Origin of the sequence: Muriicola sp. Z0-33, assembly GCF_026126425.1 — a bacterium.
Lineage (GTDB): Bacteria > Bacteroidota > Bacteroidia > Flavobacteriales > Flavobacteriaceae > JAFMPW01.
This window is the reverse complement of sequence record NZ_JAFMPW010000001.1, coordinates 230,687-346,029: the sequence shown is the minus strand read 5'-3', so window position 1 is coordinate 346,029 and position 115,343 is coordinate 230,687. Positions and strand designations below refer to the sequence as shown.

The following is a 115,343-nucleotide window of genomic DNA, read 5'->3' as shown; positions in this document are numbered from 1 at the left end:
AATTCAGAAGCTGCTCGTATCGAATTCCCAATAAGTCTCTCCCCTTAATTTCATGCACTAAGCTATACGGAATATTCTTGTTTTCCTGGGAGAAAGTTTTAAAATCTTCTTCATCATCCGACTCCTTAAACTTTCCTGTAAATTGTTTTGCTACAAGACTTTTGGCCAAAACCACATTAATTGGTTCAAAGGTGTATTGATTAAAAGTCTTTACTATCGCATAATCAATATTTGCTCCTACTGTAAGTGCGGTATTTGAAGGCAAGGTCCATGGAGTGGTAGTCCAGGCAAGAAAATAAACCTGGCCTGAGATCTCTTTTAAGACTGCCGGGAGTGTTTCATTAATCGCCTTAAATTGGGCTACAGCAGTAGTATCAGTAACATTCTGATAGGTCCCCGGTTGGTTGAGCTCATGCGAGCTAAGACCGGTTCCTGCTTTAGGAGAATAGGGCTGTATGGTATATCCTTTGTAAATAAGGCCCTTGTCATATATTTCTTTAAGCAACCACCACACAGATTCCATGTACTTGGACTTATAGGTGATATAGGGATCATCCATATCTACCCAATAGCCAATTTTTTCGGTCATACTGTTCCAGACATCCGTATATCTCATTACGGCTTTTTTACATGCCGCATTGTACTCTTCTATAGATATTTTGGTGCCAATATCGCCCTTGTTAATTCCAAGTTCTTTTTCAACACCAATTTCTATAGGCAATCCGTGAGTATCCCAACCGGCTTTTCGTTTTACCTGAAAGCCTTTCATTGTTTTATACCGGGGAAATATATCCTTAATGGTTCTGGCCATCACATGGTGAATACCAGGTAGCCCATTGGCCGAAGGGGGACCTTCATAAAATACAAAACCCTGCGCCCCTTCCCTGCTACTGACACTTTTCTCGAAAATTTGGTTTTCTTTCCAAAATTTCAGGATATTGTCTGCCACCTGAGGTAAATCCAAGCCCTTATATTCTTCAAACTTCATAAGCGTAGTACTTACTGCCCTAAATTAAGTCCGCAAAATTAGTGAATTTAGATGTAAAATTATGCCTGTTTTGGCAAAGAGAATGCTCTCTCTGAATTTTATTTAAAGAACTCATCTCATAGATATGGGCATCTAAGTAAGGCTTCCATCGCGTATATTAGGATAGATATATAATTAAACACTAAACATTACTACCATGAAAAAAGCAATTTTAGGAACTATCTTAATGGTTTTGAGCGTATCATTTGTATCCTGCGAAGGATGTAAAGACGATGCTGCCAAGACCGAAGAGGCATTAGAGGAAGTGAGCGAAGAACTTGAAGGAATCGGAGATGAGGTTAAAAATGCCACCAATGATGCCATTAAAGATGTAGAGGAGGCGGCCAAAGACGTAGAGAAAGCAGCAAATGAGGCAGCCGATGATATTAGGAAAGCGACAGAAGACGTTAAAGATGCTACAAAAGACGTTGGAGATGCAGTAAAAGAAGCTGCAGAAGATTTAAAAGAAGAAGTAGAAGAGGCTACAGACGACGCTTAGTATATAAAACAAGAGTCCTGACCAGATGAAAACCCTGATTAAACTATCAGGGTTTTTTTATGTTTAGAATGAATACTCTAACGCCAGTATAAAATTGGTCCCGGCAGCGGCTATCCCCGAAGAATAAGGCCTGTACCTTTGGTTAGTAATGTTTTCGATGTTTAATTGTCCAGAGAGTTTTCTACTGAGCTGGTATTGCGAACGGAAATTTAAGGTATACCAAGAAGGAGAATACGGCCTTCCCCTAGTATCCCGGGCGTAAATATAATCCTTGTTTCGCTCGGTTATCGCTAAATCATCGAATGAAATTTCCCCGTTGAAGTTGACAAAAATATCGGTCTTTATTTTCTGATTATTCCATATAAAATGAAAATCGCCAAAGGTTGGGGCTACGTGTCTTGCAGCAGATTCTGTCCCATCACTATCCTCTTCTATACCCTCTGTCAGCGTTATATTTGAACGCAATGAGATCTGTTCCGACAAAAAGGCCTCTGCTCCAAACTCAAATCCATAAACAAAGGCTTTGGCGGCATTCTGTATGGCTTGCACATTACTCAGTTGCCCGTTGTACATTATCTGACTTTCCCCGTTAAACAAATAATCTCGCCGTACCAGCGCATCTACCAAATAGGTGTAGTACACAGCTCCATTAAGCACAATTTTGTCTTTGATGTTCTTTTGCACCCTCATTTCTGCGTTGTAAGCGTACTCTGGCTCCAAAACCGGGTTTGGGACCACTACTGCTCCTGGTTCCGAATCAAACACTTTGCCTATGTCATCAATATTGGGAGCTCTGAAACCAGTAGAGCCATTAAGAGTTATCTGCAGATCTGCTTTGGGAAACCAGCTAAAACCAAGGCTTCCGGTTAATGCCCCATTATTTAATTTAGCCGAATTAAAGGGAAAGGGGTAGAATGTGGTGTCAAAATCAGCATTTATCCAAACATGACTGTATCGAAGACCGGAAAGAAAAGTGAAATTAGGTTTTGCCTTATACTCGGCATTTACATACCCGGCAAAGGTTTGCCAGGTGGCTCCATCCGGATATCTTGAAGCGGCATTGTCAAAACTATTGGTCTCTATATTCTCTTGACTCCCATCGGATCCTACTTTGTTGAATATGTATTCTGTTCCATAATAAAGCCTAAGATCTCCAATCTTCTTGTTTTCGAAATCAATGTTTGTCGATATCGCATCTACATTTTCCTTAGTGGTAAACCGGAGCGGATCATTAAAATCCCGTTCATTTCTGCTTTCTTCGAAATGTTGATAGGCCGTGGTGATCTTTAACCCATCATAGAATTTTCCTCTTCCCTTTTTATACAGCTGAAAGTTGCCCATAAACCATTTCTGAGGGCCGTAGAACCATTCTGCAGACCTGAGGCCCTCTCCGTCATCGGCCGGTCTGATAAGACGGTCATATCTTGAAAAATCGGAGGTCTCGGAATAGTACAATCCCAAATCGTACTTCCAGTTACTATTGGGCTTGTGGCTAATTTTTTGCATCAGATTCAATTGATTATAGCCTGTACTTTTTTGCCGTCTTGGGCGATTATTGGCCATAAGCATGTCTGTCCCATTATTCCTGACTACATATTCATTTCTAAGATAGGCCGCCGGACCGCGAGTTCCCATGTTAAGATCATCAAAGGAACTAAAAGTAGCGCTGGTTAGAAATGACCATTTCTTTCGGCCCAAGTTAAAATTGAAGTGAGCTGTACCTTCGTTATTGACAGTAGCAAAGCGGGAGTTTGCCATTCCTGTAAACAACAGACTATCATGCTCTGAAAACATGGCTTCCCGGGTAAAGAAATTCATAACTCCCCCAATCGCATCACTTCCATAGATCACAGAACCCGGTCCAAATATCACTTCAGTATTTTTGATGGTAAACGGATCAATGGAGATGATATTTTGAATATTTCCGCCTCTAAAAATGGCATTGTTCATACGAACACCGTCAACAGAAAGCACCAATCTATTTGTTGCAAAACCACGGATCATTGGACTTCCACCACCTAACTGGCTTTTTTGTACAAAAACTTTTCCGCTATTCTGCAAAAGATCTGCCGATGTCTGAGAGGTAGTAAAGGCAATTTCCTTCGCATTTAATGAAACTATCTTTTGTGGAATATCTTTCTTCTGTTGTTCCCATTTGGAAATAGACATCACCACTTCATCAAGTTGCTCAGGACTTAAGGTCATATATACCCTTGTACTTTTACGCAAAATCTGAGCTTTTGTAGCCTTCTTAGTTTGATAGCTTAAATGCTTAAAGAAAATACGCTCATTCCTGTCGAACAAACCAAGGTCGCATTTTCCATCAAAATCGGATAGTACCGTCTTTGAACGGTCGGTATTGTACAGTACTACATTTACAATGGGTTCCTTTGTCTCAAGGTCCAATAATTGAATCTCCTGCGACGAAACAAGCTGAAAAGTAAAAAAAGCTAGCAGTACCCCTATCCTGTGCATATTAATTGAAAACGTCATTTAAAATGGCAAGTGATCTGGGTTTTTTAAATCCGTGCAAATGTAATTCAAAATACATAACAAGGCTTTGCAACAATTCTTGCCGATCTTTCTTCCCCAGTTTAACAGTATGAATTGCATCAAAATTTATGCCCAAGAAGGCTTTGAAGCTGATTAATTTGCTTTCTGATAAATGTGGATTCAATGTTGGCCGATTTGTAAATTCTCCTTCCTGCAGATCAAAATACATAGCGTTGTCATTCTCAGACTCCGGATAAAACCCAAGATATTTAGTCAGTTCCAACAAAAAGAACAAATGAAAATTTGCAATATTATCATGCGTATCTAACCATTGCAACGCGGCTTCCAAAAAATAAAATAGGGGATAGTTCTGTTCTTCTTCATGAATACTATTTCCTAACATTTCTGCAAGGAATAAAGTCAGGGCGTTTTTGGAAATATCCCTGTGCATTGTTTGGTAAGGAAAATTTACCCTGGCTTCCTTTATACTTTCCAAATTGCCCTTATTTCTGTGGTTGGCAATAATCTCTAATTGCATCAACGGCTGAAAATAGGCAGATTTCAGTTTTCCTCTTTTAGATGCCAAAACCCCCCTTAGTAAATAGGTTTTAATTCCGGATGAAGCGGTAAAGGCTTTCACAATTAAGCTGGTATCCCCATACTTAATAGAAGAAAGCACAATTGCTTTTGTAGTCTCTTGCATCTGCGGTGGTTAGATATGATGCAAAGATAGCCGATTTTTAAGGTACAAGTACTGAAGTTAGCAATACGGAGTATCAGCAGTATTTAAATTGTCACCAATACTCCGCATCCTGAATTTTAAATGACTCCCTGAGCCAGCATAGCGTCTGCCACCTTAACAAAACCAGCGATATTGGCTCCTTTTACATAGTTGCAATAACCATCTTTTTCTACGCCATATTCTATACAGGAATCATGTATATCCTCCATAATTCCTTTTAATCTTTCGTCCACTTCTTCTCTTGTCCAGCTTATTCTCAATGAGTTCTGAGACATTTCCAAACCAGAGGTAGCCACCCCGCCGGCATTGGAAGCCTTACCTGGGGCAAATAGTATTCTGGCCTTGTGGAATTCGTTAATTGCCTCAGGAGTAGAAGGCATGTTGGCCCCCTCGGCAACACAAATACATTTGTTCTTTACAAGAGTCTTTGCACTCTTACCGTCTAGTTCATTCTGGGTGGCACAAGGTAATGCGATGTCGCACTTTACCTCCCAGGGTGTCTTGCCTTTAAAGAATTTCGCAGATTTGTATTTCTTGCTATATTCCGAAATTCTTCCGCGTTTATTGTTTTTAAGATCCATCACAAACTTCAATTTCCTGGCATCGATCCCTTCTTCATCAAGAATATATCCTGATGAATCTGAAAGTGTCACCACCTTGCCACCAAGATCTAGTACTTTCTCTGCCGCATACTGTGCAACATTTCCGGAACCGGAAATAACAACCTGTTTCCCTTCAAAGGTTTCTCCTTTAGTCTTTAACATACTCTGAGCAAAATAAACCGTCCCATAACCTGTGGCTTCCGGCCTAATTTTGGACCCTCCCCAGGAAAGCCCTTTCCCAGTGAGAACTCCTGTAAATTGGTTCCTTATCTTTTTATACATTCCAAATAGAAAACCAATCTCCCTGGCACCAACACCAATATCTCCGGCAGGAACATCGGTATTTGGACCTATATGTCTACTTAATTCTGTCATAAAAGCATGGCAGAAACGCATAACCTCATCGTCCGACTTCCCTTTGGGATCAAAATCTGACCCCCCTTTTCCACCACCCATTGGCAATGTAGTGAGGCTGTTTTTGAACACCTGTTCAAATGCAAGAAACTTTAAAATGCTGGCATTTACGGAAGGGTGAAATCTCAAGCCGCCTTTATATGGCCCAATTGCAGAATTCATCTGAATTCTATACCCTCTGTTAACATGAATTTCACCGGTATCATCAACCCATGACACCCTAAAAGAAATCAACCTTTCTGGTTCAACCATCCTCAGGAGAATGTTCTTACCGCTGTATATTTTTTTTCGTGCGATATAAGGTATGACGGTCTCAGCGACTTCCTGAACTGCCTGTATGAATTCCGGTTCATGACCATTTCTGGTTTTGACCTCCTCCATAAATGCGTTAATCTTTGCCTCCATATAAATTAATTAGCTATTGATTTTATTGATTTAGAAATTTAAGCGCAAAATTATGGTTTTAATATAATTTAAACGCTATTTTTTTGAAAATTTGACATTTTGGTCATGAAATCGCCTGATCCAGGTCAGCGATTAAATCTTCAACATCTTCTATACCAACGCTCAGTCTTATAAGGGCATCTACAACACCACTCTTTTCCCGCTCCTCTTTTGGGATACTTGCATGTGTCATACTCGCCGGATGTCCGGCCAAACTCTCAACACCTCCCAAAGATTCTGCCAGTGTAAAAAGTTTCAGGTTTTCTACAATTTTTACCGCATCAGTAAAACTGCTTCCTTTTGGAACAAACGAAATCATTCCTCCAAAATCTTTCATTTGATCTTTTGCAATTTGGTGATTAGGGTGATCTTCGAGCCCTGGCCAATATACCTTCTCTATTTTTGGGTGATTGCTAAGATAGGCTGCTATTGCTTTGCCATTCTCGCAATGTCGCTGCATTCTCAGATGCAGGGTTTTTATTCCGCGAAGCACCAAAAAACTATCCATTGGCCCGCAGACAGCACCGCTTGCATTCTGGATAAAATATAGTTTGTCTGCCAGGTCTTTGTCCTTTACTACTAAAGCACCGACTACAACATCGCTATGACCTCCCAGATATTTGGTGGCCGAATGCATTACTATGTCCGCACCAAATTCTAAGGGCCTTTGAAGATATGGTGTTGCAAAAGTATTGTCCACTGCTAACAGCACCTGATGTTTTTTTGCCAAATGCGCAACTCCTTTCAGGTCTATAACATTCATCATTGGGTTAGTAGGCGTTTCAACCCAAATTAGTGCCGTTTTCTCATTGATATGCGACTCAATGAAAGACAGATCCTGCATCCCGATAAAATGAAATTTTATTCCGTATTTCTCAAATACCTGTTTAAATAACCGGTAACTGCCACCGTATAAATCGTTAGTGGATACTACTTCATCTCCTGGCTCCAATAGTTTTATTACGGCGTCCATAGCAGCCAGGCCACTGGCGAATGCCAGACCATATGAGCCACTTTCAATACTCGCCAAAGAATTCTCCAATGCCGTTCTTGTAGGATTCCCCGAACGGGAATATTCAAATCCCTGATGTCCTCCCGGAGTGGTTTGGGCGTATGTAGAGGTTTGATAGATAGGTGGCATTACTGCACCGTAAGCTTTATCTGGTTGCTGCCCTCCGTGAATGGTTTTACTGTTAAATCGCAAATCTTTTTCGCTCATAAGTCATAATTATATGCACAAATGTATCGTTATCTTTTAGAGAATACAATGAACAAATCTTAAGTTTGTGCTTAAATCTGAATAATTCTTCATGCGTTCAAACTTCAGCTCATTGATACTTATATTAATCCTCTTTGGTTGCAATCAGCATAATAACCTTACGCTCCAAACCATCAAATTGGAGAGAAATACATGTGAACATTGCCCCATGGTAAGTATTACGATTCCAAAAGCCACTGAGAATGATAGAATCAGCGAAGCGATAAATTCAAGTATCCAGGAAGAGATTATCGCTGAACTTACTTTTGATGACCAGCAGGAAATAATTGTCGATCTGGAAGACGCTATTGATTCCTTTATTGCAGGATACAAGGAAGTTCAACAGATGCATCCTGATGAACTGACGGCCTGGGAAGCCAGGATTAAGGCAGAAATCAGTTATGAAGACAGAAAGATGATCAGCATAAAATTAGACACCTATCTATATACTGGAGGAGCCCATGGATACGGTGCAATACGCTTTCTGAACTTTAACAAAAGTAAGGGAAGTGAAATAGAGGATTGGGAGCTTTTCAATGACAAAGAAGATTTTGAACGATATGCGGAAAATAAATTTCGAAAACAAGAAAAGATACCCCCAAATACCTCAATTAACAGTACCGGGTATATGTTCGAGATGGATTCTTTCTACCTGCCAGAAAATATTGGCTTCACCAAGAAAGGAATAAAATTACTGTACAATCAATATGAAGTGGCCTCCTATGCAGATGGCCCAATAGAACTCATTTTACCCTATCGGGAAGTCAGGAAATATCTGGCCAGAGATATTAGATCTTAAGACTTTAAGTTGTTAGCATTTACTTTTTGGAGTGATAAAATAATCCCCAGATGCATTGCTTCATGGAACAAATTAAAAACCAAGGCATCATCAACATTCTTTATTTCGAAATTGGTAGCGGTGGTAAACCCATCGTAACTATTAAATACCTCCGCTTCAAAATCAGCAACAGTGCGTTCTATAGTCGTGAATAAATGCCCGGATAATTCATCTATTTCCTCTTCTGATGCCAGGCCATTTGGAACACTTCCTTTTCTGAACTTTTCAACAAAATCTGACGGGACAATCATTTGCAAATTGCTACGACCATAAATCAATAACTGCTGTGTAACTATTATATGGCCAATATTCCAATAGACATTGTTGCGAAAACCTTCAGGTATTCTCAACAATTCCTCTTTGGGCGTATGTTTAAGAATGCGATATAGTATCTTACGATTCTGTAGTAATGTTTGTAGCAAATTTTTCAAAACTAGATGGTATTAGTTGGGTTAACCGTTGGTGCAAGTCTTTTCAGTAAATATACACCTTGTCTTTCTATACACTATGGCAAGAAGCAGGAAATAGGGATTTTCTTTAATATACCATAGCTTTGCATTTCCCATGAACGCCGATGGTATGACTAAAATAAATTTCACCAACAAAAAATTTAAGCTGCTTGAAAATTCCAAAAATGGAGAGGCCGATAGCAAGACGGTCTTTGAGTATGCTCAAAAGGAAGATGTAGTAACTGCCAATTATCAAGGAGGAGCCATTAGAACAGGTAATATTATTGCCAGATTAGAAGGGCATCAATTATATATGGTTTACCAATGCCTTACTATGAACAATGAATTAAAATCCGGAAAGGCAACGGCAGATATAACTTTTACGGAGGACAACAAAATGAAATTGCTTTTGCATTGGGAATGGTTAAAAACACCTGGCCATAGTGGCAAGTCAGAATATATAGAAATTTAATAGAAAAGCATGAAGAAAATTTATCACCTTAGCAGCTGTACAACTTGTCAGCGCATCCTAAAAGAACTGGATCCATTAGCCAACTTTGAGCTTCAGGATATAAAGCACCAACAGATTACCGCTCCCCAATTGGATGAAATGAAAGATCTTGCCGGCAGCTATGAAGCCCTCTTTAGCAGGCGTGCCATGCTTTATAAAGCCAGAAAACTCAATGAGAAAGCACTTAATGAAGAAGATTACAAAGCCCTGATTTTGGAACATTACACCTTCCTGAAAAGGCCCGTAATTTTAAACGATGGTACCATCTTTATAGGAAACAGTAAAAAAGTGGTAGGTGCCGCTAAAGAAGCCATTCTCTCTTGAGCAAAAGAACATTAGCCCTCTTGGCAGCAATAGGAGCAACGATCATCTATGGTCTTAATCATACAATTGCAAAAGGTGTGATGCCTGAGGTGGTTAAACCTTATGGCTTTATAATGCTTAGGGTAATTGGAGCCACTGTTCTTTTTTGGGGTATTTCAGTATTTGGTCCAAAAGAGAGGATAGCAAAAAAAGATTATCTGAGGATGTTACTTTGCGCCGTGCTGGGGATGGGCTTTAATATGCTGGCATTTTTCAAAGGGCTCGACTTGTCTACTCCTATAAATAGTGCAGTGCTTATTACTCTCACACCGATTATCGTATTGATTTTATCGGCAATCCTAATCAAAGAAAGAATTTCTAAAAGTAAAATCTTCGGTATTTTTATTGGCCTTTTGGGAGCACTCGGACTTTTGCTCCTCGGAGCAGAAATCCGCCAGGACGCCCCTAATATTCCAATGGGGAATGCCCTGATAATTCTGAATGCCATTTTCTATGGATCGTATTTGATTGTTGCGAAAACCCTTATTCAGAAATACCACCCCTTTACTTTTATGAAATGGCTTTTTACCCTAGGCATCTTAATCTGCTTGCCTTTCGGATATGATGAACTCATAGAAATTCAATGGGGTACAATGCCTTTCCAGGCCGCCTGGAAAATTCTGTTTGTAGTAGTTGGCACCACCTTTTTGACCTATCTCTTCAATATTTATGCGCTAACCCAACTTAAAGCTTCAACACTGAGCGCCTTCGTCTATGTACAGCCTCTTCTTGGAATCCTCTTTGCCGTTGCTATGGGAAAAGACACCCTTACCGGGATAAAAATTGTATCTGCCTCCTTAGTTTTACTTGGGGTGTATCTGGCCAGTAGAAGACCTAAGCCAGGTCTGCGGGCATCTTAGCATACTTTCTGGTATCTTCTTTTGTTAAGACCTTGAAATAATCTGGTTTTTCAATTTTATCCCACAGGCTAAGAAGGGCATCAGGTAGCGAAATAAGTTTTCTTGTGGACAGACTCATCCAGGCACCCATCATTTCACAATAAGCGACGTTCTTACCTTTGCTGTCATAAAAGTTATGTCTGAATTCGAAGAACATCCCATCCTTACTCAAGCCGGCCACCTCTAATGAAACCCTTATCGGCCTTCCGGGAAAAACTTCCTTAAAATAATACATATGCTCATAAAAGACTACAGGCCCTATCTGGTTGTTATGCAGTATTTTCTGGTCTAAACCTAATTCCCATAAAAAAGACATTCGGGTATGAGCCATAAAATTGATATATGCACTATTGGCCAAATGCCGATTAGCATCTACATCACTCCATCTAATTTCAAATTCTTTAATGTACATTCTGTAAAAATATTTTGTTATGCATGCATAATATTTCTAAAATTACTATAGTTTTGGAAAACCAGTGCAATAAACGCTATAAATTATTCCCTATTTTTAATCCGAAAAATAAAACCATGGATACAAAAGCACCCTTTATCAAAGATTTATCCCTTCCTGCAATTGCAGCACCAATGTTTTTGATTTCCGGGCCCAATCTGGTCATTGAATGTTGTAAACAAGGGATAGTTGGTACTTTCCCGGCCTTGAACCAGCGAACAAGCGAAGGTTTTGAAGAATGGCTGATCCATATTAAGTCAGAGTTAGAGGCTTTCGAAGCATCTACAGGTAAAAAAGCCGCTCCTTTTGGAGTGAACTTAATTGTTCATCAAACCAATCCCAGGTTAGAAGCGGATCTAAAATTATGTATCAAGCATAAGGTTCCACTTATCATAACTTCTTTGGGAGCCGTATCTCAGGTTGTTGATGCCATCCACAGTTATGGCGGACTTGTTTTTCACGATGTAATCAAGAAAAGACATGCGGAAAAAGCAGCTCAGGCAGGAGTAGACGGACTCATATTGGTGGCCGCGGGGGCTGGAGGACATGCAGGAACAATTAATCCGATGAGCCTGGTGGCGGAAGTTAAAAAGTTCTTTAATAAAAATATAATTTTATCGGGTTGTATCAGTACTGGCAGAGATATTGCCTCCGCCATGCAAATGGGGGCCGATCTCGCCTATATGGGTACCCGGTTTATCAATACCACCGAAAGCCGTGCTCCCGAAGAATATCGGAACATGATAGTGGATTCTGGAGCCAGTGATATAGTTTATACTGCTGCCATTTCCGGAGTACATGCCAACTTCCTGGGCGCAAGTTTGGCTGCTGCAGGATTAACCCAGGAAGATCTAAAAAAAGACACCAAGATAGATTTTGGCAAAGAATTAGACACGGAGGCAAAGGCCTGGAAAACTATCTGGTCTGCAGGGCAAGGAGTTACCACAATAGAGAATGTACCTTCAGTGGCTGAATTAGTCGATAATTTAAAAAAGGAGTTCGTTGAAGCCATAAAGGAGCAGGCCAAAATATTGGATACGTTTCCCAAATAAATAATGAGTTAAGCATATCCTGGCATTTATAAAAAGCACACAGACAAACTCAATTCACGGATAATACATAGAACTAATGCCTCTGGTTAAATCTGATTATAGTCCTCCTCTTATTTTTAGAAACGGGCATATTTCTACAGTTTATTCTGGTCTAATCAGAAGGGTAAATGGACTTGAGCAAGTGCGCGAACGTGTGGAATTGGAGGATGGTGATTTTATAGATCTCGACTGGTCTTACACCACCTCTGCAACGAGTAAATTGCTAATATTACTTCACGGATTAGAAGGAAATGGCCAGCGGCCTTACATAACAGGTAGCGCCAAAGTATTTATTGCAAATGGATATGACGTATGTGCCGTAAATTTCAGAGGCTGCAGTGGGGAAACCAACCGTTTGTATAGATCTTACCATTCTGGTGCAACCGAAGATCTGGCCGAGCTGATTACGCATATAACTAAACAGCAAAAATACAGGGAAATTTACATCAAGGGTTTTAGCCTGGGCGGAAACATGGCCTTAAAATATATTGGCGAATTAAACGAACTCCCTCAGGAAGTTAAGGCAGTGATAGCAGTGTCTGTTCCCTGTAGTTTACACAGCTCTTTGATAGAATTACTAAAACCTAAGAACTATTTATATGCCAAACGCTTTAAAAACCATTTGATAGCCAAGCTCAAGGCAAAACAAAAATTATATCCCAAACTAATTACCGATGAAGATATTAGCAAAGTAAAGACGCTGAAGGATTTTGATGATATATACACCAGTAAGGCCCATGGATTTAGAGACGCCATGGAATACTACAAAAAATGCAGCAGTCTGCAGTTCTTACCTAATATTGGTATTCCTACACTGATTATCAATGCCAAAAACGATTCATTCCTTGGGCCGGCCTGCTACCCGCATACCGAGTCAGAGAAACATGCTAAGATATTTCTGGAAACTCCGAAATACGGAGGACATGTAGGTTTTCATATCAACAATAATTTCTACTATAATGAGAAAAGAGCACTAAAATTTATAGATGAGGTTTTATAAGTTAATCTATTGCTTATCTTAGTAATTCCAAAAATTAAACCAGATGAAAAAATTACTTGTCTTATTTGTATTAGGAGCCTTTGTAGTAGGATGCGGAGGTAAAGAAAAAAAAGAGGAGAAAAAAGAAGGCTTTGAAATGAGCCGCAAAAAAAAGGAAGAAAAACCAGCAGAAACTTCTGAGGGCGTCCCGGTAGACCTCAACAACAAAGGAGTTGGGCCAATAACTTCTGTGGAGTTTGCGGATGATATAGATACGGAGATGGCCGCTAAAGGGGAACAGACTTTTAAAACCATATGTACGGCATGTCATATGCCGGAACAGCGCATGATTGGGCCTGCGATGAAAGGGGTATACGAAAGAAGAAGCCCGGAATGGGTAATGAACATGATCCTGAACCCGGATGTAATGCTAAAGGAAGACCCTATTGCAAAGGCCTTGTTAAAAGAATATAACAATGCCATAATGCTCAATCAAAATTTAAGTCAGGAAGACGCCAGGGCGGTTGCTGAATATTTAAGAACATTATAACCCAATTGTGGGTAGTAAAAAGGCCTCCTGTTTTGGTCTGGTTTCAGCAAAGAAAAACAAACTCCTTGGGACAACAAGGGTATAGAAATTCCTATTGATCATAAAAACGGCATTAATCTGAGTCTTTGAAAGCAATCTATGCTATTTAACTCCATTGACTTCGCCGTTTTTTTGCCAATAGTATTTTTCCTCTATTGGTTTGTAACAAATAAGCACCTTAAACTTCAAAATTTACTAATAGTCCTGGCTAGCTATTTTTTCTATGGCTGGTGGGATTGGCGATTTCTCTCGCTTATAGTGTTCAGCACCTTGGTAGATTATACCGTTGGCTTGGCATTAAAAAAAGAAGAAGTCAAGGTAAAGAGAAAAATTCTTCTTTGGATTAGCATTGTAGTAAATCTAGGGTTTCTTGGGTTCTTTAAATATTATAATTTCTTTCTTGACAATTTTGTATCCGCTTTTTCCTTTTTTGGATATGAAATCAGCGGCACGGCACTTCAAATAATATTACCGGTAGGGATAAGTTTCTATACTTTCCAAACCCTTAGTTATACCATTGATGTTTACCGACAAAAACTTAACCCAACCAAGGATATAATCGCCTTTGCAGCATTTGTCAGTTTCTTTCCCCAATTAGTAGCCGGCCCCATTGAAAGGGCTTCTAATTTGCTGCCCCAGTTTTATAAAAGGCGAACATTTGATTATTCTAAGGCCACAGATGGTTTAAGGCAGATCATTTGGGGGTTATTTAAGAAAATGGTGATCGCTGACAACTGTGCTACTTACGCCAACGAAATTTTTAATAATTCGGCAGACTATAATGGAAGTACATTGCTAATGGGGGCAGTGTTTTTTACATTTCAGATCTATGGTGATTTTTCGGGATATTCAGATATTGCAATAGGCACCTCCAGATTATTCGGCTTTAACCTGAAACAAAATTTTGCCTTTCCATATTTTTCGAGAGATATCGCAGAGTTTTGGAGGCGATGGCACATTTCTTTGTCAACTTGGTTCAGGGATTACCTTTATATCCCTTTAGGCGGAAGCCGGGGTAGCAAGCTAATGAAGGTTAGAAATACCTTTATCATTTTTGTTGTAAGTGGCTTTTGGCATGGTGCCAATTGGACCTTCATCATTTGGGGTGCGCTAAATGCACTCTACTTCCTGCCACTATTATTGAGAAATAAAAACAGGGTGCATTTAGAAGTTATAGCCGCTACCAAAAGCCTGCCTACTTTTAGAGAAGGATTCAACATGTTTTTAACTTTTGGCCTTACAGTACTGGCCTGGGTATTTTTCAGAGCTGAAAATATAGAGCATGCCATCAGTTACCTGACTAATATGTTTACGGCATCAGTTTTTTCGTTGCCGGAAATTTTACCTTTGGATGTAATGGCCCTTGTATTAATATTATTAATTGTTGAATGGGTCGGCAGAAGACAGCTTTATGCTTTGGAAGGTCTTCAGAATGTAAAATCGCGTATAGCCCATTTTTCAATTCTTTTTGTAATAGTCATCGTCATTCTCCTTTTTATGTCGAATACGGAACAGGAATTTATTTATTTTCAATTTTAAAAATGAGAAAGTTCTTATTTGAAATAGTAGCTCTGGTTTTCTTGCTGATAGTAGCTATACATTTGTTGGATAAGGGGGAAAAGAGTCCGGGCGCCATGAGATTTGAAAAAATCAATAATGAGCTAGACATAATAACTCTTGGTAATTCCCATGGCGGAGGTTACAAATTTGGATCGCTGAAACTTAAAGGGGGTGCTTTCAACAGAGCAGGCAATACAATATTCTATGATCTGCAAAACTATAAGTACCTCAGGAAGCATTTATCGGACAGTGCAATAATTATTTTACCCATTTCCTATTTTTCATTTGGCCTTGAAGAAAACAGGGTTGACAGGGGCACGGTTAATCCTTTTGTAAATGAATTCTATGAATATTTACCTCCGACTTCCATATTGGGATACTCGATAAAAAAAGATTTGAGTCTTAGAATTAACAGGATCCAAAAGAAAGTCCAGTTACCGGACCTATTAAAGCAGCTGCAGCAGCAGCAGCAGAAGAAGAAGAAGAAGAAGAAGAAGAAACCTAAAAAAAAGAAAGTACAGCCTACAATTGAGCAACAGATAGCTGCTCTTGAGAAATCTGCAAAAAGTGCTTCGAAGCACCATAAAAAAATATTTGGCTATGGTGAGCCCTCAAGAAATTTGGCCTATTTATCCGATCTCATCTCGGATGCTCAAAAAAATGGATTCAGGCCTGTATTGATTACCACTCCTTATTACCAGGCGTACAATGAAAGCTACGATAAGGCCTGGCTAAAAGAAAATTACTACAGGCATATCAATAAGATTAGTACCGCATCCAAGACCGCATACATCGACTATAGTAATGATTCTATATTTAGTTCAGATCCGGATAATTTTAAGAATTCTGATCACTTAAGTAAAAAAGGCAAGATAGTATTTAGTGAAATCCTATTTCGGGATTTGGTAGATTTAGGAATATTGAACAAAGAAGCTATCAAGCAACCAAAGAAGAAATGATCTTAAACACCCATTAATTATAATTGCTCTTACAGCATAAATAATTATCCTTTATCACTGTACTCTATCCGCCACAACTTTATAGGTTGGGTCCTCTAAAACATTTACCTCGATAATATCATCGGCATTTTTTAGTAGTCGCTTACAATCGCGGCTCAGATGTTTAAGGTGTACTTTTTTACCGGCTTTCTGATAGCGTTCAGTAATTTTATTTAATGCTTCAATAGCCGACATATCCACCACCCGGCTTTCTCTAAAATCTATGACTACTTCGTCAGGATCATTCAGGACATCAAATTTTTCATTGAACATGGTCACAGAACCAAAAAATAGCGGCCCATAGATCTCATAATGTTTTACACCATCCTGATCAATGTGTTTTCTTGCACGAATTCTTTTGGCATTGTCCCAGGCAAAAACCAGGGCAGAAATTATAACTCCTACCAATACCGCCAGAGCAAGATTATGAAGAAACACGGTAACCAAAGTAACCAATATCATGACCAATACGTCTGACTTTGGCATTCTTCTAAATGTTCTTAAACTCGCCCATTCAAAAGTCCCCAGCGCCACCATAATCATAAGTCCGGTGAGTGCGGCCATAGGGACCTTCTCTATTAGATTTGCGCCAAACATTATAAATACCAGTAACATAACCGCTGCAACAATTCCAGAAAGCCTTGCCCTGGCGCCATTTGAAGTATTGATTAAACTCTGACCTATCATGGCGCATCCTCCCATCCCGGAGAAGAACCCAGACAATATATTTGCTGTTCCCTGAGCAACAGCTTCCTTATTGCCCCTTCCCCGTGTCTCAGTAATCTCATCAACTATATTAAGTGTCAAAAGACTTTCTATTAACCCAACCCCGGCAACTATCGCTGCAAAAGGGAAAATTATTTGTAAAGTCTCTAGTGTCAAAGGAATTTCAGGGATATGAAATGGAGGAAACCCGCCTTTAATTGAAGCAATATCTCCAATAGACCGTGTATCAATATTAAGTGCCATAACGATTCCAAAAACCAATAATATGGCCACCAGGGAAGAGGGCACTACTTTACTGAGTTTTGGCAGTCCCCAGATCACGAGCATGGTAAGAAGTACCAATCCCATAAAAATATATAAGGCATTTCCTGAAAGCCAATCCCCGTCAAGAGTCTTAAACTGATCTAATTGAGAAAGAAATATGATAATGGCCAGGCCATTTACAAATCCAAATATAACGGGGTGAGGCACTAAACGCATCAATTTTCCCAGGCGTAAAAATCCCGCAGCCATTTGCAGTAGCCCTGCCAGTACAACTGTTGCAAATACATATTCTACCCCGTATTGTTGTGCCAGCGTCACTATTACTACCGCAACCGCTCCGGTTGCTCCGGAAATCATCCCCGGTCTACCCCCCAAAATAGAGGTAACCAGGCCCATTACAAATGCAGCATAGAGGCCGGTTAAAGGTGATAATCCTGCTATTAAGGCAAATGCTATTGCTTCGGGAACCAGGGCAAGAGCCACAGTTATCCCTGACAGCACTTCGGTCTTATAGTTAACTTCCTGAGAAAAATCGAACAGATTTAAATACTTTTTCAATCCCTAATGCATTTAAGGCCGCAAAAATAGGAACTTATTATGGCTCGAGCGCTAATTTCTGCTACGAATTGTTGATTTGATAATTTACCAGGTCTTTAATCCCAGTAACCGCTCTCCCAGATCGGATAATTGTGCAGTATCGTATTTTGTTTGTTCCCAATTTCTGGGATCCCCGGGAAAAGCATATCCTTCAGGTGCCACTCTGTTCTTCCATGAATTAATACGCCATTTTCTTAATTCTTCATTCTCTTCTTCTGCCGGCATCATGGAAATATATTGCGCTATCCGCACCTTATCAGCAGACAGATTAGGTCTGATTCCATGAGGTTCCGTACTATTAAATATAAGCAGGTCCCCGGCCTCCATTTTAACCTTTACAATTTTATCTTCCAATCCGGAAATGTCTGGTTGAAATCTGTCACGATCTTCGGGTTGTGAAAGTTTCCAGCTGTCATAATTTCTATAAAGCCAGGGGATACATTGAAATCCGCCCATATTTTCATCATTTTGATCCGCAAGTGCTAATACTCCCTGAACATTCTGTGGTCTGGTTTCCGGATCATAATCCCAATGTATAAATCCCTTTTGCTCAAAACCAGGTATATTGGGAAAATTAAGATTTGCCCTGTCTATGGTGACCCATAATCTTTCTGTTCCCCAAACATCAACAAAAGCATCATACACTCTTGGCATTTGCCTGTTTTCCCAAAGCAATTGGTGATTGTACACTTCAACCATCCCAGTACCTGTCAGTTCTTTCATTTTCATCTCCGCTCTGGGAGGGGCGTACCATGTTTCGGGTTTATTTGGATCTTTTTCTTCAAACTCCCAAAGAAAATCAGCTGTTAATTTGGCCTGCTCTCTGGGAATGGCATTTTTTATGACAATATATCCGTTGTGCATCCAAAACTTCCAGTCCTCTTCACTTAATACCCGCAATGGGCTCCCATCAGACCTGTCGTTTAATTTCTGTTTACTGCTCGTTGCAGTTGACGGGTTCCCGGGAATTTCTTCATGGGCCTTGTTGGCCATTTCTAATTTACTTTCTGTTTTCTCCATAATACTATTATTAATACAAGGTAAAACTAGAAATGTATGTCTGCAATATCCACCTTGATATTGATCATTATTTGTACTATATTGATATTTTAAACTATTTTTATAAACTTTAATGATAATTTAGTTAAATTATTTATGAAGATCCAGCTCGAAACCTTTCGCCCTGACGACAAAAGTTCATTCAGACTTCTTCACAATCCCCGATTAAATGATTTGTTCTACTGGCATTTTCACCCGGAATATGAATTGGTCTATATTGAAGGAGCCAATGGAACGCGGCATGTGGGAGATCATATCTCAGCATTTGAAGGAAGCGACCTTGTGCTTATAGGTTCTAATATCCCCCATTTAAATTTTGACTATGGTATTCAGACAGATTATAATAAAGAGGTACTGCATCTGAGCACGGATTTTAAAGACACTTTTATAAATCAAATTCCAGAACTATCTGAAATACTTCAACTTTTTGAAAAATCACAATACGGCATTGCCTTTAATGGTAATACCAAACGGGAAGTTGGCAAACGTCTAAAGACATTACACCAGCTTCGACCATTTGAACAATTCCTGGAGGTGCTCCATATCTTTGAAATATTATCGGTCAGCAAGGAATATGAATTACTGCACACCCTGCCCCAAATAAATAAATACAGTAAAAAACAACAACGGCGCCTTAAAGAGATTTACGCCTTCGTAGACGAAAATTATCAGCAAAAAATAACCGTAGAAAAGGCTGCCTCATTATGTAATATGGACAAAGCTGCTTTTTGCAGATATTTCAAAAAAGCCACCGGAAAAACATTTATCAGCTTTCTTAATCAATATCGTATAAGCCAGGCCAAAAGGCTATTGATGCACGGAAAAAACATCAGTGAAACCTGTTATGAATGCGGGTTCGAGAGCTTATCTTACTTTAACAGAACTTTTAAGAAGATCGCGGCAGAGAATCCATCCGAGTTTAAAAAGCGGATTTCTCCGGGACATGTAAGAGCGGATTAATATAAAAAATCGCCCTAAGCAATTAACCCAGGGCGATTTCTAACTAAATAACCAACCAAAAAAATCTTATACTATACTTCTAAGTCGACCGAAGTATCTTTTACTTTCTTTTGCGAACTACGTTCATCACAGGAAGTTTTGTCTTTTTCCTCTTCTTGGTAACCGCATTTGTTCCGTTTTTCAAAAATTCGATATATCCCCTTCCTCTAAACTCATACACTGTTTCACTATCAGGGTGATACAATTCTATCGAACTGTCATTAATAACGTATAATTCAAAGTAATCATTGTCCAGAAAGTCATAATCGAGTGTTAAAGTTTTGAGCGTTTCATCGTTAACTACATCATATACCTGATAGTCTCCTTCAAAATCCCATTGAAGGCTATTCAAGGCTGTTCCGGGGGCATCAACCGAGGATCTGAAATAATCTCCGTTAGTTCCGGTCAAGAATTGCAGGTAGTTTTCATCATCAAAGTCATTTATTGCTCCAGCCTCACTTGTATACACTTTTTCCCAGGCTTCATACTCCTGAAGGAAGTAATTAATGTTGTTGTAAAAAAGTATATCGTAGTCGAAATTGCTTCGCTGATACCCTCTGATAACATATGAGGTGTCGGTAGGAGCATTATAAAGCTCTAGTGTAGCATTATTCAGAACAAATATCTCAAATAACCATCTTCCATCTATATCATGGTCTATTTCTACAGCCGCCCTTAACGGATCATACACGCCAACTTCTATCCCCAGTCCTCCTCCTGTTTTTCCTACTCCTACAAGGTTATTATTTGCAAGTAATAGTCCGCGGTCAAAGCTTATAGTAAAGGCAGTTTGTAAAAAAGGAACCTCTCCATTTCCGCGGCTTGCATTAATATCGACATACCAAAGGTCATAAGATTGCAATACCTGATCGGTATTAAAAGAAGATGTTTCAATATAGTCATCTTCAATAAGCACTTCTGTATAACAGGAACTGGAAAGCAGTCCTAATAATAAAAATCCGGAAAATAATTTTAATGTCTTCATAACCTTGGTCTTTTGATTTATTTGCATAAAACAAGCATCGTGCCAAGCTTAATAAATCCTTGTTTTTCAAGGATTTGAATACCTTCTAAAAGTAAACGCCTCGACCAAACAGCAAACACAATGTCGACCCGGTACTTTATCCCCCGCAAAAGACCTTGTTTATAAGACCAACGGAGACTAAAATTTGACCTATATTTAGCACTTCTCATAATGATGTCGGTAGAAATGAACACAGCACCAAAGTTTGCGGTATTGGGAGGCGGTAGTTGGGCAACAGCTATTGTAAAAATGCTTTCCGAAAACCTGGAGACGATTACATGGTACATGCGAAATTCCAGAGCAGTCGAATACCTCCATAAAAACAGTCATAACCCTAAATATCTGAGTTCTGTAGAGTTTAACCTGGACCAGTTAGACCTTACAGATGATATTAATAAAGCTGTTGAAACGGCCGACATTCTAATATTTGCCATCCCTTCTGCATTTTTAAAAAGTGAATTAGATAAGTTACAGGTTGCTATTAAGGACAAAATCATATTTTCTGCTATAAAGGGTATTGTCCCGGAATCTGGCTTAATCGTAGGAGAGTATTTTCATGAAAAATATGATATCCCTTATAAAAATATTGGCGTATTAACAGGGCCTTGCCATGCGGAGGAAGTAGCCCTGGAGCGCTTGTCCTATTTAACAATTGCCTGCAAGGATTTAAACAAGGCAGAGCAAGTCGCAAATGCCCTCTCTAGCCGATACATAAGGACAAATGTATCTCAGGATATCATTGGGACAGAATACGCTGCAATGCTCAAAAATATTTATGCAATTGCTGCAGGAATTGCTCACGGCCTCGGTTATGGAGATAATTTTCAAAGTGTCCTGATGAGCAATGCCATTAGGGAAATGAAACGATATACCAAGAAAATTTACAAAATAGACAGGAATATAAATGACTCTGCTTATTTGGGAGATTTGCTGGTAACCGCCTATTCTGTATTTAGTCGCAATCGGATGTTTGGAAATATGATAGGAAAGGGGTATACGGTTAAAAGTGCAATGATGGAAATGAATATGATTGCTGAAGGTTATTATGCAACTCAAAGTGCCTATAAGTTAAAATCCAAATTCAAAAAGAAGGCAAGAACCCCAATAATTGATGCGGTTTATGATATTCTGTATAATAAAGAGAATGCAAAATCGACTTTCAAAAAATTGACAGAACAACTGGACTAATACTGCACATATTTTTTTATTTCCTTCTAATTGAATACTTTAGAAAGTTGGACAAACAAACAGATCCTATATGCTCCCAAAAAGAAGTATTTCACTATTGCTTTTATACGTTGCAGTATTTCTTTTGTCTGCATTTGAAACCAATACCAACTTCAAGGTTATAAAGGGCTTCGAAGTCTACAAGGAGCAGATATACGGAAGTGATCAAACTATCCTGATGCAGCCAATTACCGGAGGCTCATTTATTATGGGTAACGACAATGGGAAGGCAAGTGAACAACCTGCCCACAAAGTACAGGTAGGCGATTTTTGGATGAGTGCCTATGAAATAACATGGGATCAGTATCAACTCTTTGCCGAAAGACAAATTGATGACGCCATTAATCCGGAGATGTCCAAGGAAGTAGATATCTCCATTGATGCCGTAGCAGCTGCCACTGCGCCATATGTAGATATGAGCCACGGTATGGGGAGAAAGGGATACCCTGTAGTGAATATAACAGAACATGCGGCGCTCACCTTTTGCAAATGGCTAACTGCTAAAACCGGGAAATTCTATCGCCTGCCCACCGAAGCAGAGTGGGAATATGCATGCAGGGCGGGGGGTAAAGCATTCTATTCTTTTGGAAAAGACAGTACTCAATTGGGAGAATATGCCTGGTATAAGGCAAATAGCGACAATAAATATCAAAAGGTGGGCACCAAAAAGCCCAATGCATTTGGATTATTTGACATGCACGGCAATGTTGCAGAATTAACTATGGACCAATATACAGAACTCACATATGCTAACAGGAATAAAGAGCAATCCCTGAACCCATGGGTAAGACCTACTGAATTGTATCCAAGGGTGGTCCGTGGCGGTTCATGGCGAGACGATGCCAGCGAACTAGGTGCAGCATCCAGAATTGGATCCAAAGCCGCCTGGAAAAGGATAGACCCTCAGATCCCAAAAAGTCGCTGGTGGTTTACAAACGCATCACATGTGGGTTTTCGGATTATACGGCCCAGGATTACTCCCTCAAAGGAGGACATAGACAAATATTGGTTAGAAGCCATAGACGATTATTAAAACTTCAAAAGATGAAAAAAAAAGAAAACAAGGTGTCCAGAAGAAAGTTTTGTAAGAACACCGCCATCGTGGCCGGTGGAATGCTAACGGTTCCTCTGGATGTAGCCGCTTCGGCACATGTTTTAGGAGATGATGCCTTAAAGATTGCCGTTGTAGGATGTGGCGGCAGGGGAACCGGTGCTGCCGTTCAGGCACTGAGTACCAGTGAAAATGTAAAACTGGTTGCAATGGCTGATGCCTTTAAAGATAGATTAGATAGCTGTTATAACATCTTGTCTAAAAAATTCGGTGAAACCGACAGGCTGCAGGTCAAAGAAGAAAACAAATTTGTTGGTTTTGATGCATATAAAAATGCCATAGACCTGGCAGACGTCGTAATCCTGACAACGACTCCTGGCTTCCGCCCAATACATTTTGAATATGCGGTGAATAAGAACAAGCATATTTTTATGGAAAAGCCAGTTGCTACTGACGCCCATGGTATCCGAAAGGTGCTGGCGGCAGCTGAGATCGCCAAACAGAAAAAACTCAATGTAGTTGTTGGGCTTCAAAGGCATTATCAGAAGAACTATTTGGCTTGTCTGGATCATATCCGAGACGGGAAAATGGGTCAGATTGTTTCCGGGCAGGTTTATTGGAACAGCGGTGGTGTATGGGTGCGCGACCGTAAAGAAGGGCAAACCGAAATGGAATATCAGATGCGCAATTGGTACTATTTTAACTGGTTATGCGGAGACCATATAGTTGAACAACATATACACAATATTGATGTAGCCAATTGGTTTATAGGCGAATTCCCTTTGCATGCCCAGGGAATGGGCGGAAGAGAGGTTCGAAAAGGAAAAGAGCACGGCCAGATATTTGATCATCACTTTGTGGAATTCACTTATCCGTCCGGGGCAGTAATTTCTAGCCAGTGCAGGCATCAAAAAGGTTGTATTACCAATGTATCTGAAAGTTTTCAGGGAACCAAAGGTAAGATCTATACAGATTCTCAAAATAAAGGTGTAATTACGGGATATGATGGGACGAACATTTATACACATAAAGGTGAAGATGATCCCAATCCGTATCAAACGGAGCACGATGAGCTGTTTGCATCCATCCGTGCCGGAAATGTAATTAGCGACGCGGAACACGCCGCCAAAACGACAATGACAGCAATACTTGGTAGAATGGCCACCTATTCTGGGCAGCTAATTACTTTTGAAGATGCACTGAACAAAGGAAGAAGTATTATGCCCAATCAATATAGCTGGGATGCCAACCCTCCGGTTCTTCCGGATGAAAATGGCAACTATCCGGTCCCGGTTCCCGGAGTCACAAAAGTTTTGGAATTGGAAGCTTAGATTATACCTTTCCCCGCGAGGTTTACTTCGCGGGGCTTAAATACTTTATTTCAAATTCTGTCTAAGGTAAAATTGGAATGTATGTCGATCTCACTTTCCAGGATAGTTCTCCAATTCTGGATTTGATCTTCGTCAGTTTTAAATATTGCTCGGAACTCGTCTAAAACAGGGTCTATCATCGTGCGAACACTTTCGATGTCAAAATAGAGCCGCCCTGTCCTTCTAATAAAGAAGTCCATTGGATTCTGAACCATTTCAAAATTGATTCCAAAATGCAATTCTGCCTTTACCAGACGTACAGCATTATTTTCTTCCTTTAGCGTATCATAAATCTCCAGTATGGTTGCAGTCTGCTTGCCGTAATTAGTGACTAAAAACCAGGCATCGTACTCAGAAAAGCCTTTTTCGCTGATCTGATTATAAATTTCGGCGATATACTTCTTAACCTCCTTATACTTCTTAAAACCGCTGCCACATAATGGAATTTTAGCAGTTTTCGATTCTGGCAATTCCTTCCCGGTTTCATCTTCTATCCGTTTAGCTACCCTGTTTACAACCCTTTCCGCCATCTTTCGGTAGCCGGTAAGTTTACCTCCGGCCATACTTATTAGCCCGGTATCTGATGTAAAAATCTCATCTTTCCGGGATAATTCTGAGGCCGATTTACCCTCTTCATGTATCAATGGCCTTAAACCGGCCCAGGAAGATTGAATATCTTCCATTTCCAGTTCAATATTCGGAAACATATTATTTACGGCAGAAATGAGGTACAGAGCGTCTGCAAGATCTATCCCAACATTGTCCTTGTCATTATTAAAGTTTGTATCTGTAGTCCCAACATAAGTAATTTTCCCCCTTGGTATGGCAAACATCATCCTGCCATCCGGAACATCAAAATACACTGATTGATTGATGGGCAGTTTGCTATGAGGAAAAACCAGGTGAACACCTTTTGTCAGGTGTAGTCTTTTGCCTTTTTTAGAATTATTAATACTTCTGAGTTCGTCTACCCATGGTCCGGCTGCGCTAATTACATACTTGGAATTCACCAGGAATTCTTTGTCTGTTATGGTGTCTTTTACTTTAACCCCCGCCACCTGATTATTTTTATAAATGAAATCTGTTACTTCAGCATAGTTTAAAGCCTTTGTACCATAATTTAGACTGGTTTTAATATTTTCAAGGGTTAGCCTGGCGTCATCCGTTCTATACTCTGCATAATAACCCGCCCCTTTAAGTATTTTCTTTGGAAGCAGCGGTTCTAGTTTTAAAGCTTCCTTTTTTTCGAGCATCTTGCGCTTGTCTTTCCCCTCTACCTGTGCCAATATATCATAAACCTTAAGGCCAATAGAAGTTAACCATTTGCCATAAGACCCACCTTCAATTAAAGGCAAAAGCATCTTTTCGGGAAGAACCAGATGTGGAGCCAACTTATGAACAATAGCGCGCTCCGATCCCACTTCCTTCACCAACCAGAAGTCGAACTGCTTAAGATAGCGCAATCCTCCATGAATAAGTTTGGTAGATTTACTACTGGTGCCAGATGCAAAATCCTGCTTCTCCAGCAAGGCCACTTTTAATCCTCTGGAAGACGCGTCCAGGGCAATCCCAGCGCCGGTAATACCTCCCCCAATCACCACCAGATCAAAATCTTCATTGGACAACTCTTCAACAACTTCAGCTCTTTGCAGGTTTGAGAATGAAATATTTTTATTCATAAAATTTGGTCCAAAGATTAATATTGTTCAGGTGCTAAAATCGTATTCCCGCTCTACAAGGCAAATCCTTACCTTATACCAGCTATACCACTTTTTTATACCGGTTTGTTGTGCAATAATATGTTCAGTATTCGCCTTCCAATCTGCAATGGCCTTAAGGCTTTCCCAATAACTAACAGAAATTCCTATGGTTTCTCTGGCCGATTCGAAACCCATATAACCCGGTTGTAATTTGGCCAATTCCTCCATTTGTCTTGCCATGTTTAAGTACCCCTCATCAACTTCAGTCCTGGTATTGGTAAAGATAACAGCGTAATATGGCTTTGCCGGGTTCATTTAATAATGTGTTTTTCTAAAAAATAGGTTACTATAGCATCTTTCATAAGCACCGTTTGTTCCCCGGCCTTTAGAGGAGGTAAGGCTTCTTTTACTTTGTAATGCGGCCAGCCATCCTCGTCAAAAAATTCGAACTCATAGTAACCATAGGGTTCCAATAACCTGCAAATGGCAATATGCATAAGATTTACCTTTTCGTCTTTTTTGTAAGTTCTGTGATACTGTCCAAGTTCCTGCACTCCAACCAAATAAATTATTGCATCCAGTTCCAGGGTATCTCCATCAGCAAATTGTGCAGATAATTTTTCTACCAATTGGCTCCACCTTTCTTTTAACACTACGTCTCTGGACATTGCTGGTTGCATTTATGTATTCCCTGCAGGAAAACTGCGAAGTCCAAAGGTACAAATCAAAGTTCTATATTTGTACAAATCATCCATATGGGATTTTTAGATATTGTGTTAGGCCTTTTATTGATTTATGGCCTTTACCGGGGACTGAAAAATGGCCTTTTTGTTGAAATAGCCTCAATAATAGCTTTGGTGGCTGGACTTTTTGGCGCAATATATTTTTCATATATCACCGGAAACTATCTTTCTGATAAATTATCATGGGATGAACGTTATATAAACATTACTGCTTTTATACTAACCTTTGTGATTATAGTAGTTATTGTTCATCTGGCAGGTAAATTCTTGACTAAAATTGCAGATTTTGCCATGTTGGGGTTACTGAATAAAATCACAGGTGGTTTATTTGGAATGCTTAAAGTTGCCGTAATTCTGGGGGCGCTACTCGTATTTTTTGATCGTGTCAATTCATCTCATGGCCTGGTAAATACAGAAACTGTTGAGAATAGTGTTCTTTACGAACCAATTAAGGAAATTGGAGCTTTTGTCTTTAGCACGGTTTTAAAGGAGCAATAAATGGTCATTGGTGCTCCTCAAAGGGATTAATAGAACATTGATCGAACTGTTTGCTCAAACTAGGCCAGAAACACGACATTTGTGCTGCGCGTTCCCTGTTTAAACTAAAATACAATGCCCGAAACCAATACAACCCCAGCCACTTTCCTGCAAGTTTTGAAGCTTTTAAGGCCAAAACATTACATAAAGAACCTATTCATATTTATGCCATTGTTCTTTGCAGGGCAATTTTCAGATCTGCAGCAACTCACAAAGCTATTTTTTGCTTTTCTGGCATTTTCTATGTGTGCGAGTGCTATTTACATCCTCAATGATTCTCGCGATATTACAGAAGACAGGTTACATCCCAAAAAAAAATTACGCCCTTTAGCGGCCGGTACAATCTCTTTACAAACAGCAATAGTCCTCATGATTTTGTTATTTGTAACAGGAGTTTTGACCATGGGCTATCTCTCGTTACACGCATTAGGTATCCTTGGACTGTACCTGGTGCTAAATATATTGTATAGTTTCTTTCTTAAACATGTATCCATTCTTGATGTAACCATTATTGCAGTAGGATTTGTATTACGAATTTTTGTTGGTGCCATTGTAACAGATACCCCTTTATCTCAATGGATTGTAATTATGACCTTCCTATTGGCACTTTTTCTTGCCCTGGCGAAACGAAGGGATGGGGTATTAATCTACCTGGAGACCAAGCAAAAAATGCGTAAAGTAATTAAGGACTACAACCTAAAATTTGTAGAAGGGGCAATGATGATCATGTCCTCGGTAACCGTTGTAGCATATATCTTGTACACCACTTCTACCGAAGTAGTACAAAGACTTGATAGTGAGTACGTATACCTGACAGCCCTATATGTTATCTTAGGAGTATTGAGGTATATGCAATTGAGCTTGTTGGAAAACAACAGTGGATCCCCCACTGATCTGGTGCTCAAAGATTCTTTTTTAATTGCAGTTATATTGGGATGGATTCTTCATTTTGCTGCTTTAATTTATTTCTGATTATTCTAATCAATAAGTGAAATTTGTTTCAAAAAAAATTGAGCAACAGAGATTAAATGCGAATGAGTAATACTAAAAGTTGGGGAAACTATCCAAAAGTTGCTGCTTCCAGAGTAACGATTTCTGAAACGGAAAGATTAAAGGCACTTCTCAATGAGGTAGATGATGTAATTTCCTATGGCAATGGCCGAAGTTATGGTGATAGTGCATTGAATGACAATGTAGTTTGCATCAAACCAAAAAATTACTTTCTAAATTTTGATGAAGAAAAGGGACTCCTGCATATTCAGGCGGGTGCACTTCTATCTGATATCCTGGAATTTTCGGTGCCGCGTGGCTGGTTTCTAAAAGTTAGCCCCGGAACAAAACTAATAACCGTTGGAGGGGCCATAGCAAGTGATATTCACGGTAAAAATCACCATGTAGAAGGTTGTTTTAGTGAGTCTGTAGCCATGTTGAGTTTATTACTTCCAAGCGGAGAAATTGTTAGTTGCAGCAACACAGAGAATGTTGATTTATTCAGAGCAACCTGCGGAGGGATGGGCCTTACCGGGGTTATTGTGGATGCCAAAATTTATCTCAAAAAAATCAGATCCAGGTATATTGATCAAAAAACAATTAAAACTAAAAATCTTAAAGAGACTTTTGAGGCCTTCGAAAAATATAAAGATCAGCCTTATTCTGTTGCATGGATAGATTGTCTGGCTAAAAAAGGACGAATGGGGAGATCTTTGCTAATGGTAGGGGATTTTTCCGATGACGGACAACTGGATTTTGTCCCTAAAAAGAAACTCAATATTCCTTTCTATTTTCCATCGTTTGTTTTAAACACACTTAGTGTAAAACTGTTCAATGCATTTTATTACGGGAAAGTTAAAGCCGGCGTTTCCGAGCAGCGGGTAGATTTTGATACTTTCTTTTATCCTTTAGATAGCATTAATAACTGGAACCGCATTTACGGAAAAAACGGTTTTACCCAGTATCAGTTTATCTTACCAAAAAAGAACAGTTTTGAAGGTTTGGAGGAGATTCTAAAGACTATTGCCAATTCTGGAAAAGGATCCTTTTTGTCTGTATTGAAGTTATATGGTAAAGAGAACGAAAATTATTTGTCCTTTCCAATAGAGGGGTATAGTCTGGCCCTCGATTTTAAAATAGAAAAGGGGTTGTTCCCGTTATTAGACCAACTCGATGAAATTGTTATTAACAAAGGTGGTCGCATTTATTTGGCCAAAGATGCCAGAGTTAGTAAGGCTACATTTGAAAAAGGATATCCGAGAATAGAAGTATTCCGGAAGCTTAGAAGAAAATACAATATGCATGAAAAGTTCAACTCAATACAATCAAAACGCCTTGGAATCTAAGAATAGTTATATCCTCATTATAGGAGCAAAAAGTGATATTGCAAAAGCCGTTGCCAGAAAATACGCCGAAGAGGGCTTTAATTTGTATCTGGCGGCGAGGAACGCCAGTGCCCTGGATGAATTTGCAAGCGATATAAAAATAAGATTAGGTTGCAAGGTAGCATGTCTGGAGCTAGACATTCTTGACTATACTTCGCACCAAATATTTTACGACAATTTAAAGGAAAAACCTTTAGGTGTTATCTCTGCAGTGGGGTATTTGGGAGATCAGGAGAAAGCAGAAAACGACTTTGCTGAAACAAGCAAGCAAATAGCTACCAACTTTACCGGAATTGTCAGTTTCTTTAATATTATCGCTGCAGATTTTGAGGAAAGAAAATCAGGGTTTATATGCGGTATTAGCTCGGTTGCAGGAGACCGGGGTCGTAAATCGAACTTTATTTACGGTGCGGCAAAGGCAGCTTTAAGCACCTACCTTTCCGGCCTCAGAAATCGCCTCTACGAATCGGGAGTACACGTGATTACAGTGAAACCAGGCTTTGTGGCTACCAAAATGACAGAGGGGCTGGACCTCCCAAAGAAATTAACCGGAACCCCTCAACAAGTAGCTAATGATATTTATAAGGCCCAAAAAAACAAAAAAAATGTAGTATACACCATTTGGATATGGCGTTGGATAATGCTTGCAATACGATACATTCCGGAATGGCAATTTAAAAAGATGAGTATCTAATCATTATTCTTTATCAATGGCAATATTTAATAAAACTAACTTAGAAAAATACAAATGGTTGTGGTATGCCATTTTTGCCGCCTTACTGCTCCTGAATTTGGTATATGCTTATTACCGGCTAATGTATCTGAATGCAGGGGGAGATGCTCAATGGTATGGGGCAAAATTGTTATGGGAAGGAACTAATCCGTATATGGCGGCATTGACTACTTCTGATTGGTTTCTGACGGCTTACCCTAATTATGCACATATCCTTTATTATATACTATTCCCATTGACATATTTTGATTGGGAACAATCAAAAATTGTATGGTTTATGTTTAATGTTGGATGCTTTATTTATACCCTTTATGCATTTGTCCGCTGGGAGAAAATAAAAGTTTACAAAGTACTACTAATTGCCAGCCTAATGCTGATTGGCAGTAATTTTGCCAATACTTTATACCAGGGTCAGATATCCATTTTTATTTTGTGCTGTGTTTCATTGGCCTGGGTCTTCAGAAAAAAAAGTTGGTTTTTATTATTAATGCTCTCGCTGGTATTCTCCAAATATTCTCTGGGGCTGCCTATATTGCTGGGCTTTTTTCTGGCAGGATACTATAAGGAAGCCATTGGAGCTTTTGCAATCAACCTGCTTTTTGCCTTACTATTTGCATTTCAATTTGATATAGGTTTCCTGGAATCTCTTGCCTTGCCGTTTGAAGTGGCTACTATGTATACCAGTGGGCATGGACATTCGGACCTCCTTACATTATTCAGGTTAACCCATAGCAATACGTCATTCTTGGGTATAAACTTTTTCTCTATTGGCGCTGTTCTGGTATATGGTGCTTTTTCAATTTATTGCTTTATATACAAGCCCGATAAACGTCTTATTATTATTTCAGCTTTATTGCTGTGTTTCCCAATATTATTTCATTTGCAATACGATTATGTAGTGCTTTTGGCTCCACTGCTCATAGCATTTTCTCATCCTGGTATTTCAAAAAGAAACCGGACCATTGTCTTATCACTTGCGGCATATTTTTGGATCTATCCAATAGTTCCTAAATTACTCAGATCCCTTCTGAATATAGATATAGGAATACATCCTATAGATCATTTCGGCCCTGTATTTGGCTTAGTTTTTATTGCTTTAAACATGATGCTATTCATAATATCGGCCTTTGTAATAGTAAAGAGTCGCTCCACTGGATTAACTAATTCAGATTTAAATCAATGACCAGAGAAAAGGAACTGTATTTATTCGATTTTGACGGCACAATAACGAACAAGGATAGCTTGCTTCATTTTCTATCCTTTTCAAAAAGCAGCTGGCAAGTACTTCGTGGTTATATGTACATCTTTCCCTATGTAATTCTGATGAAATTAAAATTGTATTCTAACGAAAAAGCAAAAACAAAATTATTTTCTTTCCACTTCAAAGGAATGCCCTTTGAAGAATTTGACAGGCTTTGCCTTGATTATAGTAAGAAAGAACTTCCCGGGATTATAAAAACAAGTTTCTTAGATTACATTACTGCTATAAGACAGGAAAAGAAGGACCATACCATTGTAGTGGTATCAGCATCTTTTAAGAGCTACTTGAAGTTCTGGTCTGAAAAGATGGGGTTTAATTTGTTATCGACAGAATTAGAGGTAAAAAACGGCTATTTGACAGGTAAGTTTGCTACAAAAAACTGCTATGGAATTGAAAAAGTGAATAGAATTAAAACGGTATATAATTTATCAGATTATGCAACAATAAGTGTTTTTGGAGACAGCAGGGGTGATAGAGAAATGCTTCTTTTGGGCAATAAAAGTTTTTACAACTACTTTAAGTAAGTTAGATTGCGGCTTTTACCATTAAAGCAAAGATAAAATGCTTGATCACCAATCCTGAATGAACTGACCAAACGAAATGTACTTAAACTCAATTAATATTTACCGGGCACTGGCCATAACTTTTATTATTGCCCCTCATATTTTCTATGTTTCGGATATAGATCTTAATACTTTTACCGGGCAGGCCATCTACAATTTTTTTACCGGCAGTACTGCTAATTTTGTTTTTATCTCAGGGTTCCTTTTCTATCATGTGTTTTACCAAAAAAACAGAATCAGCACTTTTTTTGGTAAAAAAGTGCAAAGGCTGTTACTTCCTTATACTATTTTCTCTATCCTGCCCATAGTGCTAAAGATAAAATCGGAACCAGAGTACTGGAGGAACTATTTAAATTTGGGAAATGACGGTGTTTTTAATGATTATATTATTCCGTTTTTCGCCTATTACTTCAGCGGAGATCACATGATCGCCTATTGGTATATCCCTTTTGCAATGCTGACGTTTGCCCTATTTCCTCTACATAAAAAGTTTATAGAACAGCGAATAAAAGTGCAGTTAGTGATCGTAATTGTCTGGTATATTTGTGCCTTGTTTATACACCGTCCGCTGGCAGGAAAGTTATCTGTTTTTCACTATTTCTTTTACTACTCTCCTATCTACCTTTTGGGCATCATTTGTTCACAGTATAAAGAAGTGCTTTACGCCAGGTTGAAGGGGAAGGAATTCTATTTTTTATTTATTAGTCTGATTCTTTTAGTAATTCCTGCCTTAAATGGAAGTACTGGCAGTTCCTACAAAGATTTTTTTGAATTTAATGGCATTGATTTATTATATCTTCAAAAAACCTCTTTCTGTTTTTTCTTTCTAATATGGTTACACAGATTTGAAAGGTTCGACAACAAATACGTAAATATTATCTCCTCTACCAGTTTTGTCATCTATTTTGTACATGGTTATATAATACAAATCTTGTTGAGGCTAAAAGTTTATTTAGGAGTTCATTTCTCCTACCCCTGGGTGGCATTTATAATTATTCTAATACTATTATTGATATCTGGAGCCTTAGTCGCCATTTTAGTAAAAAAGATGCTTCCTAAGTATTCTCAGAATATAACCGGATACTAGTAAATAGCATGTTTCCTTTTACGCCATTCAGTAGTTAGCAACTCATATCTGCTATGATCTTCCAAAGCCCGTTTATCTTTTTAAAAATGATCATAAACACTCCATTTGCATCACCTATTTCTCTGCTCAAATGGTATCTTCCCATAACAAAATAAGACCCTTCTCCTATTTTTGAAATGTCCTCGATTTTAAATTTAAGAGTGCCGGTATCCGCCTTTGTCGGATACCCCTTCTTATAATTATCCAGGGTATTTTGCCAACCAAGGCTAATCCCTTTGCTGCCAAAATATTTAAGAGAATCGCTCTTCCAGTAGCCTTCCATGAATCCTTCCAGATCACCATTAGACCAATCTTTCTGTTGCTGCATCATTATGGATATAATTGCATTCTTTTCGATCGTTTCCACTTCTTCCTGAGAGCATACAGTAAAGGTTATCATTGAGCAGGTCATAAGTGTCAGTAGAATATTTTTCATGTCTAAGTGTTTATTTAAAGTCCAATTATTTAGATATAGTTATAAAGCCATAAGTATATAAACCAAAATGTCTTTAAAAAGTCAGCGTTCTTAAATATTAATTAAATCTTATTTGTCCATGTGAAGATAATCGATTTGAGTTCATGCAATTTAAATGATAAGTGAAGCTTTTCATTTGTGCCCGCATTTACTGATCTTTTTTTGTAGGAGAATATGCCCCAAAAATGAATTAAGGCCTGTTAATATTACAAGATTTCTAATTAATGTGGCAGTTCATCGAAAATAACTGGATTTTAATGGACATTGCTCATTTTTTCTTTAATATTACCTGCTTGATTCCCCGGGATCAATTATTTACGAGAAACACCCCTTTCTTCTCTTCCTACTTAGCAGATAGAACATTATATGAAAATGAGATTGCTTTATGCTGTCTCGGTTTTATTTGTATTAGTGGCGAGCTCTTGCAGTAAAGAGGCGATTCCAGATACAGATATTCCGAATGCTGAAAACGCGGTTCAAATAGAACAGGAACTGATGGGTATTGTAAATACGCACAGGGCTTCTTTGGGTTTTCCTGCCTTGCAATTCAGTGCTGTAGCTTACGAACATGCAAATAATCATAACGACTATATGATTTCTAAAGGAAGTCTTAATCACGATAATTTCACTGCCAGGGCAACAAGTATATCATCTGCAACCTCTGCAGAATATGTCGCCGAAAATGTAGCCAAAGATTATGATTCGGCTAATGGGGCTTTTGAGAACTGGCTAGCGAGTTCTGATCACCGTAAAACAATGGAAGGTGATTTTACGCATACCGCAGTTAGCGTAAAAAAAGATCCTGCCGGGAATTTCTATTACACCCAACTGTTTTATCGCTAGTTCCCCTTTTTATTCTTTTCTTATCTTTAGGAGCGCTCTTTCTTTGTTTAATTTTGGAGGTACCATTTAAACAATTTAAAACGCTATTAAAATCTGAGAAACATGTTTATTAAACCCCCTTTCAATCTGAATGCGTGGTTAGAAGAAAACCGAGATAAGCTCAAGCCTCCTGTGGGCAATAAGAACTTATATAAAGAATCGGGTGATTATATCGTAATGGTCGTGGCAGGTCCAAATGCCAGGAAAGACTACCATTATAATGAGACCGAAGAATTGTTTTATCAATTGGAGGGAAACATAGAGATTCATATTCAGGAAGACCGGCAAAAGAAAACCATGAAGCTGGGGCCGGGAGACATGTATCTTCATCCGGCCAAAGTGCCCCATTCTCCTGTACGTCATCCCGGGTCTATTGGCTTGGTGATTGAACGTAAGAGGGCAGATATGGAAGTAGATGACGGACTATTATGGTTCTGTGACAACTGCAACCATAAACTTTATGAGGCTTATTTTACCCTGGAAGATATTGAAAAAGATTTTCTAAAGCACTTTGAACATTTCTATGGATCTGAGGCATTAAGAACCTGTGATAATTGTGGCTCTGTAATGGAAGTAGATGATAGATTTACAGCTAAAGAATAGTATTTAAATGGAAATTCTGATAAAAGTATTAATTGGCTTTGTTGCCGCCCTGCATCTTTATTTTATGTGGTTCGAAATGTTTGCATGGACTACACGGGGGAGAAAAGTTTTTCGAAGTTTCCCTTCCGAATTGTTTGAACCCACTAAACCTCTGGCGGCCAATCAGGGTCTCTATAATGGATTTTTGGCCGCTGGCCTCCTTTGGACGTATTTCATAAGTGACCCTAACTGGAGTAATAATGTTGCCTTGTTTTTTCTCTCCTGTGTAGCTATTGCCGGAATTTATGGTGCAATTTCTGCAGATAAAAAGATCTTCTTTGTACAGGCACTTCCAGCCCTCATCACAATTGTGCTAATCCTGTTATAATTTTAAATTCATAAGAACATATCTTGTTCCACAAGGCAGATGATTATGAATATTTGTAGCTTTACAAAAAATCTAACAATACATCTTTAAAACGTTATAAAATGTCAGTAGTTGCAACCGATTTTGGAATTGATGAGGCCCTAGAATTACTAGGTATTAAAGAAACTAACAAAGGAACCTCAACAGGTTCGGACTACTTCTCTTCAGGAGAATTGATAACTTCCTATTCCCCGGTAGACGGGGCATTAATTGCAAAAGTTGAGGGAACTTCAAGAGAGGATTATGAAAAAGTAATAGGTGCTGCCCAAAAAGCTTTTCAATTCTGGCGTAAGAAACCAGCACCCCAGCGCGGGGAAATTGTTCGTCAGTTCGGGGAGAAATTACGCGAGTTGAAAGCTCCTCTGGGAAAATTGGTTTCCTACGAAATGGGCAAATCCTATCAGGAAGGTTTGGGTGAAGTCCAGGAAATGATAGATATCTGTGATTTCGCAGTAGGCCTCTCCCGTCAGTTACACGGGCTGACAATGCATTCTGAAAGACCTGGCCATAGAATGTATGAACAATACCATCCCTTGGGAATAGTAGGTATTATTTCTGCATTTAATTTCCCGGTTGCTGTCTGGGCATGGAATACGGCACTGGCATGGATATGTGGAGATGTATGTGTTTGGAAACCTTCTGAAAAAACACCATTGTGTGGAATAGCCTGCCAGAACATCGCAGCATCGGTATTTAAAGAAAATGATTTGCCAGAGGGTATATCATGTCTCATCAACGGAGATTATCAGGTTGGTGAATATATGACTACAGACAAGCGTGTACCACTTATTTCTGCTACAGGATCTATCCGTATGGGGAAAATCGTAGCTCAGGCAGTGGCAGCCAGATTAGGAAAGTCACTACTAGAACTTGGAGGTAATAACGCAATTATAGTAACTCCGGAAGCGGATATAAAAATGACCGTTATAGGAGCAGTATTTGGAGCAGTTGGAACGGCCGGACAAAGGTGTACCTCTACAAGGCGGCTCATAATTCATGAATCTATTTATGATAAAGTCAAGGCAGCATTAATAGCTGCTTACCAGCAGCTACGTATTGGAAATCCCTTGGATGAAAATAACCATGTTGGTCCATTAATTGATGTTGACGCGGTTGAAATGTATGAAGCGGCATTAGAAAAAGTAGTGGAAGAAGGCGGCAGTCTGATTGTTGAAGGAGGAGTGCTCAAAGGAGAGGGGTATGAAAGTGGTTGTTATGTAAAACCCGCAATCGCCGAGGCCGAAAACTCCTTTGAAATTGTTCAACACGAGACCTTTGCGCCGGTACTCTACTTACTTAAATACAAAGGGGAGGTAGAAAATGCGATTGCTCTCCAAAATGGAGTTGTTCAGGGACTCTCTTCTGCTATAATGACAAATAATTTGCGGGAAGCAGAGCGGTTTTTATCCGCTGCAGGAAGCGATTGTGGTATAGCCAATGTAAATATTGGTACTTCAGGGGCAGAGATTGGTGGTGCATTTGGCGGTGAGAAAGAAACCGGAGGTGGAAGAGAATCGGGATCCGATGCCTGGAAAGTGTATATGAGGAGGCAAACAAATACAATAAACTATACCACTGAGCTGCCTTTGGCTCAGGGGATAAAATTTGATTTATAATCTTGTAACAATAAAAAAACCGCTGTTTTTTAAATCTTGTTCGTTCCCCCGAAAAACAAGCCCTAATCTACAGCGGGTTACTAAATTTATCCAGGCAATTTTAATATCACCCTCTTTCGTTATATTTTACCTTTATGTCAACGCTTATCTGAACCAATGACCTTTATTTCACTTGCGGTCCAACTTCCCTGAAGCAGCGTTTGAACTCCCAGAACAACAATCATACAAACGAACCTCAGTAAGTTCAAAAATCTCTTTTTAATAGACCTCATTTTCATTTTCCTCTCGTTGTTCTTAACAGCGCTATTACTAAAATAATCTTTAATAAGATATTAAGTTGTTCTGAATGTACAATTGGACACAAATTTTATATGATTGGATAATGTTGATGTATAACTGGAAATTATCCTATTATGGCTCTTACCCTTAAATTAAAAAACCCCCTGTCACAAACGTGCCAGCGGGTTTCTTCCAAACTAACCAAACTAAACTAATTCAAATATTGCAAAAAAGAGGTAAAACCCCATTTCAATGCCGGATCATTGTCGGGAGAAATAGGGCTTTATTTTTCTTACTACTAAATTCTAACATAATTCCATAAGTCGTATAACAAAAAGTGTAATTGGTTCCAAAAACTGTATAACTGGCAATAAAAAGGTTATTAACTGTTATAGCTTTTTACCCTCAATTAATAAAGACATTTTTCGCTTAACTACCTGATAAGTAAGATATAAAGCTGTCCTTTTAGCGGGGGATTTAGGATTTTTTTAATACATTGTATACGCAACAACAACCTTTTCTAACGATGACTAAAACCAATACTAACGTGCTTGGTATCATAATCGTTATCCTCGCCGGGATATACTTCTACATTTCATATTGCGGCAGCTGTTTAAATAGCAATGAGACTGCTACGGCAAAGGTTATAAATAGCACAGAACCGATAACTTCTGATTTAGCCCTTACTGAATGGTTTACAGATGGTAATAAATTTGGCGAATTACACCTTAAAATAAGCCTCAGTTAATTTCTTAACCAAAAAAATAGTAGACATATGGATATTGAAAATATTAACATCTGGTGCTGGCTGATTCCTCTCCTTGTAGGAATATTGTGCGCAGTATTTGGATATCTTTTGGGAAAAGGCGGCAGTAATACGGCAAGAATTTCTGAAGATTTAAAAATACTAGAAGGAAAAAATGCAAAACTAGAGGAAGAATTGGCGGTATGCAATCAAAAGCTCACTTCGGGAGCGGCAGAAATGTCGTCTTACGCGGCAACTTCTATTCCCTTTGATGCCAAAGCTGCCAGGGCTGCATTTAGGAAGCGGGTAAAAGAAGACGATCTTAAAGTTGTTGAAGGAATTGGCCCTAAAATTGAAGGCTTGTTCCATAATTATAACATAAAAACCTGGAAGGCGCTTTCTGATACATCTGTTGCCAAATGTCAGGAAGTTTTAGATTCTGGCGGAGCGAAATATCAAATACACGATCCGGCCTCTTGGCCCATGCAGGCTAAAATGTGTTATGAAAACAAGTGGAAAGATCTGCATCAATGGCAGGAAAAACATAAGCATGGAAAACTCTGATCAGAGCATTCCATTGGCCTCCACCCATTTAAATTGGTATTGCTCATCAGGAAATTTCATCCTTTCGGCTATTCTATGAAGTCTGTCTGGTAATTTCATCAGGTAATCTCTGGCCTTTTCGGCCTCGTCGGACAAGTTTCTTAAAGCACCTAAATCCCAATAAGCATTGAGCTTTCTTAAAATTTCAACATAGTCGTTTGCTGTATATACCCCTAAGCGCTGTGCACAATTTGAAAAGGATTCAAAAGCTTCTCCTATGGTCCCACCAGATTCCCTCAGGAAGTGTGCCGGCATTACAATTTTTCTTTTCATCATATCCGAAAACGCCAGGACCATCCCATTAGGGTCTTGGTCCATAATTGTTTTGACGAACTCTCTATAGGCCAGATGATGTCTCATTTCATCACCGGCAATTATGGTACACATTTTACTCAATAAAACATTGCCTTTTTTCTTGGCCATTTGTCCAACCCTTTTGTGTGAAATGTTAGTGGCCAATTCCTGAAATGAAGTATATACAAAGTTTTTATAAGGATCCCTGTCTGTTCCTATATCAAAGCCGTCATTAATTAAATGTTGCGTAGTAATTTCTACTTCTCGCATATTAACTCTTCCAGAGAGATATAAGTATTTACTCAATACATCACCATGCCTGTTTTCTTCTGCAGTCCAAGCCCGAACCCACTTAGACCAACCATTGGGTTTTTCAGAATGCTGATTAATTCCTTCAACGTCCATCAACCAGGATTCGTAAGTAGGCAATGCTTCTTCGGTGATTGTATCAGCTACCATCGTAACCCAAAAATCATATCCCAGTTCTTTAGATTCTTCTCTGATCTGGTGGATATGATCCATAAATCCGTCACTCTCCGAATCTGGTAGAAAATCACTGGGTTGCCATATGTCTTCAATCGGAATAAGAAAAGAATCCATATAACCCTCAACTTTGGGTTCAATAGCTTGCATTACCTCAAGCCTGATATTTTTTGTAGACATCCTTGTGTTTTTTACAAAGTTCGTCAATAAAATACTCAATTAATGACGAAATGGTAGTTTATTTTAGTTTCTCCCCTTTTCTCCGGGGTATAAGGTATGTACAGCATCGCTTTGCCAAACCTCTTTGGTATCCACATCTATCAAGGACAGCGGGCCCATAAATGCGGCACCAGTATCTATATTCCAAACGTTTGCCGCATTTACAGGGACAGTTTTTCCTATTCTGGTTACGGGAGTATGACCGATGTATATTTCTTTGTAATGCGATAATCGTTTTGGGTACCTGTAATCGTCCTCAGGAATTCCGGGGTTTAAAGATAATGCTACTTCCCATAAAGTTCTATCCCAGTAAAAGCTCTTGGAAAAGTACTCGTAGTGTACGCCTTTGATATTTGTAAATCCAGCATGCAAAAACAGACGATTTTTTTGGTCCAAATGAAAATTCTGTAATTGTTCAAAGAAGTTTAAGTGTATCTTCCTCAATTCAAGATCTACAGATAAATAAGAGTCCATAGTTACTTCTCCACCATGTTGAAACCATAATGGATTGTCTTTCCACGTACTTAACCAATCGTAACAAAGTTCATCATGATTACCTCTGAGGAAAATACAATTATGGGTAGTTTTTATTTGAATAAGATAATTTACGGTCTCTGCGGCTTCACTCCAGCCATCCACATAATCCCCTAGAAAAATCAAGAGATCCTCCTCACTAAATGCCGCACGCTCTAAAACCTGTTCCAGTGCACGCAATCCTCCATGAATATCACCAACAACAAGGGTTCTTTTTGAACTCATTTTGCAAAAATCGAAATTAACACAACAATGGCAACAATAAAGAGTACCAAAAAGAAGATTTTCCAAAAAGAGTAAGGTCTTTTCCCGTGAATAGCTCTGGTTTGCCCATTGATATAAAACTGATATTTCTTTCCATTATAACTATAGGAGCTAATATATACAGGTAGCAATACGTGTTTAAAGGTTTCATCCGACAATTTAATATCTGCATGATGTATGCGTTGGGTATCTCCGCCAATATCTTGCCTGATCCAGGAATATGCTATATCCTTAGCCTTTTGAAAAGACTTATGATGTCCTTCTTTTAGAGGAATTGTATACTTCTCAGTGATAAATCCGGAAAGGTATTTAGAATTAAAAGGTGCAAGCTCTTTGATATTCCAGTGCGAAATACCAGAAGGAATTTCTCTTTGTTTTTTCTCAGAAGCATTAATCAAAATGTCGTCAACAAACCCATCTACGCTACCAGCCGCGTGAGACCACCGGGTTTTCCGAACTTGCCTGGTTCGGGTACCTTCTTTGGTTCGATAGGTTTGAGTCTCATAATAATAATCACCTCTTTCTCCCTGATAAGAAGCATATAGTTGGGCATCAAAAGTCCAATAGGGCACATATAGCCCATGAATCCCTTCCGGATCCAGGGCAGCTCTTTTAAGTTTATTGGGCGCAAACCATAACCTACTCACCCACTTCTTAAATATTTTTCTCGCGCCGCTATTATCAATTTGAAAAGGGATCAGTGCTCCTGGAGTAATCCAGCCTTCTCTTTCTATATCTTCCCGGATTAGTGGTTCTCCACAATAAACGCAGTGCAGGGACTTGTAGTTCTCCTCAACATGCTGATTGCCGCCACAGTTTTTGCAATGTAAAAGATCAATGGTGTCGGTATAGGCATTATCTCCAACCACTTTGAGATAGTGTTGCAACTCTAACTCTTCAAAACTACTCTTGGCCTGTTCAATAAACTCCTCATAACCACAATATTCACAGTTGATCTGATGTGACCCCGGTTTATATTTCAATTCCGCTCCACAACTTGCGCAGGATTTCTTCTTTTCCGATTGCTTGGTTTCTTCCATGTAAAATATTGATGTCCCCAGAAATTCCTGGCCAGGAAAACCAGCTGAGTATTCAGTAAAATGTATTGTCCTCTATTAAGATGCGGGCAATGGTGGTGGTGTACTCCCTCCTAAAAAAACTTTAAGTTCATCAACATCTTTTAGGGCTATCCAATTGGGTAAACCTTGCTTCCAGACAAGAGAATCCCTGTTGATGGTCCTGTTAGCAAACAGCTCTTTTAATTTATCAAAGGTAACCGGCCCCGATTGTTGGCCATTCACAGCATAATGATATAGCACCTGGGCAGGCATCGGTGGTGGCATTGCTGCTCCCGTTTGCACCGCTGCCTGAGGGGCAATTGTGGCCTGTCCCATTAGTCCTCCCATTTGTTGAGCCAATACAAAGCCCATACCCATACCCATGCCGGCACCAGCAGTTCCTCCTTCATTCTTAGCCGCGGCTTCCATAGCCTTAGCCGCCTTAAACTGTGCGAGTTTAGACATATCCAGTTTATCCAATCTGCTATATTCAAAGATCTCTTTTTTAAGTTCTTCCGGCATTGATACATTTTCTATATAGAATTTCTCTAATTCAATCCCCACACGACCAAACTCTGGCTGCATTACTTCCTGGCATGTCTCAGACAATTCACTGGTATTAGCCGCATACAACTCCAGAGGCAGATTGGCTTCACCTACGGTATCTGTAAACCTTGTAACAATTAAACTCTTTAGATGCTCATTCACTTCATAGTTCGTAAAATTTCCATCTGTACCAACTACATCTACAACAAACTTGCCTGCATCGCTTATCCTGAAACTATAGGTGCCAAATGCTCTTATCTCTGTTAAACCAAACCTTTCATCACTTAGCATTACAGGATTCTTGGTCCCCCATTTTTCATCGGTAAAAAGTCTGGTATTTACAAAGTAAACCTCAGCCTTAAAAGGACTGTCGAAACCATATTTCCATCCCTTTAATGTAGTTAAAATGGGTAGGTTCTTAGTGCTTAGGGTATAGGTGCCCGGGGTAAAAACATCTGCCAATTGTCCTTCATTGACGAAAACCGCAGTTTGTCCTTCGCGAACAATTAGTTTTGCATCATTTTTAATTTCATTTTGATACCGTTCAAACCTGTGAACGATTGTATTCTCAGAGTCATCAAGCCATTCAATAATATCTATGAATTCATGACTTAACTTCTTTTTTATTTCGTCAAATAGTCCCATGTGCTTAGTGTTTTATAATTTTTTAGAAGGTACTAATTTCTTAAAAACGTACCAAAGAGTTTTAACCGATTTGTATCTATTTACAACAAAATCATATTAGAGGGAAAGTAAGGCAGCAGATTAAGAGAAACATTGTAAATTCGCTATTGATCCTTTATTACCAATAGTAAAATGAAAAAAGTTTTTTGTTTAGGGGAGTCGCTGATCGACTTTGTAGCAGAAAAACAGGGTGCAGACCTTTCTAAAGCAACGGAATTTACCAAGAAGGCCGGGGGCGCTCCTGCTAATGTTGCTTGTGCAATTGCCAAATTAGGTGGAAAAAGCAATTTTATAGGATGTGTTGGCAAGGACCCTTTTGGTCAGTTTCTACTTCAGATTTTAGAAGATCACCGGGTAGATATTAGCCTGGCGCAGCGTTCTGATGTTTTTACTACTCTGGCATTTGTTTCCTTAACCGAGGAAGGAGAAAGAGACTTTGTTTTCAGCCGTGGTGCGGACAGGGAATTAAAATACGATCCTTCAATAAAAGGAAATTTTGATGGAAACATACTACACCTGGGTGCCGCAACCGCCCTATTGGGTGGTAATCTGGAGGAGGCCTATGGCAGGTATTTATTCGATGCTCTTACCCATGATACCTTTATAAGTTTCGACCCGAATTTCAGAACAGATCTGTGGAAAGCCAATGAAGCCAGTTTTATTAAAAAATGTTTGCCGTTCATTGAAAAATCTCATCTATGTAAATTCAGCAAAGAGGAAGCTCAATTACTTTCCGGGAAAGAGCATCTTTCCGAGGCATGCAATTACTTCCATGATTTAGGTACTGAAATCATTGTGATAACCCTTGGTGCAGAAGGCACTTTGGTCAGCACCCCGGATACCGAAGAAATTGTTCCAAGTATAGCCGTTACTCCTGTGGATACCACTGGGGCCGGAGATGCCTTTATCGGATGCCTGCTGAAGCAAATAGCTGCTTTGGATTCCACCGATCAACTTATGGAAGACCATAAGTGCTTATTAGATATGGTAAAAAAGGCAAATATTGCGGGGGCTATTACAACCACCAATTACGGAGCAATTGCTTCATTACCTACCAGGGAAGATGTATTAGACGTTCTTGGGTGAACTTTTGCTAAGTTTATTGGCCCGCATTAACTGTACTTCACTTTCCTTAATATCCGGAGCGATTCTTTTAGCGACTCGTATATCCCTTTATTGTATTTCTTCAATACTGGTCTTGCCATATCCATTTTATCCTTGGCTTCTTCAAAGCCGTTTAAAAAACAAATCAGGTAAGTCGCCGGTAATTGCCGCAGGTCTAATTTTTCTGTGGTTTTCAATGCTATTCCTTTATTTAACTTATTCAGGAGAGAATTATTAGCATTGTAAATATGGTGAAGTGTTTTTTTGTCGAACTGAGGTGGCTCAAATATTAAGTCGCTTTTAATCTTATATTTCCCATTATCGCTGAAGGAAATAAACACTTTCTCAAGAGGATAGTAATTCAGTTGTTTTCCAAGGCCCAACTGAACATATTCAATAATATTAAAAGAGCCTTCATCTATAGTAATTGTGATCTCGTCCAGAGTGGAATAAAACAATTTCACCTGTTCATTTATCAGCTCTATATCCACTCTGGAATAGTACGTCTGATCTTTCACCCTTTTCTCATTGCCCGCCCAGCAAATAACAAATTGTTCTTTAAATACTTTATAACTACTGGTTAGGTCCTTATGCCTGTGATTGATAAAATCTATAACCCCGTCTAATGTTAATTCTATATTGTTCCTTGCATGTTGCTCTATGGTCGCGACCGTTTTAGAATTAACATCTTTTAATTCAATATCATAGGCTTTAGGAAGGCTTATACTCCCTTCTCTAAAGAATACAGAGCCTCCATAATATTTCCAAATATTTTTTCGAAGGGCACACACTTTCCCATTGGATGTTATTGTAACCAGGCCTACTACCTTACCTTCAGGCAAGTGTGGAAAAGGAATATTCTCATAGGCGATACGTGGTGGATTATCCAAGTAGGCATTTACCAGATTCTGAATTTTACTGTCATCAAAAAAATCTACCCCTACTATAGTATTGTCCTCATCTTCTACCCCTATGGCTATATATGAATTGTTGTAGGGATTGCTGTTAGCCAGGGCGCAAACATGCTTTAGGAATTTAGCCTTCCCTTCTTTCTGGCCAATATTGATAAACCGCTTCTTATCATAAAAACTGTTCTCGTCATTGTGGGCGAGTAAGTTTTTTACGAGAAGTCGTTTATTAATCATTACCAGTTAATTTTAGAGATTGCCAACTTCGGGGACGTAACAAGCTAATTACAATAAATCAGTAGTGCAATAGGTCGAAGGCTACAGTTCCTTTTTAACAATGGTACTGCTTGCCTGAGCCGTGGGCATAACCACCAGGTCTGCAATATTTACATGATACGGACGGGTGATCACAAATAAGATGATATCCGCAATATCCTCAGCCAATAAAGGTTGAAATCCCTTATATACCGTTTTTGCCCGTTCTGTATCTCCTTTAAACCGAACATCACTGAATTCGGTTTCTACCAGGCCTGGATTAACAGCCCCAACCCGTATTCCATGTTCATTAAGATCTATTCTCATCCCCTGATTAATGGCGTCTACAGCGTGCTTACTGGCACAATACACATTGCCCCTGGGATACACTTCTTTCCCGGCCGTAGAACCTATATTAATTATATGACCCGAACCATTTTTAATCATTTCAGGAATTATGGCTTTTGATATGTATAAAAGTCCCTTTACATTAATATCCAACATGGCATCCCAATCGTCTATGTTCCCCTGGTCTATAGGGTCCAGGCCATGAGCGTTACCTGCGTTATTTACAAGAATCCCAATGGGTTTAAATGCAGATGGCAGCGAACCAATTGCCTCCAGAACAGCCGCCCTGTCGCGAATATCAAAACTTAAAGTATGAACCTTCACTTTTTTTCCCAGTACTTCCCGTAATTCATCCAGTCTGTCCTGTCTGCGACCACATAAAATAAGATCAATAGCGTTATCTGCAAAAAGTTCAGCAGTGGCCTTTCCTATACCACTGGTAGCTCCGGTAATTAATGCGATTTTTTTCATTTCTATATCATTACTTGGTGTTCTCAGGGTACCTTATGCCCCTGGGATGCTGTTAAGAGTGCAAACCAGTCTTCCAATTCCAACTGGATTTCAACCGCTTCCATAGCTTTTTTCAATCTCCCGGGATCTGTTGTCCCGACGACAGGGTGTATCTTGCTGGGATGATGCATTATCCAGGCCAATAATAACTGGCTTGCATCGGCATTGTACTTCTGTTCAAATGGTTTTATTTGCTCCCTTATACGCTTGATCCGTTCATTATCTTCCCTGAAATAAGCCCCTAAGGGGCTCCATGCCATAGCCGTTCTTCCTTTAGCGATAGTATCGTCTAAAGTACCATCGTACATAACACCCTCTGCGGTGAGTGAGAATTCTACCTGGTTAGCTTCTACCGGAAGGGCTTTCTCTATCATGGCAATCTGTGAAGGTGTAAAGTTAGACACCCCAAACTCCTTAATTTTCCCGCTTGACTTCAAATGCGCTATGGCCACGGCAACTTCCTCTGCTTGCATCAAAGGGCTAGGTCTGTGGAGCAAAAATAAATCCAAATACTCCGTTTGTAAATTGCGCAGGGAGTTTTCCACGGACCAGATAATATAATCTTTTGAGTAATTATAATGCTTTACCTTATTATCTCTGGCCTCACAAACATATTGAATCCCACATTTACTGATTAACTGTATTTTTTCTCTTGGGATCTGGCTATCCATATACGCCATTCCAAAATCCGCTTCATTAGTATAACCGCCGTATATATCAGCATGGTCAAATGTGCTGATCCCTGCCTCCAAACAATGATTCATCAACTTAACCATTTCAATTTTGGACAGTTGTTTTCCCCAACTTCCCCATGTCATTGTTCCTGCAATTATTTTCGAATACATATTTCCGTTTTGCGTAAGTTTGTGAAATTAAAAATAAATCCCTTAAATCCTTCATAAAACTTAGGGTCCAGGCGCAATTTTTAACCAATCATTAACAGCCATTAAATAAATAAATTTTCAATTTGCGCCTTACTAACATACCAACTTATTGAAACACAATTACTAAAAAACATTTATGGAAGAAAACGCTACTGTAGATATTAGCGCAGTGAACGAGAAAATTGCCCAGGAAAGCGCTTTTATAGACCTACTGATGTTGGAGATGAATAAGGCAATCGTAGGTCAGAAACACATGCTAGAACGTTTGCTCATTGGTTTACTTGGTCAGGGCCATATCTTATTAGAAGGGGTCCCCGGACTGGCCAAAACTCTGGCCATTAATACCCTTGCAAGTGCAGTTAAGGGTAGTTTTAGCAGAATTCAATTTACTCCAGACCTTTTACCTGCCGATGTGGTCGGTACAATGATCTACAATATGAAGGAGAACGACTTTTCTATCAAGAAGGGTCCCATTTTTGCAAATTTTGTTTTAGCAGATGAAATTAACCGTGCTCCTGCCAAAGTACAATCGGCCTTGTTAGAAGCTATGCAGGAACGGCAAGTAACAATAGGTGATGAAACTTTTCCACTGGATCAGCCATTTCTGGTGATGGCCACGCAAAATCCTGTCGAACAAGAAGGAACATATCCTTTACCCGAAGCCCAGGTAGATAGGTTTATGCTTAAAACAGTGATCGACTATCCTAAAATGAATGAGGAACAATTGATCATCCGTCAAAATCTAAAGGGCGCCCATGAAGCTGTTAAACCAGTAATAACTCTAAAGCAGATATTAGCTGCTCAAAAAGCGGTCAGGGATGTATATATGGATGAAAAAATTGAAAAATATATCCTGGATCTTGTATTCGCTACCCGCTATCCCGAAAAATATGAGCTTGGCGTACTTAAACCACTAATAAGTTTTGGGGCATCACCAAGGGGAAGTATTAATCTTGCCAATGCTGCTAAATGTTATGCTTTTATAAAACGAAGAGGCTATGTGGTTCCTGAGGATGTTAGAGCTGTTGTCCACGACGTGCTCCGACACAGAGTGGGTATAACATATGAGGCCGAAGCCGAAAATGTTACTTCCGAAGAAATTATCAACCGAATCGTAAACGAAATTGAAGTACCGTAGGCCAGTCGGCAGTTAGTAACGGCAAAAACGCAATGCGCTTCTGTTCAATATTAAATCACTAACTACTGTTCACTTATTCCGATAATATCGGGACAGATTACTGAAACGATGGATACTAAAGAGTTACTTAAGAAGGTTCGCAAGATAGAGATAAAGACACGCCGTCTTTCCGACCATATTTTTGGTGGGGAATATCACTCTACTTTTAAGGGAAGAGGAATGACCTTTAGTGAAGTCAGACAGTACCAGTTCGGAGACGAGGTTCGTACGATAGATTGGAATGTAACGGCCCGCTATAATGAGCCCTATGTAAAAGTTTTTGAAGAGGAAAGAGAACTTACCATGATGCTGTTGGTAGATATAAGTGCCTCCGAACTCTTTGGAACAGTTAACCAGTTTAAAAAAGGAATTATTACGGAAATCTCGGCAACTTTAGCTTTTTCTGCAATGCAGAACAATGATAAAGTAGGCCTGATCCTTTTTACAGATGAGGTGGAACTCTTTATTCCTCCCAAGAAAGGGAAAAGCCATGTTCTGAGGATCATAAGAGAATTGATAGAATTTAAACCAAATAGCAAAAAGACAGATCTTGCCGGCGCATTGAAATACCTTTCGAACGTCATGAAAAAGAAAGCCATCGTATTTGTGCTTTCAGATTTTATTACCGAAGGTTATGAACAGAATTTGAAGATCACTGGTAATAAACACGATGTAACAGGAATTAGGGTATTTGACCACCGGGAAGAAAGCATGCCCAACCTGGGAATGGTTCAGATGCAAGATGCAGAAACCGGTGCTATCCGGTTGGTGAATACGCAATCTAAAAAAGTCAGAATGTCGTATGGAGCCTCCCACAGAGAACATGTAACCTATTTTGAGGAGACCTTCAAAAAATCTGGTTGTGGTACACTCAGCTGCAGGGTAGATGAAAGTTATGTAAAAAAGCTTCTGGGTTATTTTAAAAGAAGAGGATAGCTAAAATGGTAAGTTTTAAAGCGAAAAATAAAAATTTTCAGATTCGTGATTTTTCACGAACTGTTTTTTTATGCCTTTTTAGCTTAGCTACTTTACATCTGTCAGCTCAAAAAAATCCTACCGTCAGCTCAGCGGTCGATACGACCTTTATTAAGATTGGTGAACAAATAAAGTTTAAGGTTACCGTAGAAGCAGATTCAACCGCCCAGGTAATTTTTCCCGAAGGTCAGACTTTTTCTCCGCTGGAGACTGTCGAAGCTTTTAAAACAGATACTACGCGCAAGAGGGACAGGTTTACCCTTGAAAAAATATATGCCCTGACCCAATTTGATTCTGGTGCTTATAAATTACCCGCACAACGTATAGAAATTAATGGCAAAGGGTATTTTACGGACTCCATGTTTGTAAATGTTGCCACAGTACCGGTAGACACCCTGACCCAGAAAATGTTCGATATTAAGCCGCTAATTAGTGTGGATAAAAACAATGCAGAATTATGGATGCGACTCCTATGGGTTTTTCTTGCACTCCTTTTGTTAGGGGGGTTGGTCTATTGGTTTTTTCTTCGTAAAAAACCGATGACTGAAGAAGAAAAGGAAGCCCTATTACCACCCTATGACAGGGCTCTACTGGAATTAAAACGCCTGGAAAACTCCAAATACCTCATCCAGGATGAATACAAAAAGTACTATTCTGAACTTACCGCAATAGTAAGGTCGTATCTGGAAGAAGATGCACATGTTTCGGCCATGGAAAGCACCACAAATCAGCTAATAGAGAAGCTTGAACTGATGAAAGATGCTGGAGAATTACGGCTTGATGAGGCCACCATAACACAGTTTAAAAAAATACTTCAAACTGCAGATTTAGTGAAGTTTGCAAGGTCTAAACCGGCCACATCAGTTGCAGAAAAGGACAGAGTGGCTGTAGAGAATATAGTAATTAAGACCAAAGAGGCGCTTCCTGAACCGACAGAAGAAGAATTGCTGGAACAAAAGGAATACCAGGACGAACTTGCACGTAAAAACCGAAGAAAAAAAATCTATATAGCTGCTGCCAGTATATTGGCTCTGATTGTTTTTGCCGGGGCTTTGGCAACATCTTATTACGGTTTTAACTATGTAAAAGATTCCATTCTTGGACATCCAAATAAATCATTATTAGAGCAAGAATGGGTAAGTAGTTCATATGGTTATCCTCCCATAAACCTGGAGACACCTGCAGTGCTGGTAAGGCATAAAGCTAAATTACCCCCAGACGTCTCTTCTAAGATTAAGGAGCTGCACACATTTAAGTATAGTAACGAAAAGGGACTGTTTAATATAGGTACCAGTTCTACGCTATTAGCCGAACAAACAGAGCCAGATTTTGCACAAGCCATAGAATTGCTTTTGCAGAATTTTGAAAAAAGCGGTGCTAAAAATATAATTACCAAACAAGAAGAATTTACCACCCTTACGGGGGTAACCGGGATTAAAGTTTACGGAAATGGGAAGTTTGCGATCCCGGATTCCGAGGAGTTGGTAAAAGGACAATATACCATCCTCTTATTTGGTGGAAACGGATTTCAACAGCAAATTATCCTAACCTGGCCAGATGGAGATAATTATGCGGAAGAAATAGTTGACCGCATATTAAAATCGGTCGATGTAAAAACACAGGTGTAAATGTTAGAGAATATCGAATTTGCAAATCCACAATTCTTTTGGTTGCTATTGCTGCTTCCTCTGGCTTTGCTATGGTATTTATTTAAACGTAAGCAAGAAACAGCTTCCTTAAAAATTTCGAATATCACAGGATTTACTACTAAGCAAATATTGCCAAAATTAAAACCGCTGCTTTTTGCTATGAGACTGTTGGCATTAACTGCAATAATTGTTGCCATGGCACGCCCTCAAACAGAAGATATTTCTACCCGCACCAAAACTACAAAGGGAATTGATATTGTTATGGCAATAGACGTTTCATCCAGTATGTTAGCCCGGGATTTAAAACCAAATCGGCTGGCTGCCCTGAAAGAAGTGGCTGCTGATTTTATTCAACAAAGACCCAATGACAGGATCGGCCTGGTGGCTTATGCTGGGGAAAGTTACACTAAGACACCCATCACCAGCGACAAGTCTATTGTCTTAAATGCCCTGAGGGAAATTACCTATGGTCAACTCGATGACGGAACCGCTATTGGAATGGGCCTGGCAACTTCAGTCAATAGACTAAAAGAGAGTAAAGCAATTAGTAAAGTTATTATTCTGCTTACAGACGGTGTAAATAATTCAGGGTTTATAGAGCCCCAGACCGCAGCGGATCTGGCGGTGGAATTTGATATCAAGACCTATACCATTGGTCTTGGAACTAATGGGAATGCATTATCGCCGATTGCTTATAATGCGGATGGATCATTTCGATACGGAATGAGGCCGGTAGAATTAGATGAGGCATTACTAAAAGATATTGCGGAAGCAACAGGTGGAAAGTATTTCAGGGCAACGGATAATGAAAAGCTTGAAGCCATTTATGAAGAAATAAACAAACTGGAAAAAACCGAAATAGAAGAATTTAAATATTACAAATACGAAGAAAAATTCAGGCCCTGGGTCCTTATAGCGGGGGTTCTGTTATTACTGGAATGGGTATGCAGAAATACCTTGTTCCGAAGTTTTATTTAAAGTAAGATTGGGGAACTGACTAATAAGAAAACGCATTAATTAAATTGAAATGATTCAATTCGACGAAAAAACATATTTCTATCTGTTGTTGCTGCTTCCGGCAATGGTAGTGCTTTTTGTCCTGGTTGAATTTTGGAAAAAAAGAATGCAAAGAAGATTTGCAGATACTCAGTTATTGAAAAGACTCACGCCGTCCAAATCCAATTTTAAGTCTTCATTAAAATTAATTTTTGTGCTTGTAGGCCTATCGCTGCTCATAGTAGGTTTAGTAAATCCAAAAATTGGCACCAAACTTGAAACTGTAAAACGAGAAGGTGTGGATATTGTTTTTGCCGTCGATGTTTCAAAGAGCATGTTAGCAGAAGATATTGCTCCCAACAGGTTGGAAAAGGCCAAAAGACTGGTATCGGAAATCATCAACCAACTGGCAAGCGACAGGATAGGTATTATTGCCTATGCCGGACAAGCTTTTCCGCAATTGCCAATAACCACAGACTATGGAGCTGCCAAAATGTTTCTCCAAAGTATGAATACAAATATGCTCTCATCACAGGGAACAGCCATTAATGAGGCCATAAAACTAGCTTCAACATACTATGATGATGAAGATCAAACCAATAGAGTGCTTTTTATTGTTTCTGACGGAGAAGACCATTCTGAAGGATCTACTATAGACGCTGTTGAACTAGCGGTTGAAGAGGGGATTAAAATCTTTACCCTTGGAGTAGGAAGTTCTAAGGGCGGTCCTATACCAATAAAACGCAATGGGGTGGTTGAACGATTAAAAAAAGATGCCCAGGGGGAGGTAGTAATTACCAAACTTAATGAGGATGTCCTGGAAGAAATTGCAGATAATGGTGATGGAGAATATATTAATGGCTCAAATACTGATGAAGCGGTAGAATTCATTAAAGAAGAACTGAATCAAATGGATAAAAAAGAGTTTGAGGCCAAACAGTTTGCGGAGTATAAGGATCAGTTTCAATGGTTTCTTGGTGCCGCACTGCTCTTCTTATTCTTAGATGTTTTTCTTTTGGAAAGAAAAACAAGGTGGCTTAAGCGATTGAATTTGTTTAACGAAAAAAATATTGACGAATGAGTAACAGGATATTGATATTATTTTTGTTGGTGGATTGTATTGTAAATGCTCAGGAAGCAACTGATTCCAAGGCAGATTTAAAGGCTTTGAAAGCTTCCAAAAACCTGACTTACGAAGCTAACCAGCAACTTTCCGAAAACGAATTTGTTACTGCTGAAGTAGATTACCGAAAAGCCATTTCCAAAAGCAAAGAGAATATTGCAGCTCCTTATAACCTTGGCACAGCTTACTACGGCAAAGAGAGTTATGGCGAAGCATTCGGCCGTTTCAAAGAAGCTGGAGAGCTGGCTTCGGAAAAACCTCAAAAGCACAAGGCGTTTCACAATATGGGAAATGTATTCATGAAGAAGAAAGAATATGATAAAGCCGTTGAAGCCTACAAAGAGGCCTTACGCAACAATCCAAAAGACGAAGAAACAAGATACAATCTCGCTTTGGCTAAGGAAATGCTGAAAAAACAACAAGACGAACAAAAGAACGACGATAACAAAGACGATCAGGATCAGCAAGATCAGAAGGATAAAGATCAAGAGCAGAACGAGGGAGATAATAAGGAGGATAAAGAAGGGGATCAGAAGGAGGATGAGAATAAAGACAAGGGGTCTGACGGCGATCAGGATAAAGAAGAAAATAAAGAGGGAGAAGGAGATGAGAAAAAGGAGAAGGAGCAGCAGCCGGAACAAGGGGATCAACAAGAAAATAAGAAACAACCTAGACCCAATCAATTGTCCGAGCAACAAATAAAAAACTTGTTAGAGGCCATGCAGAATGAAGAGAAAAAAGTTCAGGAAAAAATTGACGCTAAAAAAGTAAAGGGAGCTAAAATTAAAAACGAGAAAGACTGGTGATAAAAAGCTTATTCACATATCTGACCACTATAGTGTTCTTAACGTGCATAGCACCTGCATTAGAGGCGCAGGATAAGAAGGATGCCATAACTTTCGAGATGCAACTAAGTAAAAGTAAGCTAGGCATCAATGAACGTTTGCGTGTTGATTTTGTAATGAATAAAGATGGCGATAATTTTAACCCCCCGGATTTTGAAGGATTTAAAGTGTTGATGGGACCTTCACAATCTATCAGTTCTTCCTGGCTAAATGGAGTGAGAAGCTATTCTAAAACCTATTCCTATACTTTAGCGCCAACAGCTAGAGGCCAATTTAAAATTAAGCAGGCAACCATTGTAATTGATGGTGAAACCTATAAATCTCTTCCCAAAAAGATTGAAGTTACCGCAGCAGTTGACAAGCCCAGTGACCAAATGACGGTAGACGACATTGCGGATGAAAATTTGCACCTTGTTGCTGAAGTGTCTAAGTCCAGGCCTTATCTGAACGAGGCAATCAGTGTGGTTTATAAATTGTATGTAAGCCCAAGAATTAATGTTTCGAACTTCAGGCCTCTGGACAATCCCAAATACAACAATTTTTGGAGTCAGGATATGCCTTTTAGTAAATACAACATACAAAATGGGAGTTATCAGGGACAGTCTTATCGCTACGTAATCCTAAAAAGAGTGGTCCTTTACCCACAAAAAAGTGGAAAATTAGAAATTGAACCCCTATCTCTTGATGTTACATTAGACGTTCCTACCAACAGGCGTGATTTCTTTGGCGGTCGTATATATACGCAAACCAATAAAACTGTTTCTGCCGGAAGGAGAACCATAAATGTAAAAGCGCTTCCAGAAGAAGGCAGACCTGAAAATTTTAGCGGGGCGGTCGGGAATTTTGAGTTTGTGGTTACTACCTCTAAAGAAGATTTAAAAGCTTCGGAATCTCTCCAGGCCATGGTTAAAGTTTCCGGGAAAGGAAATTTAAAATTATTCCAACTGCCCGAACCAAATTTTCCCAGTGCTTTGGAGGTATATGAACCAGAGTTTGATGAAAATGTAAAGACAACCCTCTCTGGTATGCAAGGTGAGGTAAGCAACAACTATACTATAGTACCTTCTTATAAAGGAAAATATCCAATGCCCAGTATTAAATTTAGCTATTTTAATCCGGATTTAGGCAAATACCGATCAATTAGCTCAGATGAAATAATGATTAATGTGCTGGACGGACCTACGGATATAAGCAGCACGGTGGTCAGTGCAGTTCCGGGCAACAAACAGGCCGTTATCAGCTCGGGAAACCAGTTTAACTTTATAAAGCTAAAACCTAATCTTACTGCTATAGGTACCAATTACTTCTTTGGATCTAAAAGGTTCTATCTATGGCTCTCATTACCGCTATGCCTGATTCCTTTGGCTATTGTATTTGGAAAAAGACGAAAAGCTATCGCGAGTGACGTTGCGGGGAACAAATTGAGAAGGGCCAACAAACTGGCCAAAAAGTATTTATTTAAGGCAAGAAAAGAACTGGGCAACAAAGAGGCCTTCTATATTGCCCTTGAAAAGGCTTTGCACAATTATCTGAAAGCCAAATTAAAAATTGAAACCTCAGAATTCAGCAAAGACAAAATTGCCGCATTGTTGTCCCAAAAGACAGTAGATACCCCTACTTCTGAAGGCTTTATAGGCCTTCTTAAGAATTGTGAGATGGCAAGATATAGTCCGTTTTCTGATGTGCAAATGCAACAAGACTATGATAAGGCAAGTGAAGTAATTTCATATATGGACAAACAACTGTAAGGCATCTTTGAAACAGAAGCATTACAAAAAAAGATAGATTAGTTACACCAAGAATTGAATTAAGTGAAAGGGTTAATTTTAATATTTGCATTGTTTTTTTGCTTTTTGGGAAATGCCCAGAATGAGGCCATATTTAATCGGGCAACAGATGCTTACAATGAAGGGGATTATCAGCAAGCAATAAGCTTTTATGATCAGATTCTTGAGAAAGGGGAACATTCTGCCGCCCTTTATTTTAATCTTGGAAATTCTTACTACAAACTCAATCAGATTGCACCAAGTATATATTACTATGAAAAAGCGTTACTTCTTAAGCCGGAGGATGCTGAAATAAAAACAAACTTGGCATATGCTCAAAACATGACCTTAGATGCCATAGAGGTGCTACCAGAAACCGGCCTCTCTAAAATTTATCAACGAATTACCGGTAGAATGTCTTTTGATCAATGGGCCTATACTGCGGTTGTATTTCTTGTTCTATTTGTATTAGGTTACCTGGGATTCTATTTTCTTCAATACGCAACACAGAAACGCATTGCACTTATCAGCAGTCTTACTTTCCTGATGGTGTCCTTTATAGCTATATTATTTGCCTTCATGCAATATTCCCAATTCAAAGCAGAGCAACCTGCCATTATATTTTCTGAAGTAGTTTCTGTTAAATCGGAACCCAATAATAGAAGCGGAGAAGCTTTTGTACTTCATGAAGGTACCAAGGTAAATGTATTGGAGCAGCTAAACGACTACAGGAAGATTCAGCTTGTAGATGGTAAAATTGGCTGGATTCCTTCTGATGACATAAAACTGTTGAAGGATTTTTAATAATTCTTTAACAATATATTCAACAAAGTCTGCTATTTTTGCTTTTCTTACAGAAATGCCAATGAAAAAAACCTTCCATCTTACACTTCTCGCTTTATGGATATTTACCGTGGCAGTACCTTCATTGGTGACTGTTTATAGCAAGGGTGAAAATGTGGTTTTTGTCATGAACCTGGGCGATGAAGAACAGCAGGAAGAGGGTAAGAAGGATAGTAGCGAAGAAAAAATTATCCCATCAGACATACATAATGATCCGGATCTTTTCCTAAGTAAAAGAAATACCACCGGGGATAACTACATATTGGGCAGATCAAATCATGCCCCGGACATTACCCTCCCTCCCCCTGAACATAAGATTTAGCTCTTAATTTTATTTTTCGATTTATTAATTGGCCTTTGGTTATTTACCAAAGGCGAAAAGCTTTACATTATGTTTAAAAATTTAAAAGCAGACTTGCCTGCAAGTGTTGTAGTATTTTTTGTAGCTATACCCTTATGTCTTGGAATAGCATTGGCTAGTGGTGCCCCTTTATTTTCAGGATTAATTGCCGGAATAATAGGCGGAATTGTAGTAGGAAGTGTCAGTGGATCTCAAATTGGGGTAAGTGGACCTGCGGCCGGTCTCGCCGCTATAGTATTAGTTGCTATCGGTACGCTGGGAAGTTTTGAAAACTTCTTACTGGCTGTTGTAATTGGAGGAATCATCCAAATAATTTTTGGCCTCTTAAAGGCCGGAGTTATCGGCTATTATTTTCCATCTTCAGTAATTAAAGGAATGCTTACGGGGATTGGAATCATAATCATCTTAAAACAGATCCCACATTTCTTTGGTGTTGATGATGACCCGGAAGGGGATTTTGCATTTTTTCAGGTAGACGGGGAAAACACCTTTTCCGAAATTTTTAATGCCCTTAACAGTATTAGCCCGGGAGCAACCATGATAGCCGTATTGGGCTTGCTAATATTAATCCTTTGGGAGAAAGTACTCTCCAAAAAAGCGAAGATATTTCAACTGGTTCAGGGGCCATTGGTGGCTGTTGTTGTTGGTATAGTCTTTTATAACTTGACAAAAAGCAGTGCCCTATGGGGGATCTCTGCAGATCATCTTGTAAGCGTTCCTGTCCCGGAAGACGCCTCCACTTTCCTGGCACAATTCAGCTTTCCAAATTTTTCTGCTATTGGCAATCCCCAAGTTTGGATTACAGGTTTCACAATTGCACTGGTGGCAAGTTTGGAAACGCTTCTGTGTGTCGAGGCGACCGATAAGCTAGATCCAGAGAAACGGGTCACTCCGACCAATAGAGAATTGTTTGCCCAGGGTACAGGGAATATACTCTCTGGCCTTATTGGGGGTTTACCCATTACCCAGGTAATCGTTAGGAGTTCTGCAAACATTCAGTCCGGAGGAAAGACAAAAATGTCTGCCATAATCCACGGTTTTCTCTTGTTAATCTCAGTGATCCTAATTCCAAGATTACTCAATATGATTCCTTTATCAGTATTGGCAGCAATTTTATTCATTGTTGGCTATAAGTTAGCAAAACCCTCCTTATTCAAAAAGATGTATCATATGGGTTGGAAGCAATCTATTCCGTTTACGGTTACCGTTTTGGGAATTATTTTTACTGATTTGCTAATTGGTATTGGCCTTGGCCTTGGAGTAGGAATTGTAGTGATTCTGATAAAGAGTTATCAGAATTCGCATTTTCTTCATATCGAAGATAAAAGTAATGGCAAACACAGAATAAAAATGACGCTGGCGGAAGAAGTAACATTCTTTAATAAAGGTGCAATTCTCAACGAATTGGAAAGTTTGCCGATAGATACCTATTTGGAATTGGATGTAAGAAAAACGAGGTATTTGGACAATGATATTATCGAAATTCTCGAAGATTTTGCCTTCAAGGCCAAAGAAAGAAATATAGACATCACTTTAATATCAGAGCTCGGTACTGTCACTAATCCCGATAGTTTTATCAAGTTCTTCCAGCTAAGACCTAAATCAGCATAAAAAATTTAAAATTTTAAAAAGATGAAAACAAATAAAAAGAGATACAAGTTGCTAGTACTTTCAGATTTAAGCAAATCTTCAAGTACCATTTTAAAGAGTAGTGTTGGGCTGGCCCAAATGATCGACGGGGACATGGAAGTATTCCATGTAAAAAAGCCAACGGATATTGTTGATATTGAAAATCAGTTATCCGCTATGCGGACAATACATTCCAAACAAAGAACGACGGATAAAGAAATTCAAAACTTAATCAGACCTATTTCTGAGGAATATGGGATGAATATCCCTTATTCATTTACGTTTGGTAATGTAAAAAATGAAATTAACGACTTTATTAAAGAAAGCCAACCAGACATTATCGTCCTGGGAAAACGTAAATCCAGGCCTTTTAGTTTAATGGGTGATGGTATTACCGAATTCATTTTAAATAGCTTTAATGGTGTAGTTCTAATAAATACTGATAAAGACGTAATAGCACCAAATAAGGAAATTTCATTGGGCGCCTTAAATAGCCCGAAACCATTCTCGCATTTGGAATTTGCCGAAGATTTGATAAAACACTCGCAAATGCCACTGAAATCTTTCAAGATCATCAAGAAGTCCTCAGAAGCAAAACCAGCTTCCGAAGCAAAGGAGATGGCAACTATAGATTATGTATTTGAACATAACGATGGCTCAATTAAGAATCTATCTAATTACCTATTAAAAAATAATATAAGTATCTTATCCATAGATAGGATTCAGAAAGCTTCCGATAACGGACAGAAATTAATTATGCCCGATATCCATAGTGTAATAGGAAGGCTAAATACCAACCTTTTGATATCTGGTAAATAAAGTTTAACTAATAAAACATTTAATTATGAAAGCACTTACCAAAGAGGCACAGGCAGCCATTACACCCGATGACGCCATAAGGTTATTAAAAGAAGGAAATAGCAGGTTTGTAGAAAACAAAAAAGCAGATCGCAACCTTTTGGAACAAGTTAATGATACTGCATCCGGGCAATATCCATTTGCCACTATTTTGAGTTGTATAGATTCCAGGGTCTCCTCTGAAATTATTTTTGACCAGGGAGTTGGAGATATCTTCAGTGCCAGGGTAGCCGGTAACTTTGTAAATGAAGATATTCTGGGAAGCATGGAATTTGCTTCTAAACTGGCTGGCACTAAACTTGTTTTAGTATTGGGGCATACCAGTTGTGGAGCCGTTAAAGGGGCGTGTGATGATGCCAAATTGGGTAATCTTACGGCGCTGATCAGTAAAATTAAGCCAGCAGTCGAAGCAGTTTCGACACCTTCTGATACTTCCTTGAGAAATTCGAAAAATATCGACTTTGTAAACGCCGTTGCAGTAAAAAATGTGGAGATGACTATAGATAATATTCGCAATGATAGTCCGGTCTTAAAAGAAATGGAAGACAATGGTGAGATCTCAATAGTTGGCGGGATGTATGACATAAACGATGGGAAAGTGACATTTCTATAGTATTAATTTTTTTGATAAAATTGAGCCGATGTTTACACATCGGCTTTTTTATTTAGTAAAAAGGACTATCTTAAGTCTTTCCAAATTTAAGATCAGGAATAATTATGAAAAATCTATTTTCTAACCTTAGAGGAGACCTTTTTGGAGGAATAACAGCAGGAATTGTGGCATTGCCACTGGCACTGGCTTTTGGTGTTAGTTCTGGCTTAGGGCCAAGTGCAGGCTTGTATGGCGCAATTTTTATCAGTTTTTTTGCTGCGTTATTTGGGGGTACCAATACGCAGATTTCCGGACCTACGGCTCCAATGACAGCAGTGAGCATGGTAATTATAGCTGGGATAATTGCTGTTTATGATGGAAGTGTAGAAAAAGCCCTTCCTGCTATCCTGACTGTTTTTCTACTTGCAGGAATTATGCAGATAGGTTTGGGATTACTGGGTATTGGAAGATATATCCGCTATATCCCCTACCCCGTGGTTTCGGGGTTTATGACAGCTATTGGGGTAATTATAATCATAACACAGATTCTTCCTGCATTGGGATATTACCCAAAAGAAGACGATTCCTGGGTAAATCCGTTTATCCCACAGGCAGAAGAGCTTATTTTGGAGAATATCTTAAAAGAGGAAGCGGGTGAAGGTATTTTGGTACTTGAAGACTTTAAAGAAACAATTGCCAGATCTGCGGAAATTACTCAGCAAACCATACAGGAAGAAGCTAAAACACTGGCAGCAAAAGAAGCCTCCGGAGTTATTGGTGCTATAAAGGTAATTCCTCAGGCCATGCAAAACATAAATTGGTTAGAACTTATCCTGACATTGGTCACGGTAATAATCATCTATGGTTTTAAACGAATAACTACTGCTGTTCCAAGTACTTTAGTGGCCTTATTGCTTGTGTCCGGAGTTGCTTTTGGATTTGGAATGGACTACAGGCCTATTGAAAAGATACCTGAAGGTTTTCCTTTGTTTAATATAGAGATATTTACTTCATTTAAGTTCGATTCCTTATCTCCCTATATTTTTACCGCACTAACTCTTGCACTTCTGGGAGCTATAGATTCGCTACTAACATCTGTTGTTGCCGATAACATGACCAAAACAAAACACCGGCCCAATAAAGAATTAATAGGACAGGGTATAGGAAATTCTATTGCTGCTCTTTTCGGCGGCCTTCCCGGAGCTGGTGCCACGATCAGAACTGTTGTAAATATAAAGTCGGGTGGCAAAACCAGATTGTCTGGGATGATTGCAGGTATTCTGCTGCTTTTTATTCTCCTGGCTATGGGACCCGTTGCCTCGCAAATCCCGGCAGCTGTACTTGCTGGAATATTAATTACCGTTGGTATCAGTGTAATGGATTACAAAGGTTTAAGAGCTATTCCTAGTCTCCCAAAAGATATAACACTTGGACCCTTAAAGCTTAGCTCTGAGGTGATTGTAATGATAGTTGTACTGGTACTCTCTACCATATGGAATTTGGTATATGCCGTAGGCATCGGCCTGGTTATCGCATCTCTGATGTTTATGAAAAAAATTGGAGATCTTACTGCTCAGCGATCTGACGTTAAATCATTGACAAAAGAAAAGGCATGGGCCGATGAGAAAGATTTTCCTGAAACCTTGAGAGAAGAAGTATTTATTAAACATATTAAAGGCCCATTGTTTTTCGGAACTACTAGTGAGTTTCAGGCGCTGGCTAATCAAATTCCGTCTTCCGCCAAGTTTGTGATCATCAGGTTGGGCAGAATGCAATATATGGATCAATCCGGCTTGTATGCTATGGAAGATGTACTTCAGGAACTTCGAAATAACAAAGTAGTTGTCTTATTTACCGGGATATTAGATCAACCAAAGTACATGATGGAGAGAATTGACATCATTCCCGATCTGATCCCCGAAGATCATATCTTTGAGAATTTTAAGAGCTGTGTTGCCTGGGTAAAAGAACATCTTAGAGACCGAATTGAAGAACTCAATGCCTGATCCTGTTTCTCTGTCGTTTTAATTTCCGTGGTATTTAGGTTGTTTTAATGCAATTCATGGATAAAAGTTTTAAATTTGCCAACTGGTATAAGATCTTTTAACCACCAAGCCAATCAGTTATACCCTATGCCAATTCCTGACGCATGATAGATCAATTAAAAGAACATATTTCAGAAGTAGAAGGATTCACTGCTGATGATCCAAAAGAAATTGAAGAATTCAGGATAAAATACCTTGGCAAAAAGGGACTCTTAAATAAGTTCTTTGCCGAATTCAAAAATATTCCAAATGACCAAAAAAAGGAGTTCGGGCAAACTATAAATCAACTCAAGACTGCAGCTACTGAAAAGGTGAACACACTGAACAATAGTTTATCTGATGTGGTTACAGAAGATGCGGTCTATGGCGATTTAACCAGACCTGCAGAACCATTGGAGTTAGGGGCCAGGCACCCAATTTCTATAGTTAAAGATCAGATTATCAACATCTTTTCCAGAATTGGCTTTAATGTTTCCGAAGGCCCCGAAATTGAAGATGACTGGCATAACTTTACAGCCCTGAACCTTCCTGAACATCATCCAGCCAGGGACATGCAGGACACCTTTTTTATACAAACCAATCCAGATATACTTCTGAGGACGCACACTTCTTCTGTGCAGGTGCGATATATGGAAAACAACAAACCTCCCATACGAACCATTTCCCCGGGAAGAGTATATAGGAATGAAGCAATTTCTGCGCGCTCCCATTGCTTTTTCCATCAGGTTGAAGGCCTTTATATAGATAAAGACGTGTCTTTTGCTGATCTTAAACAAACCCTTCAATTTTTTACCAAAGAGTTGTTTGGCAAATCCAAAATACGCTTACGCCCATCTTATTTTCCGTTTACCGAACCGAGTGCAGAGGTTGATGTTTATTGGGGGCTCGAAACTGAAACAGACTACAAAATGACCAAGGGAACTGGATGGCTGGAAATCATGGGCTGTGGAATGGTAGATCCAAATGTACTGGATAACTGTGGCATAGATTCTAATGAATATACTGGTTTCGCCTTTGGTATGGGTATAGACAGAATTGCCCTTTTATTGCATCAGATTTCTGATATTCGCCTTCTAAGTGAGAATGATATCAGGTTCCTGGAGCAATTTAAATCTGCTTTTTAGGAATTCCCCGGATTAAATGGCAGATGTGTTTGACGATTATTTTAAATTAACCGTTTTCTTCCCTAATATCAGAATTCCATGAATTATAAGGGTTTCTGCTAATCTGTGAATTATAGTATCTGTTATCTCCCGTAACTTCTTTTCCAAGCCAGGCTGGTTTTGAGAATGATTCGTTTTCATCCTTTAATTCAACCTCAGCAATAACCAGACCCTGGTTCTTACCATGAAATTCATCTACTTCAAAGATGTGTTCTCCAACAGCCACAGAGTAACGCGTTTTATGAATAATCTCCTCCTCACATAAGGTCATTAATTGGTTGGCTTCAACTAAGGGGATTTCCTTTTCCCATTCAAATCGACTGGTACCAGATCTATTAGATTTCCCTTTAATAGTGATACTGCCTATTTCCCCTTTAACCCTAATCCTAACGGTGCGTTCAGGGTCTCTGGACAGAAATCCCTGTCTCATCTCTTCTATAGATGAAGCAACCGCTTTATAGGCATCTGTTTTTATAAGGAATTTTCTTTCTATTTCAATCATGATAAAGGGGGTGCACATGCTTCTACTTCCTCCTAAATATACCTTAAATTTGCCTATGTCCTACGCCTTTGAATTGCGAAAAATTATACATGTTGATATGGATGCGTTTTACGCTTCCGTAGAACAACTCGATAATCCCGAATTAAAAGGAAAACCCATTGCTGTTGGAGGGGGATCTAAAAGGGGAGTGGTTTCGGCTGCCAGTTATGAAGCCAGAAAATTCGGAGTAAAAAGTGCAATGAGCGGGTATATCGCCCAAAGAAATTGTCCGGAACTGATTTTTGTAAAACCCCGATTTGACCGTTACAAGGAAATTTCCAACGCCATACGCAAAATATTTTTTGACTATACAGATCTTGTTGAGCCCCTATCTTTGGATGAGGCTTATCTGGATGTGACCACCAACAAAAAAGGAAATCCTTCTGCAACATTGATTGCTCAGGAAATTAGAAAACGAATATCTGATGAGTTGGGGCTGACAGCATCTGCCGGGATTTCCATAAATAAATTTATCGCCAAAGTAGCCAGTGATTACAACAAGCCGAACGGTCAGAAAACTGTAAACCCCGAAGAGGTAATCCCTTTCCTGGAGGCCCTGGAGATCAGGAAATTCTATGGAGTAGGGAAGGTCACAGCCGACAAAATGTACAGGCTTGGAATATTTACAGGCAAAGATCTCAAGAAGAAGTCCCTTGAGTATCTTATTGATGTTTTTGGTAAAAGTGGTAGTTACTACTACAATGTAGTTCGGGGCATACATCCAAGTGAAGTTAAACCACACCGGGTGCCAAAGTCGGTCGGAGCAGAACGCACTTTTAATGAAAATTTAAGTAGTGAAATTTTTATGTTGGAACGTCTGAATCATATTGCGACAGAATTAGAAAGGCGTTTAAAAAAGGGGGGCATTGCCGGAAAAACAATAACGCTAAAAATAAAGTATAGCGATTTTACATTGCAAACCCGAAGTAAAACACTTCCTTATTTTATTTCTGAGGGGCAGCTCATTCAGGAAACTGCAAAAGAACTATTATTTCAGGAAGAACTTCAGAACTCCGTTAGACTATTAGGGATCTCCCTGAGCAATCTCAATACGGGTAAAAGGAATTTAAATCAGGAACCGATTCTGAAACAAGCAGTTTCGGTACAGCTAAAATTTGATCTTTAATTGTAAAGGCTGCAGGCTAGAAGCTACAGGTTTCAATTTCCGTGACTCTAAGTGTATTTACCATTCCCTTATCCTTAATGGGCATGGCAGCCAAACTTATCAACATATCTCCCACATCCAAAAACCCCTTTTTGCATGCTATGCTATTCACATCTTCTATAGTCTCATCTGTTGAGACGTACTTATCGTAATAAAAAGCCTTCACCCCCCAAAGTAAATTGAGTTGCGCGAGGATTCGTTTATTAGATGTAAATACCAGTATATGTGCGGCAGGTCTCCAGGCAGAGATCTGAAAGGCAGTATATCCACTATTGGTTAAGGTAGATATGGCCTTAGCCTTAATTTCATTTGCCATTATAGCGGCATGATAGCAAACTGATTTTGTTATATATCTTTTTGTTCTGATATGCGGTGGGTCCTGAGGAACCTGAATAAGATCAGAATTCTCCACACTTTGAAGAATACTAGACATTTTTTCAATTACCTGAACCGGATAATTCCCAACAGAAGTTTCACCAGAAAGCATTACTGCATCCGCCCCATCCATCACAGAATTGGCAACATCGTTCACTTCTGCACGTGTAGGGGTAAGACTGGTAATCATTGTTTCCATCATCTGGGTTGCAATAATCACAGGTATTCTGGCCTTTTTGGCTCGCAAAACAAGGCGCTTTTGAATTAAAGGAACTTCCTGGGCAGGAACCTCCACGCCCAGATCACCACGGGCAACCATTAAGCCATCGCAATAGGCGACGATTTTATCAATATTTTCAACGGCCTCCGGCTTTTCTATCTTAGCAATGATCGGGACCTTGTGTTTTGAATGTTCTTTTATAATATTCTGAAGGTCTATTAAATCCTGGCTAAAACGCACAAAGGACAAAGCTATCCAATCCACATCCTGAGATAATGCAAATATGGCGTCTTCCACATCTTTTTCGGTTAGTGCAGGTAAAGAAATATTGGTGTTAGGAAGATTTACACCTTTTTTAGATTTCAGTGGGCCACCCTGTATAACCTTGGCTTTAACCTGATCTTGCTGATTAGTAGAAAGAACTTCGAACATTAGCTTCCCGTCGTCCAGTAAAATTCTTTCTCCGGGGTTTACATCTTTAGGGAAGTTAGCATAGTTCATATATACCTTTTCAGAGGTGCCCTCAAAGGGTTCCCCGGTTACAAAGGTGATCTCGTCATCTGGGGCAACTACTACTTCCCCAGCCATAACACCTACTCTTAGTTTCGGCCCCTGAAGATCGGCCAATATTGAAGTGTAATAACCGAGTTCTTCATTGAGCTCCCGGATAATTTTTATACGTTCCTTGACATCTTCATAATCTGCATGAGAGAAATTTATTCGAAAAACATCCACTCCTGCTTCCATCATTTCCTTCAGAACGCTCTTCTTCATCGTTGCTGGTCCTAAAGTTGCTACAATTTTGGTTTTCTTCTTAGTTGGCATCCTATCAAAATATTAGGTTGTTTTTGGATTTAAGTTTATCAACATCAATTGGGTAGGCAGTAATAATTTTGGGTATCTCAAGAAGAGCACTTATCAACTCATCGTCTATTTCATGATCATCCTGTTCAATTTTCAGAAAATAATCTACGTCACGGTGCTCAGGAACAAGATAATTTGTCGTGAATGAAATCTCATTTTGAAACAAATCATCAGACTCCATACTCTCTTCCTTACTACTATAATTCGTAATTAATGTCCAGTTCCGATGGTTCAATTCGTCCTTCCATTCAAAAAAAGGAAAGGAAAAATTTTCTGATGTATCCAGATCAGCCCGGGTTCTTTTTAATTTGGTTTTAAGCGTGCTATTCAAGGCATACACCATAGCATAATCATCTAAACTACTGTGTAATGCTAAGAGTGCAAAGGTTTCTTCATAAAAGTCTTCGAAAATTCTATGTGTTGTTGCCATTACCTTTACGCCAATGGTAAAGATAGGATTATTACGCAAACCAGCCTAGTTAAGTGCGGGCTTATGCCATATAATGAAATACGAAATCGTTAGAGTTGTACAGACTGGCATATACCTACTGCTGCATCCGGTCTTGCAGTGCAAAAAACGCTCTTTTTGATGCCTTTTCCTCTGCCTTCTTTTTGGAAGTGGCTCTGGCCTTTGCCATTACCTTATCATTTATTGAAAGTTTTACAGCAAAATGCTTAAGCGGGTCATTTCCGGTGTCCTCGTATACCTTATATCGAAAATCTTTCTTTTGCTTCTGACACCATTCGATGATTAAACTCTTATAACTAATTACTTTCCCTTCCAGTTGCTCTATATCAACATAGGGTTCTATCACCCGCTCGTCAATAAATTTTTCACAATAGTTATAGCCCCTATCTAAATAGATTGCTCCTACAAGTGCTTCGAAGACATTGCCATGAATATTATCTCCAAAATGAGATTTTGGGATTCTGCTTTCAACATATTTTATAAGCCTGAGGTCCTTGCCTAATTCATTTAAATGCTTTCTACTAACAATTTTAGAGCGCATCTTGGTGAGATATCCTTCATCTCCTCCCGGAACTTCTTTATATAAATGTTTGGAAATAATTGTGCCAAGCATGGAGTCTCCAAGGAATTCTAGACGTTCATAGTTCATTGGATTTCCTATAGCATCCTTTTTATTGGCAGACCTGTGCAGGAAAGCTTTTTTATAAATCTCAAGATTTTTGGGTTTAAATCCCAATATTTTGACCATCCCCATATAAAAATCCTCATCCTCTTTGGGATGAGAATTAAATAAATTGGAGGGGAAACTCATGTTTTTATGAGCTTATTTTTTTAAAAATTACACAAGCATTATGACCGCCAAATCCGAAAGTGTTGCTCATAGCAACCTTAACTTCACGTTGCTGAGCCTTATTCAGCGTAAGGTTCAAATTAGGATCTATATTTTCATCCACCGTACTGTGATTTATTGTCGGGGGAACCAAACTGTGTTCCATCGCAAGAATTGAAGCTATCGCTTCTATTGCTCCGGCGGCACCCAGTAAGTGACCCGTCATGGACTTGGTGGAGTTGATGTTAATTTTGTGAGCATGATCCCCAAAAACACGTGATATTGCCTTTAATTCAGCTACATCACCTAAAGGCGTAGAGGTACCATGAGTATTGATGGTATCTACCTCTTCCGGCGCAATCCCCGCATCTCTAAGGCAATTCTCCATTACTCTGGTTACACCAATCCCTTCCGGGTGCGGCGCAGTCATATGGTAGGCATCACTAGATAATCCTCCGCCAGCGACCTCTGCATATATTTTAGCTCCTCTTGCTTTAGCGTGTTCATATTCTTCCAGAATCAGTGCTCCTGCTCCTTCTCCCAATACAAAGCCATCTCTGGTAGCATCGAAAGGTCTGGAAGCCGTTTCAGGACTATCATTTCTTGTAGAAAGCGCGTGCATGGCATTAAATCCACCCATCCCGGCGATGGTTACTGCAGCTTCACTTCCTCCTGTCACCACAACATCACAATGCCCTAATCGAATGTAATTCAATGCATCAATCATAGCATTGGCAGAAGATGCACAAGCAGAAACAGTGGTATAATTTGGACCCATAAAGCCATGCTTGATGGAAATGTTCCCAGGAGCAATATCCGCAATCATTTTTGGGATAAAGAAAGGATTAAACCTCGGTGTTCCATCCCCTGCGGCATAATTCAGCACTTCCGTTTGAAAGGTCTCCAGGCCGCCAATACCAGCTCCCCAGATAACCCCGACACGGAATTTATCCACGGAATCCAGATCTAGACCCGAATCTGCAATCGCCTCGTCTGAGGAGACCAATGCATACTGCGCAAACTTATCTAATTTACGTGCCTCTTTTCTGTCGAAAAAATCCTGAGGATTATAATTCTTAAGTTCACAGGCAAATTTTGTTTTAAACTTTTCTGTATCATAGTAGGTAATAGGGGCACAGCCACTCTTACCATTCTTTAGCCCTTCCCAATACTCATCTAAAGTGTTGCCTATTGGAGTAAGAGCGCCAAGACCAGTAACTACAACTCGTTTTAATTGCATTTAACCAAATTTTATATGCTAACTAACCTATGCGTAAATTAAAAAAAATTATCCACGCAGCATGGTTACCACGTGGATAATTTCAATTCTTATTCAAGTTATCATTGAATTACTTGGCCTCCTCTATATAACTTATAGCTTGGCCAACAGTAGCAATATTTTCTGCTTGATCATCAGGGATCTGGATATCGAATTCCTTCTCAAATTCCATTATCAACTCTACAGTGTCCAATGAATCTGCCCCTAGGTCGTTAGTAAAGCTAGCCTCAGCTACAACTTCATTCTCATCTACCCCCAACTTGTCAACGATGATAGCTTTTACTCTTGATGCAATGTCTGACATAATTATTTTGGTTTTAAAATTTAAATCGTTGGCAAAAATAAAAAACTTTGGATTAATAACACGATTTCACGTTAAAATGTCTCGTAATTTAAGCAAATTAACCTCAAGAGTGGTATTTTCGCCCATAATATTCTATCATCAAGGCGCTCATTTGTTGTTTAAATGAATACTAAAAAAACTAGTTTCGGCCAAAATAATTTACTGCGAGTTACATCTGACTGCAGATTTAAATTAAAAATTTACTGATGAAACGCATTGTACTTTTCGCTTCAGGATCTGGTACCAATGTGGAAAACATTATCAGGTACTTTCAGGACCACCCGAAGGTTTTAGTGACTTTGGTCCTCACCAACAAACAAGATGCAAAAGTATTGGACCGATGCAAAAAATTAAATACCAGCGCTTTATATTTTAATCGCCCTTCTTTTTTTGAAACAGACTGTATCCTGGAATTTTTGAAATGCCAGAACCCAGATTTAATCGTTCTGGCAGGGTTTCTGCTTAAAGTGCCCGAAAATATCATTGACAATTTTCCTGATAAAATCATTAATATACACCCTGCTTTACTTCCAAAATACGGAGGAAAAGGCATGTACGGTATGCATGTTCACAATGCTGTAAAAGAGAACAATGATACCGAAACCGGGATCACCATTCACTACGTAAATAAGAACTATGATGAAGGTGCAATAATATGTCAGTTCAGGACAAGGGTTGAAAAATCGGATTCCCCTGATGATATTGCTGCCAAAGTGCACGAGCTGGAATACGAACATTATCCAAAGGTTATTGAAAAATTGTTAGTTGGAGCGTGATGGCGAAAAAGAAGAAATTTTACGTAGTCTGGAAAGGCAAACGTCCAGGAATATATGAAAATTGGGAAGATTGCAAAGCCGCCATATCAGGGGCGAAAGGTGCACAATATATGTCTTTTCCCAATTTTGAATTGGCCAAAAAGGCGTACAACGGAAACTACGACGAATATAAGGGCAAAAAAAAGGGAAGTCCTGAACTCTCGGCCGCAGACCTCTTAAAAATTGGGGATCCCAGTTTTCATTCTATCGCCGTAGATGCAGCCTCTAGTGGAAATCCCGGGATAATGGAATATCAAGGGGTAGACACAAAAACCAAAAAGGTGTTGTTTAAACAAGGACCATTTAAGGAAGGAACCAACAACATTGGAGAATTTCTTGCAATAGTACATGGCCTGGCCTATCTAAAACAGCGAAATAGCGACAGGATCATATATACAGATTCGAGAACTGCTATGAGTTGGGTTAGGAAAAAAAGTTGCAATACTAAACTAATAGAAAATAAAAATAACCAAAAGGTCTTTGACCTGGTAAGAAGGGCAATAAACTGGTTAGAACAAAACGATTACAATACTCCTATTGTAAAATGGGAAACCAAAGCATGGGGAGAAATCCCTGCCGATTTTGGAAGAAAGTAAAACACCGATTTTTGAATTTAAATCCCGAGAATTGGAATTACAAAAGTGTATCTTTGCAGCAAATTTGAAAACCTAAATGGGCAAACTTCTTATTGTTGGTACTGTTGCATTCGATGAAATTGAGACCCCTTTCGGTAAAACGGATAAAATTTTAGGCGGGGCTGCCACTTTTATAGGCCTTGCTGCAGCTCAGTTTAAAATAGAATCGGCTATAGTTTCGGTAGTAGGAGACGATATGCCCCTGGAGTATTTAGAAGTTCTTAAGGACAAAGATATTGATCTCAGTGGTTTGGAGATTGTGAAGGGGGGCAAAACTTTTTATTGGAAGGGCAAATATCACAACGACCTTAATTCAAGGGACACCCTGGTGACAGAACTCAATACTCTTGCTGATTTTAGTCCGAAAGTACCAGAGAATTTTAAGGACGCAGATGTTGTGATGCTGGGAAATTTACATCCCAATATTCAAATGAGCGTTATTGATCAAATGACAGAAAGGCCTAAACTGATTGTTTTGGACACCATGAATTTTTGGATGAACAATACTTTAGAAGAGTTAATTGATGTGATTAAACGAATTGATGTGCTTACCATTAACGATGAGGAAGCCCGTCAGTTAACTGGGGAATATTCTTTGGTAAAAGCTGCAGCTAAAATTCATACAATGGGCCCGGAATATATTGTCATTAAAAAGGGTGAGCACGGAGCCTTACTTTTTCACGAAAGCAGTATTTTTTTCGCACCTGCCCTGCCACTGGAAGAAGTTTTTGATCCAACAGGTGCAGGAGACACATTTGCCGGCGGGTTTGTTGGTTATCTGACAGCAACAAAGAATGTATCTTTCAGCAATCTGAGAAATGCAGTCATCCACGGATCTAATCTGGCCTCTTTTTGCGTAGAGCGTTTTGGCACGGAAAGAATGCTCAGTCTAAAGAAAGGTGAGGTGGACAAGAGATTACACCAATTTAAGGAACTAACTCAATTTGATATTGAACTACAATAATGAAACTTGCCCCGGTGAATCGGGGCTTTTTTAATTTGATTAAACAATGAGCGACGCCATTAAACACGAATGTGGAATTTCATTAATTCGCCTGTTAAAACCCCTGGACTATTACAGAGAGAAATACGGCACGGCATTTTACGGGGTAAATAAAATGTACCTGATGATGGAAAAACAACACAACCGTGGTCAGGATGGTGCTGGTTTTGCAAGTATCAAACTCAATATGTCGCCTGGGGAACGCTATATGAGCAGGGTGCGCTCTGTAGAAGCTCAGCCCATACAAGACATATTTGCCCAGATCAATGATAGAATTAATACATCCCTTGAAGCTCAGCCAGAAATTCTTGAAAATGCAGAGTTGCAAAAGAAGCATATTCCGTATATAGGAGAATTACTTTTGGGGCATGTGCGCTATGGCACATTTGGAAAGAATAGTATTGAAAGTGTTCATCCATTTTTAAGACAGAACAATTGGATGCATCGTAATTTGATAGTCGCAGGAAATTTTAATATGACCAATGTTGGCGTTCTTTTCGACAATCTTATTCAATTAGGACAGCACCCAAAAGAAATGACTGATACCATTACTGTAATGGAAAAAATTGGTCATTTTTTAGACGATGCTGTTGCCAAAATTTACAAGCAAATCAAAAAAGAAGGGCACTCCAAAATGGAAGCTTCTCCTTTAATTGCTGAGCGGTTGAAGGTTAGCAAAATCTTGAGAAAAGCAGCTAAGAACTGGGATGGTGGTTATGCCATGGCCGGCATGCTTGGACATGGAGATGCATTTGTACTTCGTGATCCATCAGGGATTAGACCTGCTTATCATTACCAGGATGAAGAAATAGTTGTAATAGCTTCTGAAAGGCCAGCAATCCAAACTGTGTTCAATGTAAAATATGAAGATGTCAATGAACTTTCACCTGGTCATGCCATAATTATAAAGAAGAACGGGCGGGTAGCAATAGAAGAAATACTTGCCCCTCGTGAACGCAAGGCATGCTCATTTGAACGCATTTACTTTTCCAGAGGAAGTGATAAAGAGATTTACCAGGAAAGAAAAGAGTTGGGTAAGCTACTTTTTCCACAGATCCTGACTGCAATAAATCACGATATCAAAAACACCGTATTTTCCTTTATACCTAATACAGCCGAAACTTCATTTTTTGGTATGGTTAAAGAAGCTCAAAATTATTTGAATCAGAAAAAAGAGGAGCAAATATTATCAAAAGGCGCCAATATCACCAGAGAAGATTTGCATCAAATCCTGGATGTACGTCCCAGAATTGAAAAAGTAGCTATCAAAGACGCCAAATTAAGAACCTTTATTACTCAGGATAGTAGTCGGGATGACCTTGTAGCACACGTTTATGACATCTCTTATGGCTCAGTAAACAAAGATGACAATCTTGTTATTATAGATGATAGTATAGTACGGGGTACTACTTTAAAAAGAAGTATCCTCCGTATTCTGGACCGCCTCTCACCTAAGAAAATAATAGTTGTTTCTTCTGCACCGCAAATCAGGTACCCCGATTGTTATGGGATTGACATGGCTAAACTGGAAGACTTCATCGCGTTTAGGGCCGCATTAGAATTGCATAAAGAAAACAACTCCATGTCCGTTGTGGATAAAATCTATCAAAAATGCATAGCTCAGGTTAATACTAAAGACAAAAAGGTAATTAACTATGTAAAAGAGTTTTATCAGCCATTTACAGCCTTAGAAATCTCCAAAAAGATCGGAGAACTTTTGAGTCCGAAAGACATGAACGCAGAAGTTCAGATCATTTATCAGACCATAGAAAGCCTTCATCAGGCCTGTCCGAAAAATTTAGGGGATTGGTACTTTACCGGCAATTATCCTACTCCCGGAGGAAACAGGGTGGTAAACCGCGCGTTTATCAATTTTTATGAAGGAAAAAACCAAAGAGCATATTAACAACTTTATCGATGAAATACACAAAATTGTGCATTTCATCGATAATATGTGCTTCTTGGCGTGTTTTTGACCACAAAGCAAGAAAGGCATTTACTTTAGACTTGCCATAGCATAAGTAGGTTAAGTTCATGGTAAGATTTGGGGCAAAAAAGGTGGAGACTTCTCCACCTTTTTTATTTTCAATTGTTTCCTAAAAGCTTCAAATAGGTATCGAATTCTGCCAGATAATTATTGTTTTCTTTCAAAAGTTCAACTATGGCAGATAGCATTTGTACGCTTTTTCTTCACGTATTATAGGCCAAATTCAATGAAAAGGCATTTCAACCAATTAAAGTGGCGTTTGTCCAAAACCTTTTTCTGCCCGTCTGCTTTACTTTATTTTTGGAGGACCATAGCATAAGTAGGTTAAGTTCATGGTAAGATTTGGGGAAAAAAGGCAGGATGTTATCCTGCCTTTTTTATTGCTGAAAATCAGAGTTTTAACACTTTATGTACAAATCGCGCTTCCGGTACTAGCCAATATTCCTCTTTGAAACGCTAAAATTTCTTAAATTTTCTTTGTTATTTCTCACAATACCAGTAATTTAGTATTGCCATAGCATAAGTAGGTTAAGTTTATGGTAAGATTTGGGACGAAAAGGGTGGATTCTTATCCACCCTTTTCTATTTTAAGAGCATAAAAAAACCCATCCCGGCATAACAGGATGGGTTTTTAAATATTAAATAATAGCAGACTCTTACTTATTCTCCGAGTAAAGTTCCGACACTTTATCCCAATTAATTACATTGAAAAATGCATTGATATAATCAGGTCTCCTATTCTGATAATGCAGGTAATAGGCGTGTTCCCATACATCTATCCCCAATATAGGAAAGCCTCCACAACCTGTAGACGGCATTATGGGATTATCCTGATTTGGTGTTGAACAAATCTCCAAACGACCTCCAGGATGCACACATAACCATGCCCAGCCAGACCCAAACCTGGTGCCCGCAGCACCGCTGAATTTGTCTTTAAAAGACTCAAACGATCCAAAAGCATCATCCAGGGCCGCTGCCAGATCTCCCCCAGGAGCTCCTCCTCCATTAGGCGACATAATGCTCCAAAATAAGGAATGATTGTAAAAACCACCTCCATTATTCCTGACCGCAGTATTGGACATGTCAAGCTCTTTTAATATATCGGTGATTGATTGCTCCTCAAGCGCTGTCCCGGCAATAGCGCCGTTAAGCTTTGTAGTGTAGCCATTGTGATGTTTTGTGTGGTGGATCTCCATCGTCCTGGCATCTATATGTGGTTCCAACGCATCGTAGGCGTATGGTAAATTAGGTAATTCAAAAGCCATATGTAACGGGTTTTTAAGTTAATATATTATGAACTTCAAATTTACGTATTTTAACATTCATATTCCATAAATAATTTGTTAAGAACTCTTTAAGAATGCGTAATTTGCAGCTAAAACAGGGTGCAGCTTACTCCTTACAAAATATACAGCGCGTCTGCAGGATCTGGCAAGACCTTTACTCTGGTCAAAGCCTATCTGTCTATCATCCTCTCCCCTGGTTTTAATAATAATTTCAGACAGTTGCTCGCCATTACATTTACCAATAAAGCGGTCAACGAGATGAAGCAGCGTATTCTTGAAAATCTATATGATTTTAGTAGAACAGATGATGCAACTAGCGCGAGTACCCTTTTTAAGTTGCTTCAAAACGAACTCGATATAAGTCTGGAGGAATTGCGGACTAAATCAGAGAAAACACTGAAACAAATTCTGCATAATTATGCGTTTTTCGATGTTTCAACTATAGACAAATTTACTCACAGGATAATTCGCACTTTTGCTAAAGACCTTAAGCTTCCCCAAAATTTTGAGGTGGTGCTAGACACCGATATTTTGCTTGATGAGGCCGTAAACAGATTGCTAAGTAATGCCGGGTCTGATAAAAAACTTACATCCATTTTGGTTGATTTTGCCCTGGAAAAAATAGACGATTCCAAAAGTTGGGATATCACTTTTGATCTTAATAATATAGGCAAATTGCTTTTCAACGAGAACCATTACCCTCACTTAAAAAGGATTGAAGACAGAAATATAGATGATTTTCTTGAGCTCAAAAAAACATTGATTTCTGAACAACTTAAATTACAAAGTAAGGCCCAGGCCAAAGCCAAACAAGTACTGCAGTTCATAAGTGAGTGCGGCCTGGAACATTCAGATTTTCCAAGGGCAACCTTGCCCAATCATTTTAAGAAAATAAGCGAGGGTGATTATACCCTTGCCAGGCTTTATAACAATAAACTTGAGGAGCAGCTGGTAAGTGGTAAAATCCTTAAGTCCGGTTTTGAATTGCCCTCAGATGAAATTGCCACTGTCTTATTAGAAAAGTACCGTGAGTTGAAACAACAGATTTACACAATTGCTTTCTATAAGAATGCCTATGGCAATAGTGTTCCTCTGACCATCCTTAACGCTATCTATCAGGAGCTGCAAGGTTTAGAGAAAGAACGAGATTTACTACCAATAAGTTCGTTCAATCGGATCATCTCAAATGAGATTAAAAATCAGCCTGCACCATTTATATATGAACGTCTGGGCGAAAAATACAGGCATTATTTTATGGATGAATTTCAGGACACTTCTGAAATGCAGTGGAACAATCTTATCCCCCTGATCAGCAATGCCCTTGAAAGTGAAGACGAACAAGGGCAAAGGGGTTCTCTTTTCCTTGTTGGCGACGCTAAACAAGCCATTTACAGATGGCGTGGTGGCCGGGCTGAACAATTCTTAAACCTCATTTCTCTCGAGGCACAACCCTTTGCTGTTAAACCGGAAGTTTATGATCTTCCAGTTAATTTTCGGAGCAGGCCAGAGATTGTGGCCTTTAATAATGCATTTTTCACCAGTACGGGTACTTATTTAAATGATTCAGATTATCATACTCTGTTTATGGAAGGGAACAAACAGCAAAGTAATTCTGAGAATGGAGGTTTTGTACAAATGTCTTTTTTGGAAGAAAATGACAACTCCACTATAGATGAGGCCTACTGCGGGAAGGTGCTGCAGGTTATTGAACAGTCTCTTAATCAATCATATGATTACAGAGACATATGTGTTTTGACAAGAAAACGCAAGCATGGGATCTTAATATCAGATTTTCTGATGCAAAAAAATATTCCCCTGGTGTCTTCCGAGACCTTGCTACTAAAAAGAAATAACAAAGTAAGTTTTCTCCTTGCCTTATTGCAGCATTGTGTACATCCGCTCGACTTAGAGAACAATTACAATATCCTTTATTTTCTCAGTCAAGATAGAGAAAACACCCATAACTTTATTCATCAAAATATTTCATCGCTATCTAAAATCTTCAGAGAAGATTATGCCTTTGAGATTGGATTTTTAAAAAGTGCTTCGGTCTACGACGGCCTGGAATACGCCATTAAGAAATTTAAACTTGCGGAAGGTTCAGATGCCTATATTTCCTTTTTATTGGATGAAGTACTGCAGTTAGAGTTGCGGGAGGATGCCGGACTTAGTACTTTTTTAAATTACTGGGAGAAAAAGCAGGATCAACTTAGTATTGTTGCTCCGGAGAGTTTAAATGCCGTAAGGATAATGACCATACACAAGGCCAAAGGCCTGGAATTCCCCGTAGTTATTTTCCCATTCTCCAACACCCATATTTTTGAGGAAATAAATCCCAAACTTTGGCTGCCCTTCCAAGACCAGATTAACTCGGCATTTAAAGAAGTCTTAATCAGTAAAAGGAAGGAAGTACAAAATTACAGCCCTGAGGCAGCAAGTATTTTCGAGAATGAACAGCACAAGCTGGAACTGGATGCTTTTAATTTACTATATGTTGCCCTTACAAGAGCCATAGACGCGCTCTATATCTTTACTGAAATGGATCTGACCAGCGATGGGAGCCATAAGCCGCAGTATTATTCCGGACTATTTATTCATTACTTAAAGGCGTCCGGTCTTTGGACTGACGATAAAAGTCGCTATACCTTTGGGTCGCCACCTTCAAAAACAGAAATTGATATTTCGAGGAATCCGGAGCTAAGTATTCCATATACATATAGTAGTAAAAATCGTCCTGAATTCAGAATCCTTGCAAAATCAGGAATTTTATGGGCAACCGAACGACAGGAGGCCATATCGAAAGGCACGGCCCTTCATCAGCTTATGGAGACTGTAATTTCGAAAGAAGATGTGGAAGCAATTCTGGAAAAGCATCAAAATGTAGATATATACAAAGAAGAAAAACAACACTACAGAACATTGATGCATTCCATAATAGATCATCCTCAACTTAAAATGTTCTTTGAAAAGGAAAGCTCGGTTAAGAATGAATGTGATATTCTAACAGAAAATGGGCTAATTTTACGGCCGGATAGATTGGTTTTTAAAGGGGACCATGTTACTATCCTCGATTATAAAACCGGCAAAAAACACCCAAAACACCGAGAACAAATTTACGCATATGCCGATGCACTGGAGGCTATGGGATATAAAGTAGACAAAAAGGTGATTATATATATTAATAAAGAAGTAACTCCTGAATTTATATAACTAATTATGTACAGTAAAATTAAACAACATTTAACTGAAGAACTGGCTAATATCAAAGAAGCAGGTTTGTATAAGGAAGAAAGAATAATTACATCTGCTCAGGGGGCGATTATAAAAATAGATTCCGGAGAAGAGGTAATAAACTTTTGTGCAAACAACTACCTGGGGCTCTCTGCCCACCCAGATGTTATTGAAGCCGCCAAGGAGACTATGGATTCTCATGGTTTTGGGATGTCTTCGGTAAGATTCATTTGTGGAACACAGGATATCCATAAAAAGCTCGAAGAAAAAATAGCTTCCTTCTATGGTACTGAGGACACTATACTTTACGCCGCCGCTTTTGATGCCAATGGCGGGGTTTTTGAACCCTTGTTCACCGCAGAAGATGCCATAATCTCAGATGCCCTGAACCATGCCTCAATTATTGATGGAGTTCGTTTATGTAAAGCCAAGCGTTATAGATATGCCAATAGTGATATGGCAGACCTGGAAAAACAATTAATACAGGCTGATGCTGATGGCAGCAGGTTTAAGATTATTGTTACCGATGGGGTATTTTCTATGGATGGCCTGGTGGCCCCTCTGGATCAGATATGTGATCTGGCAGACCGTTATGATGCTTTGGTTATGATAGACGAATGCCATGCCACAGGTTTCATTGGACCAACTGGCAGGGGTACCTTAGAAGAAAAAGGGGTTACGGACAGGATTGATATTATTACCGGCACCCTCGGGAAGGCACTCGGAGGGGCAATGGGAGGCTATACCACAGGGAAAAAAGAGATAATTGAAATACTAAGACAACGATCACGACCTTACTTGTTTTCCAATTCGCTGGCCCCTGCTATTGTCGGGGCTTCTATTAAGGTATTTGATATGATAGAGAACGACTCCTCTTTAAGAGATACCCTGGAAAAAAACACCAACTATTTTAAAAAAGGCATGAAGGAAGCAGGGTTTGATATTATCGACGGCGATTCTGCTATTGTGCCTGTAATGCTATACGATGCTAAATTATCACAACAAATGGCCAATTTGTTATTGGAAAAAGGCATCTATGTAATAGGATTCTTTTACCCCGTAGTCCCGAAAGGAAAGGCAAGGATAAGGGTGCAGTTATCGGCCGCGCACACGCAAGAACATCTGGACCATGCCATCAATTCATTCATTGAGGTTGGAAAACAGTTAAAAATCGTTTAAGTGCTCGTTTTTGCTTATGAAATGCGTTAAAAAAAATGGGAAATTGATTTTGTTAATAATTTTTAACAACTTACATTTGCAGCTAATAAACACTTAAACTTAAAATTTTGAACATGAAACAGCTTAGCAGATTATTGGTTGTTGGCCTACTTATAATAGGGTTTAACAACGTACAAGCGCAGGATGAGAATAATCCTTGGCAAGTTAGCTTTGGTGTAAACGCAATAGACGTTTATCCTACTAATGACTCGGATGCCGCTTATCCTACCGGTACATTATTTAGTGAGTACTTCAACGCAAATGATCACTGGAACATTTTACCATCTATTTCTTATGTAGCCGTATCCAAATCAGTGGGTGATGGTTTTTCTGTAGGTGTTAGAGGTTCTTTAAACAGAATCACCAAATTAGGTGATGTTAGTGCAGACGATCTTTCTCACTATGCTGTTGACGGTACAATCAAATATCAAATCCTAAAAAATACCACTATTGATCCATTTATCGAAGTAGGTGGTGGATATACTTGGGTTGATGAAATTGGAGCTGGTACTGTTAATGCAGGTATTGGAGCTAATTTCTGGTTTACTGATAATATTGGTTTTACAGTCCAAACTCAATACAAGCATGCCTTCGAAGACTATGGTGTAAAGCACTTTCAGCACTTAGCCGGTATTGCTATCAAGTTTGGTGGTACTGACACTGATGGTGATGGTATCTATGACAAAGACGATGCATGTCCTGAAGTTGCTGGTTTAGAAGCTTTCAACGGATGTCCTGATTCTGACGGTGATGGCATCGAAGATGGTAAAGACAGCTGTCCTGACCAAGCTGGTTCAAAAGAAATGAACGGATGTCCTGATGCTGACGGCGATGGTATTGCTGACAAAGATGATGCTTGTCCTAACGAAGCTGGTCTTGCCGCTCTAGGTGGATGCCCTGATGGTGACGGTGACGGAGTTGCTGACAAAGATGATTCTTGTCCTGCTGAAGCTGGTCCTGCTGAAAACAACGGATGCCCTTGGCCTGATAAAGATGGTGACGGTGTATTAGACAAAGATGATCAATGTCCGGATGTTGCAGGTACAGTAGCTAACGCTGGTTGTCCTGAAGTAACTGAAGAGGTTCAGAAGCAATTAAACGATTACGCAAGAACTATCTTATTTGATACTGGTAAATCTTCAATTAAAGCAGAATCTACTTCTGTAATGGTAGATATCATCCAGATTCTAAATGAGTATCCTAATGCTAAATTTACAGTAGAAGGACACACAGATAGCGTAGGTAGTGCTAAACTTAACCAGACACTTTCAGAATCCAGAGCTAACTCTGTTAGAGATTTCTTGATCGACAAAGGAATTGGTTCTGATAGATTATCTGCTATAGGATACGGAGAAGATAAGCCTATTGCTACTAATAACACAAGAGCAGGTAGGACTCAAAACAGAAGAGTTGAAATTAACTTGGTAAAATAAGAGTTACTTTCTTTAAATAAATTAAAAGCCCTGACAGTTTTGTCAGGGCTTTTTCTATTTTTAGACATGCAAAGTTTTTTGGAAGAAGTTGTTGATGAGGTATGGAAGAAATATGACTCCCTGGAAGATCTTGTTTTTATACTTCCCAGTAAGCGTGCAGGTAGTTTTTTAAGAAACATTTTCGCAAGCACCACAAAAAAAACCCTTTTTTCTCCACAGATTTATAGTATAGAGAGCTTTGTAGAGAAGATCTCAGGACTTACAAAGGCCAGCAATACCCAACTGCTATTCGAGTTATTCAACTCCTATAATGAAGTAGTCTCTGGTGAAAAAGAAAATTTCTATGATTTTACCAAATGGGCCCAAATGGTACTTCAGGATTTCAATGAAATAGATCGCTATCTTATATCACCGGATAAGCTTTTCTCTTATCTGACAGATATTCAGGAATTAAATCACTGGTACCTGAAATCCGAAAAGACTCCCCTGATACAGAACTATCTAGAATTTTGGAAGCAGCTGCCCCTATTGTACCAAAATTATACAGAACGCCTGGTGGAACTTGGTATAGGATATCAGGGTCTTATTTATAGAATGGCTTGTGCAAATCTGACCGATTATCTGAATGCTAAGAAAGAGGTTGTGCATATTTTCATTGGATTTAATGCCCTTAACACTGCTGAATCTTATATTATTCAGGAAATTCTTTCCGAAAACAATAGTGATATTTACTGGGACATTGATTCCTCTTTTCTAAACGATCCTATTCATGATGCCGGTTACTTTATTAGGCAGCATAAGAGGCAATGGAATTTTCTTCAGAAACGCCCGCTAAAAGGTATAAGCAATCATTACAACGGTCAGAAAATGATTCAGATAGCCGGTATTCCAAAGAACGTTTCACAGATGAAGTATGTTGGGTATATTTTGGAACAACTGCGCCAAGACGCTGATGAACAATTAACAAATACCGCCGTTGTCTTAGGGGATGAAACCCTCTTGAATCCGTTACTGAACACTGTCCCTCAAGCCATTGAATCGGTTAATATAACTATGGGTTTCCCCTTGTCAAAAACCCCTTTGTCAGGAATGTTTAAGCAGTTTTTTGAATTGTACTTACAAGAAGACAAAAGGGGGCTCTTTTATAAAAATGTTTTCGCTTTCCTCTCCAACAATTACATACAGATGATACTGCTCGGAGAGGATACAAATGCCCTTTCTGCCCTTATCAATGAAATAAGGAAAAATAATTGGGCCTATATCACCACTGAAAATTTAATTGGTCTTCAGGATAAATTTAGTATCCCGCTTTTATTATTGTTTTCAGAGCAAAAAGCTTTACCAGAGTCCTTTTTAGAAAGATGCCTGCAACTTGTAAATATCCTTAAGCAAAAACTGGAGGCTGCTGAGGATTATACCGGCCTGGAATACCTCTATCATTTCCATACGCTTTTTAATCAGCTAATGGCAATGATTAAATCCTTTCCTTATATAAAAGACCTTAAGACCTTATATAGTCTTTTCAAGGAATTACTCTCTTCAGAAACCATAGATTTTCAGGGTGAACCTATGCAAGGACTACAAATTATGGGGATGCTGGAAAGTAGAAATCTGGATTTCGAGACAGTTATCATTACTTCGGTAAATGAGGGCATCTTGCCCTCTGGGAAATCCGGTAATTCTTTTATACCCTTCGATGTAAAGAAAGAATTTAAACTCCCCACTTATAAGGAGAAAGATGCCGTATATACCTACCATTTTTATCGATTGCTTCAACGGGCAAGAAATATCTATGTCCTGTATAATACGGAGGCCGACGTTTTGGAAGGAGGAGAGAAAAGTAGATTTATAAACCAATTATTAACGGATAACAATAAAAACAAGCAGATAACGCATCTTATCGCCACACCCTTAATCAATACAGCAACTGTCTCCCTGCAACATATAAAAAAGGATGATCAATTAATGACAGATCTTAAAAAACTTGCTCTCAGGGGGCTGTCTCCTACAAGTTTATCAGAATATATTCGAAATCCCATCGATTTTTACAAAAAAGCAGTTTTACAAATTCCCAACATTACTGAAGTAGAGGAAGCCATAGCTGCCAACACTTTTGGAACTATTATACATGATGTATTAGAAGAGCTCTATACCCCTTTTATTGGCTCAACACTATCCTCGGAAAAACTGGAAACTCTAAAACCACTTATTACTGATCTTGTAGGGAAGCATTTCAAAAAGACCTACGCTAACTATAGCTCCTTAAGCGGTAAAAACCTAATAGCCTTTCATGTGGTCTGCCGGTATATTCATAATTTTTTGGACCTAGAAAAAGCAGAAGCAGATGCCCATAGTATCAGAATTTTAGGCCTGGAAGAAAAATTATCAATAGAAATGCACATTCCCGGAATAGATTTCCCGGTTCTTCTAAAAGGCAAACTGGACAGGATTGATGAAAGAAACGGTACATTAAGAATAATAGACTATAAAACCGGGCTAACTAATAAGAGCGATGTGGAAATTTATGATTGGTCCAAAATCACAACAGATTACGCCTTTTCAAAAGCCTTCCAATTGCTCTGCTATAGCCTCATGTATTCTCATAAAAACCCTGTCTCTAAGATAGAAGCTGGTATTGTTTCATTTAAGAACCTCAACGCTGGTCTGCTTTCTTTTGGTATAAAACCAACAAAGAGTAGTAGAAAAAGGGACCCCGATATTACGCCAGAATCTATTAATTTATTTAAATCGGAACTCTACAGGCTTATTTCGGAAATCTTCGCGCCCGAGATAGCATTTGAAGAGAAAGAAGTTTAAACTACTTCTTGTCCGGTCTGCTTGGTCTGACCTCAATCTTACTGGGTAATGTTCTTGGGTGCATTTTGAGTAAATCTATCACCAATTCGCCAATATCTTCTGGCTGTATTTTCCAAGCGTCCTTTTCTGATGGTTCGTTGTTATTAAAATGCGTGGCCACAGAGCCAGGCATAATGGTAGATACCTTAATATCGTATTTTCTGAGATCGAGCATCGCTGCCTGTGTAAACCCAACCACCCCAAATTTTGTCGCATTATACCCAGCTGCAGTTGGGAAGAAGTTAGTGCCGGCCAGGCTGGCAAGGGTAATATAGTAACCCCTTGACTGCTTCAGGGCTTCTACTGAGGCTTTCAGGGTGTAAAACACCCCATCCAGGTTGGTGCGGATCATGGCCTGCCAATCTTCATAAGACAATTCATCTACTGGCGCAAAATGCCCAACTCCGGCATTGGCCAGTACTACGTCTAGCTTCCCCCACTTTTTAAGTATTTCATTCACAACATGTAATTCATCCTCGGGCTGCGTTACATCAGAAGTTACACCTAACACTTCCCCAAAGGCACTTAGTTTTTCAGCAGCGTTTTGAATGGCCTCCTCTGATCTTCCGCTTATTGCTACCTTCAGGCCCTCCTGGAGTAACTTTTGTGCCACCCCAAAACCTATTCCTTTTGAGCCTCCTGTAATATAGGCCACTTTACCTTTTAATGTATCCATGAAATATAATTTTAGACTAAATTACCAGAAAGCTGGCGTAGAATAAAGCGCAATTGACTAATAATTTCATAAAAATAAAATGATGGATGAATTTTGATACTTTGGTAAAAAGTATTTCCTTTGGACTCCTAAAGTCAGGGGGATTAGCTCAGCTGGCTAGAGCGCTTGCCTGGCAGGCAAGAGGTCACCGGTTCGACTCCGGTATTCTCCACCAAGAAAACATAGGCCTTCACAGATGTGAGGGCTTTTCTGTTTTTTCTCAATGCACAGTTTGTGCACACTTTTGAAAATTTCTTCTTTTTCAGATAAAATTTAACATAAATAGACTGAATTCAAGTCAAATGAGCATAAATAATGGTGCCATAAAACCTTGGTTTTACGAAACTCGGGGAAACTAGTTAAGTTAAATGCTAGAAACTATTTATAGAGTATTCTTTTGATCTCCTTCGTAATTTCAATTGTATTATTGACATGCTTATTTGATATCGGAATAATAGTACAACTATCGTCTATAAGGTGCGTAGATATGACGCTAAACCCATTGATGCTTACACGAATGGCGTACCCACTTAGGCCCGAGATGTTTATCCGAGAGGGTAACAAACCATCCATAGTTGCTACTCCGGTTTACGGGAAGAAATACGAAAATATTGACAAAATCCTGTATCAGTGCTAAATGATTGAATTGATAATTGCGTATTGACTTGTATTGTTAACCGATATAATATCAGAAAAAGGTATACTTCATTAGTTTTTGTGTTTATGTTTTATTGAAGTAATTTCAACTTTACTTCTATTATACCAAACAAGAAAATCAATTATTGCCCAGTATCAAGGGCAATCCAGAATCGCCATTGCCAACTATGACTACTTTTGAATTAGGTGATTTCGCTAGTTCCAATGTTGCATCGATACCCTTGTCGCGCAATATCATATTGGTCAAGGAAGCACTTAGAATACGGTTCGCATCCGCCTTTCCCTGTGCTTCAATGGTCACTTTTTCGGCTTCCTTTGTAGCCGTGACCAAACGAAACTCGTATTCCAACGACTCTTGCTCTTGTTTTAGCTTACGCTCGATAGCCTCCTTGATAGTACCCGGCAAAGTTACATCCCGTACCAGTATCTCATTGAGCTGAATATATTGGCCGTCGACGATTTTTTTGGTTTCCTCATAAATCTCGGCCTGTATTGCATCTCGCTTACTGGAATATAGCTGCTCCGGGGTATACCGCCCCACAACGCTTCTTGCCGCCGACCGTATCGTAGGCAATAGTACCCGTTGAATGTATTCCGACCCTTTTTCTTGGTGCAGCTTTCCTAAAAACTCCCGCTTTGGTTCAAACCAAGCAGAGGCGTCCAGTTTTATTTCCAATCCGTTGGAAGAAAGTACCTGCATTTTTTCAAAAACTTCCTGCTGTCTAACCTCGTATATAAAAACCTTGTTCCAGGGTGCCACGATGTGAAAACCCTCGCCCATTGGTGGTTCGTCGGTCACAACGCCTCCACTAAAAGTTTTGTACAATACGCCCGCTTGTCCTGAATCGATTATTATAGTGGATTTTATTATTAAAATAACCAGTATAATAATTACAACTATCGCTGGTATCGCGAACTTTGGTAATCTGAACATTATCTTTTCGTTTAAATCCATACTGTTTATCTTAATATTGGTGATGTTCCCGTAGTTATCATGTTATTACGTTCTTTTATATTATTGAGCGACTATTCATAGCCACTTTTTATAATCGTCGAAATCATTTTGGACCGTTCATTGGCTTTGATGGTATTTTGGGAATTGGCAGGAATGATAATGGACTGACCTGTTTCCAAAGTCTGCGAACTGTTGTCGATTATGATTTCGGCACGTCCTTCGATGAGTTGGATAAACCTATCGAAGGACGATATTTTTTCCGTTATGTTTTCGCCCTTATCAACGGAAACGGCGGTTACGTTACCTGTCGTTTTTTTTATGATGGTTTTTATGACCACCGCATTGGGAACATATTCGATAATCTCTACGATTATAAAGGCTTTTGAGTTCTCAACTGCTGTATTTTCCATTTCTAAATTTTGAAGGATGGGGTGTTTCAAGGCCTCCCATGCTTTCCAAGAAGCCTGAATTTAAAGTTGAGGGATTTTAAGGTATAATATGTTACACTGGAAAGAGGAATAGTTATAGTATTCCCACATTTATTTTATGGATGTGATAAACAATAAAAGCCTCATCGTCAAGACTATGAAGCTCTTTTTAAATTTATTTCTGAAGATTACAGATCCTCTAAATTTCCAAAGCGATGCTTTTTTAATTTTTTAAAAAACGAGGGCGTGAGCCCGGTAACTTTTTTAAACTGGTTCGATAAATGGGCAACGCTACTATAGTTTAACTTATAGGATATTTCCGTAAGATTTAATTCATCATATAGCAATAGTTCTTTGACCCGTTCAATTTTATTTATAATGATGAACTGTTGAATGGTAATCCCTTTTACCTCAGAAAAAGTATTGGCCAAATAGGTATAGTCATAACCTAATTTTTCGGCAATGTAATTCGAGTAGTTTACTTTGGGCAATTCATCTGAATAATGGATCATTTCAATGATTACGGCCTTGATTTTTTCAATCATTATCTTCCGCTTATCGCCTAGCAATACCAGACCGTAGGCCTTTAGGTTATCACGTAGTTGTTCCCGTTGAGAATCTGTGATGTCTTCTAAAATCTCGATTGTTCCAAGGTCTACGTTCACATAATGTAGGCCAAGCTTTTGAAGTTCTTGCTTAACCACCATCTTGCAGCGCAAACTTACCATGTATTTAATATATATGAGCATTGAGATTTTGAATGAGTTGTTCTTAAACAAATGAAATGATGAAATAATTAAAATTTGATTTGCATAACTCTGTCTTTATGTAATACAAGAAACAAAAGCAACTATGTGGTTACCTTGTACGATATAGGTATAAGAGGGTTATGCAGAATAAAAATAGAGAATCAGCTTACGAAAGAGAATATTGTCCTGATCTTCTCCCTTTAAATAAGGTACCCAGTAATATACGATAATCTGCCGGAAACACCTCTTCCTCTTAAACTAATAGTTCAAAGATATATCTGCAACCGGGTTTGAGGCGTATTATAAATTTCTAAAGGTTCAGCCTCAGGTATTTGAAAAAGAAAAAATGAGTAATTGGAAAACCTGAGATATCTGTAACTTTTATATTTGGTTATGTAACAAATTTTTAATGGTTCTGTTGCACCTTTAACTAGGGATATTTTTAAACCTAGAGCCCTCTAAATAATAAGATACATATGGATATAATGAAAAAGAAGCATTTGCTTTATGCAATTCTTGAAAAATTGAGAATTTTCCTCAGGCCGTTTTATGATAACGGCAGTTCGCTTAAGACAGAAGAGAGTAATCGCCAAAAGATTTATAAGCCGATTTACGCCAAATCGAAAAATAATAATGGTAAGAAAGCAATCGAATTGATACTTCCAAAGAGATAATTTAAATTAGTTGGTTAGTGCTTTCAATTTTTTTTAAAGCCGGGAAAAGAGCAGGAACTGAAAAACACTGCTCTTTTTCGTAAAAAGGCAAATATGTCGGTATTGCATCAACCATTGTTTTTGTGAAGCAATTTTATATCTAAAGTAGCAATGATAAAGTAAACACCATGAGAAAATGCGCAATCTGTTTTGTGTTTTTGTTAATAATGTTGGGGGTCGCTGTTTCACTTTAATAAATCAATAAAAAAATTATGTCGAGAGAAAAAGAAGGAAAACAGAAATCAGGAAAAACAACACCCTCTAGTACGCCTAAAGAGAAAAAAGCCGCCAAAAGGGCAAAACGGGATGCCAAAAAAAGAGCGGAATAGAGGAGAAGGGACACTACTTTATACTATTTAATCATGGACACGGGTGAATTTGAAAAATCCCTTACGTTTAACCTAGCTGATATACTGGAGTTCAAGTCCAATGCCATTGTGGTAAAAAACATAAGTGTTCAGAATAATTGTGTCATACAGGCATTTGCATTTGATTTTGGTAAGGTATTGTCCCATAAAGAATCCCCATTTATTCGCTTCATTCATATTATTGAAGGAAAGGCCGAGGTTGTCATAGACGCTAATTCCACCTTTATGCAGAATGGGGATTCCATACTAATCCCTGCATGTTCTTCCAGTTCAATTGAAGCAAATCATAAATTCAAGATGATTTGTACTACTATTAAAGACTAACCATACATCATGAATGTATTTTTAGGAATTGACACAATGGTTTGAAATAGGAGGTGTAGTATGCGCTAAGGTAAGTCTTTCAATAGCACTTGTTGTACGATTGTATGCTCCTAGAATGGACTTCCGTACCCTTCAGAACGGACCTGTAGCAAATGAACCGGTCTATTATGAGGGGAATTAAAACCCTGTGAAGATCTCACTATTGATTTGGACAATTTAATATTAGAACTTATGAAAGCTAAAGCTTTGGTTTATTGTGAAAATGAATTTGGCAGTATAGACGGTAAAGTGGCCAATGGACTTATTCGGCAATCGGAGATTTATGATATCGTTGGAGTCATTGATAGTTCGAAAGCTGGTCAGGACGCTGGCGAATATCTTGATGGTGTAAAAAATGCCATTCCCATTTTCGAAAGTATAACACTTGCCTTGGGAGAATTAAATGCTATTCCTGAATATTTTATCTACGGTATCGCCCCACTCGCTTCCTTTTTAAACGATGAACAAAAGGAAGTTATTTTTACTGCTATGAAAAGTGGGATGAATATCGTTAACGGTCTTCCAGAGTTTTTCAACGAGAATACTCAATTTGCCCGTATGGCCCGTAATTATGGAGTAACCATACTGGATATTAGAAAACCTCCAAAACGTGAAAACCTCCATAATTTTTCAGGACGTATTCAAGAGGTAAAGGTTCCGATAATCACGGTAATGGGAACCGATTGTGCAGTGGGTAAAAGAACCACGGCATTAGTATTGGTGGAAGCCCTACGGAATGAAGGTTTGAACGCAGTCTTTGTGACAACTGGTCAAACAGGCTTGCTACAAGGCTCCAAATATGGGGTGGCCATAGATGTCCTAACTTCTGGGTTTGCTACCGGTGAAGTTGAAAATGCCGTAATAAATGCCTATGAGCAAGAACAACCAAATATTATTGTTGTTGAAGGCCAGGGAGCTTTAAGCCATCCTGCATTCACATCTTCAAGTGCTATTCTACGAGGGGCAATGCCCGATGCAATAATCGTACAACATCCTCCAAAGCGAAAAAGTTACTGTGACTATCCTAAAATTCCTTTATTGGACTTGGTAGACGAAATTGAAATGATAGAGGTGTTTTCTAAATCAAAAGTTATCGCCATCACCATTAACCACGAAAATATGACCCAGCCTGAAGTGAATCAGATTATACAGCAGTATGAATCTGAATATAATCTGCCCGTTGCAGATGTGTTGATACATGGATGCGATAAACTGGTAAAGGAGTTAATCAAAATATTTCCAGAGTTAAAAAGAGAGTCGGTGTTGGTTTGAAACTACCTAGGATAGATATAGATTTGGAAAAAATCGCCCACAACGTGCAACAGTTGAAAACACTGTATGGTGCTAAGGGAATTAATGTAATAGGGGTCACCAAAGTGATCGGAGGGAATCCAATAATTGCTGACATCTTGGTCAAGAATGGCATTGAAATTCTTGCAGACTCTAGAATTTCGAATATTATAAAAATGCGAAAAGCGGGTATACGGGCACAATACCTGTTACTCAGAACACCTGCGCTCAGTCAAGTGGAAGAGGTAATTATCCATACCCACATAAGTCTAAATTCTGAATTGGAAGTTCTAAAGAAACTCTCGGAATATGCCTCAAGAAACCATATCATACATAAGGTTGTTCTTATGGTGGAGCTTGGAGACTTACGGGAAGGGATTATGCCTTCGGAAATGAATGCCATTGTAAAAGAGGTGCTAAAATTGGAAGGCCTGGCCTTGGTAGGTATAGGAACGAATCTTGCATGCTTTGGCGGAATAAGCCCTGATGCAAATAAAATGAACGTATTGTCGTCAATAGCTATGCGTTTGGAAGAAAAATTTAAAATTACCCTGGCAATGATCTCCGGCGGAAACTCTGCAAATTACAACTGGTTTACCTCTTCAAAAGATGTGGGCAGAATAAATAGCTTACGATTGGGCGAATCTATTTTTTTAGGTAGGGAAGCACTTTGTAGAAAACCGATACCAGGACTTTTTACCGATATCTTCACTCTAATGGCCGAGGTTATCGAAGCAAAACGAAAACCATCACAACCTTATGGGGAAGCATGTCAAAACGCGAATGGTGACACTCCAAAGTTTGAGAATAAAGGCTTGATGGATAGGGCCGTTCTCGCAATTGGAACGCAGGACGTCATAGTTTCAGGAATTACTCCAAAACAAAAAATAATTGTGTTGGGGGCTAGTAGTGATCATATGTTGATAGATAATACCGAAACAAGTTTAAAAGTGGGCGATACTGTAGCCTTCGACCTCAATTATTGTGCGCTATTAAGGGCATTTGGCACCCCAAACATTTCAAAAAACACGATCAACCTATATGAATGTGCAAGCATACTGTGACGCGGTCGAGACAAAAGACCTTCAGCATAAACTTTTAGTCCCCTCGATTTGGATTCGAGAAAATCATTCACCACTAGTGAGTTTGATGGACACGAATTTAAATTTGATTTTTGAGCCATCCATTTTGGAAGATTATCAATATTTGATCAGAGAAGATATGATTGAAAAAATTGGCCGGATCAGTAAACAATTGGATAGGCAAAATAAAATTTTGATTGTTCGTTCTGCTTGGAGATCTTACGAACATCAAAAACTTTTATGGGAATCCAAATTTGCATACTACCACAAAAAACATCCCGAAAAATCGAAAAGTGAAATCAAAGAAGCTATAAGCTATTTTATCGCTCCCCCGACCATGTCCATGCATGCGACAGGCGGAGCGGTAGATGCCTTGATTTATGACAAACTTGAAGACGGTGTGATGGATTTTGGAACCAACAACGGTTTGGAAATCGACCTTTCAAAAAAGTGTTATCCCTACCATCCGGATATTAGTGCTAAAGCCAAAAAAAATAGGTCTTTGATGATTGGTCTATTCGAAGACGAAGATTTTGTGTGTGACTTGAAGGAATATTGGCATTTTGATTACGGCAATGTGGTTTGGGCCATTGAAAAAGAAAAGGAATATGCTATTTATGGGCCCATAACTTAGACGTGCGGACCCACTAAATGAAAATACAAATTCAACTATTATTTGCACAACCCTTGGATTGATCTCCCAATTAGAACCAAAAAACGTTTGTTGGATAATAATTATTTCATAATACGAAATAAAAAAGAGGGCGAAAGCCCTCTTTAAATTCCTGGTCACTAGGAAAACCGTATTAATTTTAAGGCACTATGCCTACGGTGATTTTTCCAACTATCATGACGGGACAATGGCCTGTCAATAATGATATTACTGTCTTGAGTTCCTTTTTTTGTCTGCTTCATTATTCCTTCTCGATTTACTTGTTGCGATGGGTGCAATACGCATCCTTATCTACACATATAATAAGACGTAAAGATAGTCGAAATGTTACGCTATTAGGGCAAATTTAACATGATGCTAAGACATATAAAATGGGCAGTAAGAGCTATTTTATAACCTAAAATCTTGACATTGTCGACCTGCCGATAAAACCCTCCAAAAGTGCTATAAACCCATATAGCTGTTACCCATTCTTAGGGCGTCTTGTTGGAGCTTAAAATGCCCTTTGGGTTTAAAATAGTCTTCCACTATGGGCAAATGGTCCAATGCTTTCTTTTATACTGAAATCACTTCTTTTTTAAAGCAACAAACCTTTAAGGAGCTAGACTCAAGACGAATAGCGTCATATCCCCACTTTACAATGTGTGATTTATGTAAGATTGTCTTGGATTAGTACAACATGCTTGGATACGTGAAATCCTATCTTTATAGTTAAACCTGATTATTATGGATAATAACCCTATGGGTGAGCTGAAAAATGTATTGAAAAAAGGGCAAAAGAGAAATCTAATCATTATTGCCATATTGGTGGTATTGCTTTTTGCATTTAAACCATGGGTTCAGATTGGTGCGGGTGAGCGAGGAGTTGTCCAGAATTTTGGCGCCGTACAGGACAAAGTGTTGAATGAAGGAATCCACTTCAAAATACCAATAGTGCAGACCGTCATTTTAATGGATGTAAAAATTCAAAAAGCAATGACAGATGCAGCTTCTTCATCCTCCGATTTGCAGGATGTGGATTTATCCGTGGCCCTCAATTATCACATCATACCCGATAAAGCAAATTTGGTATATCAAACTATAGGTGTGGAATTCAAAGAACGTATTATTGACCCCGCCATTCAAGAGGTAATGAAAGCGGTGTCTGCCAGATATACTGCCGAGGAATTGATTACCAAGAGGCCGGCCGTGAGTACCGAAATGCAACAAGCGCTCACTTCGAGATTGCTGGCATCGAACATAGCGGTTGACGCTTTTTCGATTATCTCATTTAGTTTTTCCCAAACCTTTACCGATGCCATTGAGGCAAAGCAGACTGCTGAGCAAAATGCATTGAAGGCAAAGAGAGACCTGGACAGGATAAAAGTCGAAGCAGAGCAGACCATAGCTGCGGCAACAGCCGAGGCCGAGGCATTACGGTTACAAAAAATGAATATTTCACCGGACCTGATTGAACTCAGGAAGATCGAAGCAAATCTTAAGGCCATAGAAAAATGGAACGGGATTTTACCTGAGGTAACAGGTGCAGGCGCAATTCCATTTATTGGGGTAGGTGATGCAATTAAAAACTAATGATGAGAATGTCTTTGGATTTGAATGCAGGATCCATGATTACGATGCTATTGTTTATTCACTTGACATTGGGCATCATTAGAGGGCTATATAGATATCATATGATTGAAAAATACCAATATAATTACTATGGCGACCACTCCATGAAGCTTATAGGCAAACTAGCGCACAACTGGCTGAATGGCACTTTCAGTTCAACTACTTTCTTCCTTTCAGCTTCCTTGACCATTGTGGTATTTTTATTCTTCAATGTATGAATGACTTAACAACACAAGGAAGCAACCATGGGATTCAATTATTATTGGATACGAAATGCTATCTGTAAGCATGCCACAACACGTATCATTTAAAACCTAGTGATTTTATTGAATCGACTATTGGTAAGACTTTAAAACCTCTGAACTTCGCGATATAGGGTGAAAAAGTTGATGGATCAACCATGGTTAGCACTAAAAATTTTGGTTAATGCCCCAAACTTCGGAAACATCACTTTTAAAGATGTTGCCCTGGCGCAAGCTTTTGTAAGCGAATCACTGTGGATGTTTCCTTGATATCATCTTCCCAAACACGAACATTCTCAATAAACGAGATGATAAAATTTTCTCCAATGTGTTTATCCTCATGTAGTGGATACTTTTCAAGTATAACCGATAGAATCTCATCGAAGACAACTATTTCTTCCATACCCAATGCTGTTTTCCCACAAAATGAATATCCATCCTCAACACGCCCAAGAAAGACCCCTTCTATTTTTTTTATTTGGCTTGTTCCTTGGGGAGGGAAGATGGCCAATGGGATAAGAGATATAAAGAATAGCATTGTACGAATCATTTTCTTGATGTCTTTAAAAGGCAGTTTAACTGTTAGAGTTTAGGTTCAAGTACCCTCCTGCTATCCGGATATTTCGCTTATTTTTAAATCTAGATAGGCAACAATCGATGGTTAGTTGCGGTTACTGATAAAGAAAACAAACAAGATGTAAAATGCCATCTTTAAAGATGGCATTTTAACTGATACGAAAATTAGAGGTTTTTTAGGCCAATTCCACATTTACCGCGTTCATTCCCTTTTCGCCTCTTTCTAACGTAAATTTCACCTTATCATCCTCACGGATTTCATCTACTAGACCACTTTGGTGTACAAAGACGTCCTCATCGGAATCTACGGGTTTGATAAAGCCAAAACCTTTGGCGCTATTGAAAAATTTTACTGTTCCTTCTTTCATTACTTTATATTTATTGTTTACTATTTTATTTAATACTTGCTTTATAATACTCATTTTATTTACTTTTTTGTTATTCAAATTGGACCCTTATTGTATGGGAATGGGCCGCACTTTCCCCAATCTGCGCAAAATTCCGATATGACCCATAATCGCAGCGGCAAATGTCCGTTTTGTTTGATAGGGCATCCCGAATTCCCTGGCCGTATCCGCTACTATACTGGACAGATTTTTATAATGTATATGACAGATATTTGGCAGCAGGTGATGTTCTATCTGGTAGTTTAATCCTCCTATCAACCATGAAAAAAAACGGCTTTTAGGTGAAAAATTTGTGGTGGTTGCTAATTGGTGAGTGGACCAATCCCCTTCAACTACTCCATCCGCATCCGGTAGGGGAAATTCAGTGCCGGGCATAATATGTGCCACTTGAAATATGATACTTATAAGCAGGCCTGTTACAAAGTGCATGCTAAGAAATGACAAGATGATTATCCATGGAGCCATTGGCACCATTAACAATGGTATGATCAAGGCATAGGAATAGTACAAAAGCTTCCAGCCGACTATCTTTATTATTTGATTTCTAAATTCATTCTTTTTATCGAGGAACCCCATCTTCCTATAGCGGACAAGTCGGATAAAATCCTTGGCGGTGACCCATGAAATTGTGGACAGACCGTAGAAGAACCATACATACAAGTGTTGGAACCTGTGCAGCCTATTTTTTGGGGCATGGGGCGAGAAACGTAGAAAAAAGGGCGCATTTATATCATCATCCGCTCCTTCTATATTGGTATAGGTGTGATGCAGTACATTGTGTTGGATTTTCCAAACAGTAGCATTCGCACCGATGAGGTTCATGGTGTAGCCCAAGTATTTGTTTACTTTTTGATGCTTGGAATACGAGCCATGTATGGCATCATGCATGATGCCCATGCCAATTCCCGCCATCCCTATTCCACTTGTGATGTACAGCATGAAAAGTAGCCATGGACTGCCCACAAGGCCAATATTGATCATGACCAATGGAGCGAAGAACAAGGTTAGCATTGCTATGGTCTTTATGACCATGCTCTTGTTGGCATGCTTACTGATGTTGTTTGTTCTGAAGTAATCGTTTACCCTCTTTCTCAAGGTCTTTGAGAAATCGGTGTTTGTTCGTTTTGAGAATTTTGGATTTTTGATACTGCTACTAATTTTGTTTTGAATCCTGTTTAGCCTAAGGCCTTAAGAATCATGGATAAGCATAAAAAACTTGAGGTAGGTGGAGAAAATCTAATTGTGAAGACTTGTCTTGTTGTGAAAACTGTATCCCAACCGCACTTGCTACCCTGCGTTTAGCTTAAAATTGTTTTTGCAATATTGCTTTAAAAACGAAGAGAGCTGAAATGAATTGAGAATATTGGAAGACTGAACTGATTAGGGCTTTCTGAATTTTAACTTCACAAAGATACCCGTAATTTGTGTAACATAACCCAATTATATGTTAAATACTGATATTCAATATTTTAAGATATATAATATAGGTAACAAACAAAAGTTGGAATTTGGATTATTAGCGTGTTTTTTAGGCGTTTCTATTCAAGGCCGATTTACAGGACAACATTCTGAATTGAATATCTTCCAAAGGTTTAAGTCCCATTCCTGGTCTCATTTAGTAGTTTCGTTAATTAGGCTTTTACGGGACTGTATTTATAAGGGAAAGTTGTCTAGATAGGTTCTAGAAGAATTCAGCCAAAGCTTTTTGTATTTTCCATATATCATTAACCATAGCTTGGCTTTGGAAAAGTTCGGAAGAAGCAAGAGGGTAACACGCTGAAGCAAGGTTATTTCTCACAATACATTGAAAAACAATGTATTAACATTTTATCGTTTTTATTTCCTCCTTGCTTTTTCATAAAAAACCTTAGCAGCACCCATTTTATGGTGAATTTTTTCATAAAAAAGGCAATTCAAGATGTGTCATTGTCATGACAACCTTGCTTTTTCTCCCGATGGTCGCAAAAGAAAAAAGATTTATCCTACTAGGAACAGAGCGAGCGAAACAAAGTTTCGTGCTGCAAGGCCCAAATCCTTACCAAACTAATCTGCTTGCGAGGTATAGCTAGTTCTAGGGATGATTTTCGAAATTTTACAGCAAATTTTTTCAATGTTTACTGGGGTTTCAAGCGTTTTTACAGTAAACTTTTTAGACACCTTTTTTACATAATCCGTTAAAAAAGAGGCTAAACGGCTTATTGTCAGGGAGATACATCAATCGCTTAAACTAGCAACGTCGCTTTAGCGCGTTGCCCTCTTGCTATTCAAACTTTATCCACTTCGCTACTAAACTTGGAATACTTTCAAAATGTAATCCACTAGAAAAAAGTAGGTTGCGCCCTAATGGATTTTTGCTTTACGCTTACCTATCGGGACGCTACAAAAACCCATCAGGATCCATGCGCAAAAGTTAGGGGTAAGATTTGGGGGATTTTGTTAAGCAACAATCCGCTCGTTAGCTTCATCTAAGGTGATGTTGTCAAAACGTTTTAAATAAATTTCGGTTGTTTTTAGGGAACTATGTCCGAGACCTTCGCTAATAATAGCAGTTGATATCCCCATAAATTTTGCTATTGTTGCCCAAGAATGACGAATAGTATATGTTGTGAAATGTTGATTAATTTCTGCATCGAAAGCAATAATTTTAAGCCTTTCGTTTACTCTTCGTCTAATAGTTTTATACTTCTCATACTTTGCTGTACTACCATCGTAATTTGCTGGAAATAGAAAGTCATCATCTGATTTGTGTGTTAGATAATGAGTTAGAATTTCTTTTAGCTCTGAAGTGAGTTTTACTGATAATGGGTCACCTGTTTTACTTCTTCCATAAAAAATTCTATCCTGTCTCACATTTGATTTTTTTAATTTTACCAGGTCTATCAAGTTCATTCCCCTGCAATTAAACATAATCATAACATAGTTTCTTGCGTGCCATAACGCAGAATCTTTTTTATATTTCAATTTGCGTATTTTTAAAAAATCGTCTTTCGAAATTGCCCTCTTTTTAGTTTGATTTGAAGACGGAATCTTATAGCGGTGGAAAGGGTTCTTAATAACGTCAATTCTATCTTCGTTAATAGCTGCATTGTATATTGCCCTGATAGCTCTTAGGACTGAACTTATGCTATTTGGTTTTAGACCTTTTGATTCTTTTTCAATTTGAAAATCTTTGAGCATACTTACATTCAATTGGTCTAGTCTTAAATCTTGATTATTATTGAATTTTATAAAAGCTTTTATTCCATTGAGATACCATTCAGCTGAGCTTGGTTTGTTTGTTTTCAGTTTTCTATCTACGATGACTTGCCCCCAAACCTTTAAAGTTAATCCGTTTGAAAGTTTACCTTTAAGCGATGGACTTATCTGTTCCTCCCATTTATGTTTGATTTCTGCTACCAAAGTATCTATATCCATATATTGAATAGCATCTCCAAGTTCATTTATCAAGCTTCGCGCAACATGCAGTTTGTCATAAAGAATTTGGTTTACTTGGGAACAATCGATATTCTTATTTACCAATACTGAGCGTTTTAGACAAAAGGAATTTACATCCCAGCCATTTTTTGAAGTTTCATACGGCAATCGAATGATTCTTGGCTTAATATGAAACACTCTTAATGCAATTGGATACAATTTAGAAATTGCATTTTTTGATGATTTTCGAGTGTCCAATATGAGCCTAACTTTAGCCATTTTCACTGCTTAAATTACTTCAAGGTAGGAATAAAAATGCACAGTTTGTGCACACTTTTGTATGGTTTCAGCTGATATCATATGAATGCAAATTCGATTAAAATCGAGTTAACATGTTGAAAATCAAAAAATAAGATGAAATTTCAATTTTTGGATTACTCTAGATTTGAAGACTGGCAGGCAAGAGGTCACCGGTTCGACTCCGGTATTCTCCACAAATAAGCGCAGGAATGCGGTAAGATTAAAAACAGGTAGCAGCCCATCAAGTTTATTTGAATGGGCTGTGTTGTTTTTGAGCTTCTGGGGCCAAAGGCCACAGCTTACTGCATTTTCAACATGGGAGATGATCCGGAGCAGCAAAGCTACCCCGGTATTCTCCACAAATAAGCGCAGAAACTTTAGCGATGAAGAATTGCAGGAAACCGCCAAACTTGTTTGAGCGGTTTTTTGTTTTCCTTGGCGCCAGGGTTTGTAGGTAAAATGCTGCACTGACCTAAATCATATGTCTTTTCATTTTTGCTATTTAATTTTAAAACGTTTAAGATTAAATACAATCAGATATGAAACATATTCTACTGCCCACTGATTTCTCCGAGAATTCATGGAACGCTATACGGTATGCATTGTCAATGTTTAATAAAACAGCATGTTCCTTTTATATCCTCACGGTGAATATAATCCCTTCATTTAGCGGGGCACAAAGCAATGTCCAGTTCAATCAGGAAAAACTAAGAAAAAATATTTTAAGGCAAAGTGAGGCCGACTTACAGCATTTACTAAAAAGGATTCATAAGCACTTGCCAGATAATAATCACAAATTCAACACAGTTGCTGTATATGGCTCTTTTATTGACACGGTACAAAGAATGGTTATAAAGCATAAAATAGAGCTGATTGTAATGGGAACAAAAGGCGCTACAGGGCTAAAAAAGATCATTGTCGGCAGCAATACGGCAGCTATCATCTCAAAAGTAGATTGTCCGTTGTTGGCAGTTCCTGAAAATGCCTGCTACAAAAAACTACGGGAAATAGCTTTCGCTACAGATTTTAAGGTGGCTTACAATCATAAGATGTTAGACACTCTTAAAGAAGTGGTGAACCTGACCAGGACACCTCTAATAATTTTAAATGTTTTGGAAAAAGAAAAAGATCTTAATGACCAGCAAACATTGAACAAAGAGTTTTTGACTGATTACTTTAAGGACCTTGAGCATAACTTCTATACGCTATCCAAATCTGGGGTAGATGAGGCGGTGCAATGTTTTGCAGAAAGCAGGGATATTGATATGATTGTCATGTTGGCAAAAAACAGGAGTTTCCTGCAAAAAATATTGATTAGGCCCACAGTACAACATTTCAGCTACCATTTAGATCTCCCATTTTTAGTATTGCATGAATAAAACATAGGGATCGGTATTGTTATAAATGTGTTGTTGAAGTAGTATCTATAAAGATTTCAGATGATATCTGTTAACTGATGAAGGTCATTTTCTCTGTTTTTCTTAGTCACTACATTTGTTTTCATCTGCTAATATGGTGATAAATCAAATCCTTAATTTAAAACAACAAATTATGTATGGTAAAAACAATATTTTGTGCAAGCTGTCCAATTATTTTCTGATGTTATTCTTATTATGTGGGGGCTTATTTATAAGCAGTTGCAACCAGCAGTCACGTGGATTTGCCTTACCTGCAGGGGATATTGAAGAAGGAAAAGCCACATATAAAAGGTTGGCCTGTAATGAATGTCATAGTATTTCTGAGATTGAGTGGAAGGGAGGAGTTGATAGTCTTCAAATTCAGCTCGGTGGTGACGTAACTATCGAGAAATCCTATGGAGGCCTGGTCACTTCAATTATAAATCCTTCTCACAAAATTGCATTTCGCTACAAACGAAAAAATTCTCCTGAAATTACCGAAGAAGGCCTTTCAAAGATGAAGAACTACAATGAAGTTATGACGGTTCAGGAACTCGTTGATCTGGTTACATTTCTTCAATCGGAATATGAAGTAAGCCCGCCATCAACGCATTACTATCCGTATTATTGAGAAGCTGAGGAGCACATAAAGTTTAGAGCGGAAATAGTTCAGAAGGAGGTCAATGTTGAATTAATCGGCGAATACATCTATTTACAAAACTCTTGAAAAGCCATCCTTAAAAGATGGCTTTTTTACGTCTCATTTCCTGTTTTTATGACTCATAATAAATTTTAACTTTGAACAAAGCAATAAATCTTAACAAAATGAAATCCAAAATTATCCTCTTAGTCCTTGGCGCGGTTGTAATACTAGCTAGTTGCCAGCCAGTTGCATCAAAAGCTAGTTCGCAAATTAAAAAAGGCATGATTAAAGTAACGATATTATACCCGAACGCTGATGGGAAAACATTTGACATGGATTACTATTCTAATAAGCACATGCCAATGGTTGCCAATTTGCTGGGCGACTCTTTAAAACTTTTAGCGATAGATGAAGGAGTAGCAGGCAGGACACCTGATGAACCTATTCCATACCTGGCTATTGGATATTTATATTTTGACAAACTTTCGGCCTATCAGAATTCATTCGGGCCCAATGCTGAAAAAATACTAAACGATATCCCTAATTATACTAACATTCAACCAGTAGTTCAAATTAGTGAGGTTTTGGAATAACAAAATAATAGTTAATTAGTCCATAACGGTAATTACTACCACAGTGGTTATTATCCAGCTTAGATTCCTGATCTAGTCTTTCTTCACCCGCAATACAAGTACAGGAATACGGGCAGAAAATTCAGATTTGGGAATGGTGTTTTTCTCCCAAAGAGTTTTAAAAAACCCTCGTTTGCGTCTAAACACACAAAGCAAATCAGGCTGATAGGATTGAAAATGCTCCAGTACACCCAAATAGGTATTGGCATGCTCCGTAATAGATACCTGTGAGCTAATATCCATTAGCTCGGTATTAATCTTCAAATCATCGTCAGTATATCCCGGGTTCTTGACCAATAACAGATTTACCTTGGATTGGAACAAACTCTTGATGATTATAAGTGGTTCCAGTGCCCTGCTTTTTTTCAAAACCCCAGAACCGAAAGCGGTAAGGATATTCTTAAAGGGAGTAAATGTAGATCCCTTAGGGACAATTAGTGCCGGAATATTTGTTTTCTTAACTATAGCCCCAGTTGCAGGCCCCAGATAAAGTTCTTCCTTAATATCATTACTTCTAGGCGCCATTATCATCAGGTCTATTCCCAGTTCTTTATCAATCTGCTTGAGACCGTCTGAAAGTTCTCCCCTATATGTGGCAATTTTTATATCCACTCCTTTGGCATTAACCTTTTCAATTACCTCTTTAAGATGTTCTTTGACATTTTTGGCTACTTTTTCCCCAATATTGGCCAAACTTCCTCGGCCAACAGCAACACTGAAAACTTCCATTACAAATATATTGGCAGAAAATTCCAAGGCAAAATCAACCGCGTATTGCAGTGTTTCATGAGAGTTAGGAGAAGTTCCTATGGGCACTAGAATATTCTTCATAGGGTTTACGATTTAATGATATAAATTTACAGGCCAAAACCAAATATACAAATGATCCGTCGAGCAAAGATACTCGAAATACCTGAGATTCTTAGTATTGCAATGGCCTGTGCAAAAGATATGATAAATAAGGGGATCTATCAATGGAATAGCGACTATCCTTCACAGGCGGCTTTTAAAAATGATATACAACGGAAAGAATTGTATGTCCTGGAAATCAATGGAAAAATTAAAGGTATGATCACAATAACCACCATCAAAGATGAAGAGTATATGCCAGTAGCATGGTTAACTTCCACAGATAATGCTATGTATATACATAGATTAGGAGTCGACCCGGAATTTCAGGGTATGGGATACGCTCAACAACTTATGAATTATGCGGAAGATTATGCCAAAGTCTCTGGCTTTGCATCGGTTAGACTGGATACTTTCAGTAGAAACAAAAGAAATCAAAAATTTTATGAACAGCGTGGGTATCAAAAGTTGAGCGACATCTATTTTCCTAAACAGAGTAAATACCCTTTTCATTGCTACGAACTAGTATTTTAAGTTTATCCATTTGAAAACCATCATAACCCTTAAAAGTATTAACAAGTTAGCCATCCCGGCAACAATTGCCGGAATTGCGGAGCCCATTTTGTCTATCACAGATACGGCTATTGTAGGGAATATCCCCGAAAATGGATTAGAATCGCTAGCAGCGGTAGGGATCGTTGGTTCCTTCCTTTCCATGCTGATCTGGATTCTGGGGCAGACCAGAAGCGCAATATCAGCAATTATATCCCAATATTTGGGGGCAGGAAAATTAGATCAGGTTAAAGCATTACCTGCACAGGCTATTTATTTCAATGTGGGTTTAAGCATCATTATTCTCCTCTCTACTGTCTTTGTGGTTGAAGAAATTTTTGTGCTGTTAAATGCTACGGGGACTATTCTGGAATATTGTATTTCCTATTACGCCATACGGGTTTGGGGATTTCCGCTTACGCTTTTTGTGTTTGCAGTAATGGGGATTTTCAGAGGCCTACAAAATACTTATTGGCCCATGTTAATTGCCATAGTAGGCGCTCTATTGAATGTTTTGCTAGACTTCATTCTGGTGTATGGTATAGAAGGTCTGCTTCAACCAATGCATCTGGAGGGAGCTGCATGGGCCAGTTTAATATCACAAGGAGTGATGGCTATTATGGCCTTCATCCTATTGTTGGCAAAAACAGATATCAGCCTTAAACTTAAGCTCCCTTTACACCCGGAATTTGGCAGATTAGTGGTTATGAGCCTGAATCTTTTTGTCCGTGCATTGGCTTTAAATGTTGCTCTTATCCTTGCGGTAAGAGAAGCCACTGCCCTGGGCGATAAATTCATTGGTGCACACACCATCGCAATTAATCTCTGGTTATTTGCCGCATTTTTTATAGATGGTTACGGAGCGGCCGGGAATATAATGGGAGGAAAACTCCTGGGTGCAAAGGACTATAACGGCTTATGGAAACTTGCAAAAAAAATAATGCTCTACGGTGCAATGGTCAGTCTCTTTCTGGCCGTCATGGGATTTGTCTTTTACCGGCCGATAGGACGTATATTTTCTAATGAAGCTATAGTTTTGGAAACCTTCTATTCTATATTTTTTATTGTAATCCTTGGACTCCCCATGAATACTATGGCATTTGTTTTTGACGGCCTTTTTAAGGGATTGGGGGAAATGAAGTATTTGCGCAACGTATTGCTAACAGCCACCTTTTTAGGATTTGTGCCCGTACTATTTCTTGGGAAATACCTCAATTGGGGACTCTATGGCATCTGGGTTGCATTTGTTATATGGATGTCTATCCGTGGCGGGGCACTGGTTTGGAAGTTTAGGCGAAAGTTTCGTCCCCTCTTGCAAAAGGTTTAATTTTGATAAAAATAGCGTAGTATGGTCACCGACAGGCAAAATGGAAGTCTTTATACAAAAATAGACGGGGGTATTGCAACTGTGGAATTTGGTCATCCGGCAAGTAATTCTTTTGTATCGGAATTGTTAGAAAGGCTGACAAAGGAAATAACAATGCTTTCGGATAATGAAAAAGTACATCTGATAGTTCTAAAGTCTGAGGGAGACAGGGCATTCTGCGCCGGAGCTTCTTTTGAAGAATTAGTTGCAATTGCTACTCCTGAACAAGGGAAAAAGTTCTTTAGTGGCTTCGCGAATCTGATCAATGCTATTCGCAAATGCCGCCAGCCAGTAATTGCAAGAGTTCAAGGGAAATCTGTAGGTGGGGGAGTTGGATTAATTGCCGCTTGCGATTATGTTTTTGCAACGGAAGCTGCTGCTATTAAACTTTCGGAAATTGCTGTAGGAATAGCTCCCCTGGTAATTGCGCCAGCAGTAGAACGCAAAATGGGTAAAGCGGCCCTTTCCGAATTGGCCTTTGCGCCAACAAGTTGGAAAAATGCATATTGGGCTAAAGAAAAGGGGCTTTTTTCCCAGGTTTATGACGATATCAAGACCATGGATAAAGAATTGTTCTATTTCACGGAAAAATTGGCCTCTTACAATCCGGAAGCCCTGGTGAAAACAAAAAAAGTATTGTGGGAAGGCACAGAACATTGGGATAGTCTGCTTACGAAGCGAGCCGAAATGTCTGGCATGCTAGCACTGTCTCCCAAGACCAAAAAGGCCCTGGAAAAATTTAAAAAGTAATTGGAATGAATATTATAGACTATCTAAATGGGGATATGGTATTTCCGCTACTAGCACTTTTTGTGGTAGTAGTATATGTAGTTAACCGGATACGCTCAAAAAGAAAATTTAAAAGATAAAAGCCTGGTGGACAAAATAAAAATTCTTATCGCTCTTTTGATCCTTGCCGGAGCAAGTAGTTGCAGGAATAATAATACCGTTCCAGATATAATTCCGAAAAAACAATGGTATAAGGGAAATCTGCATACCCATTCATATTGGAGCGATGGTGATGAATTCCCAGAGGTAATCCTTGACTGGTACAAAACTCGAGGATATCAATTTGTCTCCTTATCAGACCACAATACCCTGGCTGAAGGTGAGAAGTGGAAAGCAATACCTGCTGATTCTGTTTACCAAAATGCCTTTAACGCATATTTAGCTACCTATGGTTTGGATTGGGTGAACTATAAAATTGAATCCGGACAAACTTATGTGAAACTAAAAACATACCAGGAATATCGGGATTTGACCGAAGAGAAAGATAAATTTTTGGTCATTCAGGCTGAAGAGATTACAGACAAATATGAGGACAAGCACTTACATATGAATGCTACCAATATTCAGGAGAGAATTGATCCCCAGGGAGGAAATAGTGTATCCGAGGTCCTGCAAAACAATTTGGACCAGGTGATTGACCAGAGCAAAAGGACTGGTGTCCCGATACTTCCACATATAAATCATCCTAACTTCTTTTATAGCATAAGCCTGGAAGATATGTATTCCCTTGAAGGGGAGCGTTTTTTTGAAGTATATAATGGGCATCCCATGGTACACAATATGGGGGATTCTACGCACATTTCAACAGAGGAAATGTGGGACCTGATTAACATTTCCTATATTGAAAAAAAGAAACCCATAATGTATGGTTTGGCAACGGACGATTCTCACCATTATCACAAGAAAGGCAAGAAATGGAGCAATGCGGGAAGGGGTTGGGTTATGGTACAGGCAGATACCCTCTCGGCAGCTTCTTTAATCAACGCGATGGAAGAAGGGAAATTCTATGCAAGTACAGGCATTACCCTAAATACATTAAAATTTGAGAATAATATCCTTTCTATACAGGTGGCCGGTGAACCCGGCATTAGCTACTCAATAGACTTTATTGGGTTGAAAAAGGGCAACTCAAAGACCAGTGTATTAAAATCTGTGTCAGGTATAAATGCCAACTTTGAATTGACAAACGACATAGAATTTGTAAGGTGCAAAATTACCTCATCAAAGCTCCATGATAATCCTATTGAAAATATAGCCCATGAAATGGCATGGACACAACCTTTGTTAAGGCTCCAGGAGTAGTTAATTTTAACCTCATGATTAATTAGAAATTGCATTTGAAGAAACCCTACATCTAACTCTAAATTGATATATGGACATCATAAGAATCACGAAACAATTTACCTTCGAAACAGGGCATGCCTTATATGGATATGATGGAAAATGCAGAAATGTACATGGCCACAGTTACAAACTTTCAGTTACCGTAATTGGGGTTCCCATTAAAGATAGTGACGATGTCAAACTAGGAATGGTCATAGATTTCGGAGATCTGAAAAAGATTGTCAAAGAGGAAGTGGTAGACCCTTTTGACCACGCCACCGTATTCAACAAAAATACTCCACATATAGAATTGGCAAAGGAACTGCAAGACAGGGGTCATAAAGTTATTCTTGCCAATTATCAGCCAACAAGCGAAAATATGGTCATAGATTTTGCGGCTAAGATCAGTGCCCGGTTACCCCAGAATATCCAGCTTCATTCACTAAAGTTAAGAGAAACAGAAACCGCTTATGCAGAATGGCATGCTGCTGACAACTAAAATTGCCCGGGAGCTATAAAGGCACTTTGCTTATCTTTACATTTAAATGAAAAGTATTACTATTCCGGCGGGTAAAAAGGTCTATTTCGCCAGCGACAATCATTTGGGTGCTCCTAATCAGGAGCAAAGCAGGCCCCGTGAAATGAAATTCGTAAGTTGGTTAGACCATATAAAGCAGGATGCCGCTGCTATTTTCTTGGTCGGAGATCTTTTTGATTTCTGGATGGAATACAAAACGGTAGTCCCAAAGGGTTTTACCAGAACTTTAGGTAAACTGGCAGAAATTACAGATTCTGGCATCCCGGTGTATTATTTTGTTGGCAACCATGATTTATGGATGAACGGCTACTTCGAGGAAGAACTTAACATCCCTGTATTTCACAAGCCTCAACAATTTAAACTCAATGATGCTTCGTTCTTTATTGGGCATGGTGATGGGCTGGGGCCCGGAGATAAGGGCTATAAACGCATGAAAAAGGTATTTACTAATCCTGTTGCTAAATGGTTTTACAGATGGCTGCACCCGGATTGGGGTGTAAAATTAGCCCAGTATTTTTCTGTAAAAAATAAGCTTATTTCCGGTGATGAAGACATAAAGTTTCTTGGAGAAGACAAGGAATGGTTAGTACAATATGCAAGGCGTAAATTAGATACCAAGCATTATGATTATTTTGTCTTTGGACACAGACACCTCCCTCTGGAAATTGCCCTGGAACAGCATTCGAAATATGTCAATTTAGGAGATTGGATTTCATACTACACATATGCTGTCTTCGATGGCAGTGCGCTCAGTTTAGAGAAGTATTGAGTCTGTTTTTAAAGATCTAGTATCCTGGATAAACTCAATTCAAACAATGTCCCTGCCACCAAATCTTTTATTTCAAGCAATTCTTTCTTACTCATCACTAAAGATACCTGATCTGCAGGTGTGTCTAAAAGCAGCCCCCTGCAAGTATCACTATCAGTACAATCCAGGCATGAATAAGAGTTATCCAAACTGTTTTTGATGCATTGTGAAAACTTTTTCAATTCGTCTTCTGTAAGCAGGAATCCTGTATCCCTGAAAACCATCTGAATTTTAGACACATCTCTCCCGGTACTGGTTTTCCATTGGAATGTAATACCAAACTTATTGTAATAAATAGGATGAATATCTTGCATATACTAACATAGAGATAATCAAATATACAGTAAATTTATTATTTATAATCATTCTAAATAATAAAATTGGTATAATTTGTTCTCCGCTATACTATCTCAAATCTTTCAACTTAAGCTGCAGGCTTTTTGTTCCTTGCCACTCGTTTTCTTCAATAGTAAAGACGGCAGCAAAGGGTTTTCCACTCCTTACAGTGGCTAATTTGTTCCCTAAATTAAATCCTATGGTATTGATTGGTCTTCCCCCATTTTGAAAAACAGCTGATTTCAGATGCTTGTTTTCTTCTCCCACTCCTCTTGCGTATCCAGAATCTCTAAGGTCCTCTGCCATGAAAACCGGCGCCATATTACCGGGGCCAAATGGGGCAAATTGACCAATAATCCTGTACAATTTCGGGCTAATATCCTCCAAATTAATACGAGCATCTATAAGTAGTTCTGGTGTCATTAGTGCCGGATCTATGGTTTCGGCGACTACTTTTTCAAAATTGCTTTTAAAAGCATTGTATTTTTCTTCCAATAATGTGAGCCCGGCGGCATATTTATGCCCCCCAAACTGTTCAATATGTTCGGAACAGCCCTGGAGTGCATTATATACATCAAAGCCTTTTACGGAGCGTGCTGAGGCCGCCAGCTTATCGCCACTTTTGGTAAATACCAGGGTAGGTCTGTAATAGGTCTCTGTTAATCTGGAAGCTACTATTCCGATTACTCCTTTGTGCCAGCTATCTTTATAAACCACAGATGTGAAATTATTTTCTTCCCTGTTTTTTTGTATCTGTTCCAGGGCTTCATGAGTAATTACTTTATCGAGCCCTTTACGATCTGTATTGTATTGCTCAATATCTGCAGCTATAAGCTCTGCCTGATTTAAGTCCGTAGCTGTAAGCAGATTTACCGCGTGCTGACCGTGTTTCATTCTTCCTGCTGCATTGATCCGGGGGGCAATGATAAAAACAACATCGGTTATACTAAGTGCGCTCTTCTTGATTTGATTAATAATTGCCTTAAAACCAATCCTGGGTTGTGTATTGAATCTTTTCAACCCATAATAGGCCAACACTCTGTTCTCTCCTGTAATTGGAACAATGTCTGCCCCGATAGCTGTGGCCACCAAATCCATATAAGGAAGAAGCTCTTGTATTCCTTTACCTTTTTTGCTAGCCAGAGCCTGTATTAGCTTAAATCCAACTCCGCAACCACAGAGCTCATCATAAGGATAAGTACAGTCCTCTCTTTTGGGGTCCAGAATGGCAACTGCTTCTGGTAATTTATCGCCTGGGCGGTGATGGTCACAAATTATAAAGTCTATCCCTTTCTCCTTGGCATAAGTTACTTTATCCAAGGCCTTTACACCACAATCTAACGCTATAATAAGGGAGAATCCATTGTCCTCAGCAAAATCTATTCCCTGCCGTGATACCCCGTACCCCTCGGTATACCTGTCCGGGATGTAGGTAGCGATGTTTGGATAACTTTCCAATAAATATGAAGAAAGCAGGGCCACGGCCGTAGTGCCGTCCACGTCATAATCCCCGTATACCAAAATATTTTCGCTATTGGCAATGGCCGTCTCTATCCTTGATACAGCAACTTCCATGTCTTTCATCAGAAAAGGATCATGAAGGTCTGAAAGTTGTGGTCTAAAAAACTCCCTGGCCTTATTGTAATCATCAATCCCCCTTTGAAGTAGCAATTGGGCAACCAGATAATCTACCTTCAGGGTACTGGCTAATGCCGTAACCTGGCTCTTATCTGGTTTAGGTTTAAGTGTCCAATGCATTGATAACTACTAGAAAGTTTAAATAAATGGTTTTTCCCTGCAATTTCATCGCAGTGCGCCTGCCAGACCTTTTGACAGGTTACCGCTTATGAAAGAAGGTCTTAATTTCTAACTCAGCAAAACCTCTGAACATTTCCGTTACCCCGCAGTATTTTTCAATAGACAGATCTACTGCTCGCTGTAACCTCTCTTCTTTAAGTTGCTTCCCGTGAAAATGATACTCGATAGTCACCCCTTTGTAATATTTTGGGTGCTCATCGGTAAGATGACCTATGGTCTCAATGGTAAATTCTTCTACCTCAAGTTTCATTTTACGGATTAGGGCGGCAACATCTAAGCCTGAACAGCCCGCCAAGCTGGATAACATTAAGGCTTTGGGCCGTAATCCCTTGCCTTCTCCACCATCCTCAGGACCAGCATCTATAGTTAAACTAAGTCCGGAAGGGTTGTTGCTTTCGAAGGCCATATTCCCTAGCCATTTGGTGCTGATATGATTTGTTGTGCCCATAATTTTTCGTTTCTTGTAAAAAATAATTTGGTGAATTTAATGAGATCCGGCCAAACCGCAGGATCAATTCAGCTATTTATTTTGATTAATTTGAAATCTGTGAATTTTCAATTTCTACTTCTTAAAAATACAATTAAATTAAAGCAATATGCCCTTAGTTGAACCCCTTGACCCCAACCACGATTCAGAAACTAAAAAACTCGCGGAGTTTTTCAATGAAACCCTTGGCTTCTGTCCCAATTCTGTTTTAACCATGCAACACAGGCCTGCCATTTCGAAAGCTTTTATTAACCTGAATAAGGCCGTGATGGCCAATGAGGGGCGCGTAACCTCTGCTCTTAAGCGAATGATCGCCTGGGTGAGTAGTAATGCAACCGGATGCCGATATTGCCAGGCACATGCTATCAGAGCTGCAGAACGCTATGGTGCTGAACAGGAACAATTGGATAATATCTGGGAATACCGAACCCACCCTGCATTTTCGGAAGCCGAACGGGCTGCTCTAGACTTTTCACTGCTTGCTTCTCAGGTTCCTAACTCAGTAAATGAGGAGATCAAATCCAGATTATACGAGCATTGGAATGAAGGAGAAGTTGTAGAAATGCTTGGGGTAATATCATTATTTGGCTATTTAAACAGATGGAACGATTCTATGGGCACAAGCATTGAAGATGGTGCTGTGGAGAGCGGAGAACAATATCTTGGAAAACATGGATGGGAAACCGGAAAACATCGGTAGATGAAAAAAATTGAGGGGCAAATTGTAGACATCCCGGCCAGGAATATTTATCCTGGTGAAATTACTATCTCCGAGGGTAAAATTTTGTCCCTGACCAAAAAAGCGAACAACTCAACAAATTATATTCTGCCCGGATTTATTGATGCCCATATTCACATTGAAAGTGCAATGCTGGTGCCATCAGAATTTGCTCGTTTGGCTGTTTGTCATGGCACTATAGCAACAGTATCAGATCCGCACGAAATAGCAAATGTCCTGGGGGTAGAGGGGGTAAGATTCATGATAGAAAATGGGAAAAAAGTTCCCCTTAAATTTCATTTTGGCGCCCCTTCCTGTGTACCGGCTACGAATTTTGAGACTTCCGGGGCAAGGATAAACTCAGAGGAGATAAGCAAACTACTGGCTTCTGAGGATATCTATTTCCTGGCGGAAATGATGAACTATCCCGGGGTGCTTAATGAAGATCCTGAGGTGCTCAAAAAAATCAGTGCCGCCAAAAAAATCGGTAAACCCGTAGATGGTCATTCTCCCGGACTTAGAGGCGCGGAGGCAAGAAAATATATTGAAGCGGGTATTTCCACAGATCATGAGTGTGTTAGTTATGAAGAGGCCAAAGAAAAACTGGCGCTGGGAATGAAAGTAATTATCAGGGAAGGTAGTGCTGCCAAAAATTTTGAAGCCCTTATAGCTCTTTTACCCGAAAACGCTCCAAACATGATGTTCTGTTCAGATGATAAACATCCGGACGATTTGATGTTGGGTCATATTAATCAACTATGCGCCAGAGCAGTGGCCAAGGGTATTAATATTTTTGAAGTGCTTCAGGCAGCTTGCATTAATCCCGTAGTTCATTATAAAATGGATGTTGGGCTTTTAAAACAAGGAGATGCAGCAGATTTTATTCTCGTCGAGGACTTAAAGGATTTTAATGTTGTACAAACCTATATAAACGGTAAGCTGGTAGCAGAAAATAACACCTCTTTAGTTGATTCCGTACCTTTTGAAACTCCCAATAACTTTAATATCTCCCCGAAAACGATTGCCGATTTCCATCAAAGTGCGGCATCACCAGAAGTGCGGGCCATAACTGCAATGGACGGGGAGCTGATAACCGGGGAACAATTAGATTACGCTTGTGTGAAAGACGGAAAGTTAGTGTCTAACATAGAAAATGACATTCTAAAGATTGCAGTGGTAAACAGGTATAAAGAAAGCTCCCCTGCTATTGGTTTCATCAAAAATTTTGGCATGAAGAAAGGCGCCATTGCCAGTTCTGTAGCGCATGATTCGCATAATATAATTGCTATTGGTACCACAGATGAAGAAATATGTCGTGCGGTAAATCTTATTATTAAAAACAAGGGTGGAATCTGTGCCGTGGATAAAACAACAGAAAAATGCCTCGCCTTACCCGTGGCCGGAATTATGAGTGCAATGGATGGCGAGAAGACCGCCCTGGCCTACGAAGAAATGGATGCGACGGCAAAATTTTTTGGAAGTCCCCTGACCGCTCCCTTTATGACACTTGCTTTTATGGGACTTCTGGTAATACCGGACCTAAAACTATCCGATAAAGGCCTGTTTAGTGGGAAAACATTTGACTTTGTAAATCTTCAAGGGTAATTCAGGTTCCCAGGAGTTCAGCAATCTTTTGTTGAACTTTTGGAACCACTTCTTTTTCGAACCAGGGGTGCTTTGAAAGCCAGAATCTATTCCTGGGTGAGGGGTGTGGCAATGGGAAATATTCCGGAGAATACTCCTGGTAGGCACGGACTGTTGCTGTCAGGTTCTTTTTAATCTGACCTTTTAAATAATATTTCTGTGCGTACATCCCAATAACCAGGGTTAACCGTAGTTGAGGCATTTTTTCTAATAGGGCATTGTGCCATAAAGGGGCGCATTCACGGCGGGGTGGCAAATCTCCGGACTTTCCTTTCCCCGGATAACAAAACCCCATAGGCATCAATGCTATCTTACTGGGGTCGTAAAACGTTTCATCAGTTATCCCCAGCCATTTGCGCAATTGCCTTCCACTGGGATCATCCCACGGCACTCCTGTATTATGAACTTTCGTGCCAGGCGCTTGTCCGATAATTACAATTCTGGCATCCGGATGTGCGGTCACAACAGGTCTTGGCCCCAGGGGTAAATGGGCGCTGCACACCTCACATTTCTCAATTTCCTTAAGCAATTTTTTCATTACTTCTTTCCTCCTACCACAATCACGAATTCACCCTTTGGAGGCTTGGTTTTAAAGCGTTCCAAGACTTCCTGAGCTGTTCCTCTTACCGTTTCTTCATACATTTTGGTTAACTCCCTTGAAACAGAAATGGGTCGATCCGCTCCAAAATATTCGATGAAATTAGACAAGGTCTTTAACAGCTTATGTGGAGATTCATAAAAAACCATGGTCCTGGTTTCATCTGCAAGTTGTTTTAATCTGGTTTGCCGTCCTTTTTTTAACGGTAGAAAGCCTTCAAAGATAAATCTGTCATTCGGCAAACCGCTGTTAACGAGAGCCGGGACAAAGGCGGTAGCTCCGGGTAAACACTCCACATCAATATTATTAGCAATACACGATCTGGTGAGCAAAAAACCAGGGTCCGAAATAGCGGGTGTCCCGGCATCTGAAATCAATGCAATAGTTTCTCCATGCTTTAATCTATTAACTATGGCATCTATAGTCTTATGCTCATTATGCATATGATGACTTTGCATAGGAGTGGCAATTTCATAATGTTTTAGAAGTTTTCCACTGGTACGAGTGTCTTCGGCCAAGATCAGATCTACCTTTTTAAGAGTGCTGATTGCCCTGAAAGTAATATCCTCTAAATTTCCTATTGGTGTCGGCACAATGAATAATTTGCCCATATGATTTAGGTTAAGGCCTTAGTTTTTCCCAGGTAAAATAAGAATCCAGCATAAGCCCATTCTTTAAGGAAGGTAGAAAAATTTCCCCATATGGCACTTAATCCAAAAAGTTTTGCAATTGCCAATGGATATATCAAATCCTCTGGGTATCCGAAATGTTGAAAATGCCCGATAACAGTCACGTGATTAAAAAAATAGTTGTACACCGAAAGGAGCATGATCGCAGTTAAAGTAGCAATTGCTATCCAATATAAGAGCTTGTAAACATTCATTTGTTAGCCTATCTCCGAATTCCAAAGAATTAAAGGTACTAAATAAATAACGACAAATAGACTAAGAAAATCTTCGGGTAATCAAGTTAATAAAGCGAATTTCATACTCCTCTTTCCCAGTCCATTGATCATAATCTGGCTTAACCATATTTTCGACAAACGATATAGAACGTTCCTCGCTGTCAATAGTATTTAATTGTGAAATTACCCGATTAAAATCTTCTGTACTGTCATTAAAAAGGTGCTTTACGAATGCCAGCCGGTCATTAAGACCAACGGTAAGTTCTTTGTTAACCAGCCGGTCATTTAAGGATTTAGATGAAGATGCTTCTTTATGGCCGTTTTTTTTCATCTCCGGACTCACCATGTCTTTATCGTTCTTCATCAAATCTGGCTTTGCAACAAATTCAGCAAATACCTGATCTACCTCCGCTTCCGTAGGCATCTCGGAGACCATTTCCTTTATAGTATCCATCCCTGGAATCATAATATCTTCGTCATGCGGGTTGCTTTCAGGTACCGATTTATTTTCATTCATCACCGAATTAGCCATCTTTTCGAACTTGGCGGCAATGACGTTTTTTGAAACATCAATTTCAATATCATTTAATTTTTCGTCAATGAATTTCAGTACCGCTAATTTTTCATAAAGGTTCTTAGCAGCCTCATATAACTCGGGAATATCCTCTAATCCTCGGGATGTAATGATATCGGTAGACATCTTTACCAATTCCTCTTTCAATTTTCTTTTCATCGCTTTTTGTTTTTCCTCTCCCCTAAAGGTCCCTCTTTTTTAATACTTTTATACCTGGGTATTATTAAGAACGCGAAAACCCATTAATTTCGTCTAAAATTACAAAATGTTTCTCGAAAATACTGTTAATCATAAGGAACAATTCGGATGGATAGAGGTAATCTGTGGGTCTATGTTTTCTGGTAAAACTGAAGAATTGATACGCAGGTTAAAGCGCGCTAAATTTGCCAGGCAAAAAGTGGAGATCTTTAAACCAATTGTAGATACACGCTATCATGAAGAAATGGTGGTTTCACATGATGAAAACGAAATAAGATCTACACCGGTGCCTGCTGCTGCAAATATCAGACTTTTGGCAGATGATTGTGATGTGGTTGGTATTGATGAAGCGCAATTTTTTGATGATGAAATAATTACCGTATGTAATGATTTAGCCAACAGGGGCGTCAGAGTGGTAGTGGCTGGTTTGGACATGGATTTTAAAGGCAACCCGTTTGGCCCAATGCCTGCGCTTATGGCAACGGCCGAATATGTAACCAAAGTGCATGCAATTTGCACAAGAACAGGAAACTTGGCGAATTATAGCTTTAGAAAATCCAATAGTGATAAATTGGTGTTTCTAGGGGAAACAGAAGAGTACGAACCCTTGAGCAGGGCTGCTTTCTATAAAGCCATGCTGAAAGAGAAAGTGAGTAAGATGGAGGTGGAAGTAGAAGAAGTTATGCACACAAAAAAGGACACTAATGCCTAAAACTTCAGAAACCGTGCTCGAAATTGATCTTCGGGCACTGGAGCACAACTACAACTATCTGCGTTCAAAAATAAAGCCGGA

Annotated in this window: 113 protein-coding genes and 1 tRNA gene (2 of these 114 running past the window's edge); 70 read left to right on the top strand and 44 right to left on the bottom strand. The window is 39.1% G+C overall.

Going from position 1 to position 115,343, the window contains the following annotated elements:
- Positions 1 to 988, bottom strand: the start of a protein-coding gene (ileS, locus tag J1G40_RS01535) for an isoleucine--tRNA ligase (protein ID WP_265240508.1). Its footprint begins 2,414 nt before the window's first position; only the first 988 of its 3,402 coding nucleotides appear in the window; the start codon lies at positions 986 to 988; its stop codon lies beyond the left edge, outside the window.
- 196 nt (positions 989 to 1,184) lie between these two features.
- On the opposite strand from ileS, the gene J1G40_RS01530 reads away from it, so the two are divergent.
- Entirely contained in the window at positions 1,185 to 1,526 is a 342-nt protein-coding gene (locus J1G40_RS01530; protein WP_265240507.1) for a hypothetical protein, read from the top strand.
- A gap of 63 nt (positions 1,527 to 1,589) precedes the next feature.
- On the opposite strand, the gene J1G40_RS01525 is transcribed toward J1G40_RS01530, so the two are convergent.
- From J1G40_RS01525 to J1G40_RS01510, 4 genes are all read right to left on the bottom strand, one after another.
- A complete protein-coding gene (locus tag J1G40_RS01525; protein WP_265240506.1) occupies positions 1,590 to 4,019 on the bottom strand; it encodes a TonB-dependent receptor plug domain-containing protein in 2,430 nt (809 codons plus the stop codon).
- The gene (recO, locus tag J1G40_RS01520) at positions 4,003 to 4,722 is read right to left on the bottom strand and encodes a DNA repair protein RecO (protein ID WP_265240505.1); all 720 of its coding nucleotides are present in this window, start codon (positions 4,720 to 4,722) and stop codon (positions 4,003 to 4,005) included. The genes J1G40_RS01525 and recO overlap by 17 nt, the downstream gene beginning before the upstream one ends.
- Positions 4,723 to 4,838: 116 nt before the next feature.
- Positions 4,839 to 6,182, bottom strand: coding sequence for an NADP-specific glutamate dehydrogenase (gene gdhA, locus J1G40_RS01515; RefSeq protein WP_265240504.1), 1,344 nt, complete (start codon positions 6,180 to 6,182; stop codon positions 4,839 to 4,841).
- 103 nt (positions 6,183 to 6,285) lie between these two features.
- Entirely contained in the window at positions 6,286 to 7,440 is a 1,155-nt protein-coding gene (locus J1G40_RS01510; RefSeq protein ID WP_265240503.1) for a cystathionine gamma-synthase, read from the bottom strand.
- 178 nt (positions 7,441 to 7,618) lie between these two features.
- Between J1G40_RS01510 and J1G40_RS01505 the strand changes: the two genes are divergently transcribed.
- Entirely contained in the window at positions 7,619 to 8,278 is a 660-nt protein-coding gene (locus J1G40_RS01505) for a DUF3298 and DUF4163 domain-containing protein (RefSeq protein WP_265240502.1), read from the top strand.
- Here J1G40_RS01505 and J1G40_RS01500 read toward each other — a convergent pair.
- A complete protein-coding gene (locus tag J1G40_RS01500; RefSeq protein ID WP_265240501.1) occupies positions 8,275 to 8,748 on the bottom strand; it encodes a DinB family protein in 474 nt (157 codons plus the stop codon). The genes J1G40_RS01505 and J1G40_RS01500 overlap by 4 nt on opposite strands.
- 148 nt (positions 8,749 to 8,896) lie before the next feature.
- Here J1G40_RS01500 and J1G40_RS01495 point away from each other — a divergent pair, with 148 nt between their 5' ends.
- From J1G40_RS01495 to J1G40_RS01485, 3 genes are read left to right on the top strand one after another with little or no spacing between them, the layout of a single operon-like run.
- A complete protein-coding gene (locus J1G40_RS01495; RefSeq protein ID WP_265240500.1) occupies positions 8,897 to 9,238 on the top strand; it encodes a hypothetical protein in 342 nt (113 codons plus the stop codon).
- 9 nt (positions 9,239 to 9,247) lie between these two features.
- The gene (locus J1G40_RS01490) at positions 9,248 to 9,601 is read left to right on the top strand and encodes an arsenate reductase family protein (protein WP_265240499.1); all 354 of its coding nucleotides are present in this window, start codon (positions 9,248 to 9,250) and stop codon (positions 9,599 to 9,601) included.
- Entirely contained in the window at positions 9,598 to 10,500 is a 903-nt protein-coding gene (locus J1G40_RS01485; protein WP_265240498.1) for a DMT family transporter, read from the top strand. The genes J1G40_RS01490 and J1G40_RS01485 overlap by 4 nt, the downstream gene beginning before the upstream one ends.
- Here J1G40_RS01485 and J1G40_RS01480 read toward each other — a convergent pair.
- Complete coding sequence (locus tag J1G40_RS01480; RefSeq protein ID WP_265240497.1) at positions 10,475 to 10,951, bottom strand: acyl-CoA thioesterase; 477 nt, start codon at positions 10,949 to 10,951, stop codon at positions 10,475 to 10,477. The genes J1G40_RS01485 and J1G40_RS01480 overlap by 26 nt on opposite strands.
- Before the next feature lie 116 nt (positions 10,952 to 11,067).
- Here J1G40_RS01480 and J1G40_RS01475 point away from each other — a divergent pair, with 116 nt between their 5' ends.
- The 5 genes from J1G40_RS01475 (at position 11,068) to J1G40_RS01455 (ending at position 16,168) form a co-directional block, all read left to right on the top strand.
- Positions 11,068 to 12,042, top strand: a complete 975-nt coding sequence (locus J1G40_RS01475; RefSeq protein WP_265240496.1) for an NAD(P)H-dependent flavin oxidoreductase — start codon at positions 11,068 to 11,070, stop codon at positions 12,040 to 12,042.
- A gap of 76 nt (positions 12,043 to 12,118) precedes the next feature.
- Entirely contained in the window at positions 12,119 to 13,081 is a 963-nt protein-coding gene (locus J1G40_RS01470) for a YheT family hydrolase (protein WP_265240495.1), read from the top strand.
- A 43-nt stretch (positions 13,082 to 13,124) separates the two neighbouring features.
- A complete protein-coding gene (locus J1G40_RS01465) occupies positions 13,125 to 13,610 on the top strand; it encodes a c-type cytochrome (protein ID WP_265240494.1) in 486 nt (161 codons plus the stop codon).
- Positions 13,611 to 13,748: 138 nt separating this feature from the next.
- Positions 13,749 to 15,188, top strand: a complete 1,440-nt coding sequence (locus tag J1G40_RS01460; RefSeq protein WP_265240493.1) for an MBOAT family O-acyltransferase — start codon at positions 13,749 to 13,751, stop codon at positions 15,186 to 15,188.
- Positions 15,189 to 15,190: 2 nt separating this feature from the next.
- Positions 15,191 to 16,168, top strand: coding sequence for a hypothetical protein (locus J1G40_RS01455; RefSeq protein ID WP_265240492.1), 978 nt, complete (start codon positions 15,191 to 15,193; stop codon positions 16,166 to 16,168).
- 54 nt (positions 16,169 to 16,222) lie between these two features.
- Here the strand turns inward: J1G40_RS01455 and J1G40_RS01450 are convergent, their stop codons facing one another.
- The gene (locus J1G40_RS01450) at positions 16,223 to 17,755 is read right to left on the bottom strand and encodes a SulP family inorganic anion transporter (RefSeq protein ID WP_265240491.1); all 1,533 of its coding nucleotides are present in this window, start codon (positions 17,753 to 17,755) and stop codon (positions 16,223 to 16,225) included.
- 84 nt (positions 17,756 to 17,839) lie between these two features.
- Positions 17,840 to 18,814: a phytanoyl-CoA dioxygenase family protein gene (locus J1G40_RS01445; protein WP_265240490.1), complete on the bottom strand. Its 975-nt coding sequence runs from the start codon at positions 18,812 to 18,814 to the stop codon at positions 17,840 to 17,842.
- Between the two features lie 135 nt (positions 18,815 to 18,949).
- On the opposite strand from J1G40_RS01445, the gene J1G40_RS01440 reads away from it, so the two are divergent.
- A complete protein-coding gene (locus J1G40_RS01440; protein WP_265240489.1) occupies positions 18,950 to 19,813 on the top strand; it encodes an AraC family transcriptional regulator in 864 nt (287 codons plus the stop codon).
- A 100-nt stretch (positions 19,814 to 19,913) separates the two neighbouring features.
- Here J1G40_RS01440 and J1G40_RS01435 read toward each other — a convergent pair whose 3' ends face one another.
- On the bottom strand, positions 19,914 to 20,837 hold the full coding sequence (locus tag J1G40_RS01435) for a nicotinic acid mononucleotide adenyltransferase (RefSeq protein WP_265240488.1): 924 nt from the start codon (positions 20,835 to 20,837) through the stop codon (positions 19,914 to 19,916).
- Between the two features lie 225 nt (positions 20,838 to 21,062).
- On the opposite strand from J1G40_RS01435, the gene J1G40_RS01430 reads away from it, so the two are divergent.
- From J1G40_RS01430 to J1G40_RS01420, 3 genes are all read left to right on the top strand, one after another.
- Entirely contained in the window at positions 21,063 to 22,064 is a 1,002-nt protein-coding gene (locus J1G40_RS01430; protein ID WP_265240487.1) for an NAD(P)H-dependent glycerol-3-phosphate dehydrogenase, read from the top strand.
- A 70-nt stretch (positions 22,065 to 22,134) separates the two neighbouring features.
- The gene (locus J1G40_RS01425; RefSeq protein ID WP_265240486.1) at positions 22,135 to 23,136 is read left to right on the top strand and encodes a formylglycine-generating enzyme family protein; all 1,002 of its coding nucleotides are present in this window, start codon (positions 22,135 to 22,137) and stop codon (positions 23,134 to 23,136) included.
- Positions 23,137 to 23,147: 11 nt separating this feature from the next.
- Positions 23,148 to 24,485 (top strand): Gfo/Idh/MocA family protein, encoded by a 1,338-nt coding sequence (locus J1G40_RS01420; protein WP_265240485.1) that lies wholly within the window; start codon positions 23,148 to 23,150, stop codon positions 24,483 to 24,485.
- 50 nt (positions 24,486 to 24,535) lie between these two features.
- On the opposite strand, the gene J1G40_RS01415 is transcribed toward J1G40_RS01420, so the two are convergent.
- Genes J1G40_RS01415 through J1G40_RS01405 form a run of 3 tightly spaced genes read right to left on the bottom strand, consistent with a single transcriptional unit; the run spans position 24,536 to position 26,892 of the window.
- Entirely contained in the window at positions 24,536 to 26,203 is a 1,668-nt protein-coding gene (locus J1G40_RS01415) for a glycerol-3-phosphate dehydrogenase/oxidase (RefSeq protein ID WP_265240484.1), read from the bottom strand.
- A gap of 27 nt (positions 26,204 to 26,230) precedes the next feature.
- The gene (locus J1G40_RS01410; protein WP_265240483.1) at positions 26,231 to 26,539 is read right to left on the bottom strand and encodes an antibiotic biosynthesis monooxygenase family protein; all 309 of its coding nucleotides are present in this window, start codon (positions 26,537 to 26,539) and stop codon (positions 26,231 to 26,233) included.
- Entirely contained in the window at positions 26,536 to 26,892 is a 357-nt protein-coding gene (locus tag J1G40_RS01405) for a hypothetical protein (RefSeq protein WP_265240482.1), read from the bottom strand. The genes J1G40_RS01410 and J1G40_RS01405 overlap by 4 nt, the downstream gene beginning before the upstream one ends.
- An 87-nt stretch (positions 26,893 to 26,979) precedes the next feature.
- Here J1G40_RS01405 and J1G40_RS01400 point away from each other — a divergent pair, with 87 nt between their 5' ends.
- From J1G40_RS01400 to J1G40_RS01370, 7 genes are all read left to right on the top strand, one after another.
- Positions 26,980 to 27,465, top strand: coding sequence for a CvpA family protein (locus J1G40_RS01400; protein ID WP_265240481.1), 486 nt, complete (start codon positions 26,980 to 26,982; stop codon positions 27,463 to 27,465).
- 114 nt (positions 27,466 to 27,579) lie between these two features.
- The gene (locus J1G40_RS01395) at positions 27,580 to 28,476 is read left to right on the top strand and encodes a decaprenyl-phosphate phosphoribosyltransferase (RefSeq protein WP_265240480.1); all 897 of its coding nucleotides are present in this window, start codon (positions 27,580 to 27,582) and stop codon (positions 28,474 to 28,476) included.
- Between the two features lie 62 nt (positions 28,477 to 28,538).
- Entirely contained in the window at positions 28,539 to 29,840 is a 1,302-nt protein-coding gene (locus tag J1G40_RS01390) for an FAD-binding oxidoreductase (protein ID WP_265240479.1), read from the top strand.
- On the top strand, positions 29,797 to 30,573 hold the full coding sequence (locus tag J1G40_RS01385; protein WP_265240478.1) for an SDR family oxidoreductase: 777 nt from the start codon (positions 29,797 to 29,799) through the stop codon (positions 30,571 to 30,573). Before J1G40_RS01390 ends, J1G40_RS01385 begins: the two co-directional genes overlap by 44 nt.
- A 16-nt stretch (positions 30,574 to 30,589) precedes the next feature.
- Entirely contained in the window at positions 30,590 to 31,795 is a 1,206-nt protein-coding gene (locus J1G40_RS01380) for a DUF2029 domain-containing protein (protein ID WP_265240477.1), read from the top strand.
- Positions 31,792 to 32,397: an HAD family hydrolase gene (locus J1G40_RS01375; RefSeq protein ID WP_265240476.1), complete on the top strand. Its 606-nt coding sequence runs from the start codon at positions 31,792 to 31,794 to the stop codon at positions 32,395 to 32,397. The genes J1G40_RS01380 and J1G40_RS01375 overlap by 4 nt, the downstream gene beginning before the upstream one ends.
- 76 nt (positions 32,398 to 32,473) lie before the next feature.
- The gene (locus J1G40_RS01370; RefSeq protein WP_265240475.1) at positions 32,474 to 33,523 is read left to right on the top strand and encodes an acyltransferase family protein; all 1,050 of its coding nucleotides are present in this window, start codon (positions 32,474 to 32,476) and stop codon (positions 33,521 to 33,523) included.
- Positions 33,524 to 33,557: 34 nt separating this feature from the next.
- On the opposite strand, the gene J1G40_RS01365 is transcribed toward J1G40_RS01370, so the two are convergent.
- Entirely contained in the window at positions 33,558 to 33,998 is a 441-nt protein-coding gene (locus J1G40_RS01365; RefSeq protein WP_265240474.1) for a YybH family protein, read from the bottom strand.
- 411 nt (positions 33,999 to 34,409) lie between these two features.
- Between J1G40_RS01365 and J1G40_RS01360 the strand changes: the two genes are divergently transcribed.
- The 6 genes from J1G40_RS01360 to J1G40_RS01335 all read left to right on the top strand — a co-directional run bounded on the left by J1G40_RS01360 (position 34,410) and on the right by J1G40_RS01335 (position 39,132).
- The gene (locus J1G40_RS01360) at positions 34,410 to 34,880 is read left to right on the top strand and encodes a CAP domain-containing protein (protein WP_265240473.1); all 471 of its coding nucleotides are present in this window, start codon (positions 34,410 to 34,412) and stop codon (positions 34,878 to 34,880) included.
- Positions 34,881 to 34,982: 102 nt separating this feature from the next.
- A complete protein-coding gene (locus tag J1G40_RS01355; RefSeq protein ID WP_265240472.1) occupies positions 34,983 to 35,522 on the top strand; it encodes a 3-hydroxyanthranilate 3,4-dioxygenase in 540 nt (179 codons plus the stop codon).
- 7 nt (positions 35,523 to 35,529) lie between these two features.
- Entirely contained in the window at positions 35,530 to 35,889 is a 360-nt protein-coding gene (locus J1G40_RS01350) for a DUF1304 domain-containing protein (protein WP_265240471.1), read from the top strand.
- Positions 35,890 to 35,990: 101 nt separating this feature from the next.
- On the top strand, positions 35,991 to 37,544 hold the full coding sequence (locus J1G40_RS01345; RefSeq protein ID WP_265240470.1) for an aldehyde dehydrogenase family protein: 1,554 nt from the start codon (positions 35,991 to 35,993) through the stop codon (positions 37,542 to 37,544).
- Positions 37,545 to 38,349: 805 nt separating this feature from the next.
- On the top strand, positions 38,350 to 38,571 hold the full coding sequence (locus J1G40_RS01340; RefSeq protein WP_265240469.1) for a hypothetical protein: 222 nt from the start codon (positions 38,350 to 38,352) through the stop codon (positions 38,569 to 38,571).
- A 27-nt stretch (positions 38,572 to 38,598) separates the two neighbouring features.
- Positions 38,599 to 39,132 carry a hypothetical protein gene (locus J1G40_RS01335; RefSeq protein ID WP_265240468.1) on the top strand — a complete coding sequence of 178 codons (534 nt, stop codon included), beginning with the start codon at positions 38,599 to 38,601 and terminating at the stop codon, positions 39,130 to 39,132.
- On the opposite strand, the gene J1G40_RS01330 is transcribed toward J1G40_RS01335, so the two are convergent.
- The 4 genes from J1G40_RS01330 to J1G40_RS01315 form a co-directional block, all read right to left on the bottom strand.
- On the bottom strand, positions 39,133 to 40,128 hold the full coding sequence (locus J1G40_RS01330; RefSeq protein WP_265240467.1) for an acyl-ACP desaturase: 996 nt from the start codon (positions 40,126 to 40,128) through the stop codon (positions 39,133 to 39,135).
- A 63-nt stretch (positions 40,129 to 40,191) separates the two neighbouring features.
- Positions 40,192 to 40,926: a metallophosphoesterase family protein gene (locus J1G40_RS01325; RefSeq protein WP_265240466.1), complete on the bottom strand. Its 735-nt coding sequence runs from the start codon at positions 40,924 to 40,926 to the stop codon at positions 40,192 to 40,194.
- Positions 40,923 to 42,005 carry a DNA helicase PriA gene (locus J1G40_RS01320; protein WP_265240465.1) on the bottom strand — a complete coding sequence of 361 codons (1,083 nt, stop codon included), beginning with the start codon at positions 42,003 to 42,005 and terminating at the stop codon, positions 40,923 to 40,925. Before J1G40_RS01320 ends, J1G40_RS01325 begins: the two co-directional genes overlap by 4 nt.
- 75 nt (positions 42,006 to 42,080) lie before the next feature.
- A complete protein-coding gene (locus J1G40_RS01315; protein ID WP_265240464.1) occupies positions 42,081 to 43,214 on the bottom strand; it encodes an SPFH domain-containing protein in 1,134 nt (377 codons plus the stop codon).
- Between the two features lie 171 nt (positions 43,215 to 43,385).
- Between J1G40_RS01315 and J1G40_RS01310 the strand changes: the two genes are divergently transcribed.
- The gene (locus J1G40_RS01310) at positions 43,386 to 44,339 is read left to right on the top strand and encodes a carbohydrate kinase family protein (RefSeq protein WP_265240463.1); all 954 of its coding nucleotides are present in this window, start codon (positions 43,386 to 43,388) and stop codon (positions 44,337 to 44,339) included.
- 26 nt (positions 44,340 to 44,365) lie between these two features.
- Here J1G40_RS01310 and J1G40_RS01305 read toward each other — a convergent pair whose 3' ends face one another.
- The 3 genes from J1G40_RS01305 to J1G40_RS01295 form a co-directional block, all read right to left on the bottom strand.
- Positions 44,366 to 45,502 carry an ATP-binding protein gene (locus J1G40_RS01305; RefSeq protein ID WP_265240462.1) on the bottom strand — a complete coding sequence of 379 codons (1,137 nt, stop codon included), beginning with the start codon at positions 45,500 to 45,502 and terminating at the stop codon, positions 44,366 to 44,368.
- Positions 45,503 to 45,583: 81 nt separating this feature from the next.
- Positions 45,584 to 46,339 (bottom strand): SDR family NAD(P)-dependent oxidoreductase, encoded by a 756-nt coding sequence (locus J1G40_RS01300; protein ID WP_265240461.1) that lies wholly within the window; start codon positions 46,337 to 46,339, stop codon positions 45,584 to 45,586.
- A 23-nt stretch (positions 46,340 to 46,362) separates the two neighbouring features.
- Complete coding sequence (locus J1G40_RS01295) at positions 46,363 to 47,223, bottom strand: aldo/keto reductase (RefSeq protein WP_265240460.1); 861 nt, start codon at positions 47,221 to 47,223, stop codon at positions 46,363 to 46,365.
- Between the two features lie 175 nt (positions 47,224 to 47,398).
- Between J1G40_RS01295 and J1G40_RS01290 the strand changes: the two genes are divergently transcribed.
- The 14 genes from J1G40_RS01290 to pheS all read left to right on the top strand — a co-directional run bounded on the left by J1G40_RS01290 (position 47,399) and on the right by pheS (position 63,245).
- On the top strand, positions 47,399 to 48,400 hold the full coding sequence (locus J1G40_RS01290; RefSeq protein WP_265240459.1) for an AAA family ATPase: 1,002 nt from the start codon (positions 47,399 to 47,401) through the stop codon (positions 48,398 to 48,400).
- A 108-nt stretch (positions 48,401 to 48,508) separates the two neighbouring features.
- Positions 48,509 to 49,375, top strand: coding sequence for a DUF58 domain-containing protein (locus J1G40_RS01285; protein ID WP_265240458.1), 867 nt, complete (start codon positions 48,509 to 48,511; stop codon positions 49,373 to 49,375).
- 5 nt (positions 49,376 to 49,380) lie between these two features.
- Positions 49,381 to 51,042: a BatD family protein gene (locus tag J1G40_RS01280; RefSeq protein WP_265240457.1), complete on the top strand. Its 1,662-nt coding sequence runs from the start codon at positions 49,381 to 49,383 to the stop codon at positions 51,040 to 51,042.
- Positions 51,043 to 52,041 (top strand): vWA domain-containing protein, encoded by a 999-nt coding sequence (locus J1G40_RS01275; RefSeq protein WP_265240456.1) that lies wholly within the window; start codon positions 51,043 to 51,045, stop codon positions 52,039 to 52,041.
- Positions 52,042 to 52,090: 49 nt separating this feature from the next.
- A complete protein-coding gene (locus tag J1G40_RS01270) occupies positions 52,091 to 53,140 on the top strand; it encodes a VWA domain-containing protein (protein ID WP_265240455.1) in 1,050 nt (349 codons plus the stop codon).
- Complete coding sequence (locus tag J1G40_RS01265) at positions 53,137 to 53,988, top strand: tetratricopeptide repeat protein (RefSeq protein WP_265240454.1); 852 nt, start codon at positions 53,137 to 53,139, stop codon at positions 53,986 to 53,988. Before J1G40_RS01270 ends, J1G40_RS01265 begins: the two co-directional genes overlap by 4 nt.
- On the top strand, positions 53,988 to 55,775 hold the full coding sequence (locus J1G40_RS01260) for a BatD family protein (protein ID WP_414855656.1): 1,788 nt from the start codon (positions 53,988 to 53,990) through the stop codon (positions 55,773 to 55,775). Before J1G40_RS01265 ends, J1G40_RS01260 begins: the two co-directional genes overlap by 1 nt.
- 63 nt (positions 55,776 to 55,838) lie before the next feature.
- Positions 55,839 to 56,597 (top strand): tetratricopeptide repeat protein, encoded by a 759-nt coding sequence (locus tag J1G40_RS01255; RefSeq protein ID WP_265240453.1) that lies wholly within the window; start codon positions 55,839 to 55,841, stop codon positions 56,595 to 56,597.
- Positions 56,598 to 56,658: 61 nt separating this feature from the next.
- Entirely contained in the window at positions 56,659 to 56,958 is a 300-nt protein-coding gene (locus tag J1G40_RS01250) for a hypothetical protein (protein ID WP_265240452.1), read from the top strand.
- Positions 56,959 to 57,027: 69 nt separating this feature from the next.
- Positions 57,028 to 58,608, top strand: a complete 1,581-nt coding sequence (locus tag J1G40_RS01245; RefSeq protein WP_265240451.1) for a SulP family inorganic anion transporter — start codon at positions 57,028 to 57,030, stop codon at positions 58,606 to 58,608.
- A gap of 21 nt (positions 58,609 to 58,629) precedes the next feature.
- Positions 58,630 to 59,445 (top strand): universal stress protein, encoded by an 816-nt coding sequence (locus tag J1G40_RS01240; protein ID WP_265240450.1) that lies wholly within the window; start codon positions 58,630 to 58,632, stop codon positions 59,443 to 59,445.
- Positions 59,446 to 59,470: 25 nt separating this feature from the next.
- Positions 59,471 to 60,097 (top strand): carbonic anhydrase family protein, encoded by a 627-nt coding sequence (locus J1G40_RS01235; protein WP_265240449.1) that lies wholly within the window; start codon positions 59,471 to 59,473, stop codon positions 60,095 to 60,097.
- A 104-nt stretch (positions 60,098 to 60,201) separates the two neighbouring features.
- Positions 60,202 to 62,082, top strand: a complete 1,881-nt coding sequence (locus J1G40_RS01230) for a SulP family inorganic anion transporter (protein WP_265240448.1) — start codon at positions 60,202 to 60,204, stop codon at positions 62,080 to 62,082.
- A 143-nt stretch (positions 62,083 to 62,225) separates the two neighbouring features.
- Positions 62,226 to 63,245: a phenylalanine--tRNA ligase subunit alpha gene (gene pheS, locus J1G40_RS01225; protein WP_265240447.1), complete on the top strand. Its 1,020-nt coding sequence runs from the start codon at positions 62,226 to 62,228 to the stop codon at positions 63,243 to 63,245.
- Between the two features lie 46 nt (positions 63,246 to 63,291).
- On the opposite strand, the gene J1G40_RS01220 is transcribed toward pheS, so the two are convergent.
- Positions 63,292 to 63,786 carry a CYTH domain-containing protein gene (locus J1G40_RS01220; protein ID WP_265240446.1) on the bottom strand — a complete coding sequence of 165 codons (495 nt, stop codon included), beginning with the start codon at positions 63,784 to 63,786 and terminating at the stop codon, positions 63,292 to 63,294.
- Between the two features lie 55 nt (positions 63,787 to 63,841).
- Here J1G40_RS01220 and dinB point away from each other — a divergent pair, with 55 nt between their 5' ends.
- The gene (gene dinB, locus J1G40_RS01215) at positions 63,842 to 64,951 is read left to right on the top strand and encodes a DNA polymerase IV (protein ID WP_265240445.1); all 1,110 of its coding nucleotides are present in this window, start codon (positions 63,842 to 63,844) and stop codon (positions 64,949 to 64,951) included.
- Between the two features lie 16 nt (positions 64,952 to 64,967).
- Here dinB and pyk read toward each other — a convergent pair whose 3' ends face one another.
- From pyk to J1G40_RS01190, 5 genes are all read right to left on the bottom strand, one after another.
- A complete protein-coding gene (gene pyk, locus J1G40_RS01210; protein WP_265240444.1) occupies positions 64,968 to 66,410 on the bottom strand; it encodes a pyruvate kinase in 1,443 nt (480 codons plus the stop codon).
- Between the two features lie 4 nt (positions 66,411 to 66,414).
- The gene (locus J1G40_RS01205) at positions 66,415 to 66,918 is read right to left on the bottom strand and encodes an IPExxxVDY family protein (protein ID WP_265240443.1); all 504 of its coding nucleotides are present in this window, start codon (positions 66,916 to 66,918) and stop codon (positions 66,415 to 66,417) included.
- Positions 66,919 to 66,994: 76 nt separating this feature from the next.
- Positions 66,995 to 67,729 carry a ribonuclease III gene (gene rnc / locus J1G40_RS01200; protein ID WP_265240442.1) on the bottom strand — a complete coding sequence of 245 codons (735 nt, stop codon included), beginning with the start codon at positions 67,727 to 67,729 and terminating at the stop codon, positions 66,995 to 66,997.
- Between the two features lie 4 nt (positions 67,730 to 67,733).
- On the bottom strand, positions 67,734 to 68,987 hold the full coding sequence (gene fabF, locus J1G40_RS01195) for a beta-ketoacyl-ACP synthase II (RefSeq protein WP_265240441.1): 1,254 nt from the start codon (positions 68,985 to 68,987) through the stop codon (positions 67,734 to 67,736).
- A 109-nt stretch (positions 68,988 to 69,096) separates the two neighbouring features.
- Complete coding sequence (locus J1G40_RS01190) at positions 69,097 to 69,330, bottom strand: acyl carrier protein (protein WP_009778413.1); 234 nt, start codon at positions 69,328 to 69,330, stop codon at positions 69,097 to 69,099.
- 245 nt (positions 69,331 to 69,575) lie between these two features.
- Here J1G40_RS01190 and J1G40_RS01185 point away from each other — a divergent pair, with 245 nt between their 5' ends.
- The 4 genes from J1G40_RS01185 to J1G40_RS01170 all read left to right on the top strand — a co-directional run bounded on the left by J1G40_RS01185 (position 69,576) and on the right by J1G40_RS01170 (position 73,728).
- On the top strand, positions 69,576 to 70,145 hold the full coding sequence (locus J1G40_RS01185) for a phosphoribosylglycinamide formyltransferase (RefSeq protein WP_265240440.1): 570 nt from the start codon (positions 69,576 to 69,578) through the stop codon (positions 70,143 to 70,145).
- Entirely contained in the window at positions 70,145 to 70,780 is a 636-nt protein-coding gene (locus J1G40_RS01180) for a ribonuclease H family protein (protein ID WP_265240439.1), read from the top strand. The genes J1G40_RS01185 and J1G40_RS01180 overlap by 1 nt, the downstream gene beginning before the upstream one ends.
- Before the next feature lie 76 nt (positions 70,781 to 70,856).
- Positions 70,857 to 71,783, top strand: coding sequence for a PfkB family carbohydrate kinase (locus J1G40_RS01175; protein ID WP_265240438.1), 927 nt, complete (start codon positions 70,857 to 70,859; stop codon positions 71,781 to 71,783).
- A gap of 46 nt (positions 71,784 to 71,829) precedes the next feature.
- Positions 71,830 to 73,728, top strand: coding sequence for an amidophosphoribosyltransferase (locus tag J1G40_RS01170; protein WP_265240437.1), 1,899 nt, complete (start codon positions 71,830 to 71,832; stop codon positions 73,726 to 73,728).
- Between the two features lie 737 nt (positions 73,729 to 74,465).
- Here the strand turns inward: J1G40_RS01170 and J1G40_RS01165 are convergent.
- Entirely contained in the window at positions 74,466 to 75,074 is a 609-nt protein-coding gene (locus tag J1G40_RS01165) for a superoxide dismutase (protein ID WP_265240436.1), read from the bottom strand.
- A gap of 120 nt (positions 75,075 to 75,194) precedes the next feature.
- On the opposite strand from J1G40_RS01165, the gene J1G40_RS01160 reads away from it, so the two are divergent.
- From J1G40_RS01160 to J1G40_RS01145, 4 genes are all read left to right on the top strand, one after another.
- Entirely contained in the window at positions 75,195 to 78,305 is a 3,111-nt protein-coding gene (locus tag J1G40_RS01160; RefSeq protein ID WP_265240435.1) for a UvrD-helicase domain-containing protein, read from the top strand.
- 6 nt (positions 78,306 to 78,311) lie between these two features.
- Positions 78,312 to 79,505, top strand: coding sequence for a glycine C-acetyltransferase (gene kbl, locus J1G40_RS01155; protein ID WP_265240434.1), 1,194 nt, complete (start codon positions 78,312 to 78,314; stop codon positions 79,503 to 79,505).
- A gap of 113 nt (positions 79,506 to 79,618) precedes the next feature.
- The gene (locus J1G40_RS01150; RefSeq protein ID WP_265240433.1) at positions 79,619 to 80,977 is read left to right on the top strand and encodes an OmpA family protein; all 1,359 of its coding nucleotides are present in this window, start codon (positions 79,619 to 79,621) and stop codon (positions 80,975 to 80,977) included.
- Positions 80,978 to 81,043: 66 nt separating this feature from the next.
- Positions 81,044 to 83,794, top strand: coding sequence for a PD-(D/E)XK nuclease family protein (locus J1G40_RS01145; protein WP_265240432.1), 2,751 nt, complete (start codon positions 81,044 to 81,046; stop codon positions 83,792 to 83,794).
- A 1-nt stretch (position 83,795) separates the two neighbouring features.
- Here J1G40_RS01145 and J1G40_RS01140 read toward each other — a convergent pair whose 3' ends face one another.
- A complete protein-coding gene (locus J1G40_RS01140; RefSeq protein ID WP_265240431.1) occupies positions 83,796 to 84,509 on the bottom strand; it encodes an SDR family oxidoreductase in 714 nt (237 codons plus the stop codon).
- 137 nt (positions 84,510 to 84,646) lie between these two features.
- Here J1G40_RS01140 and J1G40_RS01135 point away from each other — a divergent pair.
- Positions 84,647 to 84,723 (top strand) — tRNA-Ala (locus tag J1G40_RS01135).
- Between the two features lie 600 nt (positions 84,724 to 85,323).
- Here the strand turns inward: J1G40_RS01135 and J1G40_RS01130 are convergent.
- The 3 genes from J1G40_RS01130 to J1G40_RS01120 form a co-directional block, all read right to left on the bottom strand.
- Positions 85,324 to 86,139 (bottom strand): prohibitin family protein, encoded by an 816-nt coding sequence (locus tag J1G40_RS01130; RefSeq protein WP_265240826.1) that lies wholly within the window; start codon positions 86,137 to 86,139, stop codon positions 85,324 to 85,326.
- 92 nt (positions 86,140 to 86,231) lie between these two features.
- Complete coding sequence (locus J1G40_RS01125; RefSeq protein ID WP_265240430.1) at positions 86,232 to 86,570, bottom strand: cupin domain-containing protein; 339 nt, start codon at positions 86,568 to 86,570, stop codon at positions 86,232 to 86,234.
- Positions 86,571 to 86,776: 206 nt separating this feature from the next.
- Positions 86,777 to 87,316 (bottom strand): helix-turn-helix domain-containing protein, encoded by a 540-nt coding sequence (locus J1G40_RS01120; protein ID WP_265240429.1) that lies wholly within the window; start codon positions 87,314 to 87,316, stop codon positions 86,777 to 86,779.
- Between the two features lie 1,096 nt (positions 87,317 to 88,412).
- Here J1G40_RS01120 and J1G40_RS01115 point away from each other — a divergent pair.
- The 5 genes from J1G40_RS01115 (at position 88,413) to J1G40_RS01095 (ending at position 93,398) form a co-directional block, all read left to right on the top strand.
- Positions 88,413 to 88,742 (top strand): cupin, encoded by a 330-nt coding sequence (locus J1G40_RS01115; protein ID WP_265240428.1) that lies wholly within the window; start codon positions 88,413 to 88,415, stop codon positions 88,740 to 88,742.
- Positions 88,743 to 88,973: 231 nt separating this feature from the next.
- On the top strand, positions 88,974 to 90,053 hold the full coding sequence (locus J1G40_RS01110) for a DUF1611 domain-containing protein (protein WP_265240427.1): 1,080 nt from the start codon (positions 88,974 to 88,976) through the stop codon (positions 90,051 to 90,053).
- Positions 90,050 to 91,135, top strand: coding sequence for an alanine/ornithine racemase family PLP-dependent enzyme (locus J1G40_RS01105; RefSeq protein WP_321160185.1), 1,086 nt, complete (start codon positions 90,050 to 90,052; stop codon positions 91,133 to 91,135). Before J1G40_RS01110 ends, J1G40_RS01105 begins: the two co-directional genes overlap by 4 nt.
- A gap of 85 nt (positions 91,136 to 91,220) precedes the next feature.
- The gene (locus J1G40_RS01100) at positions 91,221 to 91,787 is read left to right on the top strand and encodes a D-alanyl-D-alanine carboxypeptidase family protein (RefSeq protein WP_265240426.1); all 567 of its coding nucleotides are present in this window, start codon (positions 91,221 to 91,223) and stop codon (positions 91,785 to 91,787) included.
- A 765-nt stretch (positions 91,788 to 92,552) separates the two neighbouring features.
- Positions 92,553 to 93,398 carry a prohibitin family protein gene (locus J1G40_RS01095; protein ID WP_265240425.1) on the top strand — a complete coding sequence of 282 codons (846 nt, stop codon included), beginning with the start codon at positions 92,553 to 92,555 and terminating at the stop codon, positions 93,396 to 93,398.
- Positions 93,399 to 93,890: 492 nt separating this feature from the next.
- Here the strand turns inward: J1G40_RS01095 and J1G40_RS01090 are convergent, their stop codons facing one another.
- From J1G40_RS01090 to J1G40_RS01075, 4 genes are all read right to left on the bottom strand, one after another.
- Positions 93,891 to 94,229, bottom strand: a complete 339-nt coding sequence (locus J1G40_RS01090; protein ID WP_265240424.1) for a hypothetical protein — start codon at positions 94,227 to 94,229, stop codon at positions 93,891 to 93,893.
- A gap of 202 nt (positions 94,230 to 94,431) precedes the next feature.
- Positions 94,432 to 94,623 carry a cold-shock protein gene (locus J1G40_RS01085; RefSeq protein ID WP_265240822.1) on the bottom strand — a complete coding sequence of 64 codons (192 nt, stop codon included), beginning with the start codon at positions 94,621 to 94,623 and terminating at the stop codon, positions 94,432 to 94,434.
- An 87-nt stretch (positions 94,624 to 94,710) separates the two neighbouring features.
- Entirely contained in the window at positions 94,711 to 95,757 is a 1,047-nt protein-coding gene (locus J1G40_RS01080; protein ID WP_321160184.1) for an acyl-CoA desaturase, read from the bottom strand.
- Between the two features lie 1,341 nt (positions 95,758 to 97,098).
- On the bottom strand, positions 97,099 to 98,355 hold the full coding sequence (locus J1G40_RS01075) for a tyrosine-type recombinase/integrase (RefSeq protein ID WP_265240423.1): 1,257 nt from the start codon (positions 98,353 to 98,355) through the stop codon (positions 97,099 to 97,101).
- A gap of 560 nt (positions 98,356 to 98,915) precedes the next feature.
- Between J1G40_RS01075 and J1G40_RS01070 the strand changes: the two genes are divergently transcribed.
- From J1G40_RS01070 to J1G40_RS01060, 3 genes are all read left to right on the top strand, one after another.
- A complete protein-coding gene (locus J1G40_RS01070; protein ID WP_265240422.1) occupies positions 98,916 to 99,755 on the top strand; it encodes a universal stress protein in 840 nt (279 codons plus the stop codon).
- Positions 99,756 to 99,975: 220 nt separating this feature from the next.
- Positions 99,976 to 100,404 carry a hypothetical protein gene (locus J1G40_RS01065; protein WP_265240421.1) on the top strand — a complete coding sequence of 143 codons (429 nt, stop codon included), beginning with the start codon at positions 99,976 to 99,978 and terminating at the stop codon, positions 100,402 to 100,404.
- A 194-nt stretch (positions 100,405 to 100,598) separates the two neighbouring features.
- The gene (locus tag J1G40_RS01060) at positions 100,599 to 101,009 is read left to right on the top strand and encodes an EthD family reductase (protein WP_265240420.1); all 411 of its coding nucleotides are present in this window, start codon (positions 100,599 to 100,601) and stop codon (positions 101,007 to 101,009) included.
- A gap of 72 nt (positions 101,010 to 101,081) precedes the next feature.
- Here J1G40_RS01060 and J1G40_RS01055 read toward each other — a convergent pair whose 3' ends face one another.
- Positions 101,082 to 101,879: a universal stress protein gene (locus J1G40_RS01055; RefSeq protein WP_265240419.1), complete on the bottom strand. Its 798-nt coding sequence runs from the start codon at positions 101,877 to 101,879 to the stop codon at positions 101,082 to 101,084.
- 51 nt (positions 101,880 to 101,930) lie between these two features.
- Between J1G40_RS01055 and J1G40_RS01050 the strand changes: the two genes are divergently transcribed.
- The 6 genes from J1G40_RS01050 to J1G40_RS01025 all read left to right on the top strand — a co-directional run bounded on the left by J1G40_RS01050 (position 101,931) and on the right by J1G40_RS01025 (position 107,234).
- Positions 101,931 to 102,431 (top strand): GNAT family N-acetyltransferase, encoded by a 501-nt coding sequence (locus J1G40_RS01050; protein WP_265240418.1) that lies wholly within the window; start codon positions 101,931 to 101,933, stop codon positions 102,429 to 102,431.
- A 10-nt stretch (positions 102,432 to 102,441) separates the two neighbouring features.
- Complete coding sequence (locus J1G40_RS01045) at positions 102,442 to 103,776, top strand: MATE family efflux transporter (protein ID WP_265240417.1); 1,335 nt, start codon at positions 102,442 to 102,444, stop codon at positions 103,774 to 103,776.
- Between the two features lie 21 nt (positions 103,777 to 103,797).
- On the top strand, positions 103,798 to 104,565 hold the full coding sequence (locus tag J1G40_RS01040) for an enoyl-CoA hydratase/isomerase family protein (protein WP_265240416.1): 768 nt from the start codon (positions 103,798 to 103,800) through the stop codon (positions 104,563 to 104,565).
- 126 nt (positions 104,566 to 104,691) lie between these two features.
- On the top strand, positions 104,692 to 105,906 hold the full coding sequence (locus J1G40_RS01035; RefSeq protein ID WP_265240415.1) for a histidinol-phosphatase: 1,215 nt from the start codon (positions 104,692 to 104,694) through the stop codon (positions 105,904 to 105,906).
- A gap of 70 nt (positions 105,907 to 105,976) precedes the next feature.
- The gene (locus J1G40_RS01030; RefSeq protein WP_265240414.1) at positions 105,977 to 106,426 is read left to right on the top strand and encodes a 6-pyruvoyl trahydropterin synthase family protein; all 450 of its coding nucleotides are present in this window, start codon (positions 105,977 to 105,979) and stop codon (positions 106,424 to 106,426) included.
- A 46-nt stretch (positions 106,427 to 106,472) separates the two neighbouring features.
- Positions 106,473 to 107,234 (top strand): UDP-2,3-diacylglucosamine diphosphatase, encoded by a 762-nt coding sequence (locus J1G40_RS01025; RefSeq protein WP_265240413.1) that lies wholly within the window; start codon positions 106,473 to 106,475, stop codon positions 107,232 to 107,234.
- Positions 107,235 to 107,242: 8 nt separating this feature from the next.
- Here J1G40_RS01025 and J1G40_RS01020 read toward each other — a convergent pair whose 3' ends face one another.
- From J1G40_RS01020 to J1G40_RS01010, 3 genes are all read right to left on the bottom strand, one after another.
- On the bottom strand, positions 107,243 to 107,587 hold the full coding sequence (locus tag J1G40_RS01020; RefSeq protein WP_265240412.1) for a DUF6686 family protein: 345 nt from the start codon (positions 107,585 to 107,587) through the stop codon (positions 107,243 to 107,245).
- Between the two features lie 91 nt (positions 107,588 to 107,678).
- Positions 107,679 to 109,367: a single-stranded-DNA-specific exonuclease RecJ gene (gene recJ / locus J1G40_RS01015; protein ID WP_265240411.1), complete on the bottom strand. Its 1,689-nt coding sequence runs from the start codon at positions 109,365 to 109,367 to the stop codon at positions 107,679 to 107,681.
- Positions 109,368 to 109,446: 79 nt separating this feature from the next.
- Positions 109,447 to 109,875 (bottom strand): OsmC family protein, encoded by a 429-nt coding sequence (locus tag J1G40_RS01010; protein WP_265240410.1) that lies wholly within the window; start codon positions 109,873 to 109,875, stop codon positions 109,447 to 109,449.
- A gap of 148 nt (positions 109,876 to 110,023) precedes the next feature.
- Between J1G40_RS01010 and J1G40_RS01005 the strand changes: the two genes are divergently transcribed.
- Positions 110,024 to 110,614, top strand: coding sequence for a carboxymuconolactone decarboxylase family protein (locus tag J1G40_RS01005; RefSeq protein WP_265240409.1), 591 nt, complete (start codon positions 110,024 to 110,026; stop codon positions 110,612 to 110,614).
- Positions 110,615 to 112,237: an adenine deaminase gene (ade, locus tag J1G40_RS01000; protein ID WP_265240408.1), complete on the top strand. Its 1,623-nt coding sequence runs from the start codon at positions 110,615 to 110,617 to the stop codon at positions 112,235 to 112,237. It begins immediately after the preceding gene.
- Position 112,238: 1 nt separating this feature from the next.
- On the opposite strand, the gene J1G40_RS00995 is transcribed toward ade, so the two are convergent.
- The 4 genes from J1G40_RS00995 to J1G40_RS00980 all read right to left on the bottom strand — a co-directional run bounded on the left by J1G40_RS00995 (position 112,239) and on the right by J1G40_RS00980 (position 114,511).
- Entirely contained in the window at positions 112,239 to 112,814 is a 576-nt protein-coding gene (locus J1G40_RS00995) for a uracil-DNA glycosylase family protein (protein ID WP_265240407.1), read from the bottom strand.
- Positions 112,814 to 113,485: a 16S rRNA (cytidine(1402)-2'-O)-methyltransferase gene (gene rsmI, locus J1G40_RS00990; protein ID WP_265240406.1), complete on the bottom strand. Its 672-nt coding sequence runs from the start codon at positions 113,483 to 113,485 to the stop codon at positions 112,814 to 112,816. The genes J1G40_RS00995 and rsmI overlap by 1 nt, the downstream gene beginning before the upstream one ends.
- 5 nt (positions 113,486 to 113,490) lie before the next feature.
- Positions 113,491 to 113,757, bottom strand: a complete 267-nt coding sequence (locus tag J1G40_RS00985; protein WP_265240405.1) for a DoxX family protein — start codon at positions 113,755 to 113,757, stop codon at positions 113,491 to 113,493.
- A gap of 61 nt (positions 113,758 to 113,818) precedes the next feature.
- The gene (locus J1G40_RS00980; RefSeq protein ID WP_265240404.1) at positions 113,819 to 114,511 is read right to left on the bottom strand and encodes a hypothetical protein; all 693 of its coding nucleotides are present in this window, start codon (positions 114,509 to 114,511) and stop codon (positions 113,819 to 113,821) included.
- 106 nt (positions 114,512 to 114,617) lie between these two features.
- Here J1G40_RS00980 and J1G40_RS00975 point away from each other — a divergent pair, with 106 nt between their 5' ends.
- Both J1G40_RS00975 and alr read left to right on the top strand, forming a co-directional pair.
- Positions 114,618 to 115,262, top strand: coding sequence for a thymidine kinase (locus J1G40_RS00975; RefSeq protein WP_265240403.1), 645 nt, complete (start codon positions 114,618 to 114,620; stop codon positions 115,260 to 115,262).
- A protein-coding gene (alr, locus tag J1G40_RS00970) for an alanine racemase (RefSeq protein WP_265240402.1) crosses the window boundary here: on the top strand, positions 115,255 to 115,343 show its 5' end (the start). The gene runs 1,018 nt beyond the window's last position; the window shows 89 of its 1,107 coding nt (coding positions 1-89); it begins with the start codon at positions 115,255 to 115,257; the stop codon falls past the right edge of the window. The genes J1G40_RS00975 and alr overlap by 8 nt, the downstream gene beginning before the upstream one ends.

What these genes read in the sequence shown, in the direction of transcription:
- J1G40_RS01530 (WP_265240507.1), top strand. Translation starts at nt 1,185, where the DNA reads ATGAAAAAAGCAATTTTAGGAACTATCTTAATGGTTTTGAGCGTATCA.
- J1G40_RS01525 (WP_265240506.1), bottom strand. Translation starts at nt 4,019, where the DNA reads ATGACGTTTTCAATTAATATGCACAGGATAGGGGTACTGCTAGCTTTT.
- recO (WP_265240505.1), bottom strand. Translation starts at nt 4,722, where the DNA reads ATGCAAGAGACTACAAAAGCAATTGTGCTTTCTTCTATTAAGTATGGG.
- gdhA (WP_265240504.1), bottom strand. Translation starts at nt 6,182, where the DNA reads ATGGAGGCAAAGATTAACGCATTTATGGAGGAGGTCAAAACCAGAAAT.
- J1G40_RS01510 (WP_265240503.1), bottom strand. Translation starts at nt 7,440, where the DNA reads ATGAGCGAAAAAGATTTGCGATTTAACAGTAAAACCATTCACGGAGGG.
- J1G40_RS01495 (WP_265240500.1), top strand. Translation starts at nt 8,897, where the DNA reads ATGACTAAAATAAATTTCACCAACAAAAAATTTAAGCTGCTTGAAAAT.
- J1G40_RS01490 (WP_265240499.1), top strand. Translation starts at nt 9,248, where the DNA reads ATGAAGAAAATTTATCACCTTAGCAGCTGTACAACTTGTCAGCGCATC.
- J1G40_RS01480 (WP_265240497.1), bottom strand. Translation starts at nt 10,951, where the DNA reads ATGTACATTAAAGAATTTGAAATTAGATGGAGTGATGTAGATGCTAAT.
- J1G40_RS01475 (WP_265240496.1), top strand. Translation starts at nt 11,068, where the DNA reads ATGGATACAAAAGCACCCTTTATCAAAGATTTATCCCTTCCTGCAATT.
- J1G40_RS01470 (WP_265240495.1), top strand. Translation starts at nt 12,119, where the DNA reads ATGCCTCTGGTTAAATCTGATTATAGTCCTCCTCTTATTTTTAGAAAC.
- J1G40_RS01465 (WP_265240494.1), top strand. Translation starts at nt 13,125, where the DNA reads ATGAAAAAATTACTTGTCTTATTTGTATTAGGAGCCTTTGTAGTAGGA.
- J1G40_RS01460 (WP_265240493.1), top strand. Translation starts at nt 13,749, where the DNA reads ATGCTATTTAACTCCATTGACTTCGCCGTTTTTTTGCCAATAGTATTT.
- J1G40_RS01455 (WP_265240492.1), top strand. Translation starts at nt 15,191, where the DNA reads ATGAGAAAGTTCTTATTTGAAATAGTAGCTCTGGTTTTCTTGCTGATA.
- J1G40_RS01445 (WP_265240490.1), bottom strand. Translation starts at nt 18,814, where the DNA reads ATGGAGAAAACAGAAAGTAAATTAGAAATGGCCAACAAGGCCCATGAA.
- J1G40_RS01440 (WP_265240489.1), top strand. Translation starts at nt 18,950, where the DNA reads ATGAAGATCCAGCTCGAAACCTTTCGCCCTGACGACAAAAGTTCATTC.
- J1G40_RS01435 (WP_265240488.1), bottom strand. Translation starts at nt 20,837, where the DNA reads ATGAAGACATTAAAATTATTTTCCGGATTTTTATTATTAGGACTGCTT.
- J1G40_RS01430 (WP_265240487.1), top strand. Translation starts at nt 21,063, where the DNA reads ATGAACACAGCACCAAAGTTTGCGGTATTGGGAGGCGGTAGTTGGGCA.
- J1G40_RS01425 (WP_265240486.1), top strand. Translation starts at nt 22,135, where the DNA reads ATGCTCCCAAAAAGAAGTATTTCACTATTGCTTTTATACGTTGCAGTA.
- J1G40_RS01420 (WP_265240485.1), top strand. Translation starts at nt 23,148, where the DNA reads ATGAAAAAAAAAGAAAACAAGGTGTCCAGAAGAAAGTTTTGTAAGAAC.
- J1G40_RS01415 (WP_265240484.1), bottom strand. Translation starts at nt 26,203, where the DNA reads ATGAATAAAAATATTTCATTCTCAAACCTGCAAAGAGCTGAAGTTGTT.
- J1G40_RS01410 (WP_265240483.1), bottom strand. Translation starts at nt 26,539, where the DNA reads ATGAACCCGGCAAAGCCATATTACGCTGTTATCTTTACCAATACCAGG.
- J1G40_RS01405 (WP_265240482.1), bottom strand. Translation starts at nt 26,892, where the DNA reads ATGTCCAGAGACGTAGTGTTAAAAGAAAGGTGGAGCCAATTGGTAGAA.
- J1G40_RS01400 (WP_265240481.1), top strand. Translation starts at nt 26,980, where the DNA reads ATGGGATTTTTAGATATTGTGTTAGGCCTTTTATTGATTTATGGCCTT.
- J1G40_RS01395 (WP_265240480.1), top strand. Translation starts at nt 27,580, where the DNA reads ATGCCCGAAACCAATACAACCCCAGCCACTTTCCTGCAAGTTTTGAAG.
- J1G40_RS01390 (WP_265240479.1), top strand. Translation starts at nt 28,539, where the DNA reads ATGAGTAATACTAAAAGTTGGGGAAACTATCCAAAAGTTGCTGCTTCC.
- J1G40_RS01385 (WP_265240478.1), top strand. Translation starts at nt 29,797, where the DNA reads ATGAAAAGTTCAACTCAATACAATCAAAACGCCTTGGAATCTAAGAAT.
- J1G40_RS01380 (WP_265240477.1), top strand. Translation starts at nt 30,590, where the DNA reads ATGGCAATATTTAATAAAACTAACTTAGAAAAATACAAATGGTTGTGG.
- J1G40_RS01375 (WP_265240476.1), top strand. Translation starts at nt 31,792, where the DNA reads ATGACCAGAGAAAAGGAACTGTATTTATTCGATTTTGACGGCACAATA.
- J1G40_RS01370 (WP_265240475.1), top strand. Translation starts at nt 32,474, where the DNA reads ATGTACTTAAACTCAATTAATATTTACCGGGCACTGGCCATAACTTTT.
- J1G40_RS01365 (WP_265240474.1), bottom strand. Translation starts at nt 33,998, where the DNA reads ATGAAAAATATTCTACTGACACTTATGACCTGCTCAATGATAACCTTT.
- J1G40_RS01360 (WP_265240473.1), top strand. Translation starts at nt 34,410, where the DNA reads ATGAGATTGCTTTATGCTGTCTCGGTTTTATTTGTATTAGTGGCGAGC.
- J1G40_RS01355 (WP_265240472.1), top strand. Translation starts at nt 34,983, where the DNA reads ATGTTTATTAAACCCCCTTTCAATCTGAATGCGTGGTTAGAAGAAAAC.
- J1G40_RS01350 (WP_265240471.1), top strand. Translation starts at nt 35,530, where the DNA reads ATGGAAATTCTGATAAAAGTATTAATTGGCTTTGTTGCCGCCCTGCAT.
- J1G40_RS01345 (WP_265240470.1), top strand. Translation starts at nt 35,991, where the DNA reads ATGTCAGTAGTTGCAACCGATTTTGGAATTGATGAGGCCCTAGAATTA.
- J1G40_RS01340 (WP_265240469.1), top strand. Translation starts at nt 38,350, where the DNA reads ATGACTAAAACCAATACTAACGTGCTTGGTATCATAATCGTTATCCTC.
- J1G40_RS01335 (WP_265240468.1), top strand. Translation starts at nt 38,599, where the DNA reads ATGGATATTGAAAATATTAACATCTGGTGCTGGCTGATTCCTCTCCTT.
- J1G40_RS01330 (WP_265240467.1), bottom strand. Translation starts at nt 40,128, where the DNA reads ATGTCTACAAAAAATATCAGGCTTGAGGTAATGCAAGCTATTGAACCC.
- J1G40_RS01325 (WP_265240466.1), bottom strand. Translation starts at nt 40,926, where the DNA reads ATGAGTTCAAAAAGAACCCTTGTTGTTGGTGATATTCATGGAGGATTG.
- J1G40_RS01320 (WP_265240465.1), bottom strand. Translation starts at nt 42,005, where the DNA reads ATGGAAGAAACCAAGCAATCGGAAAAGAAGAAATCCTGCGCAAGTTGT.
- J1G40_RS01315 (WP_265240464.1), bottom strand. Translation starts at nt 43,214, where the DNA reads ATGGGACTATTTGACGAAATAAAAAAGAAGTTAAGTCATGAATTCATA.
- J1G40_RS01310 (WP_265240463.1), top strand. Translation starts at nt 43,386, where the DNA reads ATGAAAAAAGTTTTTTGTTTAGGGGAGTCGCTGATCGACTTTGTAGCA.
- J1G40_RS01305 (WP_265240462.1), bottom strand. Translation starts at nt 45,502, where the DNA reads ATGATTAATAAACGACTTCTCGTAAAAAACTTACTCGCCCACAATGAC.
- J1G40_RS01300 (WP_265240461.1), bottom strand. Translation starts at nt 46,339, where the DNA reads ATGAAAAAAATCGCATTAATTACCGGAGCTACCAGTGGTATAGGAAAG.
- J1G40_RS01295 (WP_265240460.1), bottom strand. Translation starts at nt 47,223, where the DNA reads ATGTATTCGAAAATAATTGCAGGAACAATGACATGGGGAAGTTGGGGA.
- J1G40_RS01290 (WP_265240459.1), top strand. Translation starts at nt 47,399, where the DNA reads ATGGAAGAAAACGCTACTGTAGATATTAGCGCAGTGAACGAGAAAATT.
- J1G40_RS01285 (WP_265240458.1), top strand. Translation starts at nt 48,509, where the DNA reads ATGGATACTAAAGAGTTACTTAAGAAGGTTCGCAAGATAGAGATAAAG.
- J1G40_RS01280 (WP_265240457.1), top strand. Translation starts at nt 49,381, where the DNA reads ATGGTAAGTTTTAAAGCGAAAAATAAAAATTTTCAGATTCGTGATTTT.
- J1G40_RS01275 (WP_265240456.1), top strand. Translation starts at nt 51,043, where the DNA reads ATGTTAGAGAATATCGAATTTGCAAATCCACAATTCTTTTGGTTGCTA.
- J1G40_RS01270 (WP_265240455.1), top strand. Translation starts at nt 52,091, where the DNA reads ATGATTCAATTCGACGAAAAAACATATTTCTATCTGTTGTTGCTGCTT.
- J1G40_RS01265 (WP_265240454.1), top strand. Translation starts at nt 53,137, where the DNA reads ATGAGTAACAGGATATTGATATTATTTTTGTTGGTGGATTGTATTGTA.
- J1G40_RS01250 (WP_265240452.1), top strand. Translation starts at nt 56,659, where the DNA reads ATGAAAAAAACCTTCCATCTTACACTTCTCGCTTTATGGATATTTACC.
- J1G40_RS01245 (WP_265240451.1), top strand. Translation starts at nt 57,028, where the DNA reads ATGTTTAAAAATTTAAAAGCAGACTTGCCTGCAAGTGTTGTAGTATTT.
- J1G40_RS01240 (WP_265240450.1), top strand. Translation starts at nt 58,630, where the DNA reads ATGAAAACAAATAAAAAGAGATACAAGTTGCTAGTACTTTCAGATTTA.
- J1G40_RS01235 (WP_265240449.1), top strand. Translation starts at nt 59,471, where the DNA reads ATGAAAGCACTTACCAAAGAGGCACAGGCAGCCATTACACCCGATGAC.
- J1G40_RS01230 (WP_265240448.1), top strand. Translation starts at nt 60,202, where the DNA reads ATGAAAAATCTATTTTCTAACCTTAGAGGAGACCTTTTTGGAGGAATA.
- pheS (WP_265240447.1), top strand. Translation starts at nt 62,226, where the DNA reads ATGATAGATCAATTAAAAGAACATATTTCAGAAGTAGAAGGATTCACT.
- J1G40_RS01220 (WP_265240446.1), bottom strand. Translation starts at nt 63,786, where the DNA reads ATGATTGAAATAGAAAGAAAATTCCTTATAAAAACAGATGCCTATAAA.
- dinB (WP_265240445.1), top strand. Translation starts at nt 63,842, where the DNA reads ATGTCCTACGCCTTTGAATTGCGAAAAATTATACATGTTGATATGGAT.
- pyk (WP_265240444.1), bottom strand. Translation starts at nt 66,410, where the DNA reads ATGCCAACTAAGAAGAAAACCAAAATTGTAGCAACTTTAGGACCAGCA.
- rnc (WP_265240442.1), bottom strand. Translation starts at nt 67,729, where the DNA reads ATGAGTTTCCCCTCCAATTTATTTAATTCTCATCCCAAAGAGGATGAG.
- fabF (WP_265240441.1), bottom strand. Translation starts at nt 68,987, where the DNA reads ATGCAATTAAAACGAGTTGTAGTTACTGGTCTTGGCGCTCTTACTCCA.
- J1G40_RS01190 (WP_009778413.1), bottom strand. Translation starts at nt 69,330, where the DNA reads ATGTCAGACATTGCATCAAGAGTAAAAGCTATCATCGTTGACAAGTTG.
- J1G40_RS01185 (WP_265240440.1), top strand. Translation starts at nt 69,576, where the DNA reads ATGAAACGCATTGTACTTTTCGCTTCAGGATCTGGTACCAATGTGGAA.
- J1G40_RS01180 (WP_265240439.1), top strand. Translation starts at nt 70,145, where the DNA reads ATGGCGAAAAAGAAGAAATTTTACGTAGTCTGGAAAGGCAAACGTCCA.
- J1G40_RS01175 (WP_265240438.1), top strand. Translation starts at nt 70,857, where the DNA reads ATGGGCAAACTTCTTATTGTTGGTACTGTTGCATTCGATGAAATTGAG.
- J1G40_RS01170 (WP_265240437.1), top strand. Translation starts at nt 71,830, where the DNA reads ATGAGCGACGCCATTAAACACGAATGTGGAATTTCATTAATTCGCCTG.
- J1G40_RS01165 (WP_265240436.1), bottom strand. Translation starts at nt 75,074, where the DNA reads ATGGCTTTTGAATTACCTAATTTACCATACGCCTACGATGCGTTGGAA.
- kbl (WP_265240434.1), top strand. Translation starts at nt 78,312, where the DNA reads ATGTACAGTAAAATTAAACAACATTTAACTGAAGAACTGGCTAATATC.
- J1G40_RS01150 (WP_265240433.1), top strand. Translation starts at nt 79,619, where the DNA reads ATGAAACAGCTTAGCAGATTATTGGTTGTTGGCCTACTTATAATAGGG.
- J1G40_RS01145 (WP_265240432.1), top strand. Translation starts at nt 81,044, where the DNA reads ATGCAAAGTTTTTTGGAAGAAGTTGTTGATGAGGTATGGAAGAAATAT.
- J1G40_RS01140 (WP_265240431.1), bottom strand. Translation starts at nt 84,509, where the DNA reads ATGGATACATTAAAAGGTAAAGTGGCCTATATTACAGGAGGCTCAAAA.
- J1G40_RS01130 (WP_265240826.1), bottom strand. Translation starts at nt 86,139, where the DNA reads ATGTTCAGATTACCAAAGTTCGCGATACCAGCGATAGTTGTAATTATT.
- J1G40_RS01125 (WP_265240430.1), bottom strand. Translation starts at nt 86,570, where the DNA reads ATGGAAAATACAGCAGTTGAGAACTCAAAAGCCTTTATAATCGTAGAG.
- J1G40_RS01120 (WP_265240429.1), bottom strand. Translation starts at nt 87,316, where the DNA reads ATGGTAAGTTTGCGCTGCAAGATGGTGGTTAAGCAAGAACTTCAAAAG.
- J1G40_RS01115 (WP_265240428.1), top strand. Translation starts at nt 88,413, where the DNA reads ATGGACACGGGTGAATTTGAAAAATCCCTTACGTTTAACCTAGCTGAT.
- J1G40_RS01110 (WP_265240427.1), top strand. Translation starts at nt 88,974, where the DNA reads ATGAAAGCTAAAGCTTTGGTTTATTGTGAAAATGAATTTGGCAGTATA.
- J1G40_RS01100 (WP_265240426.1), top strand. Translation starts at nt 91,221, where the DNA reads ATGGACACGAATTTAAATTTGATTTTTGAGCCATCCATTTTGGAAGAT.
- J1G40_RS01095 (WP_265240425.1), top strand. Translation starts at nt 92,553, where the DNA reads ATGGATAATAACCCTATGGGTGAGCTGAAAAATGTATTGAAAAAAGGG.
- J1G40_RS01090 (WP_265240424.1), bottom strand. Translation starts at nt 94,229, where the DNA reads ATGATTCGTACAATGCTATTCTTTATATCTCTTATCCCATTGGCCATC.
- J1G40_RS01085 (WP_265240822.1), bottom strand. Translation starts at nt 94,623, where the DNA reads ATGAAAGAAGGAACAGTAAAATTTTTCAATAGCGCCAAAGGTTTTGGC.
- J1G40_RS01075 (WP_265240423.1), bottom strand. Translation starts at nt 98,355, where the DNA reads ATGGCTAAAGTTAGGCTCATATTGGACACTCGAAAATCATCAAAAAAT.
- J1G40_RS01070 (WP_265240422.1), top strand. Translation starts at nt 98,916, where the DNA reads ATGAAACATATTCTACTGCCCACTGATTTCTCCGAGAATTCATGGAAC.
- J1G40_RS01065 (WP_265240421.1), top strand. Translation starts at nt 99,976, where the DNA reads ATGTTATTCTTATTATGTGGGGGCTTATTTATAAGCAGTTGCAACCAG.
- J1G40_RS01060 (WP_265240420.1), top strand. Translation starts at nt 100,599, where the DNA reads ATGAAATCCAAAATTATCCTCTTAGTCCTTGGCGCGGTTGTAATACTA.
- J1G40_RS01055 (WP_265240419.1), bottom strand. Translation starts at nt 101,879, where the DNA reads ATGAAGAATATTCTAGTGCCCATAGGAACTTCTCCTAACTCTCATGAA.
- J1G40_RS01050 (WP_265240418.1), top strand. Translation starts at nt 101,931, where the DNA reads ATGATCCGTCGAGCAAAGATACTCGAAATACCTGAGATTCTTAGTATT.
- J1G40_RS01040 (WP_265240416.1), top strand. Translation starts at nt 103,798, where the DNA reads ATGGTCACCGACAGGCAAAATGGAAGTCTTTATACAAAAATAGACGGG.
- J1G40_RS01030 (WP_265240414.1), top strand. Translation starts at nt 105,977, where the DNA reads ATGGACATCATAAGAATCACGAAACAATTTACCTTCGAAACAGGGCAT.
- J1G40_RS01025 (WP_265240413.1), top strand. Translation starts at nt 106,473, where the DNA reads ATGAAAAGTATTACTATTCCGGCGGGTAAAAAGGTCTATTTCGCCAGC.
- J1G40_RS01020 (WP_265240412.1), bottom strand. Translation starts at nt 107,587, where the DNA reads ATGCAAGATATTCATCCTATTTATTACAATAAGTTTGGTATTACATTC.
- recJ (WP_265240411.1), bottom strand. Translation starts at nt 109,367, where the DNA reads ATGCATTGGACACTTAAACCTAAACCAGATAAGAGCCAGGTTACGGCA.
- J1G40_RS01010 (WP_265240410.1), bottom strand. Translation starts at nt 109,875, where the DNA reads ATGGGCACAACAAATCATATCAGCACCAAATGGCTAGGGAATATGGCC.
- J1G40_RS01005 (WP_265240409.1), top strand. Translation starts at nt 110,024, where the DNA reads ATGCCCTTAGTTGAACCCCTTGACCCCAACCACGATTCAGAAACTAAA.
- ade (WP_265240408.1), top strand. Translation starts at nt 110,615, where the DNA reads ATGAAAAAAATTGAGGGGCAAATTGTAGACATCCCGGCCAGGAATATT.
- J1G40_RS00995 (WP_265240407.1), bottom strand. Translation starts at nt 112,814, where the DNA reads ATGAAAAAATTGCTTAAGGAAATTGAGAAATGTGAGGTGTGCAGCGCC.
- rsmI (WP_265240406.1), bottom strand. Translation starts at nt 113,485, where the DNA reads ATGGGCAAATTATTCATTGTGCCGACACCAATAGGAAATTTAGAGGAT.
- J1G40_RS00985 (WP_265240405.1), bottom strand. Translation starts at nt 113,757, where the DNA reads ATGAATGTTTACAAGCTCTTATATTGGATAGCAATTGCTACTTTAACT.
- J1G40_RS00980 (WP_265240404.1), bottom strand. Translation starts at nt 114,511, where the DNA reads ATGAAAAGAAAATTGAAAGAGGAATTGGTAAAGATGTCTACCGATATC.
- J1G40_RS00975 (WP_265240403.1), top strand. Translation starts at nt 114,618, where the DNA reads ATGTTTCTCGAAAATACTGTTAATCATAAGGAACAATTCGGATGGATA.